General features: G+C 70.6%; 100 protein-coding genes, 1 tRNA gene and 1 pseudogene (1 of these 102 running past the window's edge). 59 read left to right on the top strand and 43 right to left on the bottom strand.

Features of this window, described 5'->3' with window-relative positions; all coding sequences use genetic code 11:
• Together ACPXB1_RS01420 and ACPXB1_RS01425 are read left to right on the top strand one after the other, a co-directional pair.
• Nucleotides 1-361 carry the 3' portion of a DUF4383 domain-containing protein gene (locus ACPXB1_RS01420; protein ID WP_355592644.1) on the top strand. The gene continues 95 nt to the left of window position 1, outside the view, so the window shows 361 of its 456 coding nt (coding positions 96-456); the start codon falls outside the window, past its left edge; it ends in the stop codon at nt 359-361.
• 219 nt (nt 362-580) lie between these two features.
• Nucleotides 581-1,057, top strand: coding sequence for a DUF4383 domain-containing protein (locus tag ACPXB1_RS01425; RefSeq protein ID WP_355592642.1), 477 nt, complete (start codon nt 581-583; stop codon nt 1,055-1,057).
• Nucleotides 1,058-1,088: 31 nt separating this feature from the next.
• Here the strand turns inward: ACPXB1_RS01425 and ACPXB1_RS01430 are convergent, their stop codons facing one another.
• Both ACPXB1_RS01430 and ACPXB1_RS01435 read right to left on the bottom strand, forming a co-directional pair.
• A complete protein-coding gene (locus ACPXB1_RS01430) occupies nt 1,089-1,775 on the bottom strand; it encodes a TetR/AcrR family transcriptional regulator (protein ID WP_355592640.1) in 687 nt (228 codons plus the stop codon).
• 220 nt (nt 1,776-1,995) lie between these two features.
• Complete coding sequence (locus tag ACPXB1_RS01435; RefSeq protein ID WP_355592638.1) at nt 1,996-2,961, bottom strand: acyl-CoA desaturase; 966 nt, start codon at nt 2,959-2,961, stop codon at nt 1,996-1,998.
• A 267-nt stretch (nt 2,962-3,228) separates the two neighbouring features.
• Here ACPXB1_RS01435 and ACPXB1_RS01440 point away from each other — a divergent pair.
• The 8 genes from ACPXB1_RS01440 to ACPXB1_RS01475 all read left to right on the top strand — a co-directional run bounded on the left by ACPXB1_RS01440 (nt 3,229) and on the right by ACPXB1_RS01475 (nt 10,972).
• Nucleotides 3,229-3,300 (top strand) — tRNA-Gln (locus ACPXB1_RS01440).
• A 110-nt stretch (nt 3,301-3,410) separates the two neighbouring features.
• The gene (gene glmU / locus ACPXB1_RS01445) at nt 3,411-4,943 is read left to right on the top strand and encodes a bifunctional UDP-N-acetylglucosamine diphosphorylase/glucosamine-1-phosphate N-acetyltransferase GlmU (RefSeq protein ID WP_425734697.1); all 1,533 of its coding nucleotides are present in this window, start codon (nt 3,411-3,413) and stop codon (nt 4,941-4,943) included.
• Between the two features lie 57 nt (nt 4,944-5,000).
• Nucleotides 5,001-5,981, top strand: a complete 981-nt coding sequence (locus tag ACPXB1_RS01450; RefSeq protein ID WP_355592634.1) for a ribose-phosphate diphosphokinase — start codon at nt 5,001-5,003, stop codon at nt 5,979-5,981.
• Between the two features lie 346 nt (nt 5,982-6,327).
• Nucleotides 6,328-7,026, top strand: coding sequence for a 50S ribosomal protein L25/general stress protein Ctc (locus ACPXB1_RS01455; protein WP_355592632.1), 699 nt, complete (start codon nt 6,328-6,330; stop codon nt 7,024-7,026).
• 95 nt (nt 7,027-7,121) lie between these two features.
• A complete protein-coding gene (pth, locus tag ACPXB1_RS01460) occupies nt 7,122-7,712 on the top strand; it encodes an aminoacyl-tRNA hydrolase (protein WP_355592630.1) in 591 nt (196 codons plus the stop codon).
• Nucleotides 7,713-7,845: 133 nt separating this feature from the next.
• Nucleotides 7,846-8,676: an inositol monophosphatase family protein gene (locus ACPXB1_RS01465; protein WP_355592628.1), complete on the top strand. Its 831-nt coding sequence runs from the start codon at nt 7,846-7,848 to the stop codon at nt 8,674-8,676.
• Nucleotides 8,677-8,750: 74 nt separating this feature from the next.
• On the top strand, nt 8,751-9,662 hold the full coding sequence (gene cysD, locus ACPXB1_RS01470) for a sulfate adenylyltransferase subunit CysD (protein WP_053659260.1): 912 nt from the start codon (nt 8,751-8,753) through the stop codon (nt 9,660-9,662).
• Nucleotides 9,662-10,972 carry a sulfate adenylyltransferase subunit 1 gene (locus tag ACPXB1_RS01475; protein WP_355592626.1) on the top strand — a complete coding sequence of 437 codons (1,311 nt, stop codon included), beginning with the start codon at nt 9,662-9,664 and terminating at the stop codon, nt 10,970-10,972. Before cysD ends, ACPXB1_RS01475 begins: the two co-directional genes overlap by 1 nt.
• Before the next feature lie 147 nt (nt 10,973-11,119).
• Here the strand turns inward: ACPXB1_RS01475 and galK are convergent, their stop codons facing one another.
• Nucleotides 11,120-12,280, bottom strand: a complete 1,161-nt coding sequence (gene galK, locus ACPXB1_RS01480) for a galactokinase (protein WP_425734698.1) — start codon at nt 12,278-12,280, stop codon at nt 11,120-11,122.
• Nucleotides 12,277-13,263 carry a UDP-glucose 4-epimerase GalE gene (gene galE / locus ACPXB1_RS01485; protein WP_355592622.1) on the bottom strand — a complete coding sequence of 329 codons (987 nt, stop codon included), beginning with the start codon at nt 13,261-13,263 and terminating at the stop codon, nt 12,277-12,279. The genes galK and galE overlap by 4 nt, the downstream gene beginning before the upstream one ends.
• 187 nt (nt 13,264-13,450) lie before the next feature.
• Between galE and ACPXB1_RS01490 the strand changes: the two genes are divergently transcribed.
• From ACPXB1_RS01490 to ACPXB1_RS01515, 6 genes are all read left to right on the top strand, one after another.
• On the top strand, nt 13,451-14,623 hold the full coding sequence (locus ACPXB1_RS01490; RefSeq protein WP_425734699.1) for a hemolysin family protein: 1,173 nt from the start codon (nt 13,451-13,453) through the stop codon (nt 14,621-14,623).
• 33 nt (nt 14,624-14,656) lie between these two features.
• Nucleotides 14,657-15,682 (top strand): tryptophan--tRNA ligase, encoded by a 1,026-nt coding sequence (gene trpS / locus ACPXB1_RS01495; protein WP_425734700.1) that lies wholly within the window; start codon nt 14,657-14,659, stop codon nt 15,680-15,682.
• Nucleotides 15,683-15,752: 70 nt separating this feature from the next.
• Nucleotides 15,753-16,277: a 2'-5' RNA ligase family protein gene (locus ACPXB1_RS01500; RefSeq protein WP_355592853.1), complete on the top strand. Its 525-nt coding sequence runs from the start codon at nt 15,753-15,755 to the stop codon at nt 16,275-16,277.
• Between the two features lie 79 nt (nt 16,278-16,356).
• A complete protein-coding gene (locus ACPXB1_RS01505) occupies nt 16,357-17,280 on the top strand; it encodes a YhjD/YihY/BrkB family envelope integrity protein (RefSeq protein WP_425734701.1) in 924 nt (307 codons plus the stop codon).
• 20 nt (nt 17,281-17,300) lie between these two features.
• Nucleotides 17,301-17,669 carry a GntR family transcriptional regulator gene (locus ACPXB1_RS01510; protein ID WP_355592618.1) on the top strand — a complete coding sequence of 123 codons (369 nt, stop codon included), beginning with the start codon at nt 17,301-17,303 and terminating at the stop codon, nt 17,667-17,669.
• A gap of 343 nt (nt 17,670-18,012) precedes the next feature.
• Complete coding sequence (locus ACPXB1_RS01515; RefSeq protein WP_425734702.1) at nt 18,013-18,450, top strand: hypothetical protein; 438 nt, start codon at nt 18,013-18,015, stop codon at nt 18,448-18,450.
• Between the two features lie 14 nt (nt 18,451-18,464).
• Here the strand turns inward: ACPXB1_RS01515 and ACPXB1_RS01520 are convergent, their stop codons facing one another.
• From ACPXB1_RS01520 to ACPXB1_RS01530, 3 genes are all read right to left on the bottom strand, one after another.
• Entirely contained in the window at nt 18,465-18,836 is a 372-nt protein-coding gene (locus ACPXB1_RS01520) for a VOC family protein (protein ID WP_355592614.1), read from the bottom strand.
• Between the two features lie 151 nt (nt 18,837-18,987).
• Nucleotides 18,988-20,619: a glycoside hydrolase family 13 protein gene (locus ACPXB1_RS01525; RefSeq protein ID WP_425734703.1), complete on the bottom strand. Its 1,632-nt coding sequence runs from the start codon at nt 20,617-20,619 to the stop codon at nt 18,988-18,990.
• Between the two features lie 32 nt (nt 20,620-20,651).
• Nucleotides 20,652-21,698: a LacI family DNA-binding transcriptional regulator gene (locus ACPXB1_RS01530; RefSeq protein WP_425734704.1), complete on the bottom strand. Its 1,047-nt coding sequence runs from the start codon at nt 21,696-21,698 to the stop codon at nt 20,652-20,654.
• A gap of 199 nt (nt 21,699-21,897) precedes the next feature.
• On the opposite strand from ACPXB1_RS01530, the gene ACPXB1_RS01535 reads away from it, so the two are divergent.
• From ACPXB1_RS01535 to ACPXB1_RS01590, 12 genes are all read left to right on the top strand, one after another.
• Entirely contained in the window at nt 21,898-23,145 is a 1,248-nt protein-coding gene (locus ACPXB1_RS01535; RefSeq protein ID WP_355592608.1) for a sugar ABC transporter substrate-binding protein, read from the top strand.
• On the top strand, nt 23,145-24,776 hold the full coding sequence (locus tag ACPXB1_RS01540; protein WP_355592606.1) for an ABC transporter permease subunit: 1,632 nt from the start codon (nt 23,145-23,147) through the stop codon (nt 24,774-24,776). The genes ACPXB1_RS01535 and ACPXB1_RS01540 overlap by 1 nt, the downstream gene beginning before the upstream one ends.
• Complete coding sequence (locus tag ACPXB1_RS01545) at nt 24,773-25,687, top strand: sugar ABC transporter permease (protein WP_355592604.1); 915 nt, start codon at nt 24,773-24,775, stop codon at nt 25,685-25,687. Before ACPXB1_RS01540 ends, ACPXB1_RS01545 begins: the two co-directional genes overlap by 4 nt.
• A 142-nt stretch (nt 25,688-25,829) precedes the next feature.
• Nucleotides 25,830-27,641 (top strand): glycoside hydrolase family 13 protein, encoded by a 1,812-nt coding sequence (locus ACPXB1_RS01550; RefSeq protein ID WP_425734705.1) that lies wholly within the window; start codon nt 25,830-25,832, stop codon nt 27,639-27,641.
• Nucleotides 27,642-27,814: 173 nt separating this feature from the next.
• Nucleotides 27,815-28,156 carry a hypothetical protein gene (locus tag ACPXB1_RS01555; protein WP_355592600.1) on the top strand — a complete coding sequence of 114 codons (342 nt, stop codon included), beginning with the start codon at nt 27,815-27,817 and terminating at the stop codon, nt 28,154-28,156.
• A 276-nt stretch (nt 28,157-28,432) separates the two neighbouring features.
• Nucleotides 28,433-29,500 (top strand): BMP family lipoprotein, encoded by a 1,068-nt coding sequence (locus ACPXB1_RS01560; protein ID WP_355592852.1) that lies wholly within the window; start codon nt 28,433-28,435, stop codon nt 29,498-29,500.
• A gap of 111 nt (nt 29,501-29,611) precedes the next feature.
• Complete coding sequence (locus tag ACPXB1_RS01565; protein WP_355592598.1) at nt 29,612-31,300, top strand: ABC transporter ATP-binding protein; 1,689 nt, start codon at nt 29,612-29,614, stop codon at nt 31,298-31,300.
• Nucleotides 31,297-32,652 (top strand): ABC transporter permease, encoded by a 1,356-nt coding sequence (locus tag ACPXB1_RS01570; RefSeq protein WP_355592596.1) that lies wholly within the window; start codon nt 31,297-31,299, stop codon nt 32,650-32,652. The genes ACPXB1_RS01565 and ACPXB1_RS01570 overlap by 4 nt, the downstream gene beginning before the upstream one ends.
• A gap of 3 nt (nt 32,653-32,655) precedes the next feature.
• Entirely contained in the window at nt 32,656-33,939 is a 1,284-nt protein-coding gene (locus tag ACPXB1_RS01575; protein WP_355592594.1) for an ABC transporter permease, read from the top strand.
• A 58-nt stretch (nt 33,940-33,997) separates the two neighbouring features.
• The gene (locus ACPXB1_RS01580) at nt 33,998-34,708 is read left to right on the top strand and encodes a cytidine deaminase (protein ID WP_355630927.1); all 711 of its coding nucleotides are present in this window, start codon (nt 33,998-34,000) and stop codon (nt 34,706-34,708) included.
• 132 nt (nt 34,709-34,840) lie between these two features.
• Nucleotides 34,841-36,118, top strand: a complete 1,278-nt coding sequence (locus tag ACPXB1_RS01585; protein ID WP_355592590.1) for a thymidine phosphorylase — start codon at nt 34,841-34,843, stop codon at nt 36,116-36,118.
• Nucleotides 36,119-36,226: 108 nt separating this feature from the next.
• A complete protein-coding gene (locus tag ACPXB1_RS01590; RefSeq protein WP_355592588.1) occupies nt 36,227-36,907 on the top strand; it encodes a DUF4272 domain-containing protein in 681 nt (226 codons plus the stop codon).
• Between the two features lie 2 nt (nt 36,908-36,909).
• On the opposite strand, the gene ACPXB1_RS01595 is transcribed toward ACPXB1_RS01590, so the two are convergent.
• Nucleotides 36,910-37,923, bottom strand: a complete 1,014-nt coding sequence (locus tag ACPXB1_RS01595) for a putative RNA methyltransferase (RefSeq protein ID WP_355592850.1) — start codon at nt 37,921-37,923, stop codon at nt 36,910-36,912.
• A gap of 83 nt (nt 37,924-38,006) precedes the next feature.
• Between ACPXB1_RS01595 and ACPXB1_RS01600 the strand changes: the two genes are divergently transcribed.
• Nucleotides 38,007-39,086: an adenosine deaminase gene (locus ACPXB1_RS01600; protein ID WP_355592586.1), complete on the top strand. Its 1,080-nt coding sequence runs from the start codon at nt 38,007-38,009 to the stop codon at nt 39,084-39,086.
• A 5-nt stretch (nt 39,087-39,091) separates the two neighbouring features.
• Here the strand turns inward: ACPXB1_RS01600 and ACPXB1_RS01605 are convergent, their stop codons facing one another.
• Nucleotides 39,092-39,385 carry a hypothetical protein gene (locus tag ACPXB1_RS01605; RefSeq protein ID WP_355592584.1) on the bottom strand — a complete coding sequence of 98 codons (294 nt, stop codon included), beginning with the start codon at nt 39,383-39,385 and terminating at the stop codon, nt 39,092-39,094.
• Nucleotides 39,386-39,887: 502 nt separating this feature from the next.
• Between ACPXB1_RS01605 and ACPXB1_RS01610 the strand changes: the two genes are divergently transcribed.
• The 4 genes from ACPXB1_RS01610 to ACPXB1_RS01625 all read left to right on the top strand — a co-directional run bounded on the left by ACPXB1_RS01610 (nt 39,888) and on the right by ACPXB1_RS01625 (nt 45,000).
• Nucleotides 39,888-43,529, top strand: a complete 3,642-nt coding sequence (locus ACPXB1_RS01610; RefSeq protein WP_355630930.1) for a sensor histidine kinase — start codon at nt 39,888-39,890, stop codon at nt 43,527-43,529.
• A complete protein-coding gene (locus ACPXB1_RS01615; RefSeq protein ID WP_007455462.1) occupies nt 43,526-43,930 on the top strand; it encodes a roadblock/LC7 domain-containing protein in 405 nt (134 codons plus the stop codon). The genes ACPXB1_RS01610 and ACPXB1_RS01615 overlap by 4 nt, the downstream gene beginning before the upstream one ends.
• Before the next feature lie 97 nt (nt 43,931-44,027).
• Nucleotides 44,028-44,405, top strand: coding sequence for a DUF742 domain-containing protein (locus ACPXB1_RS01620; RefSeq protein WP_355592580.1), 378 nt, complete (start codon nt 44,028-44,030; stop codon nt 44,403-44,405).
• A gap of 1 nt (nt 44,406) precedes the next feature.
• Nucleotides 44,407-45,000 (top strand): GTP-binding protein, encoded by a 594-nt coding sequence (locus ACPXB1_RS01625; RefSeq protein ID WP_007455465.1) that lies wholly within the window; start codon nt 44,407-44,409, stop codon nt 44,998-45,000.
• A gap of 172 nt (nt 45,001-45,172) precedes the next feature.
• Here ACPXB1_RS01625 and ACPXB1_RS01630 read toward each other — a convergent pair whose 3' ends face one another.
• Nucleotides 45,173-47,584, bottom strand: coding sequence for a transposase (locus ACPXB1_RS01630; RefSeq protein ID WP_355592848.1), 2,412 nt, complete (start codon nt 47,582-47,584; stop codon nt 45,173-45,175).
• A 39-nt stretch (nt 47,585-47,623) separates the two neighbouring features.
• A complete protein-coding gene (locus tag ACPXB1_RS01635; protein WP_425734706.1) occupies nt 47,624-48,637 on the bottom strand; it encodes a DNA primase in 1,014 nt (337 codons plus the stop codon).
• Between the two features lie 121 nt (nt 48,638-48,758).
• Here ACPXB1_RS01635 and ACPXB1_RS01640 point away from each other — a divergent pair, with 121 nt between their 5' ends.
• A complete protein-coding gene (locus ACPXB1_RS01640) occupies nt 48,759-49,100 on the top strand; it encodes a PadR family transcriptional regulator (protein ID WP_355592576.1) in 342 nt (113 codons plus the stop codon).
• Nucleotides 49,101-49,117: 17 nt separating this feature from the next.
• On the opposite strand, the gene ACPXB1_RS01645 is transcribed toward ACPXB1_RS01640, so the two are convergent.
• From ACPXB1_RS01645 to deoC, 10 genes are all read right to left on the bottom strand, one after another.
• Nucleotides 49,118-49,795: a permease prefix domain 1-containing protein gene (locus ACPXB1_RS01645; RefSeq protein WP_355592574.1), complete on the bottom strand. Its 678-nt coding sequence runs from the start codon at nt 49,793-49,795 to the stop codon at nt 49,118-49,120.
• Between the two features lie 67 nt (nt 49,796-49,862).
• Nucleotides 49,863-51,680: a thiol reductant ABC exporter subunit CydC gene (gene cydC / locus ACPXB1_RS01650; protein WP_355630163.1), complete on the bottom strand. Its 1,818-nt coding sequence runs from the start codon at nt 51,678-51,680 to the stop codon at nt 49,863-49,865.
• The gene (gene cydD, locus ACPXB1_RS01655; RefSeq protein ID WP_355630161.1) at nt 51,677-53,353 is read right to left on the bottom strand and encodes a thiol reductant ABC exporter subunit CydD; all 1,677 of its coding nucleotides are present in this window, start codon (nt 53,351-53,353) and stop codon (nt 51,677-51,679) included. Before cydD ends, cydC begins: the two co-directional genes overlap by 4 nt.
• Nucleotides 53,350-54,357 (bottom strand): cytochrome d ubiquinol oxidase subunit II, encoded by a 1,008-nt coding sequence (locus ACPXB1_RS01660; RefSeq protein ID WP_355630158.1) that lies wholly within the window; start codon nt 54,355-54,357, stop codon nt 53,350-53,352. Before ACPXB1_RS01660 ends, cydD begins: the two co-directional genes overlap by 4 nt.
• Nucleotides 54,358-54,367: 10 nt before the next feature.
• Nucleotides 54,368-55,618 carry a cytochrome ubiquinol oxidase subunit I gene (locus ACPXB1_RS01665; protein ID WP_355630155.1) on the bottom strand — a complete coding sequence of 417 codons (1,251 nt, stop codon included), beginning with the start codon at nt 55,616-55,618 and terminating at the stop codon, nt 54,368-54,370.
• Between the two features lie 300 nt (nt 55,619-55,918).
• Nucleotides 55,919-56,824: a M56 family metallopeptidase gene (locus tag ACPXB1_RS01670; RefSeq protein ID WP_355592564.1), complete on the bottom strand. Its 906-nt coding sequence runs from the start codon at nt 56,822-56,824 to the stop codon at nt 55,919-55,921.
• Between the two features lie 7 nt (nt 56,825-56,831).
• Nucleotides 56,832-57,299 carry a BlaI/MecI/CopY family transcriptional regulator gene (locus ACPXB1_RS01675; protein WP_053659324.1) on the bottom strand — a complete coding sequence of 156 codons (468 nt, stop codon included), beginning with the start codon at nt 57,297-57,299 and terminating at the stop codon, nt 56,832-56,834.
• Nucleotides 57,300-57,555: 256 nt separating this feature from the next.
• The gene (locus ACPXB1_RS01680; RefSeq protein WP_355592562.1) at nt 57,556-58,380 is read right to left on the bottom strand and encodes an aldehyde dehydrogenase family protein; all 825 of its coding nucleotides are present in this window, start codon (nt 58,378-58,380) and stop codon (nt 57,556-57,558) included.
• Nucleotides 58,373-59,803 (bottom strand): aldehyde dehydrogenase family protein, encoded by a 1,431-nt coding sequence (locus ACPXB1_RS01685; protein WP_377663966.1) that lies wholly within the window; start codon nt 59,801-59,803, stop codon nt 58,373-58,375. Before ACPXB1_RS01685 ends, ACPXB1_RS01680 begins: the two co-directional genes overlap by 8 nt.
• A 6-nt stretch (nt 59,804-59,809) precedes the next feature.
• Nucleotides 59,810-60,769 carry a deoxyribose-phosphate aldolase gene (gene deoC, locus ACPXB1_RS01690; protein WP_355592558.1) on the bottom strand — a complete coding sequence of 320 codons (960 nt, stop codon included), beginning with the start codon at nt 60,767-60,769 and terminating at the stop codon, nt 59,810-59,812.
• A gap of 133 nt (nt 60,770-60,902) precedes the next feature.
• On the opposite strand from deoC, the gene upp reads away from it, so the two are divergent.
• Both upp and ACPXB1_RS01700 read left to right on the top strand, forming a co-directional pair.
• On the top strand, nt 60,903-61,535 hold the full coding sequence (gene upp, locus ACPXB1_RS01695; RefSeq protein ID WP_355592556.1) for a uracil phosphoribosyltransferase: 633 nt from the start codon (nt 60,903-60,905) through the stop codon (nt 61,533-61,535).
• Between the two features lie 74 nt (nt 61,536-61,609).
• Nucleotides 61,610-62,287 (top strand): GOLPH3/VPS74 family protein, encoded by a 678-nt coding sequence (locus ACPXB1_RS01700; protein WP_355592554.1) that lies wholly within the window; start codon nt 61,610-61,612, stop codon nt 62,285-62,287.
• Nucleotides 62,288-62,349: 62 nt separating this feature from the next.
• On the opposite strand, the gene ACPXB1_RS01705 is transcribed toward ACPXB1_RS01700, so the two are convergent.
• Nucleotides 62,350-64,017, bottom strand: coding sequence for a phospho-sugar mutase (locus ACPXB1_RS01705; RefSeq protein ID WP_355592552.1), 1,668 nt, complete (start codon nt 64,015-64,017; stop codon nt 62,350-62,352).
• A gap of 47 nt (nt 64,018-64,064) precedes the next feature.
• Complete coding sequence (locus ACPXB1_RS01710; protein WP_355592550.1) at nt 64,065-66,122, bottom strand: serine/threonine-protein kinase; 2,058 nt, start codon at nt 66,120-66,122, stop codon at nt 64,065-64,067.
• A gap of 206 nt (nt 66,123-66,328) precedes the next feature.
• On the opposite strand from ACPXB1_RS01710, the gene ACPXB1_RS01715 reads away from it, so the two are divergent.
• Nucleotides 66,329-67,912: an acyl-CoA mutase large subunit family protein gene (locus ACPXB1_RS01715; RefSeq protein ID WP_355592548.1), complete on the top strand. Its 1,584-nt coding sequence runs from the start codon at nt 66,329-66,331 to the stop codon at nt 67,910-67,912.
• A gap of 448 nt (nt 67,913-68,360) precedes the next feature.
• On the top strand, nt 68,361-69,620 hold the full coding sequence (locus ACPXB1_RS01720) for an amidohydrolase (RefSeq protein ID WP_355592546.1): 1,260 nt from the start codon (nt 68,361-68,363) through the stop codon (nt 69,618-69,620).
• Here ACPXB1_RS01720 and ACPXB1_RS01725 read toward each other — a convergent pair.
• Entirely contained in the window at nt 69,577-70,539 is a 963-nt protein-coding gene (locus tag ACPXB1_RS01725; RefSeq protein ID WP_355592846.1) for a DUF4349 domain-containing protein, read from the bottom strand. The two genes, ACPXB1_RS01720 and ACPXB1_RS01725, sit on opposite strands and share 44 nt — an antisense overlap.
• Before the next feature lie 93 nt (nt 70,540-70,632).
• Between ACPXB1_RS01725 and ACPXB1_RS01730 the strand changes: the two genes are divergently transcribed.
• From ACPXB1_RS01730 to ACPXB1_RS01755, 6 genes are all read left to right on the top strand, one after another.
• Nucleotides 70,633-71,262 (top strand): MBL fold metallo-hydrolase, encoded by a 630-nt coding sequence (locus tag ACPXB1_RS01730; protein ID WP_355592544.1) that lies wholly within the window; start codon nt 70,633-70,635, stop codon nt 71,260-71,262.
• Between the two features lie 4 nt (nt 71,263-71,266).
• Entirely contained in the window at nt 71,267-72,238 is a 972-nt protein-coding gene (locus ACPXB1_RS01735) for a hypothetical protein (protein ID WP_355592542.1), read from the top strand.
• An 86-nt stretch (nt 72,239-72,324) separates the two neighbouring features.
• Nucleotides 72,325-73,059: an SCO6745 family protein gene (locus tag ACPXB1_RS01740; protein ID WP_355592540.1), complete on the top strand. Its 735-nt coding sequence runs from the start codon at nt 72,325-72,327 to the stop codon at nt 73,057-73,059.
• 90 nt (nt 73,060-73,149) lie between these two features.
• Nucleotides 73,150-73,404, top strand: coding sequence for a type II toxin-antitoxin system Phd/YefM family antitoxin (locus ACPXB1_RS01745; RefSeq protein WP_355592538.1), 255 nt, complete (start codon nt 73,150-73,152; stop codon nt 73,402-73,404).
• Nucleotides 73,401-73,775: a type II toxin-antitoxin system VapC family toxin gene (locus ACPXB1_RS01750; RefSeq protein WP_355592536.1), complete on the top strand. Its 375-nt coding sequence runs from the start codon at nt 73,401-73,403 to the stop codon at nt 73,773-73,775. Before ACPXB1_RS01745 ends, ACPXB1_RS01750 begins: the two co-directional genes overlap by 4 nt.
• Before the next feature lie 90 nt (nt 73,776-73,865).
• Nucleotides 73,866-74,825, top strand: coding sequence for a GNAT family N-acetyltransferase (locus tag ACPXB1_RS01755; RefSeq protein WP_355592534.1), 960 nt, complete (start codon nt 73,866-73,868; stop codon nt 74,823-74,825).
• Between the two features lie 96 nt (nt 74,826-74,921).
• On the opposite strand, the gene ACPXB1_RS01760 is transcribed toward ACPXB1_RS01755, so the two are convergent.
• Complete coding sequence (locus ACPXB1_RS01760; RefSeq protein ID WP_132233291.1) at nt 74,922-75,377, bottom strand: gamma-glutamylcyclotransferase; 456 nt, start codon at nt 75,375-75,377, stop codon at nt 74,922-74,924.
• Nucleotides 75,378-75,483: 106 nt separating this feature from the next.
• On the opposite strand from ACPXB1_RS01760, the gene ACPXB1_RS01765 reads away from it, so the two are divergent.
• Nucleotides 75,484-76,887 (top strand): NAD(P)H-quinone dehydrogenase, encoded by a 1,404-nt coding sequence (locus ACPXB1_RS01765; RefSeq protein ID WP_355592532.1) that lies wholly within the window; start codon nt 75,484-75,486, stop codon nt 76,885-76,887.
• A 38-nt stretch (nt 76,888-76,925) separates the two neighbouring features.
• Here ACPXB1_RS01765 and ACPXB1_RS01770 read toward each other — a convergent pair whose 3' ends face one another.
• Nucleotides 76,926-77,576: a DUF998 domain-containing protein gene (locus ACPXB1_RS01770; RefSeq protein ID WP_355592530.1), complete on the bottom strand. Its 651-nt coding sequence runs from the start codon at nt 77,574-77,576 to the stop codon at nt 76,926-76,928.
• 72 nt (nt 77,577-77,648) lie between these two features.
• The gene (locus ACPXB1_RS01775) at nt 77,649-78,350 is read right to left on the bottom strand and encodes a DedA family protein (RefSeq protein WP_355592528.1); all 702 of its coding nucleotides are present in this window, start codon (nt 78,348-78,350) and stop codon (nt 77,649-77,651) included.
• A gap of 516 nt (nt 78,351-78,866) precedes the next feature.
• Here ACPXB1_RS01775 and thrS point away from each other — a divergent pair.
• Nucleotides 78,867-80,084, top strand: coding sequence for a threonine--tRNA ligase (thrS, locus tag ACPXB1_RS01780; RefSeq protein WP_355592526.1), 1,218 nt, complete (start codon nt 78,867-78,869; stop codon nt 80,082-80,084).
• Between the two features lie 44 nt (nt 80,085-80,128).
• Here the strand turns inward: thrS and ACPXB1_RS01785 are convergent, their stop codons facing one another.
• From ACPXB1_RS01785 to ACPXB1_RS01800, 4 genes are all read right to left on the bottom strand, one after another.
• Entirely contained in the window at nt 80,129-82,042 is a 1,914-nt protein-coding gene (locus tag ACPXB1_RS01785; RefSeq protein WP_355592845.1) for an ABC transporter ATP-binding protein, read from the bottom strand.
• Between the two features lie 164 nt (nt 82,043-82,206).
• The gene (locus ACPXB1_RS01790) at nt 82,207-83,940 is read right to left on the bottom strand and encodes an ABC transporter ATP-binding protein (RefSeq protein WP_355592524.1); all 1,734 of its coding nucleotides are present in this window, start codon (nt 83,938-83,940) and stop codon (nt 82,207-82,209) included.
• Complete coding sequence (locus ACPXB1_RS01795; RefSeq protein ID WP_355592522.1) at nt 83,934-84,416, bottom strand: MarR family winged helix-turn-helix transcriptional regulator; 483 nt, start codon at nt 84,414-84,416, stop codon at nt 83,934-83,936. The genes ACPXB1_RS01790 and ACPXB1_RS01795 overlap by 7 nt, the downstream gene beginning before the upstream one ends.
• 153 nt (nt 84,417-84,569) lie before the next feature.
• Nucleotides 84,570-85,058, bottom strand: coding sequence for a MarR family winged helix-turn-helix transcriptional regulator (locus tag ACPXB1_RS01800; protein WP_425734707.1), 489 nt, complete (start codon nt 85,056-85,058; stop codon nt 84,570-84,572).
• Nucleotides 85,059-85,115: 57 nt separating this feature from the next.
• Here ACPXB1_RS01800 and ACPXB1_RS01805 point away from each other — a divergent pair.
• A pseudogene (locus ACPXB1_RS01805) lies at nt 85,116-86,732 on the top strand (DHA2 family efflux MFS transporter permease subunit); the annotation flags it as partial.
• 14 nt (nt 86,733-86,746) lie between these two features.
• On the opposite strand, the gene ACPXB1_RS01810 reads toward ACPXB1_RS01805, so the two are convergent.
• Both ACPXB1_RS01810 and ACPXB1_RS01815 read right to left on the bottom strand, forming a co-directional pair.
• Complete coding sequence (locus tag ACPXB1_RS01810; protein ID WP_355592518.1) at nt 86,747-88,186, bottom strand: GuaB1 family IMP dehydrogenase-related protein; 1,440 nt, start codon at nt 88,184-88,186, stop codon at nt 86,747-86,749.
• A 138-nt stretch (nt 88,187-88,324) separates the two neighbouring features.
• On the bottom strand, nt 88,325-90,076 hold the full coding sequence (locus ACPXB1_RS01815; protein ID WP_355592516.1) for an acetyl/propionyl/methylcrotonyl-CoA carboxylase subunit alpha: 1,752 nt from the start codon (nt 90,074-90,076) through the stop codon (nt 88,325-88,327).
• A 148-nt stretch (nt 90,077-90,224) separates the two neighbouring features.
• On the opposite strand from ACPXB1_RS01815, the gene ACPXB1_RS01820 reads away from it, so the two are divergent.
• From ACPXB1_RS01820 to ACPXB1_RS01830, 3 genes are all read left to right on the top strand, one after another.
• On the top strand, nt 90,225-90,833 hold the full coding sequence (locus ACPXB1_RS01820; RefSeq protein WP_355592843.1) for a PadR family transcriptional regulator: 609 nt from the start codon (nt 90,225-90,227) through the stop codon (nt 90,831-90,833).
• A gap of 123 nt (nt 90,834-90,956) precedes the next feature.
• Complete coding sequence (locus tag ACPXB1_RS01825; RefSeq protein ID WP_355592514.1) at nt 90,957-91,916, top strand: ATP-binding cassette domain-containing protein; 960 nt, start codon at nt 90,957-90,959, stop codon at nt 91,914-91,916.
• 18 nt (nt 91,917-91,934) lie between these two features.
• Complete coding sequence (locus ACPXB1_RS01830) at nt 91,935-92,690, top strand: ABC transporter permease (RefSeq protein WP_053659366.1); 756 nt, start codon at nt 91,935-91,937, stop codon at nt 92,688-92,690.
• 68 nt (nt 92,691-92,758) lie between these two features.
• Here ACPXB1_RS01830 and ACPXB1_RS01835 read toward each other — a convergent pair whose 3' ends face one another.
• The 5 genes from ACPXB1_RS01835 to ACPXB1_RS01855 all read right to left on the bottom strand — a co-directional run bounded on the left by ACPXB1_RS01835 (nt 92,759) and on the right by ACPXB1_RS01855 (nt 97,609).
• Nucleotides 92,759-93,412, bottom strand: coding sequence for an O-methyltransferase (locus ACPXB1_RS01835; RefSeq protein ID WP_355592512.1), 654 nt, complete (start codon nt 93,410-93,412; stop codon nt 92,759-92,761).
• On the bottom strand, nt 93,409-94,170 hold the full coding sequence (locus tag ACPXB1_RS01840) for a Maf family protein (protein ID WP_425734708.1): 762 nt from the start codon (nt 94,168-94,170) through the stop codon (nt 93,409-93,411). Before ACPXB1_RS01840 ends, ACPXB1_RS01835 begins: the two co-directional genes overlap by 4 nt.
• 164 nt (nt 94,171-94,334) lie before the next feature.
• The gene (locus ACPXB1_RS01845) at nt 94,335-95,471 is read right to left on the bottom strand and encodes a S8 family serine peptidase (RefSeq protein WP_425734709.1); all 1,137 of its coding nucleotides are present in this window, start codon (nt 95,469-95,471) and stop codon (nt 94,335-94,337) included.
• 1,399 nt (nt 95,472-96,870) lie between these two features.
• A complete protein-coding gene (locus ACPXB1_RS01850) occupies nt 96,871-97,329 on the bottom strand; it encodes a hypothetical protein (protein WP_425734710.1) in 459 nt (152 codons plus the stop codon).
• Nucleotides 97,330-97,414: 85 nt separating this feature from the next.
• Nucleotides 97,415-97,609, bottom strand: coding sequence for an acyl-CoA carboxylase subunit epsilon (locus ACPXB1_RS01855; protein WP_355592504.1), 195 nt, complete (start codon nt 97,607-97,609; stop codon nt 97,415-97,417).
• A 90-nt stretch (nt 97,610-97,699) separates the two neighbouring features.
• On the opposite strand from ACPXB1_RS01855, the gene ACPXB1_RS01860 reads away from it, so the two are divergent.
• Both ACPXB1_RS01860 and ACPXB1_RS01865 read left to right on the top strand, forming a co-directional pair.
• The gene (locus ACPXB1_RS01860) at nt 97,700-99,673 is read left to right on the top strand and encodes a serine/threonine-protein kinase (RefSeq protein WP_355592502.1); all 1,974 of its coding nucleotides are present in this window, start codon (nt 97,700-97,702) and stop codon (nt 99,671-99,673) included.
• Between the two features lie 87 nt (nt 99,674-99,760).
• On the top strand, nt 99,761-99,991 hold the full coding sequence (locus ACPXB1_RS01865; RefSeq protein ID WP_355592500.1) for a hypothetical protein: 231 nt from the start codon (nt 99,761-99,763) through the stop codon (nt 99,989-99,991).
• Between the two features lie 120 nt (nt 99,992-100,111).
• Here ACPXB1_RS01865 and ACPXB1_RS01870 read toward each other — a convergent pair whose 3' ends face one another.
• Nucleotides 100,112-100,867 carry a GH25 family lysozyme gene (locus ACPXB1_RS01870; protein WP_355592498.1) on the bottom strand — a complete coding sequence of 252 codons (756 nt, stop codon included), beginning with the start codon at nt 100,865-100,867 and terminating at the stop codon, nt 100,112-100,114.
• A 180-nt stretch (nt 100,868-101,047) separates the two neighbouring features.
• On the opposite strand from ACPXB1_RS01870, the gene ACPXB1_RS01875 reads away from it, so the two are divergent.
• The 3 genes from ACPXB1_RS01875 (at nt 101,048) to ACPXB1_RS01885 (ending at nt 103,257) form a co-directional block, all read left to right on the top strand.
• The gene (locus ACPXB1_RS01875) at nt 101,048-101,791 is read left to right on the top strand and encodes a M50 family metallopeptidase (protein ID WP_355592496.1); all 744 of its coding nucleotides are present in this window, start codon (nt 101,048-101,050) and stop codon (nt 101,789-101,791) included.
• Between the two features lie 106 nt (nt 101,792-101,897).
• Nucleotides 101,898-102,398, top strand: coding sequence for a sigma factor-like helix-turn-helix DNA-binding protein (locus tag ACPXB1_RS01880; protein WP_053659387.1), 501 nt, complete (start codon nt 101,898-101,900; stop codon nt 102,396-102,398).
• Nucleotides 102,391-103,257 (top strand): hypothetical protein, encoded by an 867-nt coding sequence (locus ACPXB1_RS01885; protein ID WP_355592494.1) that lies wholly within the window; start codon nt 102,391-102,393, stop codon nt 103,255-103,257. Before ACPXB1_RS01880 ends, ACPXB1_RS01885 begins: the two co-directional genes overlap by 8 nt.
• Nucleotides 103,258-103,298: 41 nt before the next feature.
• On the opposite strand, the gene ACPXB1_RS01890 is transcribed toward ACPXB1_RS01885, so the two are convergent.
• Nucleotides 103,299-104,882, bottom strand: a complete 1,584-nt coding sequence (locus ACPXB1_RS01890) for an acyl-CoA carboxylase subunit beta (protein WP_355592492.1) — start codon at nt 104,880-104,882, stop codon at nt 103,299-103,301.
• Between the two features lie 84 nt (nt 104,883-104,966).
• Between ACPXB1_RS01890 and ACPXB1_RS01895 the strand changes: the two genes are divergently transcribed.
• Nucleotides 104,967-105,842, top strand: coding sequence for a biotin--[acetyl-CoA-carboxylase] ligase (locus ACPXB1_RS01895; RefSeq protein ID WP_355630139.1), 876 nt, complete (start codon nt 104,967-104,969; stop codon nt 105,840-105,842).
• Between the two features lie 173 nt (nt 105,843-106,015).
• Entirely contained in the window at nt 106,016-106,588 is a 573-nt protein-coding gene (locus ACPXB1_RS01900) for a PH domain-containing protein (RefSeq protein WP_355592488.1), read from the top strand.
• Nucleotides 106,589-106,663: 75 nt separating this feature from the next.
• Here the strand turns inward: ACPXB1_RS01900 and ACPXB1_RS01905 are convergent, their stop codons facing one another.
• The 3 genes from ACPXB1_RS01905 to ACPXB1_RS01915 all read right to left on the bottom strand — a co-directional run bounded on the left by ACPXB1_RS01905 (nt 106,664) and on the right by ACPXB1_RS01915 (nt 108,741).
• On the bottom strand, nt 106,664-107,428 hold the full coding sequence (locus ACPXB1_RS01905; protein WP_425734711.1) for a MaoC/PaaZ C-terminal domain-containing protein: 765 nt from the start codon (nt 107,426-107,428) through the stop codon (nt 106,664-106,666).
• Nucleotides 107,425-108,141, bottom strand: a complete 717-nt coding sequence (locus tag ACPXB1_RS01910; protein ID WP_355630169.1) for a GtrA family protein — start codon at nt 108,139-108,141, stop codon at nt 107,425-107,427. Before ACPXB1_RS01910 ends, ACPXB1_RS01905 begins: the two co-directional genes overlap by 4 nt.
• Nucleotides 108,142-108,204: 63 nt before the next feature.
• Nucleotides 108,205-108,741, bottom strand: a complete 537-nt coding sequence (locus tag ACPXB1_RS01915; RefSeq protein WP_355592837.1) for a GtrA family protein — start codon at nt 108,739-108,741, stop codon at nt 108,205-108,207.
• A 439-nt stretch (nt 108,742-109,180) separates the two neighbouring features.
• On the opposite strand from ACPXB1_RS01915, the gene ACPXB1_RS01920 reads away from it, so the two are divergent.
• Together ACPXB1_RS01920 and ACPXB1_RS01925 are read left to right on the top strand one after the other, a co-directional pair.
• Complete coding sequence (locus ACPXB1_RS01920; protein ID WP_355592484.1) at nt 109,181-111,025, top strand: phosphoenolpyruvate carboxykinase (GTP); 1,845 nt, start codon at nt 109,181-109,183, stop codon at nt 111,023-111,025.
• A gap of 37 nt (nt 111,026-111,062) precedes the next feature.
• On the top strand, nt 111,063-111,920 hold the full coding sequence (locus ACPXB1_RS01925; RefSeq protein ID WP_355592482.1) for a hypothetical protein: 858 nt from the start codon (nt 111,063-111,065) through the stop codon (nt 111,918-111,920).
• Nucleotides 111,921-112,011: the final 91 nt, after the last annotated feature.

Genomic DNA, 112,011 nt, shown 5'->3' on the forward strand with positions numbered 1-112,011 from the left:
CATCATCGCGACCGCCGGCGACGAACTCTTCGCGCAGGACGACACCCACGTTCTCGGCCAGGGCACGAACTTCGGGTTCTCGCTGCTCAGCATCCTTCTGGGGATCGTCGTGCTGGTCGGCACCGTCCTTGGCCGCAACATCGACGTGGCGATCAACCAGTGGCTCGCGTACGCCCTCATGGCGATTGGCCTGGGCAGCCTGGCGTTCATCCGGACCGATGCCAACATCTTCAACTTCAGCGTCTTCACCGTGATCGTCATGCTGACGGTCTCGATGGTGCTGCTCATGGCCGGCATGTACGGCAAGGTCGGTTCGGAGGAGGAGGCGGAGGCGTTCCAGAAGGCTCGCCTCGTGCTCTGAGTTCCTTTGGTCGCTTCTCTTGGTTGCGGCCGTGGGTTTTCGCCGGAGCCCGAGCTGCTCCGGGCGGTCAGGCTTGATCCCTGCGCAGCTCGGGCTCCGGCGAAAACCTGACGTGGCCCGGCCTTTCGGCGGACCGGCCGCCTTTCGTGGTTACCCGGACATGCTGGGTCATCTCAGGTGACAATCCTCCTGAAACGGTTGATTCAGGGGGCTCGAGGTATGCCGCATTTTCCGGTTAACCATCCGGCACGGCCGCTCTACCGGGTCCTCGCCGGTCTGATCGGCCTCTACATCCTGGTCTTCGGCGTGTGGGGTGTCGCCGAGACGCTCGGTGACCCGCTCTTCGACAGAGGCAGCCACTGGGCGCTCGGCCTGCGCACCAACCTGGCCTTCTCGCTCGCCTCGGTGATCTTCGGAGTGGTCCTGATCATCGGGGCGTCCCGGCGAACCAACCTCGGCCACTACATGAACCTCACCGCCGGGGCGGTGTTCCTGGTGACCAGCATCCTCATGATGTCCGTGCTGCAGACCGATGCGAACTTCCTCAACTTCTCCATGTCGACAGTGGTCGTGTCGATGGTGTTCGGCCTGATCCTGCTCGGCACCGGCCTCTACGACAAGGTGGGGTCCGAGGAGCACGCCGAGACGGAACGCCGCAGGCGCAGCCACCCGGTGGCCGAGGTGCACCGCCGCTGACCTCTCGGGTCAGCGGCGGTCGCCGGCCCGGTCAGCGACGTCGGGAGGTGATCAGGCCCGGCTTCGCCTCCAGGTGCGACAACCCGTTCCAGGCCAGGTTGACCAGGTGCGCCGCCACCATCTCCTTGCGGGGCTTGCGCACCTCCATCCACCAGCGGCCGGTCAGGGCGACCATGCCCACAAGCGCCTGGGAGTACAGCTCGGCCAACTTCGGGTCGTACCCGCGGCTCTTGAACTCGGCGCCCAGTATGTGCTCGACCTGGTGGGCCACGTCGTTCATCACGCTGCTGAAGTTGGCGGTGCCGGACATCAGCGGCGACTCGCGGACCAGCACCCGGAACCCGCTTGTCTCTTCCTCGATGTAGCCCAGGAGGGCCATCGCCGCCTGCTCCAGCAACTCGCGCGGATGCCCTGCGGTCAGCGCCGTGGTGATCCGGTCCAGCAGGGCGCGGACCTCCCGGTCCACCACCACCGCGTAGAGCCCTTCCTTGCCGCCGAAGTGCTCGTAAACGACAGGCTTCGAGACCTTGGCGCGGGCCGCCACCTCCTCGATGGAGGTGGCGTCGAAACCGCGTTCGGCGAACAGTTGACGGCCCGTGGCGATCAACTGTTCCCGCCGTTGGGCCGCCGACATGCGTACCCGGGAGGCGGGTTTGGGTTTGGGCGCGGGAGCCGGAGCCGCGCGCCGGCCCCCGGCATCGTCGCTTACCTCAGGCATGTCGCCACCTCGCTGGCGCTCGGTGACGCCCTGCCGTGGGATGGAGCCTCCGTTGTGCCCGTTCACATCGTCGCCTCACTGGCGGGCGGCTTCGCCGCCCGCCGTGCCGTGCGACCGCACCCGGAGCGGGCCCGGCCCTGTCCGCCGAGCCGTCCGGTCCCCCCGTTTGGCTCGGTCACCCGGCCATCCTGCCAGGCGCCTCCCCGGAGTACCGCCCGCTTTACTGCGGTGGGACAGGCTTCACGAGCTTCGCCGCGATGCGTTCCGGCTTCGGCCAGCGGACCTGCGATGCCGCTCCGGTCTTCTCGAACAGCCAGATGACGCGTGCGGAGATGTCCACCTGACCGCGCAGGACGCCGTGCCGCGCGCTTGTGGGGTCGGCGTGGTGCAGGTTGTGCCAGCTCTCGCCGAACGACAGGATCGCCAGCGGCCAGAAGTTCGACGCCCGGTCGCCCTGACGCATGGCGAACGGACGCTCGCCGTAGACGTGGCAGACCGAGTTGATCGCCCAGGTGACGTGGTGCAGCAGGCCGATGCGGACCAGCCCGGCCCAGAAGAACGCGGTGAGCGCGCCCTGCCACGACCAGGTCACCAGGCCGCCGATCACTGCCGGGCCGAGCAGCGACACCATCACCAGCACCGGGAACAGCCGGTCCACCCGGCTGATGTCACGGTCGGCGATCAGGTCGGGCGCGAACCGCGCCCGGTTGGACAGCTCCCGGCGGAACAACCAGCCGACGTGGGCGTGGAACAGTCCCCGGGTCAGGGCCCAGAAGCTGGTGCCGAAGCGCCACGGGGAGTGCGGGTCACCTTCCAGGTCCGAGAAGGCGTGGTGCCGCCGGTGGTCGGCCACCCACTGGATGATCTCGCCCTGCACCGCGAGCGAACCCGCTACCGCGAGGGAGACGCGCAGCCACCGCTTGGCCTTGAACGAGCCGTGCGTGAAGTAGCGGTGGAAGCCGACGGTGATGCCGAGCCCGCTGACCACGTAGAAGACCAAGCCGATGATCACGTCGGTCCAGCCCAGCCAGCCACCCCAGGCCATCGGGACGGCGACGAGCAGGGCCACGAAGGGGATCACCACGAAGGCATAGAGGGCGGCCAGGATTCCGGGGGACTGGCTGCCGTCGGTGAGCGGTTTCGGGCCGGGACCGGCAGTGTTCGGTTCAAGCAGAGCGGTCGACATTGCACCTCGCAGAGGGGGACGAAAAGATCACTAAGCTACGCCTACGTCACCGTAACTTACGGCACCGTAGATCGCACGAGGAAGTTTCGGAAAGCCAGGTCAGAGGTGTCGCCACAGGGCATCGCGCCGCCGCGCGGGGTTGGGCTCAGGGTCGCTGAAGGCGGGGCCGGGGACTGCGGATGCGGCACCGACGCCCGATCGGCGATGGCGCTGGGCGACAGGGACGCTAAGGTGTAGCGGCGGGATGCGATGCGCTCGCGTCGATGATCGGCCGTGGTGTAATTGGCAACACCCGGGTCTTTGGTACCCGTATTTCAGGTTCGAACCCTGGCGGCCGAGCTGCCCCCTTTGGCCCGTTCTGGGGTCGGCTGGGGGTAAGAGGGAACATGGCCGGACCCCGCGGTTAGCATGACCGCGAGAGTGTCCGCCGTCCCGACGGGAGCCACGTCGTGCCCCAGCCCCACCTTCGAACCGTCGTCGTGCTCGCAGCCGGTGAGGGCAAGCGGATGAAGTCGACACTGCCAAAGGTGCTGCACCCCCTGCTCGGCCGTACGCTGCTGGGCCACGTCCTGAACGCGGCCGCGCCGCTGGCCGCCGACCGCACAGTCGTCGTGGTCGGGCACGGCGCCGACCAGGTCCGCGCCCACCTCACCGACGTCGCCCCGGACGCCACTCCCGTGCTCCAGGCCGAACAACTCGGCACCGGGCACGCCGTCCGCATCGCGCTGGAGGCCGTACCGGACGGGGCCGGCACCGTCGTGGTGATCAACGGGGACGTGCCGCTGCTGCGCCCGGAGACCGTTGGCGCACTTGTCACCGCGCACGAGCAGGCCGGCGCCGCGGCCACAGTGCTGGCCGCCGAGGTGCCGGACCCGACCGGGCTCGGCCGGATCGTCAGGGACGCCGACGGGCACCTGGAGCAGATCGTCGAGGAGCGCGACGCCGACGCGACACAGCGCGCGATCCGGGAGATCAACGCCGGCATCTACGTGTTCGACGCGGTGCGGCTGCGCGACGCGCTGGGCAAGCTCTCCACCGACAACGACCAGGGTGAGGAATACCTGACCGACGTGTTCGGGCTGCTCCGCTCGACCGGCGAGCCGGTCGCCGTGCACGTCGCCGACGACCACGTGGAAACCTTGGGCTGCAACGACCGGGTGGAGTTGGCGACGCTGCGCCGGCTGCTGCGCGACCGGGTCAACGAGGCGTGGATGCGCACCGGCGTCAGCCTGCTCGACCCCGCCACCACCTGGATCGACGTGACGGTGGCGCTGGACCGCGACGCGGTCGTCGACCAGAACACGCAGCTGCGCGGCAGCACAGTGGTCGGCGCGGGCGCGCTCATCGGGCCGGACGTCACGCTCGTCGACACGATCGTCGGCCCGGCCGCCTCGGTGGTACGCAGCCACGCGGTGGGCGCCGAGGTGGGTGCGGGCGCCAGCGTGGGCCCGTACGCCTACCTGCGGCCGGCTGCTCGACTCGCCGACAAGGCGAAGGTCGGCACGTTCGTCGAGGTGAAGAACTCGGAGATCGGTGCCGGCTCCAAGGTGCCGCACCTGACGTACGTGGGTGACGCGACGATCGGCGAGCAGAGCAACATCGGGGCGGCGTCGGTATTCGTCAACTACGACGGGGTCAACAAGCACCGCACGGTGATCGGCAGCCACGCCCGGACCGGCGCGGACAACATGTTCGTGGCGCCGGTCGAGGTGGGCGATGGCGCGTACACGGCGGCGGGCTCGGTCATCGTGGAGGACGTACCGGCCGGCGCGATGGGTGTCGCCCGTGCCCGCCAGCGCAACATCGAAGGTTGGGTGGTGAAACGGCGGGCCGGTACCGCCGCGGCCCAGGCGGCCGAGCGGGCGGGCACGGTGCAGGGTGCGCCCAACGGTGCCGGCGCCGCAAGTGACAGTGAGGCAATGCACGGGCCGGGCGAGACGGTGGGCGGGCCGTCCGGCACGGGAGATACTGCAACCGAATAGTCTCCGACCCACCACCACCGGGCCGGGTATCGCCGACAAACGGGAGCAGACGGGCCCATGGGCAGCATCGTCGCCGAAAACCGCAAAAGCCTGATGCTCTTTTCCGGACGAGGGTTTCCGGAGTTGGCCAAGGAGATCGGCGAGGTGCTCGGCGTGGCGCCGACGCCCGCCGACGCGTACGAGTTCGCCAACGGCGAGATCTTCGTACGATTCAAGGACTCGGTACGTGGTTCGGACGCCTTCGTGGTGCAGTCCGTGACGCACGGGGTGAACACCTGGGTCATGGAGACCCTGATCATGGTGGACGCGCTGAAGCGGGGTTCCGCCAAGCGGATCACCGTCGTGTTGCCGTTCTACCCGTACGCGCGGCAGGACAAGAAGCACCGGGGCCGTGAGCCGATCTCGGCGCGGCTGGTGGCGGACCTGCTGAAGACCGCAGGCGCGAACCGGATCCTCACCGTCGACCTGCACACCGCGCAGATCCAGGGCTTCTTCGACGGCCCGGTGGACCACCTCTTCGCGATGGACATCCTCGCCGAGTACGTGGAGCACAAGTACGCGGGCCGGCCGATGACAGTGGTGGCACCGGACTCGGGCCGGGTACGGGTTGCCGAGCGGTGGACCGACCGGCTGGGCGGCTGCCCGTTGGCGTTCATCCACAAGACTCGCGACCCGATGAAGCCGAACCAGGTCGTGGCGAACCGGGTCGTCGGTGAGGTGGAGGGCCGGGTCTGTCTGATCGTCGACGACATGATCGACACCGGCGGCACGATCACCAAGGCCGCCGACATCCTCAAGGAGTCGGGCGCGGCGGAGATCGTGGTGGCGTCCACCCACGCGCTGCTGTCGGACCCGGCCACCGAGCGGCTGAAGAACAGCTCGATCAGCGAGATCGTGGTCACCAACACGCTGCCGCTGCCGCCGGAGAAGCAGTTGGACAAGCTGACGGTGCTGTCGATCGCGCCGCTGCTGGCGCGGGCGATCCGGGAGGTCTTCGACGACGGTTCGGTGACCACCCTCTTCGGCGGGCTGAGCTGAGCGTGCTCCGGAACTGAGCGAGCCCTGTTTCGTCATTCGCCGCGCCGTGGGTCCGAAACTGGCAAGCTGATGCGAAACAGGGCTGGCGCGCCGACGGGAGAGCCGTCGGTGGGCCGGCTCGCGGCGGTGACCGGGGACTGCCGCGAACCGCGGAATCACCTCGGGTAGACTGGTGCGGTTGCCACGGCGAGGGTGCCCGGCGGGCCGCTGAAAGAGCGCCGCACGGAGGCACCGTCATCGACGCGGTGCTCCGGGCAGTCGTTCATGACGCATGAGCCCCAGCGAGCCCCTCGCCCAGCACCGCCAGACGACAAGCCGCCGCAGCGAAAGTATCAGGAGTTTCCCCGTGTCCGAGGTAAAGATCAGCGCCGAGCCCCGCACCGAGTTCGGCAAGGGTGGTGCCCGCCGTACCCGCCGGGCCGGCAAGGTGCCAGCCGTGCTGTACGGCCACGGCGAGAAGCCCAAGCACATCGCGCTGCCGTCGCGGGAGTTCGCCGCGGCCATCCGTAAGGGCGGCGCCAACCAGCTCTTCGCGATCGACATCACCGACGGCACCCAGGTGCTGGCGCTGCCGAAGGCGATCCAGCGCGACCCGATCCGGGACAGCTTCGAGCACGTGGACCTCATCCTGGTCCGCCGGGGCGAGAAGGTCACCGTTGAGGTCCCGGTCCAGCTGACCGGTGAGGCCGCCCGGGACACCCTGATCGTGCACGACCACGACACCCTCTCGGTGACCGCGGACGCCACGAAGGTGCCGGACCACCTCGAGGCCTCCATCGAGGGCCTGGAGGCCGGTTCCCAGGTGACCGCCGGCGACGTCGAGCTGCCCGGCGGTGTCGAGCTGGCTGTCGACCCGTCGCTGCCGGTCGCTGCCGTGACCGCCGCCCCGACCGCCGAGCAGCTCGAGGCGACGCTGCCCGACGTCGAGGAGGCCACCGAGGAGGCTGACGCCGAGGTCGGCGAGGTCACCGAGGGCTCCGAGGACGCGGACGCCGCTCCGGCCGCCGAGGGCGCCGAGAACACCGAGGCGCGCACCGAGGCCTGATCGGTTCGTACGATGCGGCAGGCGTCCCCGAGGATTCGGGGGCGCCTGCTGGCGTGTCGGGGTCGGTCGGGCGGAACTGCGAAGGGGATCAGGTCGTGACGGACGAGGCGGGGCCGTGGCTTGTGGTCGGCCTGGGCAACCCCGGTCGGGAGTACGCCGGGAACCGGCACAACGTCGGGTTCATGGTGGCCGACCTGCTGGCCGGGCGGGTGGGCGCGCGGTTCGGCCGCCACAAGCGGGCTGTGGCTGAGGTCGCCGAGGGGCGGCTGGGGTTCGGCGGGCCGAAGTTGGTGCTTGCCAAGCCGCTGACGTACATGAACCTTTCGGGTGGGCCGGTCGCGGCGTTGTCGCAGTTCTACAAGGTGCCTCCGGCGCAGGTGATCGCTGTGCACGACGAGCTGGACATCGGTTTCGGTCAGGTGCGGATCAAGTGCGGCGGCGGCGAGGGCGGGCACAACGGCCTGCGGTCGATGTCCAAGTCGTTGGGCACGAAGGACTACGTCCGGGTGCGGTTCGGAGTCGGCCGCCCGCCGGGTCGGCAGGATCCTGCGGATTATGTGCTGTCGGATTTCGGCGCGGCGGAGCGCAAGGAGTTGGATTTCCTGGTGGACAGGGCTGCCGACGTGGTGGAGTCGGTGATCCTCAAGGGCGTGGAGCCCACCCAGAACCTCTACCACGGCGGTTGAGCAGGGCGGGCCGTACCTGATCGGAAATGGTGGGCCGGTAGTCTGCGCCTTCGGGGTGCCGCGACAAGCGAAGCGGGTCGTGGCCAATCGGTCCGTGCGGCGCGGGACGCGGGCGAGGCGAAGGGTGCGTCAGATGGGCAGTCCTCCGATGATCGACGGCGCGTTCGCGAGGTGGTTGGCTTCCCGGGCTGGCCAGGCGCTGCTCGCCCTGCGCGAGGAGTTGGGTTTCGCGGACGCCGGCGCGCTGAAGTCGGCCGGTGACAAGGTGTCGCACGACCTGATCCGCACGGAGCTGGCGAAGTGGCGGCCTGGGGACGCGGTGCTGTCCGAGGAGGACGAGGGCTCGCGGCTGGCCTGGGCGGCCGAGGTGAACGCCGAGGCGGTGTCCCGGCTGGCCGCCGACCGGGTGTGGATCATCGACCCGTTGGACGGTACCCGGGAGTTCTCCGAGGAGGGCCGCTCGGACTGGGCGGTGCACATCGCCCTCTGGGCACGCAACGCGCCGAGCGGGCACGGGCTGGTCGCCGGGGCGGTGGGGCTGCCGGCGCAGCACCGGGTGCTGGGCACCGACTACCCGCCGGCGTACCCGCCGATGACTGTGGAGGCGGCGACGGCCGGCGAGCGGAAGATCCGCCTGGCGGCGAGTCGGAGCCGCCCGCCGGTGTTCCTCACCGACCTGGCCGACGACGTGGGCGCGCACCTGGTGCCGATGGGTTCGGCCGGCGCGAAGATCGCCGCTGTGGTGACCGGCGAGGTGGACGCGTACATCCACGCCGGCGGGCAGTACGAGTGGGACTCGGCTGCTCCGGTCGCTGTGGCGACGGCCACCGGCCTGCACGCTTCCCGGATCGACGGTTCTGCGCTTCGATACAACGAGGCGGATCCGCGCCTTCCGGACCTGCTGGTCTGTCGCAAAGATCTCGCCAGTCGGTTGCTTGCAGCGTTGCAGAGGCATTCCGGGTAGCCTGAGCGGACTTCTTGACATGCCCGACCGGAAAGGTCTGGAAATCGGATGAGCAAGCGAATCGAGCCGCGGTCATGAGCGCCCCCGCCGCCTACCGGGTCTCCCACCTGGACGCCCTTGAGGCGGAGAGCATCTTCGTGATGCGCGAGGTGGTCGCCGAGATGGAACGCCCGGTGCTGCTCTTCTCCGGCGGCAAGGACTCGATCGTCATGCTGCGGCTGGCGCAGAAGGCGTTCGCCCCGGCCAACATCCCCTTTCCCGTGATGCACGTCGACACCGGGCACAACTTCCCCGAGGTGCTCGAATACCGCGACCAGCGGGTCGCCGAGCTGGGGTTGCAGCTCGTTGTGGCGAGCGTGCCGGAGGCTCTGGCCAGTGGGCTGGTCCGGGAGTCCGGCGACGGGATGCGCAACCGGATCCAGACGCCGGTGCTGCTGGAGGCGGTGGAGAAGCACCGCTTCGACGCGCTGTTCGGTGGCGCCCGCCGGGACGAGGAGAAGGCGCGGGCCAAGGAGCGGGTGTTCAGCTTCCGCGACGAGTTCGGCCAGTGGGACCCGAAGAACCAGCGGCCGGAGCTGTGGTCGCTCTACAACGGCCGGCACCACCCGGGTGAGTCGATCCGGGTCTTCCCGCTGTCCAACTGGACCGAGCTGGACGTCTGGCACTACATCGCCCGGGAACGGATTCCCCTGCCGTCGATCTACTACGCGCACGAGCGTGAGGTGATCGAGCGCGACGGCATGGTCTACGCGGTCAACGAGTTCTTCCGCCCTCGCGCGGGCGAGGAGCGGTTCAAGGCGCAGGTGCGCTACCGCACCGTCGGTGATGCCTCCTGCACCGCCGCCGTCCGGTCGGACGCGGACACCGTGGAGAAGGTCATCGAGGAGGTGGCCGCCACCCGGATCACCGAGCGTGGCGCGACCCGTGGTGACGACCGGGTCAGCGAGGCCGCCATGGAGGACCGCAAGCGGGAGGGGTACTTCTGATGACCACCGAGATCGTGGCCCCGGCCGCCGCCGAGGCCACATCGGAGGCGCGGCCGATGGACCTGCTGCGGTTCGCCACCGCAGGCAGCGTGGACGACGGCAAGTCGACACTCATCGGGCGGCTGCTCTACGACACCAAGTCGCTCTTCACCGACCAGCTCGCCGCCGTGGAGGCGGTGAGCGCGGCCCGTGGCGACGAGTACACCAACCTGGCGTTGCTCACCGACGGTCTGCGGGCCGAGCGGGAACAGGGCATCACGATCGACGTGGCGTACCGGTACTTCGCCACGCCACGGCGCAAGTTCATCATCGCCGACACCCCGGGGCACATCCAGTACACCCGCAACATGGTCACCGGGGCGTCGACGGCCGACCTGGCGTTGATCCTGGTGGACGCGCGTAAGGGCCTTGTCGAGCAGTCCCGCCGGCACGCGTTCCTCTGCTCGCTGCTGCGGGTGCCGCACCTGGTGCTGTGTGTCAACAAGATGGACCTGGTGGACTGGTCGCAGGAGGTCTTCGAGCGGATCGCCGACGAGTTCACGGCGTTCGCCGCGAAGCTCGACGTGCCGGACCTGACGGTGGTGCCGGTCTCCGCGCTGCGCGGCGACAACATCGTGTCCCGGTCGGAGAACATGCAGTGGTACGAGGGCCCGTCGCTGCTGCACCACCTGGAACGGGTGCACATCGCCAGCGACCGCAACCTGGTCGACGTGCGGTTCCCCGTGCAGTACGTGATCCGGCCGCAGTCCACCACTGTCACCGACTACCGCGGCTACGCCGGCCAGGTCGCCTCGGGTGTGCTCAAGCCCGGTGACGAGGTGATGGTGCTGCCGTCCGGCTTCACCAGCCGGATCGCCGCCGTGGAGACCGCCGACGGGCCCGTCGCGGAGGCGTTCCCGCCGATGTCGGTGACGGTACGACTGGCCGACGAGATCGACATCTCCCGGGGCGACATGATCTGCCGGCCGAACAACGCGCCAGCGGTCGCCCAGGACATCGAGGCGATGGTCTGCTGGATGGACGAGACCCGTCCGTTGCGGGTCGGCGGCCGGTACGCGATCAAGCACACCACGCGCTCGGCGCGGGCGATCGTGCGCGGGCTGCACTACCGGCTGGACATCAACTCGCTGCACCGTGACGAGTCGGCCGACGAGCTGCGTCTCAACGAGATCGGCCGGGTACGACTGCGCACCACGGTGCCGCTGCTGGCCGACGAGTACCGCCGCAACCGCACCACCGGAGGCTTCGTCATCATCGACGAGGCAACCAACCGCACAGTAGGCGCGGCAATGATCGTCGAAGCGGCCTAACACCCGCCCCCACCTCCCGCTCCCCGCCTCCCGCCCCCGCGATCTTGCAGTTTCGGTCGCCGTTTTGCCCTCTTGTAGGGGAATTGTCGCGGCAGAAACTGCAAGATCGCGGGGGTGCAGGGGTGCAGGGGTGCGGCAGGTCGGGGGTTAGTCGAGGCGGGTTGCGCCGGGGGCGGGGAGGACCGTCAGGGTGTCGGGGGTGGTGAAGCCGCGCTCGGCGTAGGCCGTCCTGACGGCGGTCGCCACCGCTTCGGCGCGGCCGGCGTCGACCAGGGCGAGGACGCAGCCACCGAAGCCGCCGCCGGTCATCCGGGCGCCGAGCGCGCCGGCCGCCAGCGCAGCCTCGACTGCCGTGTCGATCTCCGGAACGGTGATCTCGAAGTCGTCGCGCATCGAGACGTGCGAGGCGGTGAGCAGCGGGCCGATGTCCCGTACCCGGCCCGCGCGGAGCAGCGCGACAGTGTCGAGCACACGCTGGTCCTCGGTGACCACGTGCCGGACCCGCCGCCGGGTCACCTCGTCGTCGAGGCGGGCCAGCGCGGCGTCGAGCTGGTCGACGGTCACGTCGCGCAGCGCGGGAACACCGAGCGCCCTGGCCGCCGTCTCGCAGGACCGGCGGCGGTCGGCGTACTCGCCGTCGGCGTGCCGGTGCGGCGCCCGGCTGTCGATGACGAGCACCGCCAGCCCGGCGGCGTCGAGGTCGAACGGGATGTGCTCGACGGACTCGTCGCGGCAGTCGAGAAAGAGCGCGTGCCCGGCCCGGCACCGGATCACCGCGGACTGGTCCATGATGCCTGTCGGCGCACCGACGTAGACGTTCTCCGCCCGCTGCGCCAGCCGTGGCTGCCGTTCGGCGGGCAACTCCAACCCGCCGAGGTCGAGCAGCGCGGCGAGCACCGCCGCCTCCAGCGCCGCCGACGAGGAGAGCCCCGAGCCCAGCGGCACGTCGGAGGCGATCGCCAGCCGGGCGCCGGGCACCGGGTGGCCGGCGTCGCGCAAGGCCCACACGACCCCCGCGACGTACGCGCCCCAGCCTGTCACCCGGCCCGGCTCGGCCACGTCGTCCGCGCCGAAGGTGATGGTCTCGCCGGAGAGCTCGGACCAGACCGTCCAGCTTTCGTCGTCCTGCCGGTCGGCGGCGACGACGGTACGCAGCGGCAGCGCGAAGGGAAGCACGAACCCGTCGTTGTAGTCGGTGTGCTCGCCGATCAGGTTGACCCGACCCGGTGCTGCCCAACGGCCGGTCGGCTCGACGCCGTACAGCTCGGTGAAGCCTGCGGCGGCCCGCTCGGCCACGTCACCGGTCACGGGCGCTGCTCCAGGACGTGCGTGCGGTAGAACGCCCAGGCGTCACCGACCATGTCGTGCAGGGTCGGCTTCTGCGGCTCCCAACCCAACTCGTCGCGGGCCAGCGCGGAGGAGGCGACAAGCTCGGCGGGGTCGCCCTCGCGGCGCGGCGCGACCTCGACCGGTACCGGATGGCCGGTGACCTCGCGGACCACGTCGACGACCTGCCGGTTGGTGAAGCCGTTGCCGTTGCCCAGGTTGTAGACACGGTGCTGACCACCGGTGGCGGCGTCAAGCGCCAGCAGGTGGGCGCGGGCCAGGTCGGCGACGTGGATGTAGTCGCGGACGCAGGTGCCGTCCACGGTGGGGTAGTCGTCGCCGAAGAGTTGGAGCTTCTCCCGCCGGCCGGCGGCGACTTCCAACGCGATGGGGATCAGGTGCGTCTCCGGGTCGTGCCGCTCGCCCAGCGCGACATCGCCGACGAGGTGCGCGCCCGCGACGTTGAAATAGCGCAGCGAGACGGCGGCCAGCCCGTGCGCGATGGCCTCGGAGGTGAGTGCCATGTCGACGGCGAGCTTCGTGGCGCCGTACGTGTTCGTGGGCGCCTTGACGGCGGTCTCCGTGATGGGGAGTTCGGTGGGGTTGCCGTACACGGCGGCGGTGGAGGAGAAGACCATCCGGGGCACCCCGGCGGCCCGGACCGCGTCGATCAGGGCGAGCGTGCCGACTGTGTTGTTCTGCCAGTACAGCTCCGGCTTGACCATCGACTCGCCGGCGGCGATCAGGGCGGCGAAGTGCAGCACCCCGTCGAACCCGGCGTCGGGAGTGACGACCTGGGCGGCGTCGTGAATGGACGTCTCGACGTGGGTGGCGTCCGGAGCGAGTGCCTCGCGGTGGCCGGTGCGCAGGTCGTCCAGGACGACGACCTGGTGCCCGGCGTCGAGCAGCATTCGGGTGACGACGCTGCCGATGAAGCCGGCGCCCCCGGTGACGAGCAGTTTCACGTCGTTGCCTCCTGCCTGGCCCGCCGGGACGCGGTCCTTGATGATCACCCTACGGCTGTGCGGGGCACCTCGACCGGTCGCGCCGCCAACCCATTCCATCATAATCTCTCACGTCTAAACAGAGCCGAACATGGCGGCTCTCCGTGATCCCACGTGCGACGGGCCAACGGTGTCTACCATCTCTGTCATGCGGGATGTGGCCCGTGCCGGGCTCCGGCGACGCGCGCGGGGGCGACCCCGCCGCGATCCCGGCCCGCTCGCCCGGGCTGTTGCCCGGGTACTGGTCCGCGCCGCCGACGGCGCCAGCCGTCTCGTCACCGACCTGCTCGGAGCCGGCCCGGCGGCCGGCCGGGAGCGCATCTCCGAGGCCGACCTGCGCGACCTGGTCGCGGCGAACACGGTGCTCGACCCGGACGAGCGGCGGATCATCGACGAGGTCCTGGCGGCCGGCGCCAGCCTGGTCCGCGAGGTGATGATGCCCCGCACCGAGGTGGTCTTCCTGCCGGCCCGGCTGACCATCGCCGAGGCGGCCCGGCTGGTCCGCGCCGAGACGCACACCCGCTACCCGGTCACCGACGGCACCCACGACGACGTGGTCGGTTTCGTGCACCTGCGCGACGTGCTGCTGCGTCCGGACACCGACCCCTGCGCCACCGTCGGCGAGCTGACCCGCGAGGTCAAGCGGCTGCCCGGGAGCAAACGGGTGCTGGCCGCGCTCACCGAGATGCGCCGGGAGCGTCACCACCTGGCGGTGGTGATCGACGAGTACGGCGGCACCGCCGGGATCGTCACGCTGGAGGACCTGATCGAGGAACTCGTCGGGGAGATCCACGACGAGTACGACACCGCGCCCGACCCGGTGCACGGCGGCCTTCCGGCGGTGGTGGACGGTCGGCTCAACCTCGCCGACTTCGCCGAGCGGACAGGTGTGGTGCTGCCCGCCGGGCCGTACGAGACGGTCGGCGGGTACGTGATGGCAGCGCTGGGCCGGCTGCCGCTGACCGGCGACGAGGCGACGGTGCCCGCCGGGCCGGCCGATGACGGCGGGCTCGATCCGGGGGACCCACCCGGCGGTTGGCTGCTGCGCGTGCTGGCACTGGACGGGCGTCGGGTCGCCCGGCTCGCGGTCTCGGCCGTGCGCATGCCGGACCAGCGGCGCGAGGCCGCCGCCCCGCGGGCGGTCGGTGGTGTCGATGAAGGGCCGGCCCGCGACGGTGGGACGGCGCCGCCTCGGGAGAGCTACGCCGCGCGGCAGGGCGGGCCCGCAGCCGCGGCGACACGACGTTTCGGGGCGGGGGAGCCGGGCGAGGTCAGCGCCCCGGCATCGGCGGGCCGTGGCCGACCCGCCGGCCCGTCATGACGCACCCGGTCGCTTGCTGACAGAATTGTCGCCATGCCCGACGTCTCCGCCCGCCCGCGCGTCTTCTCCGGCATCCAGCCGACGGCCGACTCGTTCCACCTCGGCAACTACCTGGGGGCCGTGCGGCACTGGGTGGCGTTGCAGGAGACGCACGACGCGTTCTACTGCGTCGTGGACCTGCACGCCATCACCGCGGGCCACGATCCGGCGGTGCTGCGCCAGCGGACCAGGGTGGCGGCCGCCCAGCTCTTCGCGGTCGGTCTCGACCCGGACCGCAGCACCCTGTTCGTGCAGTCGCAGGTGCCCGAGCACCCGCAGCTGGCCTGGGTGCTGGGCTGCATCACCGGCTTCGGCGAGGCCAGCCGGATGACCCAGTTCAAGGACAAGTCGCAGAAGCAGGGCAACGAGCGGGCAAGCGTCGGCCTGTTCACCTACCCGGTCCTGCAGGCCGCCGACATCCTGCTCTACCAGGCCAACGCGGTGCCGGTCGGCGAGGACCAGCGGCAGCACCTGGAGCTGTCCCGGGACCTGGCCCAGCGGTTCAACTCTCTGTTCGGCGCGACGTTCACCGTCCCCGCGCCGCACATCGTCAAGGACACTGCGAAGATCACCGACTTGCAGGACCCGACAGCGAAGATGTCCAAGTCGTCGTCCTCGCCGGCCGGCATCATCGACCTCCTGGAGGACCCGGCCCGGTCGGCCAAGAAGATCCGCTCCGCGGTGACCGACACCGGCCGGGAGATCGTCTTCGACGCCGAGACCAAGCCCGGCGTGTCCAACCTGCTGACCATCCACTCAGCGCTCAGCGGGCGCAGCATCGACGAGTTGGTCGCCGCGTACGCCGGTCGTGGTTACGGCGATCTGAAGAAGGACCTGGCCGAGGTGGTGGCCGACTTCGTCCGCCCGATCCAGGAGCGCACCCGCACCTACCTCGACGACCCGGCACAGCTGGACAAGCTGCTCGCCGCCGGCGCGGACAAGGCCCGGTCGGTGGCCGGGGCGACGCTGCGGTCCGCGTACGAGCGGGTCGGGTTCTTCCCGCCGGTGCGCGGCGAATAGCGCCGCGGGACAGGTGGGCGGGTCGGTGGCGCAAGAGGCGGCGCGGAGCGTGGATCGCAGTGGCGGGGTGATGCCGTCCGGCGACACCATCCAGATCGGCATCGCGGTGGACATCCCCGAGCCCTGGGGGAGTCAGCTCACCCGGCGGCGTGTCGAGGCCGGTGACGCCCTCGCGGTGCCGGCGCACGTGACGCTGCTCGGTCCGACCGAGATCCCGACCGCCAGCCTGCCGGCTGTCGAACGGCACCTCGGCGAGGTTGCCGCCACGCATCCGCCGTTCGCGCTGCACCTGCGGGGCACCGGAACGTTCCGCCCGGTGACCCAGGTGGTGTTCGTGGCGGTCGCCGCAGGGATCAGCGAGTGCGAGTTGCTTGCCGCCGCCATCGCCGCCGCGCCGAACGTGCACCGCGAGCTGCGCTTCCCCTACCATCCGCACGTCACTGTGGCGCAGGACGTGTCGCCGGAGGCACTGGACAAGGTGTACGAGGATCTGGCCGACTTCTCCGCGATGTTCCAGGTCGACGCGTTCACCCTCTTTTCGCACAGCGGGCAGGCCCGGTGGCAGCCCCGCCGGGACTTCCGCCTCGGCAACTGACCGTCGGCGACGCGCCGGCCGGCGAGCATTCGGAGCCGGTTGCCGCGGCGGCGTTGGGAGATCGGCGAGGATGACCCGCGTGAACGTGTTCGGAGCCATCGAGGCGGGCATCGACCGCTGGGTGACCGCCGCGCGCAGCCGGTCAGGGCTGTTCGATCACGTGTGGCGTGCCGGAACGCTCTACGCCGAGGTGCTGGCCGGGCGACTGGCCGCGGCGATCGCCTACTACGGGTTCTTCGCGGTCTTCGCCCTCGCGCTTGTCGCGTACTCCATCTTCGGCGCGATCCTTGAGGACAACGACGAGGTCAGCGAGGCGGCGGCCGGGTTCCTGAAGGAGAACCTGCCGTTCCTGGACGCGCAGCAGATCGCCAACTCCAGCGGCACGGTCGGTGTGGTCGGCCTGGTCATCCTGGTGTTCACAGGGATCGGGTGGGTCGAGGCGATCCGTTCCTCCCAGCGGCTGATGTACGCGCTCAACCAGCAGCCGGGCAACCTCGTGGTGCGGCGGCTCGTCGACCTCGGCGTGATGATCGGCGTGTTCGTGCTGCTCGGTGTGTCGGTGGCGGCGGTGGACGCGTTGGAGTCGCTGCTGCGTTTCCTGCTGCGCAGCACCGGCTCGGTCGGCCTGACCACGATCAGTGCGGTGCTCAGCGTTCTGGTCAACGCGGTGCTCGCCGCCGCGCTGCTTGTCGCGGTGCCCCGGCTGCGGATGAGCCGGTCCCGACTCCGCCCGGTGGTGCTGGTCGTCGCGATCGGCATCACGCTGCTCAACACGGTCGGGCGGTACTACGTGGTGCGCACCGAGCGAAACCCGGCGTACACGGTGGTGGCCGGCGCGGTCGGGCTGCTGCTCTACCTTTACCTGCTCAACCAGCTGGTGCTGTTCGGAGCGGCGCTCCTCGCCACAAGCCCGAGAGGGCGGGTGATGGACCTGGCGGAGGGGCCGCGGACGACGAGTCTCGAAGAGGACACCGATCCGGGTACGCCGGGTGGTGCGGGCTGAACGACGTGGAAGGTGCGCAGGTGCTGATCTCGGTCGACCAGGACTCCCCGGTGCCACCGTACGAGCAGGTGCGCGGGCAGCTCGCCGAGCTGATCGGCGACGGCAGGCTGCCGGTGGGCAGCCGACTGCCGACCGTCCGGCAGCTCGCCGCCGACCTACGGCTGGCCGCGAACACTGTGGCCCGGGCATACCGGGAGTTGGAAGCGGCGGGGCTGTTGGAAACCCGGGGGCGCAACGGCACGTTCGTCGCCCCCGGCCGGGACGACGCCCTGGACCGGCTGCACCAGGCCGCCGCCGGGTACGCGGCCGAGGCGCGGCGGCTCGGCGTCCCGCCGGACCGTGCCCTCGCCCTGGTCCGCGCCGCCCTCGACGCCATCCGCCACGACTGAGCGGGACGGGACGTGCCTTCGCTCCACCTCGCCGCAACTGCGCCGACGCATCGAGCAGGTCCCGAAGTGGCCGGCGGCGTGACGGGTGATGACTGTGATCGTCGTGGCCCGCGGCGTCGCTGGCACCCTGAAACGCCTGATGACTCTCAGGCATATTGATACCTCAGAGTCATCACGCTCGAATGGCCGACCGTCCCCACTGAGGGCGCGTCGGCGTGGCCATCAGTGCCGCCGGCGAACCACGTCGGTCCAGGTCGGCCACCCCGCCCACGTCGGCCCACGTCCGACGTACGTTAAGGCGAATGACGCCCACCTTCCCGGCGGGAGCGGCAATGATGAGCCGGTGGGCGCACTCATGACACTTGACCTGCCGTCCGACTCGCCGATGCTCGGCCTGCCGTGGATCATCACCTTCGGTCCGCTCGGTGACCTCGACGAGTGGGAGCCGGTGGTCTGCGGGCCGTACGAGCGGCCGCACGCGCTGGCGCTTGCCGAGGCGGTGGTGGCCGACGAGCAGCTGATGGCAGTGGTGGAGCCGCTGCTGCCGGCGCTGTCGCCCGACGAGATCCGCAGCGAGATCGCCGCCGCCCAGGTCGCCGCCGAGGACGAGGCCCGGCAGGCCGAGGGGGCCGATCTGTACGGCGACTTCGAGGACGTGATCGACGAGGAGTTGGACGCCGAGGTCGACGAGGCGGGCCACGGAGAGCCCGCCGAACCGCCGGACGAGGCCGAGGTCCGCGCCGGCTTCACCCGGATCGCGGCGTTGCTCACCGCCAAGTGACAGACAGCAAAGCCTCAGCGGGCCGGTTCGGAGTGCAGTACGCAGAACTCGTTACCCTCCGGGTCGGCAAGCACCGTGAACCCTTCGGCCCCGGTCTGCCCGACGTCCACGGGTCGTGCCCCGAGGCCCACCAACCGCCGTACCTCGGTCTGCGGGTCGGAGTCGGCGACAAGGTCGAGGTGCAGCCGGTTCTTGCCCCGTTTGGCAGTGCCCGAGCCCTGCAACCAGACGGTGGGCGCGGCACCGGGCGGCTGCCCCGACGGCCAGAGTTTGGCGCTGCCGTCGTCGCCCTGTAATACCTCGTAGCCGAGCGCTGCCGACCAGAACGCGACCATCACGTCCAGGTCCTCGACGTCGACCGTGTACTGCGCGATCCGTACCACCATGAGGTCACCTCCGTCACGACGGACACCGGCGCCACGCGGACGAAATCCGCGTGGCGCCGGTGCACCTCACCCCCCACCACAAGGGGCCGGTACCCCAGTCGCCCGCCGGCGCGGGGCACGGCGGACGACCAGGTCCAGATCGGTTACCCGCTCAGCGCCGTTCCAACCAGGCGGTTGCGTCGACGGGCAGCAGTTGGCCGGAGCCCTGCCCGGTGAGCGGCTCGCTGGCGAGGATCGGCTCGCCGTACCCGTCGATCAGGACCGGCGCGCCGCTGAGGTTCACCACGCAGGTCAGCACTGTCGAGCCGGCCGTGCGGGAGAAGGCCAGCACGCCCGGCTCGCCCTCCAGCCAGGCGACCCCGCCGGCGTCCACGGCCAACGCTGGGTGCTCGCGGCGGATCCGCAGGGCGGCCCGGTACAGCTCCAGCGTCGAGCCGGGTACGCCGGTCTGCGCGGTGACCGACAGGGCACGCCAGGTCGCCGGGGCGGGCAGCCAGCTCACCTCGCTGCCGGCCGGTCCGAAGCCGTACGGCGGCAGGTCGCCGCTCCACGGGATCGGCACCCGGCAGCCGTCGCGGCTCTCGCCGGTACGTAGGAACGCAGGATCCTGCCGTAGCTCGTCGGGGAGGTCGAGGACCTCGGGCAGGCCCAGCTCTTCGCCCTGGTAGAGGTAGGCGGAGCCGGGCAGGGCGAGCATCAGCAGGCTGGCGGCCCGTGCCCGACGCAGCCCTTCGGCGCCGTCGCCGTAGCGGGTGACGTGCCGCTGCTTGTCGTGGTTGGACAGCACCCAGGTGGTGGGCGCGCCGACCACCTGCGATTCGGCAAGCGCGGTGTCGATCACCTTGCGGAACGAGTCGGCCGACCAGGTGGCGTCGAGGAAGTCGAAGCTGAACGCCTGGTGCAGCTCGTCCGGGCCGATGTAGCGGGCCAGCCGCTCGGGGGTCTCGGCCCACGCTTCGGCGACCGCCATCCGACCGCCCGGGTAGCTGTCCAGGACGGGCCGCCACGTGCGGTAGATCTCGTGCACCTCGTCCTGGTCGAAGTACGGCAGTCGGCCCTTGCCGAGCAGTTCGACCTGGCGCTGGCCGGTCGTCATCGTGCTGAAGCCGACGTCCGGCAGCCCTTCGGCCTTGATCATTCCGTGTGCCACGTCGATCCGGAAGCCGTCCACGCCCCGGTCCAGCCAGAACCGCAGCACGTCGAGGAACTCGGCACGGACCTCCGGGTGCCGCCAGTTCAGGTCCGGCTGGGTCGGGTCGAACAGGTGCAGGTACCACTGGCCGTCCGCGACCCGGGTCCAGGCGGGGCCGCCGAAGATGCTCTCCCAGTCGTTTGGCGGCAACTCGCCGTGCGTGCCCTGACCGTCGGCGAAGAGGTAGCGGGCCCGCTCGGGCGAGCCGGGGCCGGCGGCGAGGGCGGCGGTGAACCACTGGTGCGCGCTGGAGGTGTGGTTGGGCACCAGGTCGACGATGATGCGCAGGTCGAGGGCGTGCGCGTCGGTGATCATCGCGTCGAAGTCGGCGAGAGTGCCGAACATCGGGTCGACGTCCCGGTAGTCGGCGACGTCGTACCCGCCGTCGACCATGGGGGAGGTGTAGAAGGGGGTCAACCAGAGCGCGTCGACGCCCAGGTCGCGCAGGTATGGCAGGCGCTGCCGGATGCCCTGGAGGTCACCGACGCCGTCGCCGTCGCTGTCGGCGAAGCTGCGCACGTAGACCTGGTAGACGACAGCGGAGCGCCACCAGTCGTCGTCGGTGTGGGGCAGGGGGGCAGTCCTGATCATTCGAGCAATATGCCGCTCCGCTGCTGCAAGAGTCAAGCAGATCTTGCGTAAGAGAGTTGCGCGGCAGCCGGCGCGACAGCTGTCGAGCCGCGCACCACGAGCTCCGGGCGGAACAGGTATTCCGAGTTCGGGGCACCATGCCCGTTGATCTCGTCCACCAGGGCGCGGACCGCTGCCACCGCCATCGCGGCGACCGGCTGGCGCATCGTGGTCAATGGCGGGTCGGTGAAGGCCATCAGCGGCGAGTCGTCGTAGCCGACCACCGAGAGGTCGCCGGGAACGGTCATGCCGCGCTGCCGCGCCGCCCGGACCGCGCCGAGCGCCATCAGGTCGGAACCGCAGACCACGCCTGTGACGCCCCGATCCAGCAGACGACCGGCAGCCGCCTCGCCACCCTCCACACCGAACAGTGACAACTCGGCAAAGGATCCCAGGTCGGCCTCGGCGACGCCGGCCAACCGGGTCATCGCCGCTCGCCAGCCGGCCACCTTGCGCTGCACCGGCACGAACCGGTCCGGACCGGTGATCAGGCCGATCCGCCGGTGCCCGAGCACCACGAGGTGGGCCACGGCCAGTTCGGCGGCCTCCCGGTCGTCGCAGGAGACGAACGGTGCGCCGATGCCGGGGACGTACCCATTGATCATGACGACGGGCAGCGGCCGGGCGAGCAGCGCCCGGTAGCGGTCATGGTTGGCGGCGGTGTCGGCGTGCAGGCCGGAGACGAAGACGATCCCGGAGACCTGCCGATCCAGCAGCATCTCCACGTACTCGTCCTCGGTGACGCCGCCGGCGGTCTGCGTGCAGAGCACCGGCGTGAACCCGCTCTGCGCCAGGGTGGACTCGATGACCTGCGCAAACGCGGGGAAGATAGGGTTGTCCAGCTCCGGCACCACGAGGCCGACCAGCCCGGCGCTGCGCTTGCGCAGGCGGGCCGGGCGCTCGTAGCCGAGCACGTCCAGAGCTGTGAGAACTGCCTGCCGGGTCTCCGGAGCCACGCCGGGGCGGTCGTTGAGCACCCGCGACACCGTGGCCTCGCTGACTTCAGCCTGCTGGGCGATGTCGGACAGTCGAGCGCGCATGGCGGCACTTTAGCCCACCGGCAAGTTCTTGCGCGGCCCTCTGCAAGAGCTTCCATAATCTGCAACCTCTTGCTAACGTCCCCGCAACATGAGAGAGCTGCGGCGCAGCATCGCTGTGCCGGTTGGCAAGAACTTCCAGAGTTCCCACTGGCGGAGCCGCCCTTCCCCCGGCGGACCCGCCATGACGACAGGAGTACCGATGCGCATCCGTACCGCGGGTGTGGTCGCCCTCTTCGCCCTGGCGCTCGCCGCCTCCGGGTGTGGCGGCGACAGCGACGAGCCGGCCGCCAACGAATCCCCCAAGGCCGCCGGCGGCAAGCTGGTGATCTGGGCCGACGACAAGCGGACCGCCGCCCTCAAGCCGTTCGCCGAGGAGTTCGGCAAGGACAACGGCGTGACCGTCGAGGTCCAGGCCGTCAGCAAGGACCTGCAGACCAACTTCGTCACCGCCTCCCAGCAGGGCAGCGGACCGGACGTCGTGGTCGGCGCGCACGACTGGATCGGCAACCTGGTCCAGAACGGCGCCATCGACCCGGTGCAGCTCCCGGCCGAGCAGAAGAGCGCCTTCAACGAGACAGCGGTCAAGGCGGTCACCTTCAACGGCCAGCTCTACGGCGTGCCCTACGCCACCGAGAACGTGGCGCTGATCCGCAACACCGAGCTGGCCCCCGAGGCGCCGAAGACCATCGAGGACCTGGTCGCCGCAGGCAAGAAGCTCAAGGCCGAGAAGAAGGCCAGCGAGATCCTGTGCCTCCAGTCCGGCCAGAACGGCGACTCGTACCATATCTACCCGCTCTACACCTCGGGCGGCGGCTACCTGTTCGGCACGGCGGCCAACGGCGACTACGACCCGAAGGACCTGGGCGTGGGCAAGCCGGAGTCGATCACGGCCTTCCAGAAGATCGCCAAGCTCGGTGAGAAGGGCGACGGGGCGCTGAAGCGTTCCATCACCCCGGAGAACGCGATCTCCACGTTCACCAGCAAGAAGTGCGCCTACCTGGTGTCCGGCCCGTGGGCCGTCGCCGACGCCAAGAAGGCGAACATCTCCTACGACATCTCCCCGGTCCCCGGCTTCGCCGACGGCAAGGAAGCCCAGCCGTTCGTGGGCGTCCAGGCGTTCTACGTCGCCGCCAAGGGCAAGAACAAGGCGCTGGCCCAGGAGTTCGTCACCAACTACGTGACCAAGCCCGAGCTGGCCGTCGCGCTGTACAAGGCCGAGCCGCGCCCGCCGGCGCTGACCGCCGCCTTCGACCAGGTGAAGGGCGAGGACCCGGACCTGGCGAAGTTCTCCGAGGCCGGCAAGAACGGCCACGTGCTCCCGGCGATCCCGGCCATGGCCGCGATCTGGGACCCGTTCGGTAAGGCGGAGGCCGCCATCATCGGCGGCGCCGACCCGGCCACGACGATCACCGCCGCAGGCAAGACGATCCAGGGTCAGATCAAGTAATGAGCGCGCCGCTGTCCGGCCCGGGGTCCACGAGGACCCCGGGCCGGGAGCCCGTTCGCCCTGGGCTGTCCCGTACCGCGCGGCATCACGCGCCGATCACCGCGACCGGCCTCGTCGGCAAGGTGATCCTGCTCGGCCTGGTGGCCGGGATCGCGATCTGGGCGGCGTTCCCGCTCATCGAGGCCGAACACTGGATCGGGCTGGGCATCCTGGCGGTCACCACCGCCGGCCTGTACTACCTCTACCTGAGCCGTCGGCACATCCCGGCGAAGTATCTGGTGCCCGGCACGCTGTTCCTTATCGCCTTCCAGGTCGTCCCGGTGCTCTACACGGCGAGCACCGCGTTCACGAACTTCGGCGACGGCCATCGCGGCAGCAAGGACGACGCGATCGTCGCGATCCAGACCGCCTCGGTGAAGCAGGTCCCGGGCTCGACCGAGTACGCCCTCACCATCGCCACCAAGGGCGACCCGGCGACCGGCGCGCTTGTCTTCCTGCTCAGCGACCCGAAGACCAAGGACGTCTTCGCCGGAGACGCGGACGGACTGCGCAAGCTCGACGCCGCCGACGTCACGGTCAGCAGCCTCAGCGGCAAGATCACCGCCGCGGACGGCTACACAGTGCTGAACATCGGGCAGGCCAGCGGGCGCAGCGACGCCGTCACCGCGCTCATCGTGCCCACCGACGACGGCGCGATCCGCTCCAACGGCCTCAGCCGTGCCTACGAGGGCAAGGCCGCCCGGGCGTACGACGACGCGTGCGACTGCGTCAGAGACAGTGAAACCGGCAGGACCTGGACCGCCGACGAGCAGTCCGGCTCCTTCGTCGCCGCCGACGGTGAGCGGCTCGCCCAGGGCTGGAAGGTCGACGTCGGGCTGAAGAACTTCAGCTCAGTGCTCACCGACCCGAACATCTCCGGGCCGTTCTTCGGCACGCTGGCCTGGAACTTCGCCTTCGCGATCGGCTCCACAGGCCTCACGTTCCTGCTCGGCATGGCCATCGCGCTGGCGCTGCACTCGCCCCGGATGAAGGGCACCAACTTCTACCGGGTGCTGCTGATCCTGCCGTACGCGATGCCGTCGTTCGCGATGCTGCTGATCTGGCGGGACATGTTCAACACCGACTTCGGCCTGCTCAACAACCTGTTCGGACTGAACGTGGACTGGTTCGGCGGCACCTGGTCGGCCCGGATCGCTGTGGTGCTGGTGCAGCTCTGGCTCGGCTACCCGTACATGTTCCTTGTCGCCACCGGAGCGTTGCAGGCCATCCCGCGGGAGCTGACCGAGGCGACATCGGTCGACGGCGCCTCGCCCTGGCAGTCGTTCCGGGCGGTCACCCTTCCGCTGCTGCTGGTGGCGCTCTCGCCGCTGCTCATCGCGTCGTTCGCGTTCAACTTCAACAACGTCAACGCGATCCTGTTCACTACCGAGGGCGGGCCGTTCGCGCCGGACAACCCCACAAACGGCGCCACCGACCTGCTGATCACGTACACCTACCGGCTGGCGTTCGGCGCCCAGGGTGCCGAGTTCGGCCTGGCCGCCACTGTCTCGATCTTCATCTTCGCGATCGTGGCGACGGTGTCGGCGATCAGCTTCCGGCGGACCCGCAAGCAGGAGGAGGTGTACTCGTGACGAGCATTGTGGACACTCCCACGGCGAACCGTGACCAGGCTGGTCGTCGGCCGGTTCGTCAGCCGCGCAGCCGCTGGTTCGCCCAGGTGGGCTGGCGGCACCTGGTCGGGGTGCTGGCTGTGGCGTTCAGCCTCTTCCCGATCCTGTTCGTGATCTCGGCGGCGTTCAACCCGCTCGGCACGCTCTCCTCCACCGAACTGCTGCCCACCGGGGCGTCACTTGAGAACTTCGTCAACCTGTTCGACCGGACCGCCTTCGGCCACTGGTTCCTCAACTCGCTGCTGCTGGCGGGGGTGGCCAGCTTCGCGTCGATCTTCCTGTCGTCGCTCGCCGCGTACGCGTTCTCCCGGATGCGTTTCTCCGGACGCCGGGTCGGCCTGCTCGCGCTGCTGCTGATCCAGATGTTCCCGCAGTTCCTGGCGATCGTGGCGATCTTCCTGATCTTCACCACGCTCACCGACCTGTACCCGTCGATCGGCTTCAACACCCCGTGGGGCCTGTTCCTGCTCTACATGGGTGGCGCGCTGGGTGCGAACACCTGGCTGATGAAGGGCTTCTTCGACACCCTGCCGAAGGAGCTGGACGAGTCGGCGACCATGGACGGCGCGTCGCACGTGCAGATCTTCTTCCGGATCATGCTGCCACTGGTGGCCCCGATCCTGGCGGTGACCGGCCTGCTCGCGTTCATCGGGTCGATCAACGAGTTCATCATCGCCAACGTGTTCCTCACCGAACCCGAGTCGAAGACCCTCGCGGTCGGCATGTACGGCCTGGTGGCCGGCGAGCGCAACAACAACTTCGGGATGTTCGCGGCGGGCACCCTGCTCACCGCGATCCCCACGGTGCTGGTGTTCCAACTGCTCCAGCGCTACATCGTCTCCGGGCTCACCTCCGGAGCGGTAAAGGGCTGAGCCTCCTCGGCTCACGCTGCGGCAAGGGCGTCGTGTCGACGTACACCGGAGCGGTTCGGAGGGCGGGCCGCCGCGGTCGGGTGAACCGGCCGCGGCGGGTGACCGCCCCCCTTCCTGTCCGTACGACGCGAAAGGCAGCACCATGCCCCTCCAGCCGCACCACGACGGCTCCGCCACCTACGTCCCCGAGCAGGAACCCGCGCTCGGGCAGACCGTGCCGGTCTTCGTCCGGGTACCGGCCGGCGCCGGCGTCCGCCAGGTGCACGTGCGCACCACAGGCGACGGCGAGCCGCGCTTCGCCGAGGCCGAGATCGACCGCACCGAGGACGGTGACGTGTGGTGGCGGGCCGATGTCGAGGTCCGCAACCCGGTGAGCAACTACCGTTTCCTGCTCGACGGCGGCCACGGCACCCGCTGGCTGAACGCCGCAGGCCTGGCCGACCACGACGTGCCCGACAACGGCGACTTCAAGCTTGTCAGCTACGCCCCGCCGCCGGCCTGGGCGCGGGACGCGGTGATCTACCAGATCTTCCCGGACCGGTTCGCCCGCTCCGCCGCCGCCGACGGCCGCACCCTGCCGGACTGGGCCATCGACTGCGGCTGGGACACCCCGGTCATCGGCAGGGGTCCGGAGACGCCCCGCCAGCTCTACGGCGGCGACCTCGACGGCGTCACCGAACACCTTGACCACCTGGACCGGCTCGGGGTCAACACCGTCTACCTCACGCCGGTCTTCCCGGCCCGCTCCAACCACAGGTACGACGCGGCGAGCTTCGACACCGTCGACCCGCTGCTGGGCGGGGACGCGGCACTTGCCCGCCTCGCCGACGCGGTGCACGCCCGGGGGTGGCGGCTGCTCGGCGACATCACCAGCAACCACACCGGCGACGCCCACGCGTGGTTCACCGCCGCCGTCTCCGACGTGAACGCCCCGGAACGCGACCTGTACTACTTCGACCTGCCCGGCGGGGATTTCGAGTCCTGGAACGGCGTCAAGTCGCTGCCGAAGCTCAACTGGGGCAGCACGGAGCTGCGCCGCCGCTTCGCCACCGCCGAGGACTCGCTGCTGCGCCGCTGGCTGCGCCCGCCGTACGGGCTGGACGGCTGGCGGGTCGACGTGGCGAACATGACCGGTCGGCGGGGCGCGGACGCGTACACCCACGAGGTGGCGCGGCTGCTGCGCGAGGTCGTGGCGCAGACCCGCCCCGACGCGCTGCTGCTCGCCGAGCACGGCCACGACCACACCGGTGACCTGGACGCCGACGGCTGGCACGGGACCATGAACTACGTCGGCTTCACCGACCCGGTGTGGTCCTGGCTGCGCCACGGCGACGACCCGGTGCCGAACTTCCTCGGCACCCCGGGCGGGGTACGGCGGCGTGACGCGGGCGCGGTGCTCGCCACGATGAACGCCTACCGGTCGCTGGTGTCCTGGCGGTCGTACACCCACTCGTGGCAGCTGCTCGGCTCGCACGACTCGGCCCGGATCCGCACGGTGGTCGGCGACGCCGCCCGGCAGGAGGTGGCCGCCGGACTGCTCGCCACGATGCCCGGCACGCCCGTGGTGTTCGCCGGGGACGAGCTGGGCCTCACCGGCACGAACGGGGAGGGCTCGCGTACCCCGATGCCGTGGCACCGGCCGGAGAGCTGGGACCGGCGCACGTTCGACGCGTACCGGTCGTTGTTGACGCTGCGCCGCGACGAGCCGGCGTTGCGGCACGGCGGCCTGCGGTGGGTGCACGCGGACGCGGAGACGCTCGTCTTCCTGCGCGAGGCGCCGACCGCGACGGTGCTGGTGCTGGCCCGGCGTGCGCCAGGTGCCCCGGTCCGGCTGTCGGGCCTGAAGCCCGGCGACAACATCTACGGCGGTGCGGAGCCGCTGCGCCCCGACACCGAGGGCACTGTGACTCTCCCCGCCGACGGCCCCACCTTCCAGGTCTGGCGCCTGCCCTGACTGCGCCCGCTCGCAGCCCCCGCGATCTTGCGGTTTCGGTCGGCTCTTCGTGGCTTTTGTCGCGCATGTCGAGGCAGCAACCGCAAGATCGCGAGGGGGATGGGGTCACGGTATGGCGGCGGCACGGCGGGGCCGCTACTACGAAGCGTCGTTGTTGAGGGACAATAGGCCGCGTGGAAGCTCTTCGACTGATCCTTCTCTACGTCCATCTGATCGGCTTCGCGCTGCTGCTCGGCGGCGGGATCGCTCAATACATCACCGGCCGGCTGCGGATCAACGCCGCCATGCTCTGGGGGTCGGTGATCCAACTTGTCACGGGCATCGGACTGTCCGCGCCGCTGCGCGACGGCGACGAGCCGGCCCCCGCAAAGCTTGTTACCAAGTTGGTGCTCGCACTGCTGATCTTTGTCATGGTCTTCTTCTCCCGTAAGCGGGAGAGCGTGAACCGTGGCCACTTCCTCGCGATCGTCGGGTTGACCCTGGTCAACGCGGCAGTAGCGGTGTTCTGGCGTTAGTTCGCCAGGCATTGGGGAAGCACGGAGAAACGGACGTTCGCGACACCCGCGTGGTCGCCGATCTGCACGAGAAGTGATTTGCCGCACCCCAGGGTTACGCCGGGGTAACGGACGTTCAACAGTCGTGCACGATTGGCGGCCGGTGGGTGGGCGCGGGCGTACGCTCCCGTCCGTAACGTGGGACGCCGGCGGCACACGCAGGCCGGCGCAAGGGCTGCCCATCGCGCATGACGCGGTGGGCAATGGGAAGGAGACGTCTTGCGCTCTGTGCGTGGGATGCGGATCGCCTCCGCCTTCGTGGCGGGTGGCCTCGTGCTGGGCGCTGCCGCTTGTGGTGAGGCACCCGATGACGACAACAACGCCGGCAGTGGCGCCAAGAAGTTCAGCGCCTGCATGGTGACCGACGTCGGCGGCATCGACGACAAGTCGTTCAACACGTCGGCCTGGAAGGGTCTGCAGGAGGCCAAGGCCGCCAACGACAACATCGACATCAAGTACGTGGCGTCGAAGGCTGAGGCCGACTACGAGCCCAACCTGACGCAGTACGTCAACCAGAAGTGCGACTTCATCCTGGCCGTCGGTGGCCTGATGGAGACCGCCACCAAGAAGATCGCCGAAGCGAACCCGAACCAGCACTTCGGCATCGTCGACGGCAACCCGCGCGTGGACAACGTCTACCCGATGCAGTTCGACACCGCCCAGGCCGCGTTCCAGGCGGGCTACCTGGCCGCCGGGATGAGCAAGTCCGGCAAGGTGGGCACCTACGGTGGTCTGCCGATCCCGCCGGTGACGATCTTCATGGACGGCTTCGTCGACGGTGTGGCGTACTACAACACCACGAAGAAGAAGGACGTCCAGGCGCTCGGCTGGAACAAGGAGACCCAGAAGGGTTCCTTCTCCAACGCCTTCGACAAGCAGGACGAGGGCAAGAAGGTCTCCGACGCGCTTGTCGCCCAGGGTGCGGACATCATCATGCCGGTCGCCGGTGGCGCCGGTCTCGGCACCACGAGCGCGGCCAAGGCCTCGGGTGGCAAGTACAGCACCATCTGGGTGGACGTCGACGGCTGCGAGAGCACCCCGGACTGCTCCGCGATCATCACGACGGTCGTCAAGAACATCCCGGGCGCCGTCAAGGAGGCCGTGCTCAAGGCCGCCGGTGGCGACAAGCTGCCGGCCACGCCGGGCTTCGTCGGCACCCTTGCCAACGACGGTGTCTCGATCGCCCCGTACCACGACTTCGACAGCAAGGTTCCGGCCGAGCTGAAGGCCGAGGTCGACAAGATCAAGGCGGACATCGCCGCCGGGACGATCACCGTCAGCTCGAAGGCCCAGCCGGCCAAGTGACAACCGGCCGGTCCCTGCGGTGAGATCATCGCAGGAGCGGCGGGACAGGTACTACCGATCCGGCCGCTCCGGCACCGCGGGTGACCACCCGCGGAGCCGGAGCGGCCGATCGTGCGCCACGGTGACCGTGTCGGTCCGACCCGGTCGACCGGCAGCTACGCTGCACCATCGCTCGCACTCCAGGAGGTTGCGCTGAGACTCGAACTGCGCGGCATCACCAAGCGGTTCGGTGATCTGGTCGCCAACGACCACATCGATCTGACGGTGGAGCCTGGAGAGATTCACGCCCTGCTCGGCGAGAACGGCGCGGGCAAGTCGACACTGATGAACGTCCTCTACGGGCTCTACCAGCCCGACGAGGGCGAGATCCTTGTCGACGGCAAGCCGTTGAAGCTGCGGGGCCCGTCCGACGCGATCGCCGCCGGGATCGGCATGGTGCACCAGCACTTCATGCTGGTGCCGGTCTTCACGGTGGCGGAGAACGTCATGCTCGGCGCCGAGCAGGTAAGGGGCGGCATCGGCGGCTTCCTGGATCGGCGGCGGGCCCGGCGCGAGGTCACCGAGGTGTCCGAGCGCTACAACCTGCGGGTCGACCCGGACGCGGTGATCGAGGACCTGCCGGTCGGCATCCAGCAGCGCGTCGAGATCGTCAAGGCGCTCACCCGCGACGTCGACCTGCTCATCCTGGACGAGCCCACAGCGGTGCTCACCCCCCAGGAGACCGAGGAGCTGCTGACGGTCATGCGGGCGCTCAAGGCCGCCGGCAAGTCGATCGTCTTCATCACCCACAAGCTCGGCGAGGTCAAGGCGATCGCCGACCGGATCACAGTGATCCGGCGCGGCAAGACCGTCGGCACCGCCTCCCCGGAGGCCAGCCGGGACGAACTGGCCGCGCTGATGGTCGGCCGCAGTGTGCGCCTCACCGTCGACAAGTCGCCTGCCACACCGGGCGAGCCGGTGCTTGAGGTGGCCGGGCTGGTCGTTGACGACGACCGGCAGATCCGGGCCGTCGACGGCGTCGACCTGACCGTACGCGCGGGCGAGGTGCTCGGCGTGGCGGGCGTGCAGGGCAACGGCCAGACCGAGTTGATCGAAGCGATCATGGGCCTGCGCCCGGTACTCGCCGGCACTGTGAGCCTGAGTGGCGACCGGATCGACGGCTGGACGACGAAGAAGGTGCTCCGCGCCGGCGTCGGCTACGTCCCCGAGGACCGCAGCGTGGACGGCCTGGTCAAGGAGTTCAGCGTCGCGGAGAACCTGGTGCTGGACATCTACGACCGGCCACCGTTCGGCTCCGGGTTCGCTCTCCGGCCGGACGCGATCGCGTCCTCGGCGAAGGAGCGGATCGAGCAGTTCGACGTCCGTACCTCGTCGGCCGAAGCGTCGGTGGGCACCCTGTCCGGCGGCAACCAGCAGAAGGTGATCGTGGCCAGGGAGTTGTCCCGGCCGCTGAAGCTCTTCATCGCCGCCCAGCCGACCCGTGGCGTCGACGTCGGTTCGATCGAGTTCATCCACAGCCGGATCATCCGCGAGCGGGACGTCGGTACCGCCGTCCTGGTGGTCTCCAGCGAACTCGACGAGGTGGTCGCGTTGGCCGACCGGATCGCCGTGATGTACCGCGGCCGGATCATCGGCGTCGTCGCCCCGGACACCCCGCGCGAGGAGATCGGCCTGTTGATGGCCGGCATCAGCCCGGACGCCGCCGCCGAGTCCGGCGCGGCACCCACCGCCGACGATCCCGGCACGGCAGGCAGGGGTCCGGCGAGCGCCGACGGCCCCGCGAGCGAGGACGAGGCATGAGCGACGTGAACCCGCAGTCGGGCTCACCGGACAAGGAACCGGCGAGCGAGGCGCAGGCGGCGCAGATTGCGCTCGGCAACACCGAGCAGGCCAGTACGGCCAACACACCGAAGGTGTCCGAGCCGGAGCCGAAGCCGTCCCTTGGCCGCCTGTTCCTGGACAACCTGTGGGCGGCCAACACCTTCACGGTGACGCTCCTGTCGCTGGTGCTGGCGATCGTGGTCGGCGCGATCCTGATGATCATTTCTGATCCGGACGTGCTCTCCACCTACTCGTACATCACCTCCCGTCCGTCCGACGCGATCAATTCCAGTTGGACGCTTGTCAGCGAGGCGTACGCGAACCTGTTCAAGGGCGCGGTCTTCGACCCGGAGGCGTTCTCCGCCTGGGTCAACGGCGACGGCAGCTGGCCGGCAGTGCTCGCGCCGATCTCCGAGACGCTCACCTACACCGCGCCGCTGGTCTTCACCGGCCTGTCGGTGGCGCTTGCCTTCCGGGGCGGCCTGTTCAACATCGGCGCCCAGGGCCAGGCCATGATCGGTGTGATCCTCGCGGCGGTGGCCGGCTTCCTGCTGCCGCTGCCGCCCGTTCTGCACCTGCTGGTGGCGGTGCTTGCCGGTGCCCTGGGTGGGGCGATCTGGGGTTTCATCCCCGGCATCCTCAAGGCCCGTGCCGGCGCGCACGAGGTGATCAACACGATCATGCTGAACTACGTGGCCACGTACTTCCTGGCCTGGATCATCGTGCAGAACGGTGTGCAGGACCCGGCCCGTTCGGACGCGATCAGCAGGGCTGTGGAAAGCTCCGCCCAGCTGCCCCGACTGTTCGGCGACAACCTGCGCGTGCACGCAGGCATCCTGCTCGCCGTGCTCGCCACCTGGGCCGTCGCCTGGCTGCTCAACCGCTCCACGCTCGGCTTCGAGCTGCGTGCGGTGGGCGCCAACCCGGACGCCGCCCGGACCGCCGGCATCAGCGTCACCAAGACGTACATCCTGATCATGGTCTTTGCCGGCATCCTTGCCGGCCTGGGCGGCGCGAACATGGTCCTGGGCTCCACCGCGAGCGCGTTGACCCCGCTGGTGGTCGCGCAGATCGGCTTCGACGGCATCCTGGTGGCGCTGCTCGGCCGGGTGAAGCCCTGGGGGGTGCTGCTCGCCGCGCTGCTGTTCGGTGCGCTCCAGGCCGGCGGCAACCGGATGCAGTCGTACTCCGGCATCTCGCTGGAGCTGGTGACAGTGCTTCAGGCGCTGATCGTCATCTTCATCGCCGCCCCCGCCCTGGTGAAGGCGATCTTCCAGCTCCGAGCGGCGCGGGCCGCCCGGTTGCAGACGAGCCTGGCGAAGGGCTGGTAACGCATGTCCACCATGGCTGTCCCCGACGTCGCGGTAGCCGCGGTCGACGAGGGCTTCTGGACCCGCAACCGCAAGGTCGGCGCCGTGCTGCTGGCGCTCGGGCTGCTCTCGACAGTGCTCTTCGGCGCGCTCGCCACCGACCAGCAGGCCCGTTTCACGCTCAGCGACGACGCGGCCGGTGCCGCGTTGGAGATCAACGGGACGATCGGCGCGATCCTGTTCGGGATCATCACGATCGCCGCCGGGGCGGCCCTGCTCGCCGGCAGACTCCCGAAACGCTGGTTCCTGCCTGTGCTCGGCGTCGGACTGCTCGGCTTCGTGCTGTCCTTCCTCTGCTGGCAGGTCTCGGCCGCGCCGGCCGGGCAGAACTTCATGCCGCTTGTCAACATCATCAGGGGCACCTTCATCCTGGCGCTCCCGCTGATCTTCGGCGCGCTCGCCGGGGTGCTGTGCGAGCGTTCCGGTGTCGTCAACGTGGCCATCGAAGGTCAGCTGCTGATGGGCGCGTTCAGCGGCGCGCTGTTCGGCAGCATCTCCGGCAGCGTGTGGGTGGGCCTCGTGGCCGCCGCGATCGGTGGCGCGTTCATCTCGCTGCTGCTTGCCGTCTTCGCCATCCGCTACCTGGTCGACCAGGTCGTCATCGGCATCGTGCTGAACCTGTTCGCGGTCGGCGTGACCGGCTTCCTCTACGAGCGGCTGATGCAGACCGACGCGGAGAGGTACAACAGCGCACCGCGCTTCAGCAACTGGGAGATCCCGTTGCTGAAGGACATCCCGGTGCTCGGGCCGGCGCTGTTCCGCGGCAACATCTTCCTCTACCTCGGCCTGCTCCTGGTCCTGGTGATCCACATCGCGTTGTTCCGGACCCGTTGGGGGCTGCGCACCCGGTCGGTCGGCGAACACCCGATCGCCGCCGACACCCTCGGCGTCAAGGTGCTGCGGGTGCGCTACCGCAACGTCCTGCTGGCCGGCGTGGTCGCGGGCATCGGCGGTGCGTCCTACACGCTTGCCCTCTACTCGTTCACAAAGAACATGATCGGCGGTAAGGGCTTCATCGCGCTCGCCGCGCTGATCTTCGGCCGGTGGAACCCGACGGGTGCGCTGCTCGCCGCGCTCTTCTTCGGCTTCGCCGACCAGCTCGCCACCTATCTCGGCGCGATCAACAGCGCGATCCCCAGCCAGTTCCTGGCCATGCTGCCCTACCTGGCGACGATCCTCGCGGTCGCCGGGCTGGTCGGCAAGGTCCGCGCGCCCGCCGCCGACGGCAAGCCGTACATCAAGGGTTGAGCCTCGGGGCTGCGGCCCTGCCGGCTGCCAGCCTGGGCTACTTCGGCAGAATGGTGACATGACCGACATTGACTGGGCGCGACTGCGTGCCGCCGCCACGGAGGCGATGCGGCACGCCTACGCGCCGTACTCGTCGTTCCCGGTCGGGGCTGCCGCCCTTGTCGACGACGGCCGCGTGGTGGTCGGCTGCAACGTGGAGAACGCCGGGTACGGGGTGACGCTCTGCGCCGAGTGCGGTGTCGTGTCCAGCCTGCACGCCACAGGTGGCGGTCGACTCGTCGCGCTCTCCTGCGTCGACGCCACTGGCGAGCCGTTGATGCCGTGCGGTCGGTGCCGGCAACTGCTGTGGGAACACGGCGGCCCGGAATGCCTCGTCGAGGCGAAGGGCGGCCCACTGCGGATGGCCGAGCTGCTTCCGCACGCCTTCGGGGTGGAGGACCTGGAGGCGGTCACCGGCGAGACGCCGGTGCCGGTGGTCCCCGAGCGGCTGGCCGCCTGGCGTGGACGCGGCACCGTCTTCGTACACGCCGACATGTCCGCCGGCCAGCAGGTCTGGACGGCGTACTGGGAGCGGTCGGCAGGCGACGACGCGGGCGCCGAGACCGGTGTGCTGGAGGAGGCGCCCAGCTGGGACGACCCGGCGGAGGCCATCGCCTGGGGTACGGCCCGCACCCCCCGGGTCGTGGTGGTGGACGCCACCGGCACGATCTTCTGGGCCGGCGAGGGTGAGCCGCCGCTGGAGATCCCGGAGCGCTGGTCTGCTGGCTGAGCTCTGGGGATCGGGCCGACAGCGCCCGGCTCCGGGCGGTCAGGCTTGATCCCTCCGCCGGGCACTGTCGGCCCAATCCCTCGTGCTCGCGGTCCGTGGGTCGGGATCCGCCATTCGACTAGGGAGACCTTCATGAGTTTTGCTGCTGTTGACGTCATCCGGGCCAAGCGGGACGGAGGTGTGCTGTCGGACGCCCAGATCGACTGGGTGGTCGACGCGTACACCCGGGGGGTGGTCGCCGACGAGCAGATGTCCGCGCTGGCAATGGCGATCCTGCTCAACGGCATGACCGGGCCGGAGATCGCCAGGTGGACCGCCGCGATGATCGCCAGCGGTGAGCGGCTCGACCTGTCGGCGGTACGCCGGCCGACAGTCGACAAGCACTCCACCGGCGGCGTCGGCGACAAGATCACCCTGCCGCTCACGCCGTTGGTGGCGGCGTGCGGCGCCGCCGTGCCGCAGCTCAGCGGCCGGGGCCTCGGGCACACCGGCGGCACGCTGGACAAGCTGGAGTCGATCCCCGGCTGGCGGGCCGCGTTGAGCAACGACGAGTTCATCACCCAGCTCGGCGACGTGGGCGCGGTGATCTGCGCGGCCGGTGCCGGGCTCGCCCCCGCCGACCGCAAGCTGTACGCGCTGCGCGACGTGACGGGCACAGTGGAGGCGATCCCGCTGATCGCCAGCTCGATCATGAGCAAGAAGATCGCCGAGGGCACCGGTGCGCTGGTCCTGGACGTCAAGGTCGGCTCGGGCGCGTTCATGAAGTCCGTCGACCAGGCCCGCGAGCTTGCCCGCACGATGGTCGAGCTGGGCGGCGCGCACGGCGTACGGACTGTCGCCCTGCTCACCGACATGTCCACCCCGCTCGGACTGGCGATCGGCAACGCCGTCGAGGTGACCGAGTCGGTCGAGGTGCTGGCCGGCGGGGGACCGGCCGACGTGGTGGAGCTGACGCTGGCCCTGGCCCGGGAGATGCTCGACGCCGCCGGTCTGCCGGACGCCGACCCGGCCGCCGCGCTGCGGGACGGCCGCGCCATGGACACCTGGCGGGCGATGATCCGCGCGCAGGGCGGCGACCCGGACGCCCCGATGCCGACCGCGCCGGAGGTCGAGGTGGTCCGCGCCGAGCAGGACGGGTACGTGGCGGCCGTCGACGCGTACGCCATGGGGGTTGCGGCCTGGCGTCTGGGCGCCGGCCGCGCCCGCAAGGAGGACCCGGTCAGCGTGCCGGCCGGGGTGGTGCTGCACAGGCGGCCGGGCGACGCGGTGCGGGCCGGCGACCCCCTCTACGAGTTGCGCGCCGACGACGCCACACGGATCCCGGCGGCGCTTGCGGAGGCCGCCCGCGCGGTGCGGATCGCCCCCGACACGCCTGCCGCGACGCCGTTGGTCATCGAGCGGATCGGCTGACCCAGACGGCCGGGCCGGCATGGTGCCGGTCACCTGGGAGCGCTATTGTCGCAGGCCAAGGGGGGACGACCGGCCCTGAGCCGTCGCGAGCAGACAGGATGATCCGCCGTGACCGTACCTGCCCCCGACCCACGTGAGGTGCGCGAGGCGAGCCTGGACGAGCTGTCCCGGCTCGGCCTGCCGTTGCCGCCGGCACAGTTCCCGCTCGTCTGGGAGCCGGGTGACGAGATCGAGCTACGCCCGACGGTGGAGATCGAGGCGCGGATCGCCGTGCTGCACCTGATCCTGGCCCGCTGCTTCGGGATGCCCCCGCAGGCGGCGATGAGTTGGCTACTCGGTTCGCACCTGGTGGAGATGGTCACCCCGCCCGAGTGGCAGTTCGTCATGGGCGGCAAGGGCGACCACCGCTCGTTCGTGCTGCACCACGACGCGCTGTTCGCGTTGGCCTGGGTGCTGGGGCTGAGCAAGCAGCTCGACCCGACCCTGGCCGTGGACGAGCGGCTTGTCGAGCGGCTGCCGCACCTCGCCGACGGTGAGACGTTCTCCCACTGGCGGACGAGGATCCTTGCCGCCCCGCAGCATCCGGCCGACGCGGCAGCCCTGCTCGACCTGCACTACTGCCTGGACTGGGCGTACCTGGAGACCGAGCGGAGTGGCCAGCGGGCGCCGGGGCTCGTCGACGCGAACGCGATCGGGCAGCGGCGCTGGGCGTTGGAATGGGCGGTGATCCTGCGCGGGCCGTACCACGACGAGCCGCCCGGCTGGGAAGAAGTGGACCTCTCCACCTGAGGTCAGCGGGGCCGGTGGGCGTCGAGGTGGACCGCCACCGTCACCCGGACCGGCTCGGGAAGCGCGGCCAGTCGGGCGGCCAACGCGCCCGGGTCGGTGTGCCAGGCGCTCGGCCCCATCCCGACCAGGGTAGCCACCTCGGTGCGGGTGAGCGTCAGCTCGGCACGGTGCACCGTCGAGCTGACCGGAGTGAAGTGCCCGCCCAGGCTGGCGGCCACCCGGTCGGCCTTGTCCGGATCCACCCGCAGCAGGTCGAGGGCGTCCACCAGTTCGGTGAGGTGGTCGGCGGCGGGGGTGACCACCAGCAGCGTGCCGGCCGGGTCGAGCACCCTGTGAAACTCCGGCCCGTTGCGGGGCGCGAACACGTTGAGCAGCACGGCCGCCGAGGCGTCGGCGAGGGGCAGCCGCTGCCAGGTGTCGGCGAGCGCGGCGGCCGCCCGGGGGTGCGCGCGGGCCGCGCGGCGCAGCGCCGGCTTGGAGACGTCGAGGGCCAGACCCACGGCGTCCGGCAGCGCCGCCAGCACCGCGCCGAGATACCGGCCCGTGCCGGCGCCGGCATCCACCACCAGGGGGTACGCCCCGACGTCGGCCGCCGACGCTTCGACCCGTACCCCTGCCGTTGTGTCCTTTGCTCTGCTTACCTCCGCGCAACAGTTCTGCCCGGAAACCGGTGCGTGGGTTGAAGCAGAGCAAAGGGCGGACGGCGGGGTAGGCGCCGGCGGCGGCGTGGCCGTCGCACGGAGCCGGACCACGGCCTCAGTCGCGGCAGCGGCGAGTGCGGCGGAAATGACGTCGTAGTGCCCGGCGGCCTGGAAGTCGGCCCGGGAAGCGACCATCTCGGCGGTGTCCCCGACGTGCGGGGCGCGACCGGCGAGCAGGTTCACGTAACCCTGACGGGCGATGTCGAAGCTGTGCCGGCGCGGGCAGCGTAACGCCCGGGCGGTGCCTGCGATCACCTCGGTCAGGGGATCCCCGCACACCGGGCAGCGCAGCCGTTCGAGGATGCGGAGGTCCACGTCAGGCCGCCGAGCTGTATCCACGAATCGAGTCTAGGCCGGTCCCGTCCCGACCCAGGAGGGTCGCTGACTAGGGTCTGAGCATGGTCGCAACTATCCGGTACGAGGACATCGTCAAGGCTCCGAAGGCACTGCTGCACGACCACCTCGACGGTGGGCTGCGGCCGGCGACGATCGTCGAGCTGGCGGCGGAGGTCGGCCACGAGCTGCCCACCACCGACCCGGAAGCGCTCGGGCGCTGGTTCGTCGAGGCCGCCGACTCCGGCTCGCTGGAGCGCTACCTGGAGACGTTCGCGCACACAGTGGCGGTCATGCAGACCGCGCCGGCGCTGCGCCGGGTGGCCCGCGAGTGCGCGCTGGACCTGGCCGCCGACGGGGTGGTCTACGCCGAGGTGCGTTTCGCCCCGGAGCAGCACCTGGAGCAGGACCTGAGCCTCGACGAGGTGGTCGAGGCGGTCCTCGCCGGGTTCGCCGAGGGGACCGCGCTGGCGGTCGAGGCGGGCCTGACCATCCGGGTCGGCACCCTGCTCACCGCGATGCGGCACGCCGCCCGTTCCCAGGAGATCGCCGAGCTGGCGGTGCGGCACCGCGACGCCGGGGTGGTCGGCTTCGACATCGCCGGCGCCGAGGCAGGCTTCCCGCCCACCCGCCACCTGGACGCCTTCGAGTATCTCCAGCGGGAGAACTTCCACTTCACCATCCACGCTGGTGAGGCGTTCGGCCTGCCGTCCATCTGGCAGGCGATCCAGTGGTGCGGCGCGGACCGGCTCGGTCACGGCGTCCGGATCGTCGACGACATCACCCCCGGCGGTGCCCCGGTGCTGGGCCGGCTGGCCGCGTACGTCCGCGACAAGCGGATCCCCCTGGAGCTGTGCCCCTCGTCCAACGTGCAGACCGGCGCTGTGGACTCGATCGCTGACCACCCGATCGGCCTCCTGCGGGACCTGCGGTTCCGGGTCACCGTCAACACCGACAATCGGCTCATGAGCGGCACCTCCATGTCGCGGGAGATGTTCCTGCTCGTGGAGACGTTCGGCTACGGCTGGCGAGAGATGCAGTGGTTCACCATCAACGCGATGAAGAGTGCCTTCATCCCGTTCGACGAACGACTCCGGATCATCGACGAGGTGATCAAGCCGGCGTACGCGAAGCTGCTGGCCTGAACCGTTCAGCTGTGCGGGTGGCTGGCGAGCAGGCCGGCCACCCGGTGCAGCACCTCACGGGCGCGGGCCGCCTCCGCGCCCAGCCCGGTCTGCCGGCGCAGCACCGCGGGCTCCGCCCGCAGCAGGGCCACTCCGCGCCGGAGCAGCACCCGGGGCGCCTTGCGCTGTTCGGCCAGGTCCCTGGCGAGCCGGCGGAGGAATGTCGCCCCGCGCGGCCGGCGCAGCGCGTACGCGCCGGCGAGCACCCCTCGCCGACGGCACTCCTCGACGATCTCGGCGGCGAAAATCCCTTCGGCCACGAAAAGTGGCGATCCGTCGACTTCAAATGCCCGAGTGGCCACCCGACGATCAGCGCCGATCGCATAAACCGGCACATCGGCTCGACCTTCGCGGGCGAGTCGCGCAATCGTATCGACGGCCGTCCGGGCGTCCCAGGACTGCGGCGAATCCCAATCCACCTGCCCGTTTCGACGCGGCAACGTAGGGTCATCGCCGTTCTTGTAAAAGTCGTCCAGACTCAGCACCGGAAGGCCGGTTTGCCGTGCTATGTACGACTTTCCGGAGCCAGAAGGGCCGGCGAGCAAGATAACGCGGTACTGATGTTCCATTACCTTCAGTTACTCCGACCAGACGGACTGCGATCAAATCGTATCAACATCTCATCACACCTCCCGCAGGTGACAACCTGGGCTTTCTTCTTGCCGGGCGTCGTGATGGAATCTCGGGGGTCCGACCCGCCGGGTCGGACGCTGGGCGTTGCCCGGGGCAACGCGTTGAAGCTGTAATCGCGAGGGCGGTGACGTGAGCAAACGGCCAAAGACGGCGGGCTCCTTCCTGTCGCGGCTAAGCCGGCCGGCCAGCCGGCTCCGGGACATGCCGATCTGGTCCAAGCTCGGTCTCATCATGATCGTGCCGACCATCGCCACGGTCGTGGTCGGCACCAGTGGTCTCGTCGACCACCTGGAGACGCTCAACAACGCCAACCGAGCCGGCGACCTGGCCAGCCTGTCGAGCTACTCCGGGAGTCTGGTCGACACACTCCAGGACGAGCGGACCACCGCCGTGCTGCTGTTGCAGGCGACCGGCACCCAGCCGAAGGCGCAGTACCAAGAGGCGTACAACCGGGTGAACATCCGGGTCGACCAGACGACCGGCCCCTACCGCCAGCAGCGTGGCCAGCTCGAGGACCTGCCGAGCAGCCTCGACGGCCTGCTCAACGGCATCGACCAGAGCCTGAAAGACCTGCCGGGCGTCCGCAGCCAGGTCTTCAACGGCAAACTGAAGCTCGCCGAGGCCGTCCAGGCGTACGAGGGTCTGATCAACGACCTTCTCTCCATCCGTGACTCGGCCACCCAGCTCGCCGGAAACAACGACCTGAGCGACCGGATGCGGGCCGTCGCGGCCGTCGCCCGGGAGAAGGAGTTCCTCGCCGTCCGCCGGGTCGTCGTGCACCGCGCACTTGGCGTCCAGGGCGGGCAACGGTTGACCCCGGCCCTGCGCACCGACTACATCGCCAGCGGCACCGGCCAGCAGCAGGCGCTACAGAGCTTCAAGGCTGTCGCCAGCCCCGACGAGGCAAAGTTCCACGACCAGACCGTCGCCGGCGGTGACCGCCGCGAGGCACAGAACTACATCGGCTGGATCGACGGCAACACCACAGGCGACATGCGCGGTGCGCCGTTCGGCCCGGACCAGTGGGACTCGGCCATGACGGCCAACGCCAAGCTGATCCGCAACGTCGAGTCGCAACTCGACCGTGACGTGGTCACGAAGGCCAACGAACTGCGGTCGGACGTCCAGCGCCAGGTCTTCCTGGAGACCGGCCTGCTGCTCAGCATGCTGCTGCTGGCCATCCTCTTCGCGTACCTCGTCGCCCGCTCGATGGCCCGATCCCTGCGTGAGCTGCGCCAGGGTGCCCTCTCGGTCGCCCAGTACGGTCTGCCGCAGGCGGTCGCCCGACTCCGAGACCCGCAGGTCGTCGGGCAGCTCTCCCCGGTGCAGTTGGCCAACCAGATCGCCGAGCCGCTGCCGGTCCGCAGCAAGGACGAGTTCGGCCAGGTGACCGAGGCGTTCAACGCCGTCCACCTGGAAGCCGTCCGGACGGCCGCCGAGCAGGCGACACTGCGCGCCTCCGTCGCGACGATGTTCGTCAACCTGGCCCGCCGTTCGCAGATCCTGGTCGACCGCCTCATCGGGCACCTCGACCGGTTGGAGCGCGGCGAGGAGGACCCGGACCGGCTGGCCGAGCTGTTCCAGCTCGACCACCTGGCCACCCGGATGCGCCGCAACGACGAGAACCTGCTCGTGCTCGCCGGCGCCGACTCCACACGCGTGCAGCGCGAGCCCGCCGCGCTCATCGACGTGTTGCGCGCCGCCCAGTCCGAGGTCGAGCACTACACCCGTATCGAGTTCGGCGTCATCGACCGCGACATCGAGGTCGCCGCCCACGCGGTGAACGACCTCGTGCACCTCGTGGCCGAACTGTTCGACAACGCCACAGCGTTCTCCCCGCCGGACTCGCAGGTGATGGTCGAGGCCCGCCGGGTCGGCGACCGCGCCTCGCTCTACGTCGAGGACCGCGGCATCGGCATCAGCCGCGAGCAGTTGAACGACCTCAACGAGCGGCTCGCGACGCCCCCGCAGGTGGACGTCGCCGTGTCCCGGATGATGGGCCTGGTCGTGGTCGCCCGGCTGGCATCGCGGCACGGGGTCCGCGTCGAGCTGCGCCCCGGCAACGACCGCGGCACGGTCGCCGAGGTGACCCTGCCGACCTCCGTGCTGGTGCCCCGGGCGCTGTCCGGCCGGCCGCAGCAGCCGCCGGCCCTGCCGGCTGCCGGCCAGCAGTACGGTGGGCCCCCGCCCGGTCTCGGCGCCCTGCCCGCGCTTGGCAACGGCCCCCGTCCCGGCGAGTCTGGCAACCAGGTCACCCTGGGCGGCCGACCGTTCGAGCCGGCCTCGCGCAACGGCGCCGGCACGCCCGCAAACGCCGGCGCGTACGGGTCGATGCCGGCCTGGTCCGACCTGACCGGTGCCAGCGCGACGAACAGCGTCAACGGCGGCGACGGGTTCATGCCCCGGTCGGCGAACGGCCAGCAGATCGACCCGCTGCCGCAGCGCCGCGCCGGTGACGAGCCCACGACCACCGGCCAGCAGCCGGGGATTCCGCGGCAGTTGCCCAGCAGCCCGGAAGCGCGCCCGTACTCCGCGCCGCCGGTCTCCGCTCAGCCGTACTCCTCCTCGCCGGTTTCTTCCTCGCCGGCCTCCGGCCAGCCGTACTCCGGGCACCCCTACTCGGGTGCGCCGTACAGCAGCCCGCCGGTGTCCGCCGCGCCGGCCTCCGGCCAGCCCTACGGTGGCCACCCGGTGTCCGCGTCGCCGGTCTCGGCGTCGCCCGCCTCCGGTCAGCCGTACTCCGGTCAGCCGTACTCCGGTCAGCCGTACTCGACGCCGCCGGCGTCAGGACAGCCCTACTCGGCACCTCCCGCCTCCAGCCAGTCGTTCAGCGGCTTCACGCCCCGGTCCGCTCCGCCTGCTGACCCCGCGCCCAACACGCCCGCGCCTCCGGCGTGGCCGCCGGTGCCCGGCGCGGAGCGGGATGCGCAGACCCCGGCGGTTCCCGAGCGGCTCGCCGCCGCCCTGGACATGACGACGGAACTGCCCCGGATGCCGCGCGCCGAGCAGCAGGCCGCCACCGCGCAGCCGCAGGCATCGGCGGCCCCGGTCACGCCCGCGCCGGCCCAGAACCGTCCGGCACCTCAGCAGCCGCAAGCCCAGAACCGGCAGCGGTACGCGGACGAGACCATGGAGTTGCCGATCTTCCGGGAGCTCGAGTCGGCCTGGTTCCGTACCCGCCGTCCGGGTCCCGAGGAGGCGGCAGCCGCGGCCAAGCCGGCGGCGAGCGGCGGCGACGCGACCCAGCAGTTCGCCACCGTCGAGGCCAACGCTCGGACAGTCCACAAGACAGCACCCGGGACGACAGGTAACACGCCGATGGCAGACACTCCGAGCACCGGAGGAGCGCCGCGGGACAACGGGTCGACAGCGAACGGGGGCGCACGCCCCGGTCTCGCCGAGAGCCTGCCGAACCGCCGGCCCCAGCCGCAGACAAACGGCTGGCAGACCGCCGCCGACGACGGCTGGCGTGCCGCCTCGGCAGCGGCCAGCGCGGTCCCGGTGAACGAGACCACCACGACCGGTCTGCCGAAGCGCAAGCCGATGGCACAGTTGGTGCCGGGCGCGGTGGAGAAGCCCGCCACCTCGGTCCAGCGGCGTTCCCCGGAGGCGGTCCGTGGCCTGCTCTCCGCCTACCACCGGGGCGTGCAGCGAGGGCGTAGCACCTCGGACAACCCGACCAGCCCGGAGGCGACTCCGGGAGGGCAGCAATCCTCGCAGTCTGGCTCAGGCTCAGCGGCCGGGAGCGGGCAGAAGGAGCAAGAAGGATGACAACTACGCAGGATCTTGGTTGGCTGCTTGCCAACTTCGCCGACCGGGTGCCCGGTGTCGCGCATGCGGTCGCCGTCTCGGCGGACGGCCTGCTTCTCGCGTCGTCACGGGATCTGCCGCGGGACCGGGCCGACCAGCTCGCCGCGATCGCATCCGGTCTGGTCAGCCTCACCCAGGGAGCAGCCCGCTGCTTCGAGGGCGGGGCCGTACTCCAGACGGTCGTGGAGATGGACAATGGCTTCCTGTTCCTGATGTCCATCTCGGACGGCTCGTCCTTCGCGGTGCTGGCCGCCCGCAGCTCCGACGTGGGGCAGGTCGGCTACGAGATGGCGCTACTGGTCGACCGGGTGGGCGACGCCCTGACCCCGCAGCCGCGTGCGGCTGCGGGCATGCTGGGCTGACGTCCCACCGACTTGAGGTCGGCGCAACTGCAACGACAACAACGACGAGTTCCACCGGTGGGAGCCGGTATCGGGTGCGAAGGAGGTGAGCGGCGACATGGCCGATCGTGACGAACCGACCGGAGCGTTGGTCCGTCCATACGCCGTGACCCGTGGTCGTACCCGCCCCCGGCTCGATATCGCGCTGGAGGCGCTCGTCGAAACGACGGTGCGTGGTCGGGCCGCTGCCCATGGCAACGGCGGTCAGGGCCGCGAACACCAGTACATCGCCGCGCTGTGTGACGGACGCGTGCAGTCGCTCGCTGAGATCGCGGCGCGGATGCAGCTCCCGCTCGGTGTGGCCCGGGTGCTCATCGCCGACATGGCGACGGACGGCCTGGTCGCGGTCCACGAGCCGACCATCCTGGACGACTCCGACGACGCGGTGGGCACTGAACTGCTGGAGAGGGTGCTGAGTGGACTTCGCAGGCTCTGACATGTCGCACCGCCCGCCGAACCCGAGCGGGCGCGTGACGTCGGCGAAGATCGTTATTGCCGGTGGGTTCGGCGTCGGTAAGACGACGCTGGTCGGCTCGGTCTCGGAGATCACGCCGCTGACCACTGAGGCCATCATGACCTCCGCTGGCGTGGGCGTCGACGACACCCGGCAGGTGCCGGGTAAGACGACGACCACGGTGGCCATGGACTTCGGCCGGATCTCGATCGACCGTGACCTGATCCTGTACCTGTTCGGTACGCCGGGTCAGACCCGATTCTGGTTCATGTGGGATGAACTGGTCCGGGGCGCGATCGGCGCGGTCGTGCTGGTGGACACCCGCCGGCTGGCCGACTGCTTCGCGGCTATCGACTTCTTCGAGCACCGGCGGCTGCCGTACCTGGTGGCCATCAACTGCTTCGACGGGATGCAGTACCACGACCCGCAGGACGTCCGGGACGCCTTGGCGATCTCGAGCGACGTGCCGGTGGTGGCCTGCGACGCCCGTAACCGGGAGTCGACGAAGCACGTACTGATCTCGCTTGTCGAGTACGTGCTCACAATGCGCCGTACGCGCGCCGTCGCTCCGGCCTGACCGGGACGATCCCGCGCCCGGTGGTGGCCCTGGCCGCCACCGGGCGCTTAGTGCTGCCCGGCCCCGGCCATCCGGGGTCTACGCAACGCAAAAGAGATCTTGGAAGGAAGTCGCCCCCTCAGGGGCCACCTCTTTCCAAGATCTCTTTTGCGTGTGGTGGGGGTGAACCCGGTCAGGACTGGTAGCCCGCGGAGCGGTACTCGTACTCGTGGTCGTCGTCGCGGTCACCGTGATCGCGGCTGAAGTCCCAGCCGCCGGCGGCCTCGCGACCCGGTCGACCGCCCACCGCGAACCCGCCGATCTCCTGCCCGCGACGCCAGCCCCGGAAGTAGCCGGTGGTGTTCTCCGCGAGGCTCGCGGCGTCACGCACTATCCGCAGTGGACGCTCCTCGCGCAGCGGGGAACCCGGGACGAGGTTGGCCTGCGGCACCCGCTTCGGCAGCCCGGCGTTGGTCTCGGCGCCGACCGACGGCCGGGCGGCCTGCTCGGCGGCCTGCCAGCCCGTGTCGGCAGTTGTCGACCAGTCCAGATCGGACTCCTCGGCGTGCCCGACGAACCAGGCGGACTTGGCCTGCGCGAAGATCAGCAGGTCACCGTCACCTTCGTCAGCGACCGGCGGCGGCCGATGCTCGACAGGGGGCGCCGGACGGTGCTCGGGGGCGCGGTCGGCGCGCGGCGACGGGCGGCCGTTGCGGGCGGCCTGCTCCCGGTCGACGAGCCGCAGCGGCGGCGTCTCCAGGCGCGGGTCGGTCGACGGGTTGAGCCCGTCCCGCAGCGCCCGGTCGGCCAGTGGCGGCGGCTCGACAAGCCGCAACATGGGCGGCTCCTGCGGCAGGTCGTCGGCCAGCCACGGCGGGGTGACCCGACCGTCGGCCCGACCCGGATCGGTCGGGGATTCGATGCCCCGACCGCCACCGTACGAGTAGGCGGCCGGATTGTTCGGCGAGCTGTCGGCCGGGTCCTCCGGGTTGTTGACCAGAGGCCAGTTGGCCCGGGAGCCCGGAGGCGCCTGCTGCTCCTGGCCCGGCCGGGGGGCGGGCACCGGGATGCTGAGGTCGGTGGCGCTGAACCCGCCGGTTGGCGGCTCCTCGATGGGCCGCTGGTGGCTGGGCTCGATGGGCCGCTGGTGGCTCGGTCGCTCGCCGTTGGTCTTGGGACGGGGCGGGATGACAGTCCGCTGCCGCTCGGCCCGCGCGTTGTTGATCGCGGCGGTGGTGAGGGTCGGCCGGAATGGCTCGCCCGCCTCGGCCGGCGGCACGGCGCCGCGCTGCGCCGGAGCGATCGGGGTGATCCCGGGCGGCGGAGGCGGCGGCGCGGAGACCGGCCGGTTGGTTGGGCCGTCGATCCGGCTCGGGAGCGGCTCGGCCCGCCCGGGAGGCGCCGACACCGGCGGGCCGGCCATCGCAGCCGGGGCCATGGGTGCGGGTGCGACAGGAGGCGGCGTGACCGGAGCAGGGGCGACGGGCGGCGGCCCGAGTGGGCGCGGCGACGCCAACGGGGCGCTGCCCGGGGCCGGCTCGGGACGGCTGCGCCGGCCGACGACTGGCGTCGGCTCGGGGGTCGGGGTCGGTCGGACGGCACGCAGGCCGTTGCCCGTGTTGGTCAGGCCGATCAGCTCGTCGGCAGAGTCGTCATGACGGGCTGCGGCACGGCGGCCCGGCGTCGGGGCCGGCGTCCGCACCCGTGCGCCGAGGGCGCTCACCAGCGCCTCGCAGCCGGCGTCACAGGCCCGCACGGAGGCGACGGCCTGCCGGACCGTCTCGGCCACGGCGGAGGTGAGTGCCCGGTTGACGGTGGCGCGTCGCGGTGTCTCCGAGATGGCGACCCGCAGCGCGGTGACCGCCTCGTTGATCTCTTCGGCGTCGGCCACCCCGTCCGATGCGAGGTGCGCGGCGATGGCGTCCGCGGCGACGGACACCTCGCGGCCGCGGGCGACGGTGCCGCCGAGCATGCCCGGCTCGGGCAGGGCGTCCAGCACCGCCAGTGAGACCGGCTCGGCCGGGTCCGGGTATGCGCGCAGCGCCGCCGGGTAGAGCTCCCGCAGCACCTCACGCAGCGCCACGGCGGCGGAGTGCCGGCCGCTGGCCAGAGCGGCGTGCGCGGCGAGCACCTGCTTGTAGCCGGCGAGGTCCCGGGGTGCCGGCAGTGTGACGGCGGAGAGTGCGCCGGCCTGCAACGCGCGGGCCAGGCCGACGGCACGACGCTCGGCCGGCGGCGACTGCATCTCCTCAAGCGAGTCGTCGTCGGCGAACCGCTCGGCGAAGTCGTCCACCAGGTCGTCGTCAGCGATCGCCAGGGGACGACCCGCCGCGCTCAACAGCGAGGTGACAGTGTTGTCGTCGCTGTCGGCGGCGATAGCCGCACCGCTCGGCCCGCCCGACCGCTCCACGAGCAGCGCGACGAGCTGGGCGTAGCCAGCCGCGTCGTCACCGATCTCGCTGACATGCAGCAGACGGCCTGCGTCATCGACCACCGCGGACGTCAGCGTCGACCTGGCCGGGGCCGGTCGGTCAGCCGAATCCGCCGAGGCCAGACCGCAGTACACGCGCACGAGCGCCAAGGCGTCGTCCTCCTCCCGGGACAGGTCTTCCTACTGCCAGCAACTGATGCTCCCCGGTACGGGTCAGTCGCGCCAGTCCACGACCGCAGAGATCTTGCCGACAATCGTGCGCCAACCCAGACTTGCGGTTTGTGCCCCGATTTTTTTCAACCGTCGCCGGCCCATGAAACCGCCGATGCCGCCGTTGACGGTCGCCCGCAGGGCCTCGTCCAGGTTGTCGAGGCTGGAGCCGGCGGAGAGCATGTCCAGGACCGCGGGCAGCTGCAACGCGTACGACAGGTCGCGGGCGACCTCGCCGGCCTCGATGAGCAGGGTCGAATCCCACGCGTCGTGCCCGCCGCGCAGGTTTTCCACAACGAGGTCGAGTTCGTAGGTGTCCTCGTCGAGCGGCACGATGTCGGCCGGCTCGACCCGTTCGGACAATTCATTCCAGCTGTCCAGTTGGGACAGATCATTCGGTGCGCCGGAACGGATGAAGCTGACCAACGACTCGGGGGTCTTGAACAGCAGCAGCTTGCCCCGGTGGCTGAGGAAGACCGGCACCTCCTCGTCGTCCGCCTCGTCGGTGTCGTCCTCGTCCTCGTCGACTTCGTCGGCGGTCGCGTCGGCGTCAGTGGTGCCGCTCCGGCGACGGCGCGACGGCTCGGTCTCGTCGTCGTCGGCGAACTCCTCGGCCAGGTCCTCGTCGAGGATGACGACGGTCTCGTCGTCCTCCTCCTCCTCCTCGATGACCTGACGGCGGGCGAGGAACGGGTCGTCCTGGTCGCGTTCGGTCACGTCGGTCGGGGTCAGCGACCCTGCCGGCCGGTACGCCCGCAGCGTGAAGCCGGTGCCGGCGGGCAGGGCGATCTCCACCGGGTCGATCCGCAGCTCTTCCCACAGCGCCCGGTCGACCGCGGCGCGGGGGGTGTCGTCGGCCTCGTCGGCCTCGTCGGGCTCGGCCGGGCCGGTGGTGTCGTCGAGCTCGGGCTCGTCGGCGTCGGGCCGTTGGGGCGACTGGCGGGCCACGCTGACCTCCGTGTGCTTCGGGTTGCTGACCCGCCGGCGTCTCGGACCGACGAGTGACTCTGGGCACATACCCTAGTCGGCGGCTCGGGAAGCTTGGAGCCCGCACCCCGTCGGCCGGTCGACGAACGGCTCGGGCCTGCGTGTGTGCGGCGGTGGCGCACAGGGCGCGCGACAAGTAGCGTTGCTACGCATGAAGGCCCAGTCGCTGCACGGTCACCTCGACGCCCTTCTCCTCGCCGTTCTCGAACAGGGCGCTCTGCACGGCTACGCGATCATCGAGTCGTTGCGCGCCCGCAGCGACGGCAGCCTCGACCTGCCCACCGGCACCATCTATCCGGCGTTGCGCCGGCTGGAGCGCGCCGGGCACGTGGCGAGCACCTGGAGCACTGTCAACGGGCGGGAGCGACGCACGTACCAGCTCACCGACTCCGGCCGCCGGGCGCTGGCCGGTGAGCGGGCCGGGTGGCAGGAGTTCCGCGTGACGGTCGGCAGGTTCCTCGACCCCGGCGCAGCCCCCACCACCTCGGCCTGAACGCACCGGGCCGCGGATCAGCGGGCGGCGGTGGCCCGCAGCCAGCCACGTGCCGCGCGGCTCAGCGAGAAGTACGCCCCGCCGGCCAGCACCAGACCGATGATCATCGGCGGCCAGGTCAGCGCCGCGTCCCACATGCCGAGGGACCAGCCGAAGAGCGCCCCACCGGTGAGCACGCCGAGCACCAGCACGCCCGTCAGACCGGTGCCCACCGCACGTTGCGCGACCGCCACGCCCGGTCGGGTCGACCGGGCGCTCACCGCCACCACCAGCAGACCCGCCACCGCGAGCAGCAGCGCGCTCACCCAGATCCAGTCGACGGACTCGGCAAGCAGCCGGTAGGCGAACGGCGGAGGCCCGCCGGCACTCCAGCTCGACCCGTGCCAGGTCAGGTCACCGGCCGCCACCGCCACGCCGGCCACGGCAAGCATCCGCAGGGAGAGCCCGCGCAGGGCCGCCACCGCCAACTCGGCCTGCCAGGAGGGCAACACCTGCGTCGCCGAGCCGAACTCGGCCACCGCCCGGCGCTGCGCCTCCGTGGGCGGCACCCCGACCTCGCGGTACGCGTCGACGACGTCCAGCAGATCGTGCCGCGCCTCGGTCAGCAGGTCGGACTTCAGCCGCGCCGGCCCGTGCAGCCGGGAGGCCAACTCTCGCAGGTGTTCCTCCACCAGGACGTCCTCGGCGCGTGGCATGGCACCACCCTGCCACGGCGCCGATGCCCCGACGTCAGGGAGAACCCTGGTCCGTCCCCGAAACGGGTCAGGGGGCGAGTGCCAGGTACCCGCGCTCGGCCGCCGCCTGGAGCAGCCACTGGTCCCGGTACCAGCCCGGCGCGGCGACCAGCTCGGCGTGCCGGCCGCGTTGGATCACCCGGCCACCGTCCAGGACGACGATCTCGTCCAGCTCGGCCAGCCCGCTGAGCCGGTGACTGATCAGCAGCACCGAGTGCCCGGCGGGGGTGGCGGCGAGTGCGGAGGCGAGCACCGCGTCCGCGGCGACCGGGTCCAGCCCTTCGGTGGGCTCGTCGAGCACCAGCACCGGGGGCGCGGCCAGCAGGGCCCGGGCCAGCGCGAGGCGCTGCCGCTGGCCGCCGGAGAGTTGACCGCCCTCCTCGCCGACCAGGGTGTCCCAGCCGGCCGGCTGGGCGCGTACCCAGTCGAGCAGGCCGGCGGCTTCGGTCGCGGCGGCCAGTTCGTCGTCGCTCGCGGCGGCCCGGCCGAGCAGCAGGTTCTCCCGCACCGTGGCGTGGAAGACGTACGCCTCGGCGAGCAGTCCACCGACGATGCGGGGCAGCTCCTCCTCGGCGTACGTGGACAGGTCCCGCCCGGCCAGGGTGACCCGGCCGGTGGTGGGGCGGACCGCGCCGGTCAGCACGGCGGCCAGGGTGCTCTTGCCGGCGCCGCTCGGGCCGACGACAGCGATCCGCCGGCCGGCCGGCAGGTCCAGATTCAGCCGGTCCAGTGCGGGTGCGGCACCGGCCCGGTACCGCACGGTCAGGTCGGTGAAGCGCAACTCGTGCGGGACGTCAGGAGCGGCATCACCTTCCGCGTCAGCCGTCACGGCGTCGACGGGTCGGGAGGTCGGCGCTTCGGCGTCGAGCAGGGTGGCCACCCGGGCCAGGCCGGGCCGCAGTTGAGTCCACTGTCGGGCGGCCGCGACCAAGGCCAGAGCCACCTCGACGGCGGCCAGTGAGCCGACGGCCAGCACCCCGACCAGCACCCCTCGCACGTCGGCGGCCAGCGCGACGAGCACCACGGCGGCGGCTGTCGAGCCGGCGACAAGCACCCCGACCGCGTCGACAGCGAACCCGGTGGCGGCCAGCCGGCGTTCCAGCCGGGCGAGCCGGCCGGCGCGGTCCTCGGCGGCGCGCAGCGCGTTGTCGGTCGCGCCGAACGCGGCCAGGTCGGCGGCACCGTGGGTGAGGTCGACGGCGTCGGTGGCGAGCGCGCCCCGCAGCGGGGCGACCTCTGCCGCGCTGCGCCGGGTGACCGCTGTGGCCAGCGCGGGCAGCGCCACCCCGGCGACGAGCAGGCCGACGGCGAGCACGGCGGCGGTCGCTGGCGAGATGAGCGCCGCTCCGCCCACCGCCAGTACGCCGACCAGAGCCGCCGCCGAGGCCGGCACCAGCACCCGTAGCAGCAGGTCCTGGACCGCCTCGACGTCGGAGACCAGTCGACTGAGGACGTCCCCGGAGCGGTGTCCGGTGGCGCGGCGGGCGGCGAGTGTGGCGAACACCCGGGCCCGGACGTCGGTGATCATGCGGAGCACCGCGTCGTGCCCGGCGAGCCGTTCGGTGTAGCGGAACACGCCCCGACTGATCGCCAGCGCACGTACGGCGACGATCGCCACTGTGAGCCGGTCCAGCGGAGGCTGGCCAGCGGCGCTCATCAGCAGCCAGGTGGCCGTGGCCATCAGGGCGAGACCGGCGAACTCGGTGGCTGCGGCGAGCAGTCCCGCGCCGACCAGCCGGCCCAGGTACGGGCGGGCGAGCCTCAGCACCGCCTGCTCGGCGGCCACCCGGCCGGCGGAGGGCGCGTCGCCGGCGTCGATCGTGCCGCTCGCCGGTGCCGTGCTCATCGGGCCACCTTCGGCATCGGTTCGGGCGTCAGTTCGGTGACCCGGCCGTCCTCGACGCGCAGGATCCGGTCGGCGTCGGCTAGCAGCGCCGGCCGGTGCGCGACAAGCAGCGCGGTACGTCCAGCGACAAGCCGGCGGGTGGCGTCCAGCACCACAGCCTCGGCGGCCGTGTCCAGCCGTGCTGTGGGTTCGTCGAGCAGCACCACCGGGGCGTCCCGCAGGAACGCCCGAGCCAGTGCGACACGTTGCCGCTGGCCGCTGGAGAGGCCGTGCCCGCGCTCGCCGAGCAGCGTGTCCAGCCCGTCCGGCAGACCGGCCACCACATCGTCGAGCGCGGCGTCGCGTACCGCTGCGGAGAGCGCCTCCGGCGGGGTGTCCGGAGCGCCGAGCCGGATGTTGTCGGCAAGCGTGGCGGCGAAGAGGTGCGCCCGCTGCGGCACCCAGGCGACCTGTCGACGCCAGGCGTCCGGGTCGGCGGTGGCGAGGTCGACGCCGTCCACGGTGATCCGGCCGCTTGTCGGTGTCACGAAGCCGAGCAGCAGGCCGAGCAGGGTGCTCTTGCCGGCGCCGCTGGGCCCGATGACGGCGATCCGCTCGCCGGGCCGGATGGTAAGTGTCACGTCGCGCAGCGCTGTGGTCCGCTCGTACGCCACTGTCACGGCCTCGAACCGGATCTCGCCTCGCCCGTGCGGGGTGGCAGCGCCCTCGCTGGCACGGGGGGCCGCCGGGGCGGCCGAGACGGTGAGCGCCTCGTCCAGCGCGGTGAGCCCCTCCATGCTGGCGTGGAAGCGGCTGCCGGCGGCCCGCAGCGGCAGGTACGCCTCCGGGGTGAGCAGCAGGATCAGCAGCGCGGTCTGGAGGGCCAGCCCGCCGCCGAGCAGCCGGATGCCCACCGGCACGGCCACCAGTGCCACCGACAGGGTGGCGACAAGCTCCAGCACCAGCGCGGAGAGGAACGCGATCCGCAGCGTCTTCATCGTGGCGATCCGGTGCCCGTCGGCCATCCGGCGGACCACCTCGGTCTGCGCCCGCGCCCGACCGAACGCCCGCAACGTGGGCAGCCCGGCGACCATGTCCAGGAAGTGCCCGCCCAGCAGGGAGAGCCGGCGCCACTGCCGCTCGGTCGCGGCCTGCGCCTGCCAGCCGAGCAGCGCGCCGAAGATCGGGATGAGCGGCAACGTACACGCGATGATCACCGCCGAGCCCCAGTCGGCGAAGACGACCCGGGCCAGCACCGCCACTGGCACCGTCACGCTGAGCACCAGCTGCGGCAGATACCCGGTGAAGTACGCGTCCAGCGCGTCCAGCCCTCGGCCGGACAGGGTGGCGAGCTGGCCGGCCCGCTGGCCGGCCACCCAGGCCGGCCCGTGCCGGCCCACCGCCTGGAACAGATCGGCCCGCAGCGTGGCCTTGACGGTGGCCGCGACCCGCGCGGAGACCGTGCCCTGTGCCCAGACCAGCGCCGACCGGGCGGCGACCGCGACCACGAAACCCGCCAGTGCCCGGCTGTTCAGCTCTCCTTCGAAGGCCGTGGCCAGCGCCGACGCCAGCGCGGTGGCCTGCGCGACGATCAGCCCGGCGGCGAGCACGCCCAGGAGCGCGAGCACGGCAAGGTCGCGCCGGGCCGCAGGGACCCGGCGCAGCAGACGCGGGTCGAAGGGACGGCGGTTCACCAGTACACCGGTGCCCTGCCGTCGGTCCGTCCCCGGAAAACCCACCAGCACATCGCCTGGAAGCCTAGTAGGGCCGGCAGCAGCGGTAACGCCACCCAGGTAAGCAGCCGCAACGTGGGTGTGCTCGCGGCGGCGTCGGCCACCGTCAGCGAGGCGGCCGGGTCGGTCGTGGACACCAGCACGTAGGGCCAGAGCGCCGCACCGACAAGCGCCACCGGCAGCGCCAGGGCGGTGCCGGTGGCGACCAGAGCCCACCCCGGTCGCCGCCGCGCCAGCGCCGCACGGGCCGCCAGCAACGCGCCCACGAGCAACACCGGCAGGAGTACGCCGAGCGTCGGCCGCTGGACGGCGTCGCGTACCCGAGCGGAGAGCAGGCCCACGACGGTGGCCAGGGCGACCGCGGACAGCGCCACCGGAACCAGCCGGCGGGCCGTGCGGCCGACCACCACGGCGTCGGCTGCCGGCAGCCGTAGCGTGAGGAAGGTCGCCCCGTGCACCGCGACGAGGGCGAGCATGGCCAGCCCGGCGGCGGCCGCGAAGGGCGTGGCCAGGTGGGACACCCCTGCCACGTGCCCGTCAGCCTGGCGGGGTACGCCCTGGAGCAGCGCGGCCAGCAGCACACCCCAGCCCAGCGCGGCGAGCATGCTGCCGACGATCACGACCCGGTCCCAGCGGGCACGGATGCGCTCGTCGGCCGACCGGCTGCGCAGCTGCACCCCGGCGGTGACCAGTACGACACCGACAAGCGCGCCGGCGACGGCCGGATAGCAGCCGGCGAGCAACTCACCCTCCAGCAGCGGGAACGCGCCGAACAGGATGCCGACGGCGGCGACCAGCCACACCTCGTTGCCGAGGAAGAACGGGCCGAGGGCGTTGAGTGCGCCGCGCCGACCGGCGGGCCCGATGCCGCGGGCCAGCAGCAGCCCCACGCCGTAGTCGTAGCCGGCGAGCACCAGGTAGGTGGCGAAGAAGAGGCCGAGCAGGGCGTACCAGGCGAGGTCCACGATGATCTCCTCAGAAGAGGGCGGGTTCGGGGCGGGCCGGCTCGCTGGACGGCGCCGGTGGGCGGCCGAGAGCCGGGTCGGCCGCGCCGCGTGCCGCGTGCCGGGCCAGCAGCACCCAGTTGGTGACGGCGAGGGTGCCCAGCAGGAGGCTGAAGCCGATGAGCGAGGTGAGCATCACGGGCGCGCCGACCGGGGAGACCGCCTGCTCGGTGGGCAGCAGCCCGTACGCCACCCAGGGTTGGCGGCCGACCTCCCGGGCGATCCAGCCGAGGATGACCGCGACGAACGGCAGCGGCAGGGAGAGCACTGTCAGCCAGAGCGGGAAGCGCAGCCGGATGATCCAGTCCCGGAAGAGCAGGGGGAGCAGGAACCAGACGCAGCCGAGGGCAAGGCCGATCAGGATCATGAAGCCCAGCCCGACGTTGGCAAGCACCGGCGGTGCGTAGTCGCCCGGACCGAACCGGGCCGTCCACTCGGCGATGAGCGCCTGCGCCTCCGGGCCCTGCCCGAACTTTGTGGGCTGCACGGCCCCGACAGCCCCGAACTGGGCGAACCCGAAGCCCTGCACCAGCGTGATGGCAAGTGCCGCGGTGACCAGGCCGATCCGCAGTGAGGTGCGGAAGAGCAGGAAATCGTGTGTACGCCGGATCAGGTGCCAGGCGCTGACCGCTGCCATGAGCATCCCGCCGACCAGCAGCGCGGCGGACACCACGTGCCCGAACGCCATGCCGAGGCTGGGGTTCGTCAGCAGCGCGCCGAAGCCGGTGAGGTGGGCGATCCCGTCGCGGACCTCGTAGCCGACAGGGTTCTGGAGCCAGGAGTTGGCCACCATGATCCAGAACGCTGAGGCGTACGCGGTGAGCGCCACACCCCACAGCAGCGCGAGGTGGACGCCCTTGCGGAGTCGGTGCCAACCGAAGATCCACATCCCGAGGAACGTGGATTCCAGGAAGAACGCCACGAGTGTCTCGATGGCCAGTGGCGCGCCGAAGACGTTGCCGACGTAGCGGGACAGGCCGCTCCAGTTCAGCCCGAACTGGAACTCCATCACGATGCCGGTGGCGATACCGAGCACGTAGTTGATGACGTAGAGCTGGCCCCAGTAGCGGGTGAGCCGCTCCCACTTCGGGTTGCCGGTGAGCACCCAGGCGGTCTGCATCCCGACCAGCAGGGTGACCAGCCCGAGCGTGACGACCACGAACAGGAAGTGGATCGAGGTGGTGGTGGCGAACTGCAGACGGGCGAGGAGCAGCGTGTCCATGGCCGGCTCTCCGTAAGGTGTTGGCTCCCTTGTCGTAGGAACTCTACACGTAGCGTCGCTACCTATAAGTCCACGGCTACTACAAGAAGTCGTACGGCGGTGGGTTCCGAGCCTTCGAGCCTTCGGGGCAAGATCGTGCTCGATCCTGGATGAAGTGGCCTCGCGCGCCCGGAATGCCACTCGATCCTGGATCGAGCACGATCATGCGCGCGATCTCGCAGGGCGGCGCAGCGCGCGGCAAGGCAAGGGTGCGGCAGCGCGGCGCGCGGCCGGGCAGGGCGCGGCGCGGCGCGTGGCGGGTCAGCTCAGGAAGAGGCTTATCGGCAGGGCCACCAGGGTGGCGGCGACGGCCAGGGCGGTGCCGCCCAGGATCCGGGGCGGGCTGTCGCTGATCAGGAGGCGCTGCACGCGTACGTCAAGGTCTCGATCGCCCATGCCCAGCGCGCCCGCCGGGGTGATGCGGTGGCCGGCGGCGGCGAACCTGCGTAGCGCGCCCGCCAGTGGCGCTTCGGCGTGCAGTTCGCGTGCCTTGTCGTCGGCGCGCATCTCGACAAGCAGGGCGACCCTCTCGTGCGCGTCCCGTACCCATCCGAACCACGGCAACGCCCGGCAGAGCGCGGTGAACGGCAGCAGCACCAGATCGTGCCGCTCGTTGGCGTGTGCGCGCTCGTGGCTGAGTACGGCGGCCAACTCGGCCCGGTCCAGCAGGCTGAGCGTGCCCGCGCTGACCACCACCTGCGGCCGGACGCCGGGTAGGCAGTACGCGGCGGCACTGGGGTGGTCCAGTACGAGTGCGCCGGGCGCGGCGGGGTCGTTGCGGGCCACAAGTGTGAGCAGGTCCCGGTGCCGGCGCTGGGCGAGGACGGCGCCGTGGATGCTGCGCGCGGTAGTGGCGACGAGCATCGCCCAGATGCCGATGCCCACACCGACTCCGGCCAGGTGGAACGCGGTCTCGCCGGCCGGCAGGGTGCCGTGGACGAGATCGCTGGCCAGGGCGAGCAGTGCGCTTCCGGTCGGCAGGTCGTACGCGGACAGGCCGAGCGCCATCGGCAGGCCGATCGCGGAGAGGCCCAACGCCAACCCGACGGCCTGCCAGCAGATGATCGCCACCCGAGGGCTGCGCCACGTCCAGGTGGAACGGGCCAGCACCTGAGCGGTCAGATAGCAGGCCAGCATGGTGGCGGCGAAATGCGCGGCGTACGCCATGGCGCGCCTACCGCTCCGCTGCCTCGCCGGCCGGTCGGCGGCCGGTCGGCCCGTCCACCCGGTCCGTCAACTCCGTGGCCGTCCCGCCCTGGTCGCCGCCGGTGGAGCCCGAGCCGGCCTCGGTCTCCAGAGCTGCCCGTAGCACCTCTGCTTCGGTGCCGGTCACCGAGCGGGCGAAGCGCACCAGCGCCGCGTCCCGACTGCCACCCAGGTCGAGGGCATCGAGCATGAGCTGGGCGATGTGCGCCTCACGGCTGGCCGCGGGTCGGTAGCGCCAGGCCCTGCCCTCCCGCTCCCGCTGCACCATGCCCTTGCCGGCCAGTCGATCAAGCACTGTCATCACAGTGGTGTAGGCCAGTTCGCGGCCGTCGAGCGCGTCGGCAACCTCGCGCACGGTCACACCGTCCGACGTGCCGGGGACCACGTCCCACAGCACGTCCATCACCGCACGCTCAAGATCACCCAGCCGAGTCACGCCGCCAATCCTACCCTCGGTAGTAGACCCCCACCCACCCCGCACGACCAAGATCCGCACAAGAGCAGTGAAGTAGTGGCCTCGACGTGCTCGAAGGCCACTACTTCAAGGAAACAGCGATCTGGACGCGCCAAGATCGAACCTCGAAACGGACCCGGCCCAGGTCAGGTTTTCCGAGGGAGCCCGCCCACGCAGGGATCAAGCCTGACCGCCCGGAGTGGGCGGGCTCCCCGGAAACCAGAAGGCCGAGACCGCATCACACCCCCTTGGGGTGCCAGACCGTCTTCGTCTCCAGCAGGGCGGTCATCCGGGTCACGCCTGGATCGGCGGACCAGTCGTGGTCGGCCGGGGCCGGCCGGAGCACCCGCTTGAGGTTCTCCGCGGCCTTGACCTCCAGGTCGGCGGCCAGGTCGGCGTCGGTCACCCCGGTCAGGTCGATCGCGTTGACGTCCATGTGGGCCGCCAGCGTCGGCGCGGTTTCGGTGATCGCGCCGGTGAGGATGTTGACCACCCCGCCGGGCAGGTCGGAGGTCGCAAGCACCTCGGCGAGGGTCACCGCCGCGAGAGGTTCGGTCGCGGACGCCGCCACCACCACGGTGTTGCCTGTGACGATCGCGGGAGCGATCACACTGACCAGGCCGAGCAGCGCCGGTCGTTCCGGTGCCACCACCGCGACCACGCCCGTCGGCTCGGGAGCGGACAGGTTGAAGTACGGGCCGGCGACCGGGTTGGCGCCGCCGTACACCTGGGGGAGCTTGTCGGACCAGCCGGCGTACCAGACCCAGCGGTCCACAGCGGCGTCCACCTCGTCGCCGGGCACGCCCAGGGCCACGAACTGCTCGCGGCGACCCTCAAGCATCTCGGCGACCCGGTAGAGGATCTGACCCCTGTTGTACGCGGTCGCGCCGGCCCAGCCCTTCACGGCGGCGCGGGCGGCGACCACCGCGTCCCGGGCGTCCTTGCGGGAGGCCAGTGACACATTCGAGGACTGCACGAGATACGACCGTCCCGACTCGCTGCGCGGGAACTTCCCGCCGATGAAGAGCTTGTACGTCTTGCGTACCGCGACCCGCTCAGACATTGAGGTAGCCCTCCAGCCCGTGCCGGCCGCCCTCGCGACCGTAGCCCGACTCCTTGTAACCACCGAACGGCGAGGTGGGGTCGAACTTGTTGAACGTGTTGGCCCAGACGACTCCGGCGCGCAGCCGGTCGGCCATCCACAGGATCCGGGAGCCCTTGTCGGTCCAGATCCCGGCCGACAGCCCGTACGGCGTGTTGTTCGCCTTCTCGACGGCCTCGGCCGGCGTGCGGAAGGTGAGCACCGACAGCACCGGCCCGAAGATCTCCTCACGGGCGATGCGGTGCGCCTGGGTGACCCCGGTGAAGATGGTGGGCGCGAACCAGAAGCCCCGGTCGGGCAGCTCGCACGGCGGCGACCAGCGCTCGGCGCCCTCGGCTGCGCCGGCGTCGGACAGCTCGCGGATCCGCTCCAGTTGGGCGGCCGAGTTGATGGCGCCGACGTCGGTGTTCTTGTCCAGAGGGTCGCCGACGCGCAGGTGGGCCATCCGGCGCTTCAGCGACTCCAGCACGCGGTCGGCGACGTTCTCCTGGACCAGCAGCCGCGAGCCGGCGCAGCAGACGTGCCCCTGATTGAAGAAGATGCCGTTGACGATGCCCTCGACCGCCTGGTCGATTGGCGCGTCGTCGAAGACGATGTTCGCGGCCTTGCCACCCAGCTCAAGGGTGAGCTTCTTGCGGGTGCCCGCGACGGACCGGGCGATGGCCCGGCCGACCTCGGTGGAGCCGGTGAAGGCGACCTTGTCGACGCCGGGGTGCTCGACGAGCGCACGGCCGGTGTCGCCGGCGCCGGTGACGATGTTGACCACACCGGCCGGCAGGTCGGCCTGCTGGCAGATCTCGGCGAACAGCAGCGCGGTCAGCGGGGTGGTCTCGGCCGGCTTCAGCACCACTGTGTTGCCCGCCGCGAGCGCCGGGGCGATCTTCCAGGCCAGCATGAGCAGCGGAAAGTTCCACGGGATGACCTGCGCGGCGACCCCGACCGGCTGCGGGTTCGCGCCGAACCCCGCGTACGGAAGCTTGTCGGCCCAGCCCGCGTAGTAGAAGAAGTGCGCGGCGACAAGCGGCAGGTCGACGTCGCGGGACTCCCGGATCGGCTTGCCGTTGTCCAGTGACTCCAACACGGCCAGCTCGCGGGAGCGTTCCTGGATGAGCCGGGCGATCCGGTACAGGTACTTGGCCCGGTCCCGGCCCGGCATGGGACCCCAGACCTTGTCGTACGCCGTGCGCGCGGCGCGTACCGCACGGTCCACGTCCTGTGCGCCGGCCTCGGCGATCTCGGCAAGCACCTCCTCGGAGGCGGGGTTGATCGACTTGAAGCTGCCGCCGTCGGTCGGGTCGACGAACTCCCCACCGATATACAGCCCATAGGCGTTTTTGAGGTCCACCACCGAGCGGGACTCGGGGGCGGGTGCGTATTCGAACATCGGCTCTCAGTCCAGGGTGAAGTAGTCGGGACCGGAGTAGGTGCCGGTCGTCAGCTTGGTGCGCTGCATCAGCAGGTCGTTGAGCAGGCTGGAGGCGCCGAAGCGGAACCAGTCGGGGTCGAGCCAGTCCGCGCCGACGGTCTCGTTGACCATCACCAGGTACTTGATCGCGTCCTTGGTGGTCTTGATGCCGCCGGCCGGCTTCACGCCGACCTGCCGCCCGGTGGCCGCGCGGAAGTCGCGGACGGCCTCAAGCATCACAAGGGTCACCGGCAGCGTCGCAGCGACCGGGACCTTCCCGGTCGACGTCTTGATGAAGTCGCCGCCGGCCAGCATGGCCAGCCAGGACGCGCGGCGCACATTGTCGTAGGTGGCAAGCTCGCCGGTCTCCAGGATCACCTTGAGGTGGGCGTCCCCGCAGGCTCCCTTGGTGGCCACGATCTCGTCGTAGACCTCCTTGTAGCGCCCGGCCAGGAACGCGCCCCTGTTGATCACCATGTCGATCTCGTCGGCGCCGGCCGCGACGGCGGCCCTGGTGTCGGCGAGCTTGACCTCCAGCGGCGCCTGGCCCGACGGGAAGGCGGTCGCCACGCTGGCCAGGTGGACACCTGAGCCGCGCAGCACCTCGGCGACGTACGGGACCATTGCCGGGTAGACGCAGACGGCGCCGACGTGCGGGCAGGACGGGTCGGCCGGGTCGGGGCGAAGTGCCTTCGCGGCCAGCGCGCGGACCTTGCCGGGGGTGTCCGCCCCTTCCAGGGTGGTCAGGTCGACCATGCGGATCGCCAGGTCGATGGCCTGCGCCTTGGCGGTGGTCTTGATGGAGCGGGTGCCGAGCTGCGCCGCCCGCTGCTCCGCGCCGACCTGATCCACGCCGGGGAGGCCGTGCAGGAAGGTCCGCAGAGCGGTCTCGGATCGTCCCAGCTCGGAGAGGTCCGACCGGGCCGACGTCGTTGTCGCCGTCATGTCTCGGAGTCTACGCACGGAACGAGCCTGTGATCTTGCTCACGCAAGTCGCCTGGGTGGCCCGGGTGAGCGGCGTCGCTGGTCCGACAGCACCCGCACCACCGCCGCGGCCCGCCCGGTAGGTTGAGCGATCGTGGACGTACACGTCATTGACCACCCGCTGGCCCAGTCCCGGCTGACCGCCATGCGGGACGCGCGCACCGATTCCTCGACGTTCCGGGCGGCGCTGCACGAACTGACCACCATGCTGGTGTACGAGGCGGCGCGCTCCTTCCCCGTCGAGCAGTACCCGGTGCAGACGCCGGTCACCGGCACCGTCGGCACCCGGCTGGCGAACCCGCCGCTGCTGGTGCCGGTGCTGCGCGCCGGCCTGGGCATGGCGGACGCCGCGCTCGGCCTGCTGCCGGAGTCGTCGATGGGCTTCGTCGGCCTGGCCCGCGACGAGGAAACCTACGAGCCGCGCGCCTACATGGAGTCGCTGCCCCGGGAGCTGGCCGGCCTGCCGGTGCTGGTGCTCGACCCGATGCTCGCCACCGGCGGCTCGCTGGAGCACTGCTGCCGGCTGCTGGCCGACCGCGGGTGCACGGACATCACAGTGCTCTGCGTGCTCGCCGCGCCGCTCGGTATCGAGCGGCTGGAACGCTCCGGCCTGCCGTTGCGCCTGGTCACGGCCTCGATCGACGAGGGGCTCAACGACAGCATGTTCATCGTCCCCGGGCTCGGCGACGCCGGTGACCGCCAGTTCGGCGGCATGCCCCGGTTCTGACGCGCCACCCGGTCGGTGGTGGGTGCCGGCGGGTTCGCGCGCGGTGGTGCGCGAACCCGCTAGCGTGTGCGGCCATGACAGGTGTTGCGCTCGCCGAGGAGTTGCTGCTACTCGCCTACGACGACACGACTGGCAAGGCGACGATGCCGCGGATCAGCCTGGACCTGGGCATGGCCGCTGCGGTTCTCATCGAGTTGGCCCTGGCGGGCCGGCTCGCGTACGCCGACGGGGCGCTCACGGTGATCAACCCGACGCCTACCGGCGAGCCGGTCGCCGACGAGGTGCTGGGCCGGATCGCCGCCGACACCCCGCACACCCCGGCCTCCTGGGTGCAGCGTCTGCGGCACGGCCTGCGCGACAAGATCCTCGGTGACCTGTGCCGGCAGGGCGTGGTGCGGGACGTCGACGAGACCGAGCTGGGTTTCATCCACGTGCACCGCTACCCCGTGGTGGACGCCTCCGTCGAGGCCGACACCCGGCATCGGCTGACCGAGGCGCTTACCGGCTCGGTGGCACCGGACGAGCGGACCGCCGCACTTGCCACCTTGGTCGTGGTGCTGCGGATGGAGTCGGCGCTCGGCATGAGCGGCGACGACGCCGCCGACGCCCGCCGGCGGCTGGAGGAGATCGCCACGGGCGCCGGCTTCTCCGGCGAGGTGAGCATCGACGACTCGGTGGTCCGCCCGTCGGTGGGCCTGGTCGTGGCCGCCCTGGGGAGGGCCGTCGACCAGGCGCTCGGCCCGCGCCGCTGACGCGCGTTAGGAAGGGCCCCTTTTTATGCACCAGGCGTTAATAAGGGGCCCTTCCTTGCGCGCTAGAGGCCGAGGGCGGCTGCGACCTCGGCGCGAAGTTGCGCGATCGCCGCGCCGGCGCGGGCACGTGCGGCGGCGACGTCGCCGTCCGCGACCGGCTCCACCACCTCCAGGTACGCCTTGAGCTTCGGCTCGGTCCCGGAGGGGCGGATCACCACCCGCGCGGTCCCGGTGCGCAGGATCACCACGTCCGACTCCGGAAGCAGGTCCCGGACGCTGTCGATCTGCTGCCCGAGCAGAACGGTGGGGGTGGCTGCCCGAATCCGGGCCATCGCGTCGGCGATCACCCGCAGGTCGTCCACCCGGACGGAGAGCTGGTCGGTGTGGTGCACGCCGAACTCGGCGGCCAACTCGTCCAGCCGGTCGGCAAGCGTACGACCCTGCGCCTTGAGGCCGGCGGCCAGCTCGGCGACCGTCAGTGCGGCGGTGATGCCGTCCTTGTCCCGGACGTGCTCGGGGGCGACGCAGTAGCCCAGCGCCTCCTCGTAGCCGAAGACAAGTGGCGCGCTTCCGCCGCCGGCCCGGACGATCCACTTGAAACCGGTAAGGGTCTCGTCGTAGGGCAGGCCACGGGCCGCGCACATCGCCCGCAGCAGCGACGACGACACGATCGTGGTGGCGTAGAGCCCTGTCACGCCGCGTCGCATCAGGTGGTCGGCGAGCAGCACGCCCACCTCGTCGCCGCGCAGCATCCGCCAGCCCTGCCCGCCGTCACGGATCACCACAGCGCAGCGGTCCGCGTCCGGGTCGTTGGCGATGGCGAGGTCCGCGCCTGTCGAGTCGGCAAGCGCGATCAGCCGGTCCACCGCACCCGGCTCCTCCGGGTTGGGAAACGACACGGTGGGGAACTCCGGGTCGGGTTCGGCCTGGTCGGGCACCACACCGGGGACCGGGAAACCGGCCCTGACGAACGCCGCAGTGAGCACCGCGGCACCCACACCGTGCAGAGGGGTGTAGGCCACCGACAGGTCCCGTGGCCCGTCCGGGTCGATGACCGCTGTGGCGCTCTCGACGTACGAGGCGACCAGGTCGTCGCCGAGGACCTCGCCGGCCCGGCCCAGCGGCACCTCGATGAGGGGGCCGACAGCTCGGATGGCGGCCTCGATGCCGGCGTCTGCCGGCGGCACGATCTGCGCTCCGGCACCCAGCTCACCACCCAGCTCCGCGCCCAGGTAGACCTTGTAGCCGTTGTCCTGCGGCGGGTTGTGGCTGGCGGTGACCATCACGCCGGCCACCGCGCCGAGCTGGCGCACCGCGTACGCGAGCACGGGGGTGGGCAGCGGTCGGGGCAGCAGCAGCGCCGGCCGGCCGGCGCCGGTGGCCACCTGTGCGGTGCGCTCGGCGAACTGCCGGGAACCGTGCCGGGCGTCGTACCCGATCACCAGGGGGCCGGTGCCGCCCTGGGCGGCGAGCCAGCCGACCAGCCCGGCGGCGGCCTGGGTGACCACTGCGAGGTTCATGCCGTTCGGGCCGGCCCGGAGCGGGCCGCGCAGACCCGCGGTGCCGAAGGTCAGCGGGCCGGCGAACCGGTCGGCCAGCTCGGGGGCGCTCGCCGGCAGCCTGTCGATCACCGCCGTCAGCTCGTCCCGGGTGGCCGGGTCGGGGTCGTCGGCCAGCCAGCGCCGAGCTTGCTCGCGAATGTCGTCGATGTCAGGGGTGTCCGCCGCCATGCCTCTTGATAGCACGGCGGCGGATCAACGCTGTCGGTTCCCTCGGCTCAGCCGTCGCCGGTGAGCTGGAACGTCCGCACCATCTCGTCGAAGATCGGCTTGCTCTCGGCGAACTTGGTGTCGGTCGAGGTGAGGTAGAACGAGTACGCCTTGCCGTCCTGTGCGACGCCCCGCCAGATGCCGTGCCGCATGGCGTCGCCCTCACCGCAGGTGTATTCGAACTCGGCGGCCGGCTTGCTTGCCAGCTCGGTCTCGGTGGAGGCGATCTGGTTGTACGGCTTGACGCAGGAGGTGCTCCTGGTCTTGAGGCCGTTCTCGGCCGTCTCGGCCCACCGGGTCGAGCTGCTGGACCACTTCTCGGTGATGATCCGCACCTTGCGGCCGCTGTCCTCCGGGTCGATGTAGTCGGTGTACGAGCCGCCGGTGGCCTTCTTCCAGCCCTTGGGCACCATGACCTGGATGCCCCGCGCGACGTGCTCCTGCATCTCGAGGCCGGGCCCGGCCGCCGCCGACGGGTTGGGCTGCGCCTGCGGGGTGGTCGGTGCGGGGTCGTCGTCACCGGAGAACACCAGCACGCTGAGCAGCAGCACCAGTGCCAACCCGCCGGCCGCGGCGAGCTGCACCTTGCGCGGCCAGCCCTTGACGGTGCCGACCAGTTGACCTCCGGTGGCGCGGACCTTGTCGAGAGCGCCGCCGCCCGGCGCGGTGGACGGCGTCGTCCACGGCTGACCGGTGCCGGGCACCGACCACTGGTTGCCGCCGCCGTAGGTGCCACCGACGCGCTGGGTGGCCTCCGACCCGCCGTACGGGACCTGCTGGGTGGCATCGGCTCGGCTGCCGTAGGTGACCCGCTGGGTGGCGTCCGGGTGTGCTCCCGCGTCCACCCGCTGGGTGGCGTCGGCGTTGCCGCCGTAGGTGCGTCCAACTGCGGGACGGCCCGTGGAGGGCATCGCGCCGGTGGGTGTGTGCAGTGGGCCGGCGAGCGCGTCGGCGCTCGTCTCGTCGAGCCCGGCGGCGGCGGAGGCAGGGGCCCCCTGGGGGCGTTCGCCCTTGCGCAGCGAGGCCAGCCGGTCGGTAAGCGACTCGTTCGGGGCGAGCATGGCCCGGCCACCGATCTGGTTGTCCGGCTTCGACTCCTGCGCGGCGGGCAGTGCGATCGGCGCGGGGCGCTGCTGCACCGGAACGACCGCGTACGGGTCGGTGACCGAGTGCACGGCGGTGGCGGTGCTGCCCAGCGGGCCGGCGAGCAGCTCGCGCAGCATCGCCCGGGAGGTGTGCACGTCCAGCCGCCGGGCCGGGTCCTTCTCCAGGAGACCCATCAGCACCCGGGTCAGCGGGCCGCTGCGCTGCGGCGGAGCCGGCGGGTCCTCGACAACTGCGTGCATGGTCTCGATCGGGTCGCCCTTGTCGAACGGGGGACGCCCCTCGACGGCGGTGTAGAGCGTCACGCCCAGCGAGAACAGGTCGCTCGGCGGGCCGAACTCCTGACCCATGGCCCGCTCTGGCGAGATGAAGTGCGGCGAGCCGAGCACCATGCCGGGGGTGGTGAGCTGCACGTCGGTGGGCATCCGGGCCACACCGAAGTCGGTGAGCACACAGCGCCCGTCGGTGCAGATCAGCACGTTGGCGGGCTTGACGTCGCGGTGCAGCACACCGATGGCGTGTGCGACCTCCAACGCGCCGAGCAGCGCGATGCCGATCTTGGCGACCGCGCGGGGTGCAACCGGCCCGTCCTCGATGACCATGTCGGCGAGGCTGCGGGCGTCCAGCAGCTCCATCACGATCCACGGGCGACCGGCCTCGGTGACCACGTCGTACACCTGCACCACGGCGGGGTGCTGGATGGCGGCGGCGGCGCGGGCCTCGCGCAGGGTGCGTTCGTACATGGCGTCGCGGTCGCTGGGGGCAAGGCCCGGGGGAAGGACCACCTCCTTCACCGCCACATCGCGGCGCAGCAGGGTGTCTGTGGCGCGCCACACCGTGCCCATGCCGCCGTTGCCCACCGCGGACCGCAGCGAGTACCGGTCACCGATGGTGGTGCCGGGCGCCGCTCGTCCGCTGGCGGGACTTACCTGTCCGCCGCTCCACGTCGGGATCTGAGTCACAGAAAAGCCACCGGGGGAAATCGAGGGGGGCTGGGACACAACCCCCCTATCTTGCTGGTTCCGACGCCCGATGCGAAAGCCGACGCGGCGGACGTTTGGTGAAGTCGACAGATCGTGCCCGCCCGTTCACCTCCCGTCGACAGGTGAAGACGCACTGTGCGGTATCCCTCACCCGGTGGGACGCCGACGCGCCATACCATCCGGAGATGAGCGAATGGCGGCCAAGCGAGTCCGGGTTTCCGATCAACGCCGTCTACACGGCGGCCGACCTCCCGGAGGACCTGGACTCCCGGCTGGGAGGCCCGGGCGAGTTCCCGTACACACGGGGGGTCTACCCCACGATGTACACCTCCCGTCCGTGGACCATGCGCCAGTATGCCGGCTTCGGCACCGCCACCGAGTCCAACGCGCGCTACCACCAACTGTTGCGGGCCGGCACGATGGGCCTCTCCGTCGCCTTCGACCTGCCCACGCAGATGGGCTACGACTCGGACGACCCCATCGCGCACGGCGAGGTCGGCAAGGTCGGCGTGGCAATCGACTCCATCGAGGACATGCGGCTGCTCTTCGCCGACATCCCGCTGGACAAGGTCTCCACCTCGATGACCATCAACGCGCCCGGCTCGGTGCTGCTGCTGCTCTACCAGCTCGTCGCCGAGGAGAACGGGGTGCCGGGCACCGCCCTCAACGGCACCATCCAGAACGACATCCTCAAGGAGTACATCGCCCGGGGGACGTACATCTTCCCGCCGAAGCCGTCGCTGCGCCTGGTGGCCGACACGTTCGCGTACTGCCGCAAGGAGGTGCCGAAGTGGAACACGATCTCCATCTCCGGCTACCACATGGCCGAAGCCGGTGCCACTCCCGCGCAGGAGATCGCCTTCACCCTTGCCAACGGCGTGGAGTACGTGCGGGCGGCGCTGGCCGCGGGGCTCGCCGTCGACGATTTCGCGCCCCGGCTGTCGTTCTTCTTCGTGGCCCGTACGACGCTGCTGGAGGAGGTGGCGAAGTTCCGCGCCGCCCGCCGGATCTGGGCCCGGCTGATGCGTGACGACTTCGGCGCCAAGGATCCGAAGTCGATGATGCTGCGCTTCCACACGCAGACCGCGGGCGTGCAGCTCACCGCCCAGCAGCCGGAGGTGAACCTGGTCCGGGTGGCGGTGCAGGGGTTGGCCGCGGTGCTCGGCGGCACCCAGTCGCTGCACACGAACAGCTTCGACGAGGCCATCGCGCTGCCCACCGAGAAGGCCGCCCGGCTCGCGCTGCGCACTCAGCAGGTGCTGGCGTACGAGACGGACCTGACGGCAACCGTCGACCCGTTCGCCGGCTCGTACGTGGTGGAGGCGATGACTGCCGAGATCGAGGCCGCCGCCGTCGAGTTGATGGAGCGGGTCGCCGACCACGGCTCGGCAGTGGACGCCATCGAGGCCGGGTTCCAGAAACGGGAGATCGAGCAGTCCGCGTACCGGATCGCCCAGGAGATCGATTCCGGCGAGCGCGTGGTGGTGGGGCTCAACCGGTTCACGGTGGACGAGGAGGAGCCGTACGAGCCGCTGCGGGTCGACCCGGCGATCGAGGCGGCGCAGGCCGACCGGCTGGCCCGGTTGCGCGCCGAGCGGGACGCCGACGCGGTGACGCGTGCCCTCGCCGAGCTGCGGGCCGCCGCCGAGGGGTCCGACAACGTGCTCTACCCGATGAAGGAGGCGCTGCGGGCCCGGGCCACGGTGGGCGAGGTCTGCGGAACGCTGCGCGAGGTGTGGGGGCTGTACCGGCCCAGCGACAGGTTCTGACCGACTCCGATCGCCCTCGGGGTGTGCCGAAGCGGCTTCGGGGGTACGCCGACCGGGTGCACCGTGACGCACATGGTGTGCGGTCACGGTTTGCCAACGCATGTGAGCGTCCTTATTCGGTCGTTGCGGAGTGTGGTCGGTTAATTGTCGGAGTGTCAGTTCATCACCCCGACTAATGCGACAATTCGCGGCAAGGGCGTGCGAGTGGGATCCCCTCTCGGCGTCGCCGGTTTTGATTACGCGTTGTAGGAGGTGAGGGGGGCGGATGACAGCGTTCGACAGTGATCTACCTGCTGTCTCGCACATCTCCGAGCGTTCTCAGCAGGGCATACGTGACGCTGCGCGCTCTGATCATTACCGTAACGAGGTTGCGCAGCGTCACCGTCGGAGGTCTAGGCTGTCTGCTGTCCCCGATGATCCATCCATCTCCAGTAATCGAGAATTCGACGTGACGAGTGCGTTGACGCTGCCCACAGGTGGCCAGCTGGCGTCGTCCTGGACGGACGCGCCGCCCGGTTCCCAGCCGCTGCCCCGCGACCTGGACCACCTCCTCGCGCTCCGGGTACCCGGGCTGATCGCTACGCGCCGTCACATCCACTCGCACCCCGAGCTCTCCGGCACGGAGTTCGAGACGGCCGCCCTGATCGCGCGGGAGCTGTCCCTGGCCGGCCTGCAACCTCGGCTGCTGCCCAAGGGCAACGGGGTGATCTGCGACATCAACGGCCGCCCGGACGGGCCGGTCGTCGCGCTGCGCGCCGACATCGACGCCCTGCCGCTCGACGACACCAAGGACGTGCCCTACCGCTCCACCGTGGAGGGCGTCTGCCACGCCTGCGGCCACGACGTCCACACCACGATCATGCTCGGCGTCGGCATGCTGCTGGCCCAACTCGCCGACCTCGGCGAGCTGGACGGCCGGGTCCGGCTCATCTTCCAGCCCGCGGAGGAGATCCTGCCGTGCGGCTCCCTCGAGGTCATCGAGGCCGACGGTCTGGACGACGTCGTGCAGATCTTCGCGCTGCACTGCGACCCGAACCTGCCGGTGGGCCAGATCGGCCTGCGCGTCGGCCCGATCACCGCAGCGGCCGACAACGTCACCGTCCGGCTCACCGGGCCGGGAGGGCACACCGCCCGCCCGCACCTGACCGTCGACCTGGTCGACGCGCTCGGCCGCCTGATCACCGAGGTGCCCGCCCTGGTCAGTCGCCGGGTGCCGGCAAACAGCGGGCTGCTGTTGGTCTTCGGCCACGCGTCGGCCGGCACCCGTTACAACGTCATCCCCTCCGAGGCGTCCGCCTCGGGCACCCTGCGGGTGATGGACCGGGACACCTGGGAGCAGGCGCCCAAAATAGTGGCTCAGGTGGTGCGGGACGTGATCGCCCCGACCGGCGCCACTGTCGACCTGGAATACCTGCGCGGTCGGCCGCCGGTGAGCAACGACTCCCGGGCCATCCAGGTGCTTACCGCCGCCACCACCGCCGCGCTCGGCCCGGACGGCGTCGCCGAAACCCCGCAGAGCATGGGCGGCGAGGACTTCTCCTGGTATCTGGAGTACGTCCCCGGCGCCCTCGCCCGCCTCGGCGTGGGCCGTTCCGGCCCCAACGTCGACCTGCACCGCGCGTCCTTCGACGTGGACGAGCGGGCCATCCCGGCCGGCGTACGCGTCATGGTGCAGACCGCGCTGCGGGCACTGGCGGCGGCCCGCTGACCGGTGCGGTGAGCGCCGGGGTCTTCCGCCGCCTACGCAGCACCAGCAGCAACACCATCACCGGTACGCCGAACGCCACCAGCCACGGCAGCAACGCCCCCAGCACGGTGACCAGGACTGTCATCGAGGCGACGAACGCCTTCCAGCCGCCCTTCAGCCCGACCACGAAGCCCGTTTCGTTCTCCTCGTCGCTGGTCTTCGCCGCCGGCCCGGCAAGCGAGACGGTGATCGTGGAGAGGGCCGTCAGGTCGGCCAGCCGCCGCTTCTTGGCCTCCAGCGAGGCCAGGTCCGCCTCCCGGCGGCCCAACTCGTTCTCCAGCGACACCAGGTCGGTGATCGAGGTGGCTCGGGCGAGCAGCCGGCGTGCGCTGTCCACACGCGCCCGCTGACTGATGATCCGGGCCTCCAGGTCGACCGTCTCCTCGGTGACGTCCTGGGTGTTGATGTCCCGGCTCTGCTGCCGGCCGAGCTTCGCGATCTCCTCCACCACACCGGAGAACTTCGCCGCAGGCACCCGTAGCTGCAGCTCCGCCTCGGCGTCCGCGTCGGCGCTGCGCCGTACGTCCCCGCCGATGAAGCCGCCGGCACGGCTGACGACGGCGTTGACCTCGCGGGCCGCCGCGTCCACATCGGTCACCTGCACCCGCATCGCTCCGGTGTAGACGATCGCCCGCTGGTCGACACGTAGGTCCGGAGCACCGGCCCCGGCAGCCCCCTGCGCGTCGGCGCCGCCGTTCTTGTCCGCCGCGCCGCCCTCCGTGACGGCCCGCTCGGGCGCCGAGGCGGCCGAGTCCCGCGCGCCGCTGTCGCCGGCACCGCATCCCACCATCGCCAGTGTCGCCGTGAGTGCTGTCGCCGCCAGTAGTGCGCCGCGACGCCGTCCTGCCCGTCCGTCCATCCCCGCTCCCATCGTTGTCAGCCGGTGTGGCGATACCTCGGACGTGGCGCGCCCGCCGGCTGGTTCCGGCAGACTGCGCTGAGGACATCACGATTCGATAGTCGAGGAGTCACGATGCGGCTCACCAAATACGCGCACTCCTGCCTCCGGGTGGAACACGACGGGGGAGTGCTCGTTGTGGACCCTGGGATGTTCAGCGACCCCCAGGCGTTGGACGGTGCGGACGCGGTGCTGGTCACCCACGAACACCCGGACCATCTCGACCTTGCGGCACTGCGTCCGCACCTCGACAGGCGGCCGGTGACGATCCACGGGCCTGCCTCTCTCGCCGGCACTCTTGGCGACGCCGCCGAGGCGCTGAGCCCTGTCGCTCCCGGTGAGTCGTTCACCGCCGCGGGGGTCCCGATCCGCGCGTACGGCGGGCGGCACGCGGTGATCCATCCGGACATCCCGGTGATCGACAACATCGGCTACCTGATCAACGACGTCGTCTACCACCCCGGCGACTCCCTCGTGGTGCCGGAGGAGACACCTGTCGACACGCTGTTCGCGCCGATCCACGCCCCCTGGTCAAAGTTCTCCGAGGTCGTCGACTTCATCCGGGCGGTCGCCCCGCGCCGCGCGTACGCCCTGCACGACGCCCTGCTCAACGACAACGGGCTGACTGTGCTCGACCGGCAGTACACGGCCCTTTCCGGCACCGAGTACCAGCGTCTGGAGCCCGGTAGCCGGGTGGACGTCTGACACGATGCCCGGCCCGCCCTCGGAGCTGGTGCAGCAGCTCTACCGCACCCCACCGGACCGGTTCGTGGCCGCCCGGGACGCCGCTGTGGCCGAGGCGCGGCAGGCCGGCGACCCGGGCACAGCCCGCCAACTGGCCCGGCTCCGCCGCCCCACAGTCGCCGCGTGGCTGGTGAACCTGCTCGCCATCCACCGTCCCGAACTTGTCGCCGACCTGGTCCAGCTCGCCGACTCGTTGCGGGTAGCGCAGCGGGAGCTGCGCGGGCCCCGGCTGCGGGAGCTGTCGGCCCAGCGCCGGGCGGTCGTCGGCGCGCTTGTCGCCGAGGTTCGCAAGCTCGCCGCGGCCGAGCCGGAGGCGCCGCCGGCCAGCCGGCTGCCGCTGGGCGAGGTGGAGGCGACACTGAACGCGGCGCTCTCCGACAGCGAGGTCGCCGAGCAGGTCCGGGCCGGGCGGCTGCTCCGGTCGGCTCACTACGCAGGCTTCGGCGAGGTGCCCCGACCGCAGCTGCGGCTGGTCACCGGCGACGACGACGAGCCGGAGCCGGAAACTCGCCCCGCCGCTCAGCGCACACGCGCCGCGGGCCCTCGCGCCGACCCGGCCCGGGAACGTGCCGCGCAGGCCGAACGCGCGGCGCAGCGGGCGGCCCAGGCCGAGCGGGCACGCCGACGTCGCGCACTGGACCGGGAGCTGGACCGCGCCCACGCCGACCAGCAGCAGGCCGAGGCCGAGCTGGCCGAGGCGACCGGGCAGGAGCAGGACGGCGTCGCCGTCCTCGACGGGATCGAGACCGAGTTGGCCGAGCTGGAGCGGCGGCGGGCCGTCGCGGAGCAGGATCTCAGCAGGGCCCGGCTGGCTCGGCGGGCGGCTGAGCGGGCCGTGACAGTGGCCCGCCGACGCGCGGGTGAGGTCGAGGCCGCCGTCGAGGCGCTGGTGGCCGAAGAGGGGGATGCGGACGCGGGCGGTGGCGCGGCAGACTGAGCATCGATGGACGACGAGGAACGGGGCCGTCACGCTCCGGCCGGGGCCGCCGTGGGCGTGCCGAGCCGCCTCCGGGGGGTGCCCGGATGACGCCGGAGCAGCTCGCCGCCGCCAGCAAACCCGTCGTTCTCGATCTCGGTGACGCGTTCAGCAGATGCCCGAGCACGCTGCGCCGGGCCCGACTGCTCGGCATCTCCGGCTGGGCGTTCTACATCAGCGGCCGGGCCGGAGCGCTCGGCGACGTACGCGCGGAGACAGCGGCCGCGGCCATCGGCTTCGTCGCCCCGGACGCGGTCGCCGACGGGTGGGACGCCGCAGCCCGGGTCCTCCCGCCGGCCGACGTGGCCGCCGCCAGCCTCGCCGAGTGCTGCCGGTGGGGGGCGGAGCGGCTGGGCGCGCTGCCGGGGGCCGAGCGGCTGGCCGGGCTCGTCGAGCAGGCGGTCGTTGCCGCGAACGCCAGCGGAATGCCGCTCTTCGCCGCCTGGCGGGCCATGCCGCTGCCGGACCTCTCCCCGGGAGCCCGGAGCGCGGCCGGGCTGCGAGTGCTCCGCGAACACTTCACCGGCGCGTACCTGCTGGCGGTGCGCGCGGCCGGCATGACGCCGCTGGAGGCGGTGCTGGCCGGGCCGGAGGGGGAGGCCGGCGCGGTGGCGTGCGGCTGGCCACCGCCGTACCCGCCGATCGGGCCGCTTGTGCGTCGACGCCTCTGGGCGGAGGCGGTGACGAACCGGTTGGCAGCGCATGCGTTCGAGGCACTCGGCCCCCGCGACGGCGCAGAATTTGTGGAGTTGCTGCACCACACCCGCTCCACCCTCGCCTGAGCGGGCCGAGCCGCAGGCAGCTCAATGAACTACGCGCATCCGGGCGGAGCGGACTAGACTAGGGTCTTAGCTAACCGAGGAGAGGAAGTCATGTCGAGCGAGGCCGTGCACTACAACATGCATGAGGCCAAGACCCATCTGTCGCGCATCATCGAACGGGTGGAACGCGGCGAGGAGATCATCATCGACCGGGCGGGCACCCCGGTGGCGAAGGTCGTGCCGCTGGTGCGGCGGGTCAACCGCACGGCAGTCGGCTCCCTCGCCGGGCAACTCGACCTCACGGGCGACTGGGATTCCGACGAGACGAACGCCGAGATCGCTGCGGACTTCGGCATCGGCGCATGACCCTGCTGCTGGACACCCACGTGGCGCTCTGGGCCATCACCGGCGATCCGACCCTCGGCGCCGAGTTCCTCGACCGGCTGCGCCACGACCCGGACATCGTCCTCTCCCCGGTCAGCCTGTGGGAGATCACCATCAAGCAGCGCGCGGGAAAGCTTGCGGGGCCCTCGGATCTCGCCGAGCGGGTAAGGGACCTGGGTTTCCGTGAACTGCCGGTGACCCATGCCCACGCCATCGTCGCCGGTCGCCTGCCACCGCACCACCGCGATCCCTTCGACCGCATGCTCGTGGCGCAGGCGATCACCGAGAATCTGACCCTGGCCACCCGCGACGCATCGATACCGTTGTACGACGTGGACGTACTCAAGATCTGATCGGGAGCCCTCGCCTGAAAGGGCCCGGCGCGCGCGACAGCGCGAAAAATGGGCGGCACCGTCGACGATCGGCTGTCAGGATGTGCTGCCGTGACGCTTCCCGCTGGCTGGACCATGCGCCGGCCCATCCTCGACGACGTACCGGCGATCCTCACGGTCGTGCACGCGGCCGACACCTTCGCCATCGGCCACCCCGACTTCGACGCCGAGGATGTGGAGGCGTCGCTGACCGCCCCCTACGTCGACCCGGCCCGCGACTCCTGGCTGGCGGTGGATCCGGACGGCACAGTGGTCGGCTGGGCGACGGTGGACAATCCGACAGGGGTCGGCCGGGAATTCGTGGAGGTCTACGTCGACCCGGCCCAGGCGGGCATCGTCCGCGCGCCGCTGCTGGCCCGGCAACTCGACCGGGTCGCCGAGCGCGCCGCCGAGCGGGGGCTGCCGGCGCTCACCGTCCGGTGCGCGGTCTTCGCACCCGAACGCGACTGGGAACGGATTCTGCGCGAGAGCGGTTTCACCCTCGCCAAACGGTACGTCCGGATGAACCGCCCATTGGCCGACCTGCCGGCCGAGCCGCCCCCGCCGGCCGGGGTGACAGTGCGCCCGGTCCGACCCGACGACGAGGCCGAACTGCGGGAGTTCCACAGGGTCCACGACACCTCCTTCGGCGACACCCCGGATCACGAGTCACTGTCGTACGAGCGGTGGCGGGCCCGCATCGGCGACGTGACCGCCTGGGACGAGTGGTTCGTCGCGGAGGTGGACGGGGTGCTCGCCGGCGCGCTGCAGTCCTCCGACCAGGGGCTGGAGCAGCAGGAGGGCTTCGTGAAGACCCTGTCGGTGCTGCCCGCGTACCGTCGGCGTGGGGTGGGTGCGGCGTTGCTGCGCCGCGCCTTCGCCCGCTACGCCGAGAAGGGCCGGGTCTCCGCCGGCCTGGGTGTGGACCTCACCAACCCGACCGCCCCGGTGTCGCTCTACCGCTCTGTCGGCCTGCGGGAGACCTGGTGGAGCGACATGTACGAGCGGGTCGTCCCGGCCGCCGGTGTGTGATTGACGACGCTCGACCGGCCCGCCGACCAGCCCGGCCGGCGACGGTTGCAGACTGTTCGGGTGCGAAAGGCGCTCAGAGGCTGCGGGGGGACCCGGTCAGGCCGAGGCGGTGCCGGTGGGACGGGAGCGAAGCTCGGTGACGTAGTCGTCGGGCGCACCCGCCTTCTCGGCGGCGTTCGCGATCTCGGAGAGGTACCAGGCGGTCGGCAGCCCGCCCTCGTAACCGTCGAACACGTAGATCCACGCGGTGACGTCACCGTCGAGGGTGGAGATCCGGACGTGCAGCTTGCGGTACGTGCCGGCCGTCACCCCTTCCAGCTCGTCGAGCTGGGCCGCGTCATACGGGTGGATGTCGTAGATCGCCACGAACACCCGGTCACCGGGGGACTCGACGACGGTGCTCACCGCGCCCTCCCAGCCGATGACGTCCTCCCCGGCGAAGGTCAGCCGCCACCCCTCCAGCCAGCCGGTGCCCACCATGGGCGAGTGCGGGCAGTAGGCCCGCATCCGGGCCGGGTCGAGGTTTGAGCCGTAGGCGGCGTGATGACGCACGGCGATGACGATAGCCCGGCGGACGGGTGGGGGAGAATACGACTGTGCGTGTCGGGTGCGTTCGGGAGAAGAAAGTCACTGTGAGCATCAACGAAGGGCTAACGCTGTGAGCCGGATCGTGATCATCGGCGGTGGGCCGGCCGGGTACGAGGCGGCGCTCGTCGCCGCCCAACTGGACGCCGATGTCACCGTGGTGGAGGCCGACGGCGCGGGCGGGGCCTGCGTGCTGTCCGACTGCGTGCCGTCGAAGACGTTCATCGCCAGCTCGCAGGTGGTCACCGGCTACCGGGACACCGAGGAGTTCGGGGTGCACTCGGACGGCCTGGAGGCGGTCACCGTCGACGCGCGGGCCGTGCACGAGCGGGTCAAGCGCCTGGCGCTGGCGCAGTCCGCCGACATCCACGCCAAGCTGCTCAAGGCGGGGGTCACCTTCGTGGCCGGCACCGCCCGGCTGGGCGATGACGCCCTCGGGCACACCCACATGGTCATCATCACCCCGGCCGACGGAGGCGAGGAATACTCGATCGCCGCGTCCACCGTGCTGGTGGCCACCGGCTCGACGCCCCGCCAGCTGCCGACCGCCGTGCCGGACGGCGAGCGCATCCTGACCTGGCGCCAGGTGTACGACCTGCCGGAGCTGCCCGAGCACCTGATCGTGGTCGGCTCCGGCGTGACCGGCGCCGAGTTCGCAAGCGCGTACCTGGCGATGGGGGTCCAGGTCACGCTGGTGTCCAGCCGGGACCGGGTGATGCCGCACGAGGACGCCGACGCGGCGTCCGCCATCGAGCGGGTGTTCCGCAACCGGGGTATGACAATCCTCAACAACTCGCGCGCCGACGCGGTCCGGCGTACCGCCGACGGGGTGGAGGTGGAACTGTCCGACGGCCGCAAGGTCACCGGTTCGCACGCGTTGATCGCTGTGGGCTCGATCCCGAACACCGCCGACCTGGGCCTGGCCGAGTACGGCGTGGAGCTGGGCCGGGGTGGCTACGTCACCGTCGACAGGGTTTCCCGGACGAACGTTCCCGGCATCTACGCCGCCGGTGACTGCACCGGTGTGCTGCTGCTGGCAAGCGTCGCCGCCATGCAGGGCCGGATCGCGATGTGGCACGCCCTGGGCGAGGCGGTGCGGCCGCTGCGGCTGCGGACGGTCTCGGCGAACGTCTTCACCGACCCGGAGTTGGCCACCGTGGGTGTCTCGCAGGACGAGGTCGACGCGGGCAAGATCCCGGCCCGGCCGGTGATGCTGCCGTTGTCGGGCAACGCGCGGGCCAAGATGGACGACCTGTCCGACGGCTTCGTGAAGCTGTTCTGCCGGCCGGCGAGCGGGCAGGTGATCGGCGGTGTGGTCGTCGCGCCGAAGGCCAGCGAGCTGATCCTGCCGATCACCCTGGCCGTGGAGAACAACCTGACAGTGAACGAGCTGGCCCAGACAATAACGATCTACCCAAGCCTGTCGGGCTCGATCACCGAAGCGGCCCGCCAGCTGATGCTCCACGAGCTGGAGTAACCCCAGCTCTCGTCGATCATGGAGTTGTGGTGGCCGGTTTACGCGGGCGCACCCCTTTTGCGGGGCACCACAACTCCATGATCGACCAGGGGACGGGTTTGGAGCACCGCCAGGGTCGCTAACACAGCTACTTCGGTCAGGATCAGCAGGCGCTCGATCAGGCCCAGTAGGACTCGGTCGCCGGGGTAGGCGGACCAGATCATCGCTGCGGCCAGGGCCAGGCTGAGCATGACCAGGGCGCGCACGATCCCTGCGGCAGGTGCCACGTCGGGCCGGCGGGCGAGCAGCCAACCGGCGGCCGGCAGCGCCAGGAAGGCGACCACCGAGGCGTACCGGTGCAGGTAGGCGGCGGTGGTCATGGGAGTGCCCGGGTCGTTTGTCGGCACCACCGCCGCCAGCAGCAGTCCGGCCACCCACGCGACGAGCAGCAAGTCGGTGGCCCGGCCGGCCCGTGTGCGCGGGCGGGGCGGGCCGGTGCGGCGCAGCCCGTACAGCAGCGCGGCGCTGGCGAGCGCGAGCACCACCATTGCGACGTCGATGACCCCACCCCGGTCGGAGACGGCGAAGTCGCTGATCGTCAACGTCCATGGGTCGAGGTGGTCGACCTCAAGATGACCGATCACTGTGAGCAGGGCCGCGAGGGCGATCCCGCCGAGGGCCAGCAGTCCGGTGTACCGGGTTCCAGGCATGACCCAGCCTGTCGCCGCGAGCACCCGAGCCGGATCCGGGACAGCCACCGACATGGCCCCCAGAAACCACCCCTAGAGGCAACCTCGCCGATCTTGCACCTTAGGTCGCCGTTCTGCGCGCTTCACACCATTCGTCGGGGCGCAAAGTGCAAGATCGCGGGGGATTGCGGCGGCTGCGGCGGCGGTGCGGGCGTGACGGGCGTTTATGAGCGTCATCGCCCATCCTGCCGCAGCGAAGCCGACCGCTGCTGCGGCGGCGATGATGGCCAGGCGCCACGCCGACTGGGTGAGTGCCGTGCCGCCCAGGTGCCCCACCATCGCGCCGTAGGTGGCCCAGGCCAGCGCGGCCACGCCCTCGTAGAGCAGGAACAGCCGGTACGGGTACCGGCTGCGGCCTGCCGAGAAGCACGCCGCCATGCGTCCCCCGGGCACGAACCGGCAGAGCAGGAAGACCATCGGCCCGGGCTGCCGCAGACCCTGCGTGACCCGGCTGGCCACCCGGCGGGCGCGGCTCAGCTCGGTGTGCCGGGGTGCCCGTCGATCCGGCGCGCTTCGACCGAGCAGGTAGCAGGCCAGGTCCCCGACGAACACGCCGAGCGCGCCGACGGCGATGATTGCCGGCAGGCTGAGGCCGCCGTACACGGTGAGCGCACCGCTGGTGATCATGATGAGCTGGGTGGGGATCACCGGAACGAAGGCGTCGGCGATCAGCAATCCGAGCAGCACCAGGTACGCCCACGTCGGTGACGCGACGTCAGTCAGTAGTTCGGGCACGCCTGCCACCTCGCCGGATGCGGCCGATTGTGTGTGTCGAGCCTGACGTCGTGCCCGGCGTCACCGTGCACGGCCCCGTCCCGTCGTGACCGTCGACACCACAGGCCACCCAGATACAACGAGTTGAACCATCTTTAGGTGACGACTCCCGGGTTGACGCACGGCGTCCGAGGCGGTCGGCGGATCGGCCCTCGTCGGCGTACCGTTGTCGGCGCGGCCGAGCCCGTCGGGTCCCCCGTTCCTGACGACTCGGGCTGCCCCGGGCCGCCGGCGGGTCCCGCGCCGGCGGCCCACCCCCTCTCCGGCTGCCGCAAAACCGGGTGCGTCCTTCTCCGCCCGGCCGGTAGCGTCGCCGCATGCGCAGCGCGGTGAGAGTGACCACGACGCCGGGTGTCCCCGGCGTGCCGCTCTGACGTAACCACAGTCGACAAGGCCCCGGGGCGATCCGCCCCCGAGGGCCGCGCGGCGTTCGGAGTCCAGGTCGCCCTCGGGTCGTACCCGATCCAGGAGCGCGACATGATCGACCACCGAAGGCTCGGACGTGAGCTGGACCTCTTCGTCTCCGATCCGCTTGCCGGTGCCGGCCTGCCGATCTGGTTGCCGGCCGGTGCCGCAGCCCGGCACGCCGTCGAGGAGTACGTCCGTGAGTTGGAGCGCCGGTCCGGCCACCAGCACGTCTACTCGCCGCCGCTTGGCAAACGCGAACTGTTCGAACTCTCCGGGCACCTCGGCTACTTCGCCGACGACATGTTCCCCCCGATGCGACTGAGCGCCGACGACGAGGTCGTGCTGCGGCCCGCGCTCTGCCCGCACCACGCGCTTGTCTTCCGCGCCCGGGGTCGCTCCTACCGGGAGCTGCCGCTGCGGATCGCCGAGCTGGGCGGCATGTACCGCTCGGAGCGCTCGGGTGTGCTCGGCGGGCTGTCCCGGGTCCGCGCCATCTCGCTCAACGACGCGCACACCTTCTGCGCGCCGGACCAGGTCGGCGCGGAGGTCGTCGAGATCCTCCGGCTGATCCGCGCCGCGCACGCCGCGCTCGGCGTCCGTCCGGCCGGCTTCCGGCTGTCGGTGCGCGGACCGGCCGGCAGGTACGTCGGCGACGACGCGCAGTGGGCCCACGCCGAGGACCTGCTCCGGGGCGCGCTCGCCGGTGTGGAGTACGTCGAGGCGCCGGGCGAGGCAGCCTTCTACGGTCCGAAGATCGACATCCAGATCGTCGACGCTGCCGGCCGGGAGTCGACCATCTCCACCATCCAACTCGACTTCGACAAGCCGGAGCGGTTCGACCTGTCGTACACCGATTCCGACGGCAGCCGGCGTCGCCCGGTGATGGTGCACCGCAGCCTCGTGGGCAGCATGGAGCGGCTGTTCGCGTACCTCATCGAGGTGCACGAGGGCGCCTTCCCGGCCTGGTACGCGCCGGTCCAGCTGGTGCTGCTGCCGGTGGGCGACGGGCAGGCCGGCGCGGCGACCGAGCTGGCGCGGCGGGCACTCGACGCCGGGCTGCGGGTCGAGGTCGACGCGGCCGGCTCGCTGGGCGGCCGGGTACGGGACGCGGCTCGCCGCCGTATCCCGTACCTCGGGGTGTTGGGCTCTCGGGAGGTGGCCGACGGGCGGTTGGCGCTGCGCTTGCGCGGCGGCCGTGCCCTGGATCCGATGCCCGTCGCCGACGTGCTCGCCCTGATCAACGGGCAGGTCGCCGCCCGCGCGGCCGACCTGCTGCCGCCGGGCTGACCGGCTCGTGGGCCCGGGGCGGACCGTCGACATGGCGGTCCGCCCTACACCGACGCCGGCTGGGCGGCCGGTTCCTCGTCGACCACCGCTCCGGTGAACTGTGATCGGTAGAGCCGGTGGTACGCGCCCTTGGCGGCGAGCAGTTGCTCGTGGGTGCCCTGCTCGACGATGCGACCGTTCTCCATCATGAGGATCAGGTCGGCGTCGCGGATGGTGGAGAGCCGGTGCGCGATGACGAAGCTTGTCCGGTCTGAGCGCAGCGCCGCCATCGCCCTCTGGAGCAGCACCTCGGTGCGGGTGTCCACCGAGCTTGTCGCCTCGTCCAGGATCAGCAGGGACGGTTCGGCGAGGAAAGCCCGCGCGATGGTGATGAGCTGCTTCTCGCCAGCGCTGACGTTGCTGCCCTCCTCGTCGATGACCGTGTCGTAGCCGTCGGGAAGGCTCCGCACGAACCGGTCCACGAAGGTGGCCCGCGCCGCGGCGAGGATCTCCTCCTCGGTGGCGTCCGGCCGGCCGTAGGCGATGTTGTCCCGGATGGTGCCGCCGAAGAGCCAGGTGTCCTGGAGCACCATGCCGATCCGGCCGCGCAGGTCGTCGCGGCGCATCGTGGTGATGTCCACCCCGTCCAGGGTGATCCGGCCAGCGTCCAGCTCGTAGAAGCGCATGATCAGGTTGACAAGCGTCGTCTTTCCGGCACCGGTGGGGCCGACGATTGCCACTGTGTGCCCCGGCTCCGCGACAAGCGACAGGTCGTCGATCAGCGGCTTGTCCGGCTCGTACCGGAAGGAGACGTGCTCGAACTCGACCCGACCGTGCGGGTCGACGACCCGGGCCGGTTCGACCGGGTCGGGGCTCTGCTCGTCGGCGTCGAGCACCGCGAAGACCCGCTCGGCCGAGGCCACCCCGGACTGGAGCAGGTTGGCCATCGAGGCGAGCTGCGTGAGTGGCTGGGTGAACTGCCGGGAGTACTGGATGAACGCCTGCACGTCGCCGAGGCTCATCGTGCCGGAGGCCACCCGCAGCCCACCGACCACGGCGATCGCCACGTAGCTCAGGTTTCCGATGAACATCATCGACGGCATGATGATCCCGGAGATGAACTGGGCGCCGAAGCTTGCCCGGAACAGCTCCTCGTTCTTGGCGTGGAACGCGGCCTCCACCTCGCGCTGCCGGCCGAAGACCTTCACCAGCTCGTGACCGGTGTACGCCTCCTCGATCTGGCCGTTCAGCTCGCCGGTGTGCGTCCACTGCGCGATGAACTGCTTCTGCGAGCGCTTCGCGATGCGCTGGGTGACAAGCACCGACAGTGGCACCGCGACCAGGGCCACCAGCGCCAGCAGCGGCGAGATCCAGAACATCACACCGAGTACGCCGACGACTGTCAGCAGCGAGGTGAGCAGCTGGCTGAGGGTCTGCTGGAGGCTTGTGGAGATGTTGTCGATGTCGTTCGTGACGCGGCTCAGCAGCTCGCCGCGCGGCTGCCTGTCGAAGTAGGGCAGCGGCAGCCGGTTGAGCTTCTCCTCCACCTCGGCGCGCAGCCGCAGCACTGTGCGCTGCACGACCCCGTTGAGCAGCCAGCCCTGCCACCACGACAGCGCGCTCGCTGCCAGGTAGAGCCCGAGCGCCAGCAGCAGCACCCGACCCAGAGCGTTGAAGTCGATCCCGACCCCGGGCACGACGTTCATCCGGGCCAGCATGTCGGCGAAGCTGTCGTTGCCGCTGGCGCGGGCCGCCGCGACGGCCTGCTCGGTGGTGGTGCCCGCCTCCAGGTTGCGACCGATCACCCCGTTGAAGATCAGGTCGGTGGCGTGGCCGAGGATCTTCGGCCCGGCCACACTGAACCCGACACTCACCACAGCGAGCGTGATGATCGCGGTCAAATGCAGCCGGTGCGGGCGTAGCCGGCCGAGCAGCCGCCGCGCGGACGGCCCGAAGTTCATCGACTTCTCGGCGGGCATCCCGGCGCTAGCCCAGTGTGGGCCGCCGGCCGGGCGGCCCGGCGGCAGCCGCTTCGGCGCAGCCGCATCGCCGCCGGGTCGCGTCGCGCCGGCTGCCGGCGTCCGTTCGTCGCCGGCCGGCTTCTGCGTGGGTACGGCCGAGGTCCGCGGCTCGTCGCGCTCGCTCATGCCGGCACCTCCGCCGTCTGCTGGGAGGCCACGATCTCGGCGTACGTCGGGCAGGTCTGCACCAACTCCGCATGTCGTCCCACTCCGACGACTCCTCCGTCCTCAAGAACGATGATCTGGTCGGCGTCGACGATCGTGGAGACCCGCTGGGCCACGATCACCACTGCGGACTGTGCGGTGACCGGGCGCAGGGCTGCCCGCAGACGCGCGTCGGTGCCGAGGTCGAGCGCGGAGAACGAGTCGTCGAAGAGGTAGATCTCCGGCTGGCGGACCAGCGCCCGGGCGATGGCCAGGCGTTGCCGCTGCCCACCGGAGACGGTGCTGCCGCCCTGGGCGATCGGGGCGTCCAGGCCGCCGGGCATCTGGGCCACGAACTCGCTGGCCTGGGCGATCTCCAGAGCCGCCCACAGCTCCTCGTCGGTGGCGTCTGGGTTGCCGTAGCGCAGGTTGCTGGCGACAGTGCCGGTGAACAGGTACGGCCGCTGTGGCACCAGGCCGATCCGTCGCCACAGCTCCTCGGGTGCCATCTCCCGTACGTCCACGCCGTCGACAAGTACCGCGCCGCCGGTGACGTCGACCAGGCGGGGGATGAGCGACAGCAGAGTCGTCTTGCCGGCGCCGGTGCTGCCGATGATCGCCGTGGTGGTGCCCGGGGTGGCCCGGAAGGAGATGTTCCGCAGCACCGGATCGACGGCGCCCGGGTACTGGAAGCGCACGTCGCGCAGCTCCAGTTCGGCCCGGGTGGGTAGTTCGGTGACCGGCTCGGCGGCGGGGACCACCGACGAGTCGGTGTCCAGCACCTCGATGATCCGCTCGGCGCAGACCGCCGCGCGGGGCACCATCATCATCATGAACGTGGCCATCATGACGGCCATCAGGATCTGCATCAGGTATTGCAGGAAGGCGGTGAGCGCGCCGACCTGGATGGCGTTGGCGTCCACCCGCTGCGCGCCGAACCACAGCACGGCCACGCTGGAGACGTTGAGCACCAGCATGACCACCGGGAAGATCATCGCCATCAGCCGGCCGGTACGCAGCGCGGTGGCTGTCAGATCGGCGTTCGCCACTGCGAAGCGATCCGTCTCGTACGGCTCACGGACGAACGCGCGAACCACCCGGATGCCGGTGATCTGCTCGCGCAGCACCCGGTTCACGGTGTCGATCCGGGTCTGCATGAGCCGGAAGCCCGGCACCATCCGGCGGATGATCGCGCTCAGCACGATTGCCAGGACCGGCACGCTTACCAGCATCAGCCAGGAGAGCCCGATGTCCTCGCGCAGCGCCATCACCACGCCGCCGACGCTCATGATCGGAGCGGCCACCAGCATTGTGCAGCTCATCAGCACGAGCATCTGCACCTGCTGCACGTCGTTGGTGTTGCGGGTGATCAGCGACGGCGCGCCGAACCGGGCCACCTCGCGGGCGGAGAAGCGGTTGACGTGGCCGAAGAGCCTGGCGCGGACGTCCCGGCCGAAGCCCATGGCGATCCGTGCGCCCAGGTAGACGGCGGCGATCGAGCAGACGATCTGGATCAGGCTGACCAACAGCATCCAGCCGCCGGTGCGCACGATGTAGTCGGTGTCGCCCCGGGCCACACCCTGGTCGATGATGTCCGCGTTGAGGCTGGGCAGGTAGAGCGAGGCCATGGTGCCCACGAACTGGAGCAGCACCACCGCCAGCAACGGTCGTCGGTAGGTGCCCAGTTGATCGCGTAGGAGTCGGATCAGCACGCCGGGTCCCCCGATCCGGTGATGTGCGCGGTCATCTGCGGATCGTCCGCGTTGGCGATGACCTCGATGAGGAACTCGCGGATCACCTGGGCCTTCGCCGGGTCGGCGTCGATGGAGGTGAGAGGACGTCCGGAGTGCATCAACGCGCTGAGCGCGGCCACCCGTTCCCGCCCGGCGGGGGTGATGGCGAGTCGGACGCTGCGCCTGTCGCTGTCGTCACGTTGCCGCTCGACCAGACCGTCGCGGGCAAGCGTGTCCACGATGCCGGTCAGGGTGGCCGGGCGGACGAAACACCGCTCGGCCACCTGCCGGTGCGGTAGCTCGCCATGTCGGGCGAGCGTCATCAGCGTCACCATGCCGGCCTGGGTGAGGCCGTGGTCCTCGGCGAGGTAGCGGTTCCACCGTTGCCCGACGAGGTGCCCGGCGACCACGAGCAGTCGGCCGAGCGGAGCGTCCTGGAGGGTCACGAGTTTCACCCAAGCAGGTTAGCTCCCTGATAGTCAGGGCCCAAACGAAATAGCCACACTGGTTCTCCGGTGCCGAGCCTCGCGTTCTCCGCTGCCGAGCCTCGCGACGCGGCCCGCGTGGTGCTGCGCCGCCTGTTCGACTGACCGCCCGAGCGTTTCGGGTCAGGGCTGCGGGCTGCCCGCCGGCTTGTCGACGGGGGCCGTGGCGACGTACTCCCGCATGACCTCGGTGACCGCACGCAGGAACTCGGTGGTTGCCGCCGCCTGCTCCGGGGTCAGCTTGCCCACGACCTGGTCCACCCCGACGAGCATCGGTCGCAGCGCCGCAAGCACCTCGCCGTAGGCGTGCTCGGTTACCTCCAGTGCGATGCGCCGCCTGTCGTGGGGGTGTGGCGCGCGGCGTACGTGCCCGGCCTGCACCAGACGGTCGACCACTGTGGTGGCCGATGCCGAGCGGATGCCCAATCGGTTGCCCAGTTCGACCGGACCGAGCGCCTCGGTGCTGGAAATCAGGTGGTCGATGGCCGCCGCGTCGGTGGTGCCGATCCCCAGTCTGCGGGCCAGCGCACCCCGGGTGTCGCTGGCTGCGCGGAGCAACTCGTGCAGCGCACGGGCCGTCTCGCTTGTCGGGGTTGACGGAGGCCGCGCCATGGGTAAAAGCTAGCAGCTCGGGTAGCTAGAAAATCTAGCTATTAGAAGGAGCGGGAAATGGCCGTGAACGGGCGCGGACGCTGGTGGGGGCTGTTCGCGATCAGCCTGGGCGTCGCGATGATCATCGTGGACGCGACGATCGTGAACGTCGCCGTCCCGCAGATCATCCGGGACCTCGACATCACCTCCACGGACGCGCAATGGGTCCAGGAGGCGTACACCCTGGTCTTCGCGGCTCTTCTGCTCGTCGCCGGTCGCTTCGCCGACCGGTCCGGACGCCGCCGGATGTTCGTGACCGGGGTCGTTGTCTTCGTGGTGGCAAGCGTGCTGGCCGCCCTGGCCGGCTCCGGCGAAACCCTGATCGCCTCCCGGGTGCTCCAGGGCGTCGGTGGCGCGATGATGCTGCCCACCTCGCTCTCCCTCCTGAACGCCAACTTCACCGGACGCGACAGGGGCATCGCCTTCGCCGTCTGGGGCTCCACCATCGGCGGCGCGGCAGCCCTCGGCCCGCTGCTGGGCGGCTGGCTGACCACCGAGTACTCGTGGCGCTGGGCGTTCGGCATCAACGTCCCGGTCGGCCTGGCCGTCGTCGTTGCGACCCTCGCACTGGTCGCCGAGTCCCGCGACGACCGCGCCGAACGGGGCGTCGACATCGTCGGCGCCCTGCTCTCCGTGATCGGCATGACCGGCGTCGTCTTCGCCCTCATCGAGGGCCGCACCTACGGCTGGTGGCAGCGGGAGAAGCCGTTCAGCCTCTTCGGGCTGGACTGGACCTTCGCAATCTCGCCCGTCCCCGTGGCCGGTCTGCTCGGCCTCGCGGCGCTCGCCGTCTTCCTCGGCCACCAGTTCCGCCGCAACCGCGCCGGCCGGCCCGCCCTGCTCGACCTGTCGCTGTTCGGCATCGGGTCGTTCCGCAACGGCGTGCTCGCCGCCGCCATCGTCAGCCTCGGCGAGTTCGGGCTGCTCTTCGCGCTGCCGCTGTGGTACCAGAACGTGCTCGGCTACAGCGCCTTCGCCACCGGCCTGGCGCTCCTGCCGCTCGCCGTCGGCAGCTTCCTCGCCAGCGGCATCGGCGCCCCACTCACCCAGCGACTCGGCGCCGCCCGGGTCGTCCAGCTCGGCGTCGCCGCCGAACTGGTAGGGGTCGCCGGCCTGGGGCTCGTCGTCGCGCCCGACACCCGCTGGTGGGCGCCGCTGGGCTTCCTCTTCGTCTACGGCATCGGCGTCGGCATGGCCACCGCGCAACTGACCGGAGTGTCGCTGTCCGAGGTGCCGTTGCAGCGCAGCGGGCAAGGCTCCGGCGTCCAGAGCACCGCCCGGCAGGTCGGCTCGGCGCTCGGCATCGCAGTGCTGGGCACCGTCCTGTTCGCCAGCCTCGGCAGCATCCTCGGCGACCGGCTTGCCGACCAGCCGGGGCTCGACGCCGCGCAGCGGGACCAGGTGGTCACTGCGGTGAAGGAGAGCGCCGGGGCCGCCATCGGGGGCCTTGCCGACGACCCGCGTACCGCACCGATCGCCGAGGAGGCGCGGATCGCCTTCTCCGACGCCACCCGGTACGCGGCCTTCGCCGCCGTAGGCTTCCTCCTGATCGGCCTGGTGGCCTGCGCCCGGCTGCCCCGTACCCGTCCCGACGAGGAGCCTCGCAACCGGCCTGAGGAGGCGGCCACCCCGGCACCCTGGCCGCAGCGCTACCAGCTCGTGGGCAGCGGCATTCCCTCGGTGAAGCCGGCGGCGCTCTGCACGCCGACGATCGCCCGCTCGTGGAACTGGGTCAGGTCCCGCGCGCCCGCATAGGTGAAGGCGCTGCGCACCCCGGCGATGATCTCGTCGATCAGGTCCTCGACGCCGGGCCGGGCCGGATCCAGATACATGCGGGCCGAGGAGATGCCCTCCTCGAACACAGCCTTGCGGGCCCGGTCGTACGCGCTGTCGTCGGCGGTACGGGCGCTTACCGCACGCGCCGAGGCCATCCCGAAGCTCTCCTTGTACCGCCGGCCGTCGGCCTCGGTGTACAGGTCACCGGGCGACTCGCAGGTGCCGGCGAACCACGAGCCGATCATCACGTTCGACGCGCCGGCCGCGAGTGCCAGCGCCACGTCGCGCGGGTGCCGTACGCCGCCGTCGGCCCAGACGTGCCGACCCAGCTCCCGGGCCGCCGCCGAGCAGTCGAGCACTGCGGAGAACTGCGGGCGCCCCACACCGGTCATCATCCGGGTCGTACACATGGCACCCGGCCCGACGCCGACCTTGATGATGTCGGCACCCGCCTCGACCAGGTCGCGTACCCCCTCGGCGGTGACCACGTTGCCGGCCGCCACCGGGACGCCCGGGTCCAGCTTCCGGACCGCCCGCAGCGCCGAGATCATCCGCTCCTGGTGGCCGTGCGCGGTGTCCACGACAAGCGTGTCCACCCCGGCCTCCAGCAGGGCGCGGGCCTTGCCGGTGACGTCCCCGTTGATCCCGACCGCCGCGGCGATGCGCAGCCGGCCCTTGGCGTCCACCGCAGGCGTGTAGAGGGTGGCGCGCAGCGCTCCCTGCCTGGTGAGCACCCCGACCAGGCGGCCGTCGGCGTCCACCACGGGGGCGAGGCGGCGACGGCCGGCGGAGAGCAGGTCGAAGCCGGTACGCGGGTCCGCGTCCGCCGGGACGGTGTGCAGCGCTGTGGACATCACGTGCCGCAGTTGGGCGAACCGGTCCACGCCCACGGTGTCCGCCTCGGTGACCACACCCAGCGGCCGTCCCGCTTCGTCGACAACGATCACCGCGCCGTGCGCACGCTTAGGCAGCAGGTGGATGGCGTCTCCGACGGTCTCGGTCGGGCCGAGGGTGATTGGCGTGTCGTAGACCAGGTGGCGCTGCTTGACCCACGCGACGACGTTCGCGACCACCTCGATCGGGATGTCCTGCGGGATCACGGTGATCGCGCCCCGCCGGGCCACCGTCTCGGCCATCCGCCGCCCGGCGACCGCCGTCATGTTCGACACCACGAGCGGAATGGTGGTGCCGGTGCCGTCGCCGGTGGACAGGTCGACGTCGAGCCGGGATCCGAGGTCGGAGCGGGCCGGCGCCATGAAGACGTCGGTGTAGGTCAGGTCGTGCGCGGGGGCCGCGCCGTGAAGGAAACGCACCCGGCCATCATTCCCGCCCCCGGCCACCCGCGCCCACGTCGGTGCCGCAAACCACTCCCGCGACGCGCTCCTCGCGGCTGGCCAAGCGTTAGGAAGGGCCCCTTCTTATGCACCAGGCGTTAATAAGGTGCCCTTCCTTCAGGCGATTGTGCAGATGGGTGCACCGGCGGTGATTACCGCGCCGACATCCGCGCTGAGCCCGCTGACAGTGCCCGCCTTGTGGGCGTGCAACGGCTGCTCCATCTTCATCGCCTCCAGCACCACGACCAGGTCACCCTCGGCCACGGTGTCGCCGTCCGCGACCGCGATCTTGACGATGGTGCCCTGCATGGGCGAGGTGAGCGCGTCGCCGCCGACCGCCGCGCCACCCTTGGCACCACCGCCACGCCGGGTCGGCTTGCGGGCTGCGGGCGCGGCTGCGGGCGTGCCCCCGCCGAAGCCTGCGGGGAGGCTCACCTCGAGGCGCTTGCCGCCCACCTCGACCACGACGGTCTCGCGTTCGGCCGGCGCCTCGGCGGCGCCGACGGCGGCGGCGAACGGCGGCACGGTGTTGTCGAACTCGGTCTCGATCCACCGGGTGTGCACGCTGAACGGCTCGGCGGTGAACGCCTCGTCGCGCACCACGAGCCGGTGGAACGGCAGAGCGGTGGCCATCCCGTCGAGCACCATCTCGTCAAGCGCGCGGCGGGCACGCTCCAGCGCCTCGGTCCGCGTCTCACCGGTGATGATCACCTTGGCGAGCAGCGAGTCGAAGTTGCCGCCGATCACGTCGCCGGCCGAGATGCCGGTGTCGACACGCACCCCTGGGCCGCTGGGCAGGCGCAGCGCGGTGACAGTGCCCGGGGCGGGCAGGAAGTTGCGGCCCGGGTCCTCGCCGTTGATCCGGAACTCGATCGAGTGCCCGCGCGGCGCCGGGTCCTCGGTGATCCGCAGCTTCTCGCCATCGGCGATGCGGAACTGCTCACGGACCAGGTCGATGCCTGCGGTCTCCTCGGTGACCGGGTGCTCGACCTGGAGCCGGGTGTTGACCTCCAGGAAGGAGATCGTGCCGTCCACGCCGACCAGGTATTCCACGGTGCCGGCACCGTGGTAGCCGGCCTCGCGGCAGATCGACTTGGCGCTGTCGTGGATCTGCGCCCGCTGGGCGTCGGTGAGGAACGGCGCGGGCGCCTCCTCGACGAGCTTCTGGTGGCGTCGCTGCAACGAGCAGTCCCGGGTGCCCACCACGATCACGTTGCCGTGCTGGTCCGCGAGGACCTGTGCCTCGACGTGCCGCGGCTTGTCCAGGTACCGCTCGACGAAGCACTCGCCCCGGCCGAACGCCGCGACCGCCTCCCGGGTGGCCGACTCGAAGAGCTGCGGGATCTCCTCCATGGTGCGGGCCACCTTGAGCCCGCGCCCGCCACCACCGAAGGCGGCCTTGATGGCGACCGGCAGGCCATGGTCGACGGCGAACGCCATCACCTCGTCGGGGCTGGCCACCGGGTCCGGCGTGCCAGGCACCAACGGAGCGCCCGCCCGCTGCGCGATGTGCCGCGCGGTGACCTTGTCGCCCAGGTCGCGGATCGCCTGCGGGGTGGGGCCGATCCAGGTGAGCCCGGCGTCGATGACCGCCTGGGCGAAGTCGGCGTTCTCACTGAGAAACCCATAACCCGGGTGTACGGCGTCAGCGCCGGCCCGTGCGGCGACGTCGAGCAGCTTGTCGATGCGCAGGTACGTGTCGGCGGCGCTGTCTCCGCCGAGGGCGTACGCCTCGTCGGCCAGAGTGGCGTGCAGGGCGTCGCGGTCGGAGTCCGCGTACACCGCGACACTGCTCAGGCCGGCGTCACGGCAGGCGCGGACAACCCGGACAGCGATCTCTCCGCGGTTGGCAATCAGTACCTTGCGCACCTTTGTGACTCCTCCCGGCAGGTTACTGACCGGGAGTTTAGCGGTCACGCAGGCAACCCTAACGGTCGCTCAGTGTGGGATGCCGCACTGTTGACCTAGGGCAGTAGTCAAACTTGTCTATTACGCTTATCGAGTGTCTGCGACTCGGATGATGATTCTCGGTCTGGTGCGGTGGATGCAGCCCGTGCACGGCTACGACGTGCGCCGTGAGCTGCTCAGCTGGAGCGCGGACAAGTGGGCCAACGTGCAGCCTGGGTCGATCTACCACGCACTGCGCAAACTCACCGAGGAGGGTCTGCTCAAGGCCGTCGCGACCGAGCAGGTCGGCGCTCGTCCGGCGCGGACCACGTACGAGGTGACCCCCAAGGGGGACGATGAGTTCGAGACGTTGCTGCGCAACCTCTGGTGGAACCTCAGCGAGCCGCCCGACCCCTTCACGGCGGCGTTCTCCTTCCTGCCGGCGATGCCCCGTTCCGAGGCGGCCGCGGCCCTGCGGAACCGGGCCAACCTCCTCCGCGCCAACGTCGCCTCGATGCGTGCCTCGCTCGACTCGGACTGGATTCGCAGCGCCAAGCCGGTGCACGTCACTTGGATGATGGAACTCTGGTCCGCCCGCGCGGAGGCGGAGATCGCCTGGTGCGAGCGGATCGCGGAACGTGTCGAGTCCGGAGTGTCGTACCTGCCTGCTGAGCTGGAGAACGCGGATGGTTGGCCGGGGTGGCGGGACGGCGAGGAGAGGCCCGCACCTAACGCGTAATAATCAACGTTGACTACAAAAGTTATATCGCGTTAACCTGCTGACGGCACAGCGGGGGAGTGCGCCGTCCGGCGTGGTCCCACTCGGCAGCCGGCTGACCGGCCCGAACGACCAGGAGCAGAAATGATCGAGACCAGGGGGCTGCGGAAGTCGTTCCGCTCCCGCGCGGGTCGAGAGACGAAGACGGTGGACGCCGTACGCGGTGTCGACCTCAAGGTCGCCGAGGGCGAGATCTTCGGCTTCCTCGGCCCCAACGGCGCTGGCAAGACCACCACCCTGCGGATGCTCGCCACGCTCATCGAGCCCGACGGCGGCGACGCCACAATCGCCGGCGCCGACCTGCGCAAATCTCCCGCCGAGGTGCGCCGCCGGATCGGCTACGTCCCGCAGGGCGGCAGCACCTGGGACGAGTCCACAGCCCGCGAGGAGCTGGTGCTGCACGCCCGGATGTACGGCATCAGCAAGGCCGACGCGCAGCAGCGCGCCGCCCGCGCCCTTGCCGCCTTCCAACTGACCGAGTACGCCGACCGCAAGTGCAAGACCTACTCCGGCGGCCAGCGACGGCGTGTGGAGATCGCGCTCGGCATCATCCACGAGCCGAAGATCGTCTTCCTGGACGAGCCGACCACCGGCCTCGATCCGCAGAGCCGCGCGCACATGTGGGACGAGATCCGGCGGCTGCGCGCCGACGGGATGACCGTCTTCATCACCACGCACTACCTCGACGAAGCCGACGCGCTCTGCGACCGCATCGCGATCATGGACAACGGCGAGGTCGTCGCCGAGGGCACCCCCGCCGAGCTCAAGCGCGAGATCTCCGGCGACGTGGTCCTTGTCGGTCTCGACCTGGCCGCCACACCGCAGGCCGCTCAGGCGCTCGACGGCGAGCCGTACGTCAACAAGCTGGAAACTGCCGACGAAGGCGGCCTGCGTCTCTACGTCGACGAGGGCGCCACCGTCATCCCGCAGGTGCTGCGCCGACTCGACCACGCCGGGTTGGAGCTGCGCTCGATCGAGCTGCACCGACCCAGCCTGGACGACGTCTTCCTGACCAAGACCGGCCGCTCGCTGCGCGAGTCCTGACCACCGGAGAGACGACTCATGAAACTCGCCCGTGACACGTGGCTGATCTTCGAGCGGCAGACCCAACTCCTGCTGCGCAACCCGGTCTGGGTCTTCGTCGGCGTGTTCCAGCCGGTGATGTACCTGCTGCTCTTCGCCCCGCTGCTCAAGCCGGCACTCAACGCGCCAACCCAGGCCGCCGCCTACAAGATCTTCGTACCGGGCCTGCTGGTGCTGCTTGCCATCTTCGGCGGCCTGTTCCAGGGCTTCGGCCTGATCGCCGAGCTGCGCGCCGGCATCATCGAACGCTCCCGGGTCACCCCGATCAGCCGGCTCGCCCTGCTGCTCGGTCGTTCGCTGCGCGACGTGGTCTCGCTCCTCGTGCAGGCAGTCATCATCACCCTGCTGGCGCTCCTGTTCGACCTGCGGGTGTTCATCGGTGACCTGCTGCTGGCGTACCTGATGCTCGCCCTGATCGCCCTCATGACCTCGGCCGTCTCGTACGGCGTCGCGCTCAAGGTCAAGAGCGAGGACGCCCTTGCCCCGCTGATGAACACGGTGGCGCAGCCCGTGCTGCTGCTCTCCGGAATCCTGCTGCCGCTGACCTTCGCACCCGGCTGGTTGCAGGGCATCGCCGACTGGAACCCGTTCTCCTGGGCGGTCGACGGCACCCGGGCGCTGTTCGCCGGTGACCTGGGCAGCGACAAGGTCTGGCAGGGCCTTGCCATCACCGCCGTACTCGCCGCCCTTGGCGTCTTCTGGGCGGCCCGCCAGTTCGCCCGCAGCGTCCGCTGACGCTCAGGTTCTCGGGGTGCCCTGTCGTTCGTTCGGGGCACCCCGATTGCCGCGTGGTGGTGCCTTCCTCAGTGCACCCGGGCGAGGGTCAGGCCGTCTGCGATCGGAAGCATCACCGGGTCCACCCGTACGTCGGCGAGGACCTCGTCGTTGAACGCGGCGATGGCCCGGTCGCTCTCGTCCTGCGGGGCGATCACCCGGCCGCCGCGCAGCACATTGTCCACAGCGATCACCCCGCCGGGGCGCATCCGCGGCACCAACTCCGCCCAGTAGACCGGGTACCCCGTCTTGTCCGCGTCGATGAACGCAAAGTCCAGGTGCCGTTCGTGCGGCAACTCCCGCAGCCGGTCTGCGGCCGGGCCGATCCGCAGGTCGATCCGGTCCTGCACGCCGGCCCGAGCCCAGTAACGCCGGGCGATGCCGGTGAACTCCTCGGAGATGTCGAAGCAGGTCAACCGGCCACCGTCGGGCAGACCCCGGGCGATCGCGAGGGACGACAGCCCTGTGAACGTGCCGACCTCGACCGCCTGCCGTACGTCGAGCAGCCTGGTCAGGAAGGTCAGGAACGCGGCCTGCTCCGGCGCTACCTGCATTGTCGCTTGGTCCGGCAGCACCGACCGGGTCTCCTCGGCCAGATCCCGGATGATCTCGTCGGGTGGGGCGCCGTGCGCGACCAGGTACGTGTGCAGCTCGTCGGTGAGCGGGATCGACTTGGTGGTCATGCCCGGACGTTACCGAGCGGCTCGACCGATTGACCGCCCGGCGCGACCTTTGTCCACAAGTCGGTGATCTGTAGGCCCAACTCGGCGAGAAGGCGACGCAGCAGCGGCATCGACAGGCCGACGACCGTTCCCGGATCACCCTCGATCCGCTCCACGAACGGCCCACCCAACCCGTCGATGGTGAACGCGCCGGCCACCGCCAGCGGCTCCCCACTGGCGACGTACGCGGCGATTTCGTCGTCGCTGATGTCCGCGAAGTGGACAGTCGTCGAAGCGACGGCCTCCGCGCGTCGCCCAGCCGCCACGTCGATCAGACAGTGCCCGCTGTGCAGTACACCGCTGCGCCCTCGCATCCGCTGCCAGCGTCGGGTGGCGTCCGCCGGATCCGCAGGCTTACCGAGGATCTCCCCGTCGAACGCGAGCACCGAGTCACAACCGATCACCAGTGTCCGTTGATCGGTGCCGGTGCCGGTGCCGGTGCCGGTGCCGGTGCTGGTGCTGGTGCCGGCGCTGAGGCCGGGGTCGGTGCCAGGGCTCGGGCTGGTGGGCGGGGTGGCCGGGCTCAGCCTGGTCAACACCGCCTGCGCCTTGAGGCGTGCCAGCTCCAGGCACAGGTCCTCAGCCCGGTCGGTCACCACCAGTGACTCGTCAACCCCGCTGACCAGCACATCCGGCTCAATACCGGCGGCCTGGAGTAACTTTCGGCGGGCAGGGCTAGCCGAAGCGAGCACAAGGCGGAGCGGCAGAGAATCAGACACCCGCCCGACGTTACCGCCTCCCCCCGCGCCGCCCGCACAGCCGACACGGTGCCAACCGCCGGCGCCAGCCCGCGAAACCCCTTGATCCACTCGGGCTCCTTGATATCGCGGTGTCTGGGGCTGTGGGATAGCCCGATTTCAAGGAACCCGAGTCGATCACCACGTCAGCGACTGATCCTCGGCGGCGGATCGTCGCCACGACGCCTGCGGCGCAGCACCAGCGCCCATCCGACACCGGCGGCCACGATCACGCCGAGAGTGACAAGCCCACGTACGGTCGCCGGGCCGTCATCACCCGGCTGGGCAACGGCCGTCGTACTCGCGCCGCCCTCGGCTGGAGCGCTCACCGATTCAAACCCCAGCGGGGGTACGTCTGCCGTCAGCGCTGCCACGAGGTCGATAACCCCGTACCCGTACTCGTCGTCCCGCCCGGGTGGACCCTTATCGATGGCGGTAGCGGTGAGCCGGTGCGCTACCTCCTGCGCGGGCAGGTGGGGATACTTCGACCTGATCAACGCCGCCGCCCCCGCGACAATCGCCGTCGCGTCAGAGGTGCCGGTGCCTTTGCGGTACTTGCCGTTGATGCTCGTACTGTAAATATCAACAGCCGGCGCAACAACATCAATCTCCGGCCCCGTTGTCGAGATACTGGCATGCATCCCATCGCGTCCAATGCCGCCGACTGCAATAACGGCGTCCGCTGACGCGGGGTAGCCGACAGCGCCATCCGGCGGTGTGTTGCCGACAGAAGCAACTAGCACTACATCAGCCGCGACTGCTGCTTCTATTGCGCGCTGCAGCGCAATCCCTGCCCCGCCCGTTGACGATATGCAAATCACGTCGGCCCCATGGCGCACTGCATAATCAATGCTTGCGGCAAGATCATCGGCCTCGCCTTGCCCGCCCTCAGGTGTGTCGCGAATGGGAAGGATCTTGGACTCGGGCGCTATTCCCAGGGCTCCCAAGTCAGCCCCTTGCCCATGGGCGGCTATCAGGCCAGCCATGCCAGTGCCATGGCTATTAGAGTCGTTTTTCCCGCTACCGTCTCCGCCGGAGATCACATCAATTCCGTCAAGAAGATTGTCGCGGAGGTCGGGGTGAGGTTGGACGCCGGTGTCAGGAACGGCAACAGTTACCCCTGCACCTCTGGCGATGCGCTGCGCTTCAGCTACATTCAAGTATGTCAGGTGCCATTGATCGGCTCTAACGCGCTTGGTTGAGCCGGGGTCGCTACCCGGCTCAAGGGCGTCGATTCCAGGCGGCGGTATTGCTGAAATGGCCAACGATAGGGCGGTAGCCATGATCCTTAGATGTGGTCGCCTGAATTGCATCACCGATTGAAGCCGATGGCAGGGCCGGGGTCCGGAGGGCCCGGCTCTTCAGCTGAGCGGACTATGGGGTCCACGCCGCGGCTAACCTCCCAAGGGTGGTCCGGATCCCATGCGCGCCGATCGTCCTCGTGTTCTTGCCTCAGGCGATCACGAGGAGAGCTTCCGCCCGCGTAGTTATTGTAATTGGGAGCGCCGCCGATAGGTGGCAGATGTGATCCGCCGACCACGCTCCGACCCGCGCCTGGGCGCGAGCCAGCCCCGCCGGTCGGTGTTGTTCCTGCCCCGCCACCACCTATTACGCCGCCAATCGGATTGACCTTTCGGGTCGGATTCCCTCCGGCGGCAGGTTGACCGAGTGCAGGTGCGCCACCGATGATGCCGTTAGGTGGCATAGATCGTGCTTGAGGGGTCGACGGAATGCGGGAGGCGTCGTTGGTCGGCTTGGCGGACGGCCATGCTAGCGGCCCGGATTTCCCAGGAGGTGGAACCAGTGGCCGGGCCGTCGAAGCACTTGGTAATGGAGCCGGCAGAAGCGCTTGGCCGGGAGTTGCGACGTTTAGCGGGCCTCCCTGGGGGACCGCATTCGTGGGCGCGGGCGTAGCGCCTACGCTAGCGGCGCCCAAAATTGGCCCAACGCCAGTGGCGCTCTGCACGGGCCTCGCGATTGTCGATGAGCGGGGCCGAGTTTGTTGTCCGACGTTGGTGGAGGTCGTCGGAACCGGCACAATCGGTGGAATTGTTGGAGCGATACCGGAATCGTAAGCATCTGGGCTTGAAGGATCCCGCCTTGATCGAGGCTGCGGTGGCGCTGGAGGTTTTTGGAGAGTGGCTTGGGCTTGTTGGAGTTCGCCGCTCAAGCTGAACATCATCGCCCGCGCCCGCACATTCAGCCGCTCCAGTTCCGCATCGGTCACCGGTGACTCGGTGGCCCGGTTGCCCATTACCGCTTTGGGGTCGGCGGCGATGGTCTCGAACGCCTGCTTCCGCTGGAGTTTGGCGGCGTACTCCTCGTGGATCTTGCGGAGCGCGGCGCGGGTGGTGCCGATGGCCTGGGTGGCGGCGGACAGCGCGGTGTAGTTGGCTGCTGCTGCGTCGTGGGTGTGCCGCACCTTGTCGATGAGTTCGTCGAGTTGGGCGAGGTACGTGCTGGAGGCGGCGCTGGTTTCGGGTGGCCAGGCTTCGGCGAGACCCCGGCGGTATTCCTGGAGCCGGCCGAGGTGGATCTGGGCGAGGTCGCAGACCTTGCGCCAGCCGGCGACCTGCTTCCAGTGGTTTGTGGTGTCGTGGTCCTGGAGGCACGCCCACATGCTGTTGACGTCCATCAGTTGCCAGTCGGTGAGGCCGGAGGTGCGGCCGCTGCCCCGTTCGATCACGGTAGGATCACCGGCTTCTGGCTGTCGGGGCCTGTGGGGTCGCTCAGTGTCGGTGTTCGGCTGCCGTGCAGGGCGGTGCTCGGGTCGGCGAGGGCTCGCTGGACGTCCGAGGCGCGTGCTGCGGAGAAGGCGTCGGAGTCGGCGTACTGCGTGGCGACCCGGTCGGCGACGGCGGCGAGGTGGCCGGTGGCGCCCCGGACGGCGTACACCATGTCGGTGGTGGCCTGCTGCGTCTCGTGGTGGGCTTGCAGGAAGGTGACCAGTTCGACGAAGGCGTCGCAGGGGTTCGGCACTGTCGCGGACATGTCGTCGGCGATGTACGACAGGTGGGGCGCGTAGTTGCGGTGGACCTCAGCGGCGAGCCGGTCGGCGAAGTCCCGGAGCTGTCGGATGTCGGCCTCGATGCCGCCGTAGTTGCGCAGCCAGGGCGCTGGCGCGTCTTCTTCGGGGATCATCGATCCTCCCTACCGTCACGGCACCGTTTCCCTGAGTGAGATTAACGGCTCCGCTCGCCCCTGGCAGCCCCGCCAGGCGACCGTGTCAGCGGGGGAGGCCGGCGGTGCGCCACGTGGTGCGGGCGGCCGGGCGTCCGCTGTGTGCCCAGGCGGACGTGGCCACCGGCGGAGGGGTGGCGGACGGGCGGGAGCGGACGATGATCGCCCCCACCAGGGCGGCCAGTTCCTCGGCGGTGGGCACGCCGCGGACGACCCGGAACAGTGGCTGGTCGGCAGACATGCCGCCAGGGTACGCGGCCCGAAGTCACCTGATGCGCACAGTGGCGTGCCGGCGGTGTGAGCGTCGGCGGGTCCGGGTACCGTCACACCGATGTCGAACGCGCTTCCCCAACTCGTCGCTGACCGATACCGGCTTCTATCGCCGCTCGGCCAGGGCGGCATGGGCCGGGTGTGGAAGGCGCGCGACGAGGTGTTGCACCGGGACGTCGCGATCAAGGAGTTGGTGCCGCCGCCGGGCCTCACCGACGAGGAACGCCGCGAGATGCGGGAGCGTTCGTTGCGCGAGGCGCGGGCGATCGCCCGGCTCAACCACGCCAACGTGGTGCGCATTTTCGACGTGCTGCGCACGGATGGCGATCCGTGGATCGTCATGGAGTATGTGGCGTCGAAGTCGTTGCAGGACACTCTCGCCGAGGACGGCCCTGTCACGCCGGCCCGCGCGGTCGAGATCGGGCTCGGCGTCCTGGGTGCGCTCAACGCGGCCCACAAGGCGGGCGTCATGCACCGCGACGTCAAGCCCGGCAACGTGCTGCTCGGTGACGACGGGCGGGTCGTGTTGACCGATTTCGGTCTCGCCACCATCCCGGGCGACCCCAACGTCACCCGCACCGGAATGGTGCTCGGTTCACCTGCGTACATCTCTCCGGAACGCGCCCGGGAGGGCACCGCCGGGCCGGAGGCCGACCTGTGGTCGTTGGGCGCGACGCTGTATGCGGCGGTGGAGGGCAAGTCGCCGTACGCGCGGCCGTCGGCAATCGCCACGCTGGCCGCGCTGGCCACCGAGCCGATGCCGCCGCCGAAGAACGCCGGCCCGCTCAAGCCGGTGCTCAACGGGCTGCTGCGCAAGGACCCGAACGAGCGGATCACCGCCGAGGTCGCGGAGCGGATGCTGCGCCGCGCCGGCGGCAGGCGGTCGCGCGGGATCTCACTGCTTGATGGCGTACGCCGGCCGGGGCCGAACGGTCCGCGCGAGCCGCGCCCGCCGCACGTGCCGGTGCCCCGGCCCGCCGAGGCCACCGCGGACAGGTCGGTTCCGCCGCCGGTCGCCGCCGCCACGTCCGTCGCCGCGGCCCCCGCCGAGGCCGCGCCGACTGCGACCGTGTCGTCCGGTGCGGATGCCGAGCCGACCGCGCTGGTGCCGGCCGAGCCGACTGCGAAGATCGACGGCACGGCTACGTCCGACGCGGACCCGACCGCGAAGGTCGCGGCCGCGAGCGACAACACCGGTGACGGTACGACGAAGGGCGACGACGAGCCGACGGCCGTCGACGGCGCGGCGGTGGCGCCGGAGCAGCGTAAGCCGCCGTCCACGCCGACGTCGGTCATGCCCTCGGCCAGCCCGGCGGGGCGGGCCACGGTGCCGCCGTCGACAGGTGCGAAGCCGAACAACACCCGACGCAACGTGCTGATCGGGGCCGTGGTGGCCCTCCTGCTGATCGGTCTCGCGGTGATCGTGCCGAGACTGGGCGGGGGCGACGACCCGGACACCCCGCAGGCCGGCCAGACCGGCGATGCCGCGACGACCGCTCCGGCGCCGACGTCCGCTCCCGCCGTACCCCCGCCGACCACCGGCGCGCCCAGTCCGACGGCGTCGGCCACGCCCTCGGCCGACCCGAACGCCCTGCCGGCGGGCTGGAAGCTGCACAGGGGGCCGACCTTCTCCATCCCGCTTCCGCCCGGCTGGAGCGGCCGTCAGACCAGCTCGGACACGGTCGTCTTCAACCAGTCCGGCGGGCCTGGCAAGATGCTGGTCCAGTGGACCCCCAGCCCGAAGAAGGACGCGGTCGTCGACTGGAGGGGCCAGGAACCGTACCGTCGGAATCTGGTCAGCAACTACCAGTTGGTGGGCAGCATCAAGGCCTGCGACTGGTATCGGACCTGCGCCGACTGGGAGTGGTTGGAGACCCGGGACAACACCCGTATCCACGTGCGCAACCGGGGCTTCGTAACCGCCAGCAACCGGGGCTACGCCATCCGGTGGGAGATCGCGGAGAAGGACTGGCAGGCCAACCTCGCCAACTTCGACCAGATCGTCAAGGGCTTCGAGCCCGACCGGGTCAACTGACCCGCGTTCCGCACCTGCGCGAACCTCTCTCGCATGTTCTTGCGTCGTTCGGGGTATCTGACCTTCGACGACGGAAGGAGGCGCGACATGGGTCACCGACGGAGGGACGCCCGGCCCCGGCTGGCACTGTGGATGCTCGTCGCGCTCGGCGACGCGGTTCTGCTGCTGGTCAGCGTGGGAATGCCGGTCCTCGTCGCGCTGCTCGGCGTCGTGACAGTGGCCGCATGTGGGGTGGCTGCGTGGCGGCTCAGCCGCCGGGCCGCCCTGGCCCGTGAGGACGCACCTGTGGTGCCGGCGATGAGCCGGCGGCGAGCCTGACCTGATACTGGCGAAAATGGCGGCAGCGGGACCGACTGTCAACCGTGTGGTGACAGCCGATCCCGCTGCCGCCAACCGCCTCCCCAGGCGAGTTCAGGCGGATCAGGCGGACTGACCCGGTCAGGCCGTGTTGTTGGCCAGCGCGATCAGTCGGCTCCGGTCACCGTTCCAGTAGTTGCGGTCCACGTTGCCGCTGATCCCGGAGACGGCGCCGGTGCTGGTGTACTGCCAGAAGCTCCACACTGGAGCGCCGGCCGGCAGTGTTCCCGGCGCGCTCGCCCAGCGGGCCAGCCACAGCGGGTGGTTGCCCCACGGGCCGGACCAACTGCCTGTGCACTGGTTCCACCAGCTCGTGGTGGTGTAGATGACCGCGTACCGGCCGGTGCGGGCGCGGTAGGTGTTCAGGAAGTCCTGCACCCAGTTGCGCATCGCTGTGGTGCTGAGGCCGTAGCAGTAGCCGCCGCTGTACGGGTTGCCCTCGATGTCCAGCGCGGCCGGCAGGGTGCGGCTGTCCGCCGACCACGCGCCGCCGTTGGAGGCCAGGTAGTTGGCCTGGGTCGAGCCGGCGGAGATGTTCGGGCGGGCGAAGTGGTACGCCCCGCGGATCACCCCCGCGTTGTACGCGTTGACGTAGTTCGCGTTGAAGTTCGGGTCCTTGTAGCTCGTACCCTCGGTCGCCTTGATGAACGCGAACTGGATGCCGGCGTTGCGGACGCTTGTCCAGTTGATGGAGCCCTGGTAGCGGGACACGTCGATGCCGGGCGTGGTTGCCGCGGCCGCCGGTCCGGCGGTCGCGACCAGAGCCGTCGCCGCGGTGGCGAGGACGGTGAGGCTGGCCGCGAGCACGCGGCGCAGCGGTGATCTGGTACGGGCCATGAGTGCCTCCAATGGACGCAGCTATTGATGCCCATCTTTGGAGCTAAGTGCCCTAGATCGCAAGACCCGTAGAAGAAACTTTCATCGACGGCGCAGTGCGCCCCGTTGACGGCAGCCCTGCACCGTACGAGCCGGTGGCCGGGAATCGACACCGGAACGCCGCCGGTAGGCTCGCGCCCCATGATGTCGATCGACGGACTGGGCGAGAAGTGGGACACGCTGTTCGGCGCGCAGCCGGACCCGCCCCCACTGCTGGTGCTGATCACCGCCGCCGTCGCGCTGGTGGTGGTGTCGACGCGGCTGCCGTGGCGGATCGCCCGTAACGCCATCACCATCGCGCACGAGGGCGGGCACGCGCTCGTCGCCCTGCTCACCGGCCGGAAGCTGCACGGCATCCGGCTGCACTCGGACACCTCCGGGCTGACGCTGTCCGCCGGCCGTCCCACCGGACCAGGAATGATCCTCACCCTGCTCGCCGGTTACGTCGCCCCGCCGCTTGTCGGGCTGGCTGGCGCCTGGCTGCTCGGCGGCAACCGGATCACACTGCTGCTCTGGGTCGCGGTGGTGCTGCTGCTCGCCATGCTTGTCATGATCCGCAACGCTTTCGGCGTGGTGTCGCTGCTGGTCACCGGCGCAGTGGTGTTCGCCGTCTCCTGGTACGCCACTCCGCAGGTGCAGGCCGCGTTCGCGTACGCCGGGGTGTGGTTCCTGCTGCTCGGCGGCGTTCGGCCGGTGGTGGAGCTGCAGCGGCTGCGGTCGCGCGGCCGGATGCCCGCCTCGGACGCCGACCAGCTCGCCGGACTGACCCCGTTTCCGGCCCTCTTCTGGGTCGGCGTCTTCGCACTCGTCAACCTCGCCGCCCTGGTAGCCGGGGCCCTGCTGCTCGCCGGCCCGATCCTCACCGACGCAGGTCTGACCATCTGACCCGTTTCCCGGGAAAGAGTGGCCGGGGCAGATGGTCGGCTGGCCAGGGCAACCGATCGACCTCCCCGACGCGTGTTCCCTGCGACCGACACGGGGAGGTAGCGGGGTGCCGGACGTCGACGGGTTCGACGAGTTCTACCGCGGAAGCCGGCAACGGCTGCTCGGTTTCGTCTACGCGCTGACCGGGGACCGGGTCGAGGCGCAGGACGCCGTGCAGGAGGCGTACATCCGTGCCTGGCAGCGCTGGTCGACCGTCGGCAGGTATGACGACCCCGAAGCGTGGGTACGTGTGGTGGCCAGCCGGGTCGCGGTCAGCCGGTGGCGCAGCCTGCGCAGCCGCGCCCGCGCGTACCTGCGGCACGGGGCCGTCGAAGCCGTCCCCGGGCCGGGCACCGACACCGTCGAGGTGGTCGCCGCCCTGCGCCGGCTGCCCGAGGAGCAACGCACCGCCATCGCGCTGTACTACCTGGTCGGCATGCCCGTCGCCGACGTGGCCCGGGAAACCGAGGCCCCGGTGGGCACCGTCAAGGCCCGACTCTCCCGGGGGCGCGCCGCGCTCGCCGGCCTGCTCGCCGTCTCTGACCTGGAGGAGGCAACCGATGCGTGACGACATGACATTCGTCGAACGGGTCCACCGGGACCTGAACGACGTGCGGTGGGCGGAGCCGCAGGAGATCCGTGCCCGGGCCCGGCGGCGCAGCCGGCGTACGGCCGCGCTGGCGGCGGTCGCGGTGCTCGCGGCGGTGACCGGCCCGGCGTACGCACTGACGGTCCGGACGACGACACCGGCCGAGACGGCGGTGCCGATACCCTCCGGAACCATTGCCAGCGCGGGGGACATCCCACAGGAGTCGCTGCTGACGCCGAGCGAGGTTCCCGTCGTCACCGGTGTGCAGCTCGGCGACGCAGGCCTCGGCGAGGTCGTCCGGCTGGACCCGATGCTGCAACGGTGCGGCGACGACCGCGGCGTGCCGGAGGTGCGCGCGTACTCCCGCTACTCGCGGTCGCAGACCCTGCTGTCACCGAGCACCGACGGCGGCGGGCCGGTGCGAGCGGAGCTGAGCCAGGACGTCTACCGGCTCGACCCGGCCGAAAGCGGCCAGCTCTTCGTCCAGCTGAGGGCACTGCTCGACGCCTGCCGCAAGTGGCACTACGCCGGGTCCATAATGGTCGACGGCGAGACGATGCCGGCCGAGATCGCCCACTCCTGGGAGACGGCGGCGAGTAACTTCGCCGGCGACGAGTCGATCCTGATGCGGCACGTGCCATCCGCCCCGCTCGGCCCGCCCGCCGGAAGGAAGCTGCGGCCCGGCGGACGGGTCGACACCACCCTCGTGCTCCGGGTGGGCGACCTGGTCACGGTGCTGGTGCCCGGCATCAACCTGAGCCTGAGCGACACGGATCTCAAGGCACTCGGCCGGGCCGCCGCCAAGCGGATGTGCGGCGCCGCAGTCCCCTCCTGCTGACCGGGGCCGCCCCTGACCACGGCCAGGGGCGGCTCGACGGGTCAGAGGGGGATGTTTCCGTGCTTCTTCGGCGGAAGGGTCTCGCGCTTGGTACGCAGGACGCGCAGCGCCCGGACGATCTGCGTACGCGTCTCGTGCGGCGGGATCACCGCGTCGATGTAGCCACGCTCGGCGGCCACGTACGGGTTGGCAAGGGTGTCCTCGTACTCCGCGATCTTCTCGGCCCGGACCGCCGCCGGGTCCTCGGCACCGGCCAGGTCCGACCGGTAGAGGATGTTCACCGCGCCCTGCGCTCCCATCACCGCGATCTGCGCGGTCGGCCAGGCGAAGTTCAGGTCCGCGCCCAGGTGCTTGGAACCCATCACGTCGTACGCGCCGCCGTACGCCTTGCGGGTGATCACGGTGACCTTGGGAACTGTCGCCTCGGCGTACGCGTAGATGAGTTTCGCGCCGCGGCGGATGATGCCGTCCCACTCCTGGCCGGTGCCCGGCAGGAAGCCGGGAACGTCCACGAAGGTAAGCACCGGGATGTTGAACGCGTCGCAGGTGCGGACGAACCGGGCGGCCTTCTCCGAGGCGGCGATGTCCAAGGTGCCGGCGAAGTGCATCGGCTGGTTGGCAACCACGCCGACCGGGCGCCCCTCGACGCGGCCGTAGCCGACAACGATGTTCTGCGCGTAGAGCGGCTGGACCTCCAGGAACTCCCCGTCGTCGAGGACGTGCTCGATGACCTTCTGGATGTCGTAGGGCTGGTTTGCCGAGTCCGGGATCAGCGTGTCCAGTTCCCGGTCCTCGTCGCTGATCTCCAGCGAGGCGGGGGCCTCGACAACCACCGGCTCGTCGAGGTTGTTCGACGGCAGGTACGACAGCAGCGCCTTGACGTAGTCGATCGCGTCGTCCTCGTCGGAGGCGAGGTAGTGCGCGTTGCCGCTGCGCGAGTTGTGCGTGCGCGCCCCGCCCAACTCCTCCATGCCGACGTCCTCGCCGGTCACCGTCTTGATCACGTCCGGGCCGGTGATGAACATGTGCGAGGTCTGATCGACCATCACAGTGAAGTCGGTGACAGCGGGGGAGTAGACGGCGCCGCCGGCGCAGGGCCCCATCACCAGCGAGATCTGCGGGATGACGCCGGAGGCCCGGACGTTGCGGAAGAAGATCTCGCCGTACAGGCCGAGCGAGACCACGCCCTCCTGGATGCGCGCCCCGCCGGAGTCGTTGATGCCGACCACCGGGCAGCCGATCTTCATGGCGAGGTCCATCACCTTGACGATCTTCTCGCCGAAGACTTCACCGAGCGAGCCACCGAAGACAGTGAAGTCCTGGGCGAAGACGCACACCTGCCGGCCGTCGACGGTGCCGTAGCCGGTGACCACACCGTCGCCGTACGGCCGGCTCTTGTCCAGCCCGAAGGCGGTGGAGCGGTGGCGGGCCAGCTCGTCAAGCTCGACGAAGGAGCCCTCGTCGAGCAGCATCTCGATCCGCTCGCGGGCGGTCTTCTTGCCCCGCGCGTGCTGCTTCTCGACCGCGCGAGCCGACCCGGCGTGCACCGCCTCGTCGACCCGGCGCTCCAGGTCCGCCAGCTTGCCCGCCGTGCTGTGGATGTTGGTCCCGGTCTCGGTAGTCACCCTGGGAATATAACGATGGTTAAGGGCAATGCGGCTGTGCAGTACGCCTCACTGTCGGCGCTGCCAGCGCCGTAGGCTGGCGGGATGCCCGGCTCCCCGTACACCGATCTGGACCGCCCGCCGCTGTCGGCGGCCCGGCTGCGGCGCGCGCTTGTCGCGCCGCACGGCCCGTGGGCCAGGCTGGAACTGCGCACCGAGACGGGCTCCACGAACGCCGACGTGGCCGAGGCGGCGGCGGCCGGCGAGCCGGAGGGTCTGGTCGTGGTCGCCGAGCGGCAGACCGCCGGGCGCGGTCGCCGCGGCCGGGTGTGGCAGTCGCCGGCGCGAGCGGGGATCGCCACGAGCGTGCTGCTGCGGCCCGGGGATGCCGTGCCGGACCGCGGTTGGCCTGCGGTGCCGACCACGGGGTACGGGTGGCTGCCGCTGCTGGCCGGCGTCGCGCTTGTCGAGGCGGTGGCCCGACTGGCCGAGCTGGAGGCCGCTCTGAAGTGGCCGAACGACCTGCTGATCGGCGACTCGAAGTGCGCAGGGGTGCTTGCCGAGGCGGTGCCGGGAGGTGCGCCCGCCCAGCCGCCGGCAATCGTGCTCGGCATGGGCCTCAACGTGACGTTGCGCGCCGACGAGTTGCCGGTGAACCCGACCGGGCTGCCCGCGACCTCGCTGCAACTGTCCGGCGCGGCGGCCACCGACCGGGACCCGTTGCTGAGGGCACTGCTGCGGGCGCTCGCCGACTGGTACGCCCGTTGGCGTTCCGCTGGCGGAGACGCCGTGGCCAGCGGGTTGCGCGACGCCTACCTGGCGTCCTGCGCCACAGTCGGCCGCGAGGTGCGCGTGCTGCTCCCCAACGGCGACGAGCTGACCGGCACCGCAACAGGAGTGGACCCAGGAGGCCAGCTCCTGCTGACCACCCCCGCCGGCCTCCGAGCAATAGCCGCAGGAGACGTCCTTCACGTGCGCTAGCTCCCCTTCGCCGCGATCTTGCAGTTGCTGTCGGGCGGAACGGGCGAAGGCCGCGAAACGGCGACCGAAAGTGCAAGATCGCGCAGACTTCGGGTGGGCCGCGTGGCGGATGTTGTCGGAGGCCCTGGGGGGTTTACCGTCTGCGCGGCAGAAAAACGGCGATGGAGGTTTCCGTGGCGTTTCCCGAAGACGTGCTCACCGAAGACGAGCACGTCGTGCTGCACCTGCACCCGCACTGGAAGGCGTTGATCCGGCCGATCGCGGTGCTGGTGCTGGCCATCGCTGCGGTGGTGGTCGGTGTGCTCATGCTGCCCCAGAGCGGTGGTGGTTCGATCACGCTGGCCGTGATCGGTGCGATCGCGCTGGTCGCGGTGCTGTGGTTCGGGCTGTGGCCGTTCCTGGTCTGGCGCACCACGCACTACCTGTTCACAAACGAACGGGTGCTGCTGCAACACGGTGTCTTTTCCCGCGACCGGCGGGACCTCCCGCTCACCCGGGTCAACGACCACTCGATGAGCCAGCGCTTCATCGAGCGCCTTGTCGGTTGCGGCACGCTCACCATCGAGTCCGCCGGTGAGCGCGGCCAGTCGGTGCTCGTCGACGTGCCCGGGGTCAGCCGGGTGCAGACCACCCTGTACGAGTTGATCGAGGCGCAACACGACAAGCACTCGCTTGGTGACGGCGAGATGCGCGACATCCTCGCCGACATGCGGGAGGGCAAGCCACTGCGCGATACCACCAGCTGATCCCGGCAGTCCGCGACCGCCCCGGCCGACGTGCCGGGGCGGACCGGTCCTGGGGGCGCTTTACGCCTTGGCCGGTCAGTGGGGCGTTTTCGTCCCAGGGCGGTCGCTGTCCGGCCGCGGGGCCGGTACGCCTTCGGACCGTCCGGCCTGGGCCGAGCCGCCTGCGGACTGGCTGGTCTCCGCCGTGCCGCGCTCGGACGGGCCAGGTTCAGGCCAGCTGATCGCCACCGCGCCGCCCTCGCGCTGGTCGGTCCCCGCCGGGCTGCCTCCGGGCTGACTGGCGTCCGTCGGGCTGCCTCCGCTTCGACCGGCTTCCGTCGGGCTGCCTTCGGGCGTCGGCTCCGTCGGGCGCAGCGCGAACCAGCCACGGAAGCGGGTCCGCATGACCTCCTGCTCCGGCCGGTTGTCCGGGCCGAGCCTGAGCATCGTTCCCGTGAGGCTGACGGTGCCGAGCCCCGGACGGGCCGTCGACGGTCGAGCGCCCATCACGTCCACGCGGACGGCGAGGCGGTCTCCGGCGCGTACCGGGGCGAGCCACCGCAATTCCTCCAGACCGGGGGAGGCGTCGGCCGCCGCGCGGGACAGCAGGCGATCGACGTACGCCCGCATGAACAGGCTCACCGTGTAGAAGCCGCTGGCGATCACGCCGCCGTGCCGGCTCGCTGCAGCCAGGGCGCTGTCGACGTGGTACCACTGCGGGTCGAAGCGGCGGGCGAACGCCAGCATCTCGTCACCGTCCACGGTCACCGTGCCGAGGTCGACGGTGAGCCCCGGAACGAGGTCCTCGAAGAACAGCTCGGCGGGCGCCCCGGTGCCGGAGCGGGTGTCAGGAGTCGTCACCGGCGGGGCGCGCGACGGGTGCCGGCGTGCAGCTCCGCGGCGAGTTCCGCGGACAGGTCCGCGGGGATGCCGGGGGTCAGCGGTGTGTGTCGTCCCTGGGCTGGAGCGCCGCCGGCCGGGCCGGGAGTGGCCTCTGGGCGGTCACTGGACTGTGCCTCTTCCAGTTCGGAGACGGATTCGGCCAGCTCGGCGACCGGGTCCATCTCAGCCATCGTGTCCCATTCGTCGCGCGGGATGCTGTGCCAGGTGGATTCGGGCTTGACGTCGGGTTCGACAGGTGCGATGGGCTGGAAGACGAAGGTCCGGTACGACCAGAAGCGGAACAGCGTGGCCAGCAGGACGCCGACGGTCTTTGCCACGTTCAGTGCCAACAGGCTGTTCATGCCGAGGCCGTACTTGGCGGCTGCCAGGACGCCCAACTCGATGAGCAGACCCGTCGCGTTGAACAGGAAGAATAGGACGTACTCGCGCCGAAGTGCAGATTTCGGGCGATCTCGGTACGTCCAATGGCGATTCATCAGATACGACGTGATCGTCGCCACGATCGTCGCGATGACAGTCGCCTTCAACTGACCGTCGGCAAAGACGGTAAGTGCAAGAGCGTTGAACACCGCGTAATTGATGACAGTGTTGATGCCACCGACGATGCCGAATTTGAGCGCCTCGTTGATGAACTTCTGCCAGCGCTCAGGCAGCAGACGGACAAGACGCATGCGAAACACCTTAAGGCAGTCGATGAAGCCGGCGGTCACCGGCCGGACGGGGTGGGCGGCAGGTCACGCCCCGTAGTCGCGGTCGTGCTCCCCCTGCGGAACGGGCTGACTTCCCGCTTCGACGAAGACGAACCGCCGGTAGGACCAGAACCGGAACAACGTGCCGAGGCCCGTACCGACCACGAAGCTCGCGATGTTGTCGGCCAGCTGCGTCTGGAACACGGCCGGCCAGATGCTGCCGAGCCCGTAGCGGCTGACCGCCAGGCAGGCGACCGCGATTCCGAGGCCGACGGCGTTGAAGAAGAAGAAAAGCGCGTACTCGCGCGCCGGGTTGTTGCGCTGGCGATGCCGCCAGGTCCAGAACCGGTTGCCGAGGAAGGCGAACGTGGCGGCGATCACCGTGGAGATCGTCTTCGCCGTCACCTGCTCGACCCCGCGCACTGTCGTCAGGTAGTTGAACAGGGCGAAGTCGATGAGGAAAGCGATCCCGCCGACCGTGGCGAACTTGCTCAGCTCGCGGACGAGGTGACCGAAACGGTCGCGCAGTGCGCGGACCAGACCAGGTCTGGTCTGCCGGGGACCCGGTTGCTCCCCGGTCATCGTGGCGGCCACAGGCCCGAGCCTACCGGCTGCCGACCAGTCAGAGGGGGAGCAACGCGAGCCGACGCCCCCGCGCGGGTGGCCCTGTCGCCGGGTGTGTGACGTTGAACGCAGCGTAACCAATTCGCAGGACTGAGGCGGCTCGGAACGGGAATCCGCGAACCGGTCGGCGAGGCGGGTTCACGGCCCGACCGCAACGCACGTCGGCCGGGGCGCACGACAAGATTTGCGTGAAACTGCGCAGGAAAGCGGGTATCAGCTCGTGATACCGCAGCTAAGCCGTACCTTGTGCAGTTCTTCACAACCAGTCCCACTGACTCGGAAGGCTGCCCGGTTTACGCTGAGGCCAATCCCAGGTTTCCACGAAGGCGACGCATCGGCGCCGCTGAGACTCGTGCACCCCATAGATCGGTCAGCGTCGACCACAAGGAGATGTGTCATGGTTGCTCCGGCTGTTGTGCGGGGTATCGATCAGGCCCCGACATCCCATCCGAAACTGCTCGCCTGGGTTCGTGAGGTGGCGGAACTGACCACCCCTGACCGGGTGGTCTGGGTCGACGGATCCGACGAGGAATGGCGTCGCCTCACAGATGAGCTGGTCGATGCCGGCACGCTCGTCCGACTGAACCCCGAAAAGAAGCCGAACTCGTTCTACGCGCGTACCGACCCGACGGACGTCGCCCGGGTCGAAGAACGCACCTACATCTGTTCCGTCGACGAGGCGGACGCCGGCCCCACCAACAACTGGATGGCGCCGGCCGAAATGAAGCGGACGATGACCGATCTGTACCGCGGCTCGATGCGCGGTCGGACCATGTACGTCATCCCGTTCGTCATGGGCCCGGTCGAGGCCGAGAAGCCCATGTTCGGTGTCGAGATCACCGACAGCCCGTACGTGGTCGCGTCGATGCGCATCATGACCCGAATGGGCGCCAAGGTCCTCGAGGCCATGGGGGACGACGCGGACTTCGTGCACGCGTTGCACTCGATCGGCGCCCCGCTTGCCCCGGGCGAGCAGGACGTGGCGTGGCCGTGCAACGAGACGAAGTACATCTCGCACTTCCCGGAGACGCGGGAGATCTGGTCGTACGGCTCCGGCTACGGCGGCAACTCGCTGCTGGGCAAGAAGTGCTACTCGCTGCGGATCGCCAGCGTGATGGGGCGCGACGAGGGCTGGCTCGCCGAGCACATGCTCATCCTCAAGATCACCTCTCCGGAGGGCAAGGTCTACCACATCGCCGGCGCCTTCCCGTCGGCCTGCGGTAAGACCAACCTGGCCATGGTGGAGCCGACCATCCCGGGCTGGAAGGTCGAGACCATCGGCGACGACATCGCCTGGATGCGGTTCGGCGCGGACGGCCGGCTCTACGCGGTCAACCCGGAGTACGGCCTGTTCGGCGTCGCGCCCGGCACCGACTGGAAGACGAACGCCAACGCCATGCGCACGTTGGACCGCGGCAACTCGGTCTTCACCAACGTGGGCCTCACCGACGACGGGGACGTCTGGTGGGAGGGCATGGGCGAGCCGCCGGCGCACCTGATCGACTGGAAGGGCAACGACTGGACGCCGGAGAGCGACAGCCTCTCCTCGCACGCCAACAGCCGGTTCTGCACGCCGATCACCCAGTGCCCGATCCTCGCCGACGAGTACTTCGACCCCAACGGCGTGCCGATCGACGCCATCCTCTTCGGTGGTCGTCGTAAGGACACCATCCCGCTGGTGACCGAGGCCCGCGACTGGGTGCACGGCGTCTACATGGGTGCCACGCTGTCCTCGGAGACCACCGCCGCCGCGTCCGGCGCGGTCGGCGTGGTCCGCCGCGACCCGATGGCGATGCTGCCGTTCATCGGCTACAACGCCGGTGACTACTTCCGCCACTGGATCGAGATGGGCAAGGGCGCCGACGGCGACGAGTCCAAGCTGCCGAAGATCTACTACGTCAACTGGTTCCGCAAGGACCCGGACGGCTCGTTCCTCTGGCCCGGCTTCGGGGAGAACTCCCGGGTGCTCAAGTGGGTCGTCGAGCGGATCGAGGGCACGGCCGACGCGGTCGAGACCCCCGTGGGCATGGTGCCGGCACCCGACGCGCTCGACGTCGAGGGCCTGGACATGACCCCGGAGGACGTCCGGATCGCGCTCAAGGTCGACCCGGACGAGTGGCGCAACGAGCTGCCGCTGATCACCGAGTGGTTCGAGAAGTTCGGTGACAAGCTGCCCGGCGTGCTCTGGGCCGAACTGGACGCCCTGCGGGCCCGGTTGGACGCCGCGCAGCCCCAACGGTAGGTGTGAAAACCGCCCGCCACGGGCATCATCGGATTCCATGAGGACGGCCGCCGAGACCGAGGTCCGGCGGCCGTCCGCCGTCCGGGCGCTCACCATCCTGCTGGCGACCACGGCGGCGGCCACCGTCGTGGTCGAGCTGATCAATTGGTGGTACGCCCCGGAGCAGGGCTTCGGTCTGGCCGTACGCACCGGCTGGGCGATGCTGCGCTCGTTCGGCTTCCTGCTGCTGATCGGGCATGTGCGCAGGGGCCGGACGCTGGCCCGCCCGTTCGGCCTGATCCTCGCCGTCACCACAGTCTTCGCCGTCGGCCGGCTGATAGTGCCCCGGCAGGGGGTGCCGCCGCTGCCCGGGCTGCTCGGCTTCGCCGTACTCACCGGGCTCTGTGTGTCGGTGGTCTGGCTGCTCTACCGCTCGTCGGCGCTGGCCGGGCATCTCGTCCGGTACCGGCAACGGCTGGTCATCGACAGAGCCGGGATCTCCTGGCGGGAAACCCCACCGCGCCGCCCCGAGGCCAGCGGCTGGCTGTTGACCAGTCGGGCGGCAGCGTTCACCTACAGCCCGCTGATGCTGGTGCCGGCACTGGTCGCCGGCGGGTCCATCCTGGACGGCCGGCTGTCCGCCGTACCCGCCGTGCTCTTCTGGTTCTGCGCTGGCATCACGGTCAGCTACGCGGTGCTGTTCTGCACGGCGTTCCTGATGCGCGGCAAGCAGTGGGCGGGTCGCCTGCTGGTCATCGTCACGGTTGCCGTCCTCGCCGTGGACCTGCCGCTGTGCTGGTGGCTGCTCGGCGTGGACGGCCTGGTCCGCGACGGCGCCCCGCTACTCGCCGCAGCCACCCTGACCCTGTACGGCCTCCACCGAGCATCCCGCGCCCCGGAAGCACCCCCAACCTGAATCCACCCGCACCCCCGCACCCCCGCACCCCCGCACCCCCGCACCCCCGCACCCCCGCACCCCCGCACCCCCGCACCCCCGCACCCCCGCC

Source organism: Micromonospora sp. DT68, assembly GCF_049847245.1.
Classification (GTDB): Bacteria; Actinomycetota; Actinomycetes; order Mycobacteriales; family Micromonosporaceae; genus Micromonospora; species Micromonospora profundi.

What these genes read in the sequence shown, in the direction of transcription:
- ACPXB1_RS01425 (WP_355592642.1), top strand. Translation starts at nt 581, where the DNA reads ATGCCGCATTTTCCGGTTAACCATCCGGCACGGCCGCTCTACCGGGTC.
- ACPXB1_RS01430 (WP_355592640.1), bottom strand. Translation starts at nt 1,775, where the DNA reads ATGCCTGAGGTAAGCGACGATGCCGGGGGCCGGCGCGCGGCTCCGGCT.
- ACPXB1_RS01435 (WP_355592638.1), bottom strand. Translation starts at nt 2,961, where the DNA reads ATGTCGACCGCTCTGCTTGAACCGAACACTGCCGGTCCCGGCCCGAAA.
- ACPXB1_RS01450 (WP_355592634.1), top strand. Translation starts at nt 5,001, where the DNA reads ATGGGCAGCATCGTCGCCGAAAACCGCAAAAGCCTGATGCTCTTTTCC.
- ACPXB1_RS01465 (WP_355592628.1), top strand. Translation starts at nt 7,846, where the DNA reads ATGGGCAGTCCTCCGATGATCGACGGCGCGTTCGCGAGGTGGTTGGCT.
- cysD (WP_053659260.1), top strand. Translation starts at nt 8,751, where the DNA reads ATGAGCGCCCCCGCCGCCTACCGGGTCTCCCACCTGGACGCCCTTGAG.
- ACPXB1_RS01475 (WP_355592626.1), top strand. Translation starts at nt 9,662, where the DNA reads ATGACCACCGAGATCGTGGCCCCGGCCGCCGCCGAGGCCACATCGGAG.
- ACPXB1_RS01490 (WP_425734699.1), top strand. Translation starts at nt 13,451, where the DNA reads ATGCGGGATGTGGCCCGTGCCGGGCTCCGGCGACGCGCGCGGGGGCGA.
- trpS (WP_425734700.1), top strand. Translation starts at nt 14,657, where the DNA reads ATGCCCGACGTCTCCGCCCGCCCGCGCGTCTTCTCCGGCATCCAGCCG.
- ACPXB1_RS01500 (WP_355592853.1), top strand. Translation starts at nt 15,753, where the DNA reads ATGCCGTCCGGCGACACCATCCAGATCGGCATCGCGGTGGACATCCCC.
- ACPXB1_RS01520 (WP_355592614.1), bottom strand. Translation starts at nt 18,836, where the DNA reads ATGGTGGTACGGATCGCGCAGTACACGGTCGACGTCGAGGACCTGGAC.
- ACPXB1_RS01525 (WP_425734703.1), bottom strand. Translation starts at nt 20,619, where the DNA reads ATGATCAGGACTGCCCCCCTGCCCCACACCGACGACGACTGGTGGCGC.
- ACPXB1_RS01530 (WP_425734704.1), bottom strand. Translation starts at nt 21,698, where the DNA reads ATGCGCGCTCGACTGTCCGACATCGCCCAGCAGGCTGAAGTCAGCGAG.
- ACPXB1_RS01535 (WP_355592608.1), top strand. Translation starts at nt 21,898, where the DNA reads ATGCGCATCCGTACCGCGGGTGTGGTCGCCCTCTTCGCCCTGGCGCTC.
- ACPXB1_RS01540 (WP_355592606.1), top strand. Translation starts at nt 23,145, where the DNA reads ATGAGCGCGCCGCTGTCCGGCCCGGGGTCCACGAGGACCCCGGGCCGG.
- ACPXB1_RS01550 (WP_425734705.1), top strand. Translation starts at nt 25,830, where the DNA reads ATGCCCCTCCAGCCGCACCACGACGGCTCCGCCACCTACGTCCCCGAG.
- ACPXB1_RS01560 (WP_355592852.1), top strand. Translation starts at nt 28,433, where the DNA reads ATGCGGATCGCCTCCGCCTTCGTGGCGGGTGGCCTCGTGCTGGGCGCT.
- ACPXB1_RS01570 (WP_355592596.1), top strand. Translation starts at nt 31,297, where the DNA reads ATGAGCGACGTGAACCCGCAGTCGGGCTCACCGGACAAGGAACCGGCG.
- ACPXB1_RS01575 (WP_355592594.1), top strand. Translation starts at nt 32,656, where the DNA reads ATGTCCACCATGGCTGTCCCCGACGTCGCGGTAGCCGCGGTCGACGAG.
- ACPXB1_RS01580 (WP_355630927.1), top strand. Translation starts at nt 33,998, where the DNA reads ATGACCGACATTGACTGGGCGCGACTGCGTGCCGCCGCCACGGAGGCG.
- ACPXB1_RS01585 (WP_355592590.1), top strand. Translation starts at nt 34,841, where the DNA reads ATGAGTTTTGCTGCTGTTGACGTCATCCGGGCCAAGCGGGACGGAGGT.
- ACPXB1_RS01600 (WP_355592586.1), top strand. Translation starts at nt 38,007, where the DNA reads ATGGTCGCAACTATCCGGTACGAGGACATCGTCAAGGCTCCGAAGGCA.
- ACPXB1_RS01615 (WP_007455462.1), top strand. Translation starts at nt 43,526, where the DNA reads ATGACAACTACGCAGGATCTTGGTTGGCTGCTTGCCAACTTCGCCGAC.
- ACPXB1_RS01620 (WP_355592580.1), top strand. Translation starts at nt 44,028, where the DNA reads ATGGCCGATCGTGACGAACCGACCGGAGCGTTGGTCCGTCCATACGCC.
- ACPXB1_RS01625 (WP_007455465.1), top strand. Translation starts at nt 44,407, where the DNA reads ATGTCGCACCGCCCGCCGAACCCGAGCGGGCGCGTGACGTCGGCGAAG.
- ACPXB1_RS01635 (WP_425734706.1), bottom strand. Translation starts at nt 48,637, where the DNA reads ATGTGCCCAGAGTCACTCGTCGGTCCGAGACGCCGGCGGGTCAGCAAC.
- ACPXB1_RS01640 (WP_355592576.1), top strand. Translation starts at nt 48,759, where the DNA reads ATGAAGGCCCAGTCGCTGCACGGTCACCTCGACGCCCTTCTCCTCGCC.
- ACPXB1_RS01645 (WP_355592574.1), bottom strand. Translation starts at nt 49,795, where the DNA reads ATGCCACGCGCCGAGGACGTCCTGGTGGAGGAACACCTGCGAGAGTTG.
- cydC (WP_355630163.1), bottom strand. Translation starts at nt 51,680, where the DNA reads ATGAGCACGGCACCGGCGAGCGGCACGATCGACGCCGGCGACGCGCCC.
- ACPXB1_RS01665 (WP_355630155.1), bottom strand. Translation starts at nt 55,618, where the DNA reads ATGGACACGCTGCTCCTCGCCCGTCTGCAGTTCGCCACCACCACCTCG.
- ACPXB1_RS01670 (WP_355592564.1), bottom strand. Translation starts at nt 56,824, where the DNA reads ATGGCGTACGCCGCGCATTTCGCCGCCACCATGCTGGCCTGCTATCTG.
- ACPXB1_RS01680 (WP_355592562.1), bottom strand. Translation starts at nt 58,380, where the DNA reads ATGTCTGAGCGGGTCGCGGTACGCAAGACGTACAAGCTCTTCATCGGC.
- ACPXB1_RS01685 (WP_377663966.1), bottom strand. Translation starts at nt 59,803, where the DNA reads ATGTTCGAATACGCACCCGCCCCCGAGTCCCGCTCGGTGGTGGACCTC.
- deoC (WP_355592558.1), bottom strand. Translation starts at nt 60,769, where the DNA reads ATGACGGCGACAACGACGTCGGCCCGGTCGGACCTCTCCGAGCTGGGA.
- ACPXB1_RS01700 (WP_355592554.1), top strand. Translation starts at nt 61,610, where the DNA reads ATGACAGGTGTTGCGCTCGCCGAGGAGTTGCTGCTACTCGCCTACGAC.
- ACPXB1_RS01705 (WP_355592552.1), bottom strand. Translation starts at nt 64,017, where the DNA reads ATGGCGGCGGACACCCCTGACATCGACGACATTCGCGAGCAAGCTCGG.
- ACPXB1_RS01715 (WP_355592548.1), top strand. Translation starts at nt 66,329, where the DNA reads ATGAGCGAATGGCGGCCAAGCGAGTCCGGGTTTCCGATCAACGCCGTC.
- ACPXB1_RS01730 (WP_355592544.1), top strand. Translation starts at nt 70,633, where the DNA reads ATGCGGCTCACCAAATACGCGCACTCCTGCCTCCGGGTGGAACACGAC.
- ACPXB1_RS01735 (WP_355592542.1), top strand. Translation starts at nt 71,267, where the DNA reads ATGCCCGGCCCGCCCTCGGAGCTGGTGCAGCAGCTCTACCGCACCCCA.
- ACPXB1_RS01740 (WP_355592540.1), top strand. Translation starts at nt 72,325, where the DNA reads ATGACGCCGGAGCAGCTCGCCGCCGCCAGCAAACCCGTCGTTCTCGAT.
- ACPXB1_RS01745 (WP_355592538.1), top strand. Translation starts at nt 73,150, where the DNA reads ATGTCGAGCGAGGCCGTGCACTACAACATGCATGAGGCCAAGACCCAT.
- ACPXB1_RS01750 (WP_355592536.1), top strand. Translation starts at nt 73,401, where the DNA reads ATGACCCTGCTGCTGGACACCCACGTGGCGCTCTGGGCCATCACCGGC.
- ACPXB1_RS01770 (WP_355592530.1), bottom strand. Translation starts at nt 77,576, where the DNA reads ATGCCTGGAACCCGGTACACCGGACTGCTGGCCCTCGGCGGGATCGCC.
- thrS (WP_355592526.1), top strand. Translation starts at nt 78,867, where the DNA reads ATGATCGACCACCGAAGGCTCGGACGTGAGCTGGACCTCTTCGTCTCC.
- ACPXB1_RS01785 (WP_355592845.1), bottom strand. Translation starts at nt 82,042, where the DNA reads ATGCCCGCCGAGAAGTCGATGAACTTCGGGCCGTCCGCGCGGCGGCTG.
- ACPXB1_RS01800 (WP_425734707.1), bottom strand. Translation starts at nt 85,058, where the DNA reads ATGGCGCGGCCTCCGTCAACCCCGACAAGCGAGACGGCCCGTGCGCTG.
- ACPXB1_RS01820 (WP_355592843.1), top strand. Translation starts at nt 90,225, where the DNA reads ATGATGATTCTCGGTCTGGTGCGGTGGATGCAGCCCGTGCACGGCTAC.
- ACPXB1_RS01825 (WP_355592514.1), top strand. Translation starts at nt 90,957, where the DNA reads ATGATCGAGACCAGGGGGCTGCGGAAGTCGTTCCGCTCCCGCGCGGGT.
- ACPXB1_RS01830 (WP_053659366.1), top strand. Translation starts at nt 91,935, where the DNA reads ATGAAACTCGCCCGTGACACGTGGCTGATCTTCGAGCGGCAGACCCAA.
- ACPXB1_RS01835 (WP_355592512.1), bottom strand. Translation starts at nt 93,412, where the DNA reads ATGACCACCAAGTCGATCCCGCTCACCGACGAGCTGCACACGTACCTG.
- ACPXB1_RS01845 (WP_425734709.1), bottom strand. Translation starts at nt 95,471, where the DNA reads ATGGCTACCGCCCTATCGTTGGCCATTTCAGCAATACCGCCGCCTGGA.
- ACPXB1_RS01850 (WP_425734710.1), bottom strand. Translation starts at nt 97,329, where the DNA reads ATGATCCCCGAAGAAGACGCGCCAGCGCCCTGGCTGCGCAACTACGGC.
- ACPXB1_RS01855 (WP_355592504.1), bottom strand. Translation starts at nt 97,609, where the DNA reads ATGTCTGCCGACCAGCCACTGTTCCGGGTCGTCCGCGGCGTGCCCACC.
- ACPXB1_RS01860 (WP_355592502.1), top strand. Translation starts at nt 97,700, where the DNA reads ATGTCGAACGCGCTTCCCCAACTCGTCGCTGACCGATACCGGCTTCTA.
- ACPXB1_RS01865 (WP_355592500.1), top strand. Translation starts at nt 99,761, where the DNA reads ATGGGTCACCGACGGAGGGACGCCCGGCCCCGGCTGGCACTGTGGATG.
- ACPXB1_RS01870 (WP_355592498.1), bottom strand. Translation starts at nt 100,867, where the DNA reads ATGGCCCGTACCAGATCACCGCTGCGCCGCGTGCTCGCGGCCAGCCTC.
- ACPXB1_RS01875 (WP_355592496.1), top strand. Translation starts at nt 101,048, where the DNA reads ATGATGTCGATCGACGGACTGGGCGAGAAGTGGGACACGCTGTTCGGC.
- ACPXB1_RS01885 (WP_355592494.1), top strand. Translation starts at nt 102,391, where the DNA reads ATGCGTGACGACATGACATTCGTCGAACGGGTCCACCGGGACCTGAAC.
- ACPXB1_RS01895 (WP_355630139.1), top strand. Translation starts at nt 104,967, where the DNA reads ATGCCCGGCTCCCCGTACACCGATCTGGACCGCCCGCCGCTGTCGGCG.
- ACPXB1_RS01910 (WP_355630169.1), bottom strand. Translation starts at nt 108,141, where the DNA reads ATGCGTCTTGTCCGTCTGCTGCCTGAGCGCTGGCAGAAGTTCATCAAC.
- ACPXB1_RS01915 (WP_355592837.1), bottom strand. Translation starts at nt 108,741, where the DNA reads ATGACCGGGGAGCAACCGGGTCCCCGGCAGACCAGACCTGGTCTGGTC.
- ACPXB1_RS01920 (WP_355592484.1), top strand. Translation starts at nt 109,181, where the DNA reads ATGGTTGCTCCGGCTGTTGTGCGGGGTATCGATCAGGCCCCGACATCC.
- ACPXB1_RS01925 (WP_355592482.1), top strand. Translation starts at nt 111,063, where the DNA reads ATGAGGACGGCCGCCGAGACCGAGGTCCGGCGGCCGTCCGCCGTCCGG.